Genomic DNA, 115,343 nt, shown 5'->3' with positions numbered 1-115,343 from the left:
CGCACGTCGTCGATCGACAGGACTCCCGGGTCGCGGTGGCCGGGGGCCGTCAGCGGCCTGACCGGGTCGTACCACGTCCTCTCCGCGGGCACCGAGACGATCTCCCGGCTCGGGTAGCGCAGCGCGGTCAGCTTCCCGCCGAAGACCACCCCGGTGTCCAGGCAGATCGTGTTGTTGATCCACTCGGCCTCCGGGACCGGGGTGTGCCCGTAGACGACCATGGCGCGGCCCCGGTACTCGCGTGCCCAGGGGTAGCGCACCGGCAGGCCGTACTCGTCGGTCTCGCCGGTGGTGTCGCCGTACAGCGCGAAGGAGCGCACCCGGCCCGAGGCGCGGCCGTGGTAGGCCTCCTTCAGCCCGGCGTGCGCGACGACGAGCCGGCCGCCGTCGAGCTGGTAGTGGCTGATCAGGCCGTCCATGAAGGCCAGCGCGGCCGTGCGGAACTCCTCCGGCTCGGCGGCGAGCTGGTCGAGCGACTCCTGCAGGCCGTGGGCGACCCTGACCTTGCGCCCGTTGAGCGCGCGGGCGAGCTTCTGCTCGTGGTTGCCTGACACGCACAGCGCGGTCCCGGCCGCGACCATGCCCATGACCAGCCGGAGCACGCCCGGCGTGTCCGGCCCGCGGTCCACCAGGTCGCCGACGAACACCGCGGTGCGGCCCCCGGGGTGGGACGCGCCGGTGCCGCCGGGCTCGATCTCCCAGCCCAGCTCGCGCAGGAGCGCCTCCAGCTCGGCGCGGCAGCCGTGCACGTCGCCGATGATGTCGAACGGCCCGGTCAGCTCGCGCCGGTCGGTCCAGGCCTTCTCGGTGACGACCGTGGCGGCCTCGATCTCCTCGACGCCGCGCAGCACGTGGACCCGGCGGAAGCCGTCCCGGGAGATCTTCCCCAGGGACCGCTTCAGCTCCTTGCGCTGCCGCCGGATCACGTGCGACCCGAAGTCCCGGTCGGGCCGGGCCGCGTTGCGCTCGGCCGCGACCTCCTCGGGGACGTCCAGGACGATCGCGTCGACCAGCACGTCCTGCGACTTGGCCAGGTCGATCAGCTGCCTGCGCGCCTCCCACTGGACGTTGGTGGCGTCCACGACGGTGAGCAGGCCCCTCTTCAGGCGGGTGCGCACGATGTAGTGGAGCACGTCGAAGGCGTCGGAGGTGGCCGCCTGGTCGTTCTCGTCGTCGGCGACCAGGCCGCGGCAGAAGTCCGAGGAGATGACCTGGGTCGGCGCGAAGTGCCTGCGCGCGAAGGTCGACTTCCCGCTCCCGGACACCCCGACGAGCACGACCAGCGACATGGCCGGCACGGCGATCTCGGTCATCCGGTCCCTCCCCTCCTGTGTTTCCGTCCGTCCTGCGGTGGTCCCGGCCATCACCCCTCCCTCCGGGTGAAGACGGCCATCTGGGTGGGCGGTCCGAGCTCGGGGTCGTCGTCGCCGACGGGCCGGAACGCGACGTCGTAGCGGTACTCCTCGCCCACCTTCGCCGCCCAGGCCGCGAACTCCGCCCGGGTCCACTCGAACCGGTGGTCGGGGTGGCGCATGCCCGTCAGGAACTCGTAGCGGACGTTGTACTCGGCGTTGGGCGTGGTCACGACCACGTGCCCGGGACGGGCCGCGCCGAAGACCACCCGCTCCAGAGCCGGCAGGCGGGGCGGGTCGACGTGCTCGACGACCTCCATGAGCACCGCGGCGTCGAAGCCCGCGAAGCGGTCGTCGGTGTAGGTCAGCGCCCCCTGGAACAGCTCCAGCCGCTCGCGCTGCCGCTCCGGCATGCGGTCGAGCTTGAGCTTCCTGGCGGCGATGGTCAGCGCCTGCGACGACACGTCGGTCCCGGCGACCCGGGTGAACGCCGGGTCGGCCAGCAGCGCCCCGACCAGCTGCCCGGTCCCGCACCCCAGGTCGATGACCGTACGGGCGCCCAGCTCGTCCAGCACCGCGAGCACGGCCTGCCTGCGCACCGTGTTCAACGGCCGCTTCCCGCCGGCCCCCTCGGACCCCTCGGCCTCGGGCGCGGAGACCTCCCCGGGCGCGGAGGCCTCCGCCGCCTCGGCGGGCGCGTCGGCCTCCGGGGACGGGGACGGCTCCTCCTCCAGGGGCGGTTCCAGGTCCTCTTCCACGTCGTCGCCCAGCTCGGCCAGGCGGGCGAAGGCCGTACGGGTCAGGGCGCCGCGGCGGCCGAGGTAGCGGCGGGTGATGAGGCCCCGCTCGGGGTGGGCGGCCAGCCAGGACTCGCCCGCCCGGATGAGCTTGTCCACCTCGTCCGGGGCGATCCAGTAGTGCTTGGCGTCGTCCAGGACCGGCAGCAGCACGTAGAGCTGGTTGAGCGCGTCGGCCAGCCGGGCCCGTCCGCGCAGCGCCAGCCGTACGTAGCGGGAGTCGCCCCACTCGGGGAAGGCCTCGTCCAGCGGTACGGCGCGCGCCTCGACCTCCCAGCCCAGCGGGCCGAACAGCCGGTGCGCCAGCTCGGGGCCGCCCCGGCAGGGCAGCGCGGGGAGCGCGATCTCCAGCGGGATCGGCGTGGCCGCGAGCTCGGGGCGACTCGCGCAGCGCCCGGCGCGCGCCGTGCGGAAGACGTCGGCCAGCGCCCCGGCCAGCAGCGACGACGCCGCGTAGGGCCGGTCGTTGACGTACTGCCCGAGCGCGTAGTCGGGTGTGGAGCGGCCCCGCGAGCGCACCAGGCGGATCGGGTCGACGTCGAGCATCAGCGCCGCCGTGCAGCGCTCCTCGTCCGCCTCCGGATAGAAGACGCGGGCGACGCCGTACGACTGGCCGAACTCCTGCACCCGATCTGGATGCTTGTGCAGCAGAAAGCCCAGGTCGGTGGCGGGACGCATGGTCGTGGAGATCGTCAGCAACACCCTGGACAGTCTGCCGGATGTCCGATTCGCCGAGCCAGCGATTAATCGCCGGCACCCGTCCGGGACACCCGGATCGTCACGTTCCGGCGGACGGCGGGCGGGAGGGGGCCGCCGCCGTCCGCCGGAACGCCGCGGCGCTACACGTGCGGCTTGACCTCGGCCGCGATGAGCTCCAGGTGATCGAGGTCGTTGAGGTCCATCACCTGCAGGTAGATCCGCTCGGCTCCCAGCTCGGCGAACTTCCCGATCTTCTCGACCACCTCGGCCGGGGTGCCCGCCAGCCCGCCCGCGCGCAGTGTGGCGAGGTCCTGCCCGACGGCTTCGGCCCGGCGCGCCAGCTCGGCGTCGTCGGTCCCGACGCAGACGGTCTGCGCGGCCGAGAACACGATCGAGGACCGGCCCTGCTCCTCGCACGCCTCCCGGATCCGGTCGAAGGCGGCGGCCGTGTCCTCGACGGTGCGGAACGGCACGTTGTACTCGTCGGCGAAGCGGGCGGCCAGCCGCGGGGTGCGCCGGGCGCCGAAACCGCCGATGATGATCGGCGGCCGGGGGCTCTGCGCGGGCTTGGGCAGCGCCGGCGAGTCGGCGAGCCGGTAGTGGGCGCCCTCGAAGGAGTACGTCTTGCCGGGAGGCGTGGTCCACAGACCGGTGATGATCTCCAGCTGCTCCTCGAACCGGGAGAAGCGCTCGCTCACCGGCGGGAACGGGATCCCGTACGCGATGTGCTCGTCGTCGAACCATCCGGTGCCCAGGCCCAGCTCGACCCGGCCGCCGCTCATCTGGTCCACCTGGGCCACGCTGATCGCCAGCACGCCCGGCAGCCGGAAGGTGGCCGGGGTGACCAGCGTCCCGAGCCTGATCGTGGAGGTCTCCCTGGCCAGGCCCGCGAGGGTCACCCAGGCGTCGGTGGATCCGGAGCCGGGATCGCCCGGCCCGATCCGCATGTAGTGGTCGGAACGGAAGAAGGCATCGAACCCCAGCCGCTCCGCGGTCTGCGCGACCGCCAGCAGCTCTTCGTAGGTGCCGCCCTGCTGCGGTTCGGTGAAGATCCTCAACTTCATGCATTCCATTATCCGGGCACTCCGGACGGCATCCGCAGAAAGGTCGCGCGACGACGGGGTGCCTTGCTACCGTTCGAACTCTCGGTGCGCTTAGTATCCGTCCGAATACTCAGTGCGATCGAGCGTGCCGCCGAGAGGGGGAGACATGCCGGTGGCGCCAGACCGCTCCGCCGCCCGCCACGCCCGCGGGCCGGGCACCCTGCCCCGCTCCGTCACCGCGTTCGCGTCGGTGACGCTCGCCGCCGCGACCGGCGCCGCCGTATGGCTGCTGCCCACCGAGACCGACCAGTGGGCCGCACCCGCCCAGGCCGCGCGCCCCGACGCCTCGGTCTCCGCACCCGTCCCGCCGCCCGTCGCCGAGCACGTGCAGGCCGTCGACGTCCCGGACGGCGGGGGCGGCCCGTCGGGGTTCGTGACGTTCGTCGACGTGGTGCGCCACCCGTCCTTCGACCTGCCCCGCGCCGCCAGGCGCGGCGACGTGCGCTGGTTCGCCCTCGGCCACCTCACCGCCGGTCCCGACGGCTGCACCCCCAGGTGGGGCGGGCGCCAGGAGCAGGGCGGCAACCCGGCCGCCGCCGGGCTGGGCCGTCTGCGCGCGGCCGGCGGCGACGCCGGTCTGGTCTTCGGCGGCCCCGTCGGCCGGGAGCTGGCGGCCGCCTGCACCGCGCCCGGCGCCCTGACCGCGGCCTACCGGCAGGCGGTGGGCGCCTTCGACGCCGTGCACATCGACTTCGAGGTCCAGGACTCGGCCGACCACGAGACCGTACGGCGCCGCGCCGAGGCGATCGCGACCCTCCAGCGGGAGGCCCTGACGCGGGGCCGTCCCCTGGCGGTCAGCTTCACCCTCCCGGCGACCGAGACGGGCCTGTCCCCGCGTGACCAGATGATGCTCAGGACCACCCGGCAGGCGGGGGTGCGCATCGCCGCCGTCAACCTCCTGGTCCCCATCCGCCCGGCTCCCCCCGGCGGGAGCCACCTGCGCCCCGCCGCCTCGGCCGTGCGCGCCGCCCAGCCCCAGATAGCTGCCGGCCTGGGCGAGCCCACCGCCACCGAGCGGGTCGCCCTGACGTTCGTGCTGGCCGATCCCGGCGACCTGTCGTCCGCCGACGCCCGCAAGGTCGCGGACTTCGCCGCCCGCAACCGGCTGGCCTGGCTCTCGGCCCGCGGCGCCTCCCCCGACCCCGAGGCCGTCCGCCTCCTGGGCGTGCCCCCGCTCTGAGGAACCGCCCGGTGAGGCCCGTGCGGTCCCGCCCCGGGCTCCCCGGTCAGTTCCTGACCAGCAGGGCCACGGACTCCACGTGGGCGGTCATCGGGAAGGCGTCGAAGGCCCGCAGCCCGGCCAGGCCGTACCCCCGCTCGCCGAGCCAGGCGAGGTCGCGGGCCAGCGTGGCGGGGTCGCACGAGACGTAGACGATGCGCGAGGCCTCCAGGCCGGCCAGGCGCTCGACGACCTCGCGGCCGAGCCCGGTGCGGGGCGGGTCGACGACGAGCAGGTCGGCGCGCTCGATGCCGTAGCGGTCGAGGGCGTCCTCGACCATGCCCCGGCCGAAGCGGGCCTGGGGCAGGTCCCTGAGGTTGCGCTCGGCGTCGCGGACCGCCACGGGATCGGCCTCGATGCCGAACACGGCGCCGTCGGGACCGACCGCCTCGGCCAGGAAGGCGGCGAACAGGCCGACGCCGCAGTAGAGGTCCAGCGCCCACTCCCCCGGCTTCGGGGCGGCGAACTCCATGACCGCGGCCAGCAGCGTGGCGGCCGCGCCGGGGTGGATCTGCCAGAACCCGCTGCCGGTGACCTGGAAGTCGCGCTCGCCGACGCGCTCGGTGAGGTGGTGGCGGCCGTGCACCGTGCGGGTGCGGCCCCTGCCCTCGTTCACGAAGACGGCCACGCTGTCGTCGAGGTCGGGCACGGCGACCGTGCGGCGGGGCTTGGGGGCCACCGCGACGGCCTGGTCCCCCGTCGAGGAGGCGATGACCTCGACCGCGGAGGCGCCCCGCCAGTTCATCACCTCGGCGCCGACGTTCTCCACCTCGGGGTGGGCGATCAGGCAGGCGTCCACCGGCACGATGTCGTGGGAGCGGTGGCGGCGCAGGCCGGGCACGCCCTCGCGGTCGACGGCGAACTGCACGCGGGTGCGCCAGCCCAGCCCGTCGGGGGCGCCCGGGACCTCCTCGACCTGGCCGGTCCACTCGATCCCGGCCAGGCGGCGCAGCTGCTCGGCGACCACGTCGGTCTTCAGCCGGCGCTGCGCCTCCAGGGAGGCGTGCTGCCAGTCGCAGCCGCCGCAGCGGCCGGGGCCGGCGAAGGGGCAGGGCGGGACGACCCGGTCGGGGGAGGCGTCGAGGACCTCCACGGCGTCGGCCCGCAGGAACCGCGCCGTCTCCTCGGTGATCTCGGCCATGACGCGCTCGCCGGGCAGCGCGTGCCGGACGAACACCACCCGGCCCTCGTGACGGGCGACGCACCAGCCGCCGTGCGCGACCGGGCCCACCGTCAGTTCAATCGCCATCGTCCCCAGATCCCGTCGTGTCGAGCCTCCCTGCCGCCGCAGAGTCGTCTACGAAAGGTTATGCCTTGCCGCCGCCGCCCCGGGCCGTCTCCTGCCGGGAACGGCGAGCCGCACCGGCGGCGAAGGGCTCGGGGCGGCCCTTGAGGCGGTCGGAGGAGTGCAGCTGCCAGGGCACGCTGATGACCATCACCCCGGGCTGGAAGAGCAGGCGGCCCTTCAGGCGCAGCGCGCTCTGGTTGTGCAGGATGTGCTCCCACCACCGGCCCACGACGTACTCGGGGATGTAGATGCTCACGACGTCACGCGGCGAGCGGCGGCGCAGCGACTTGACGTACTCCAGGATGGGGCGGGTGATCTCGCGGTAGGGCGAGTCGAGCGTCTTGAGCGGCACCGGGATGCCCCGCCGTTCCCACTCCTCCTGCAGGGCCCGGGCCTCGGCGCCCTCCACGCCCACGGTGACCGCCTCCAGGGTGGAGGGCCGGGTGGCCCGGGCGTAGGCCAGGGCCCGCAGGGTCGGCTTGTGGATCTTCGAGACCAGGACGACGGCGTGGTTGCGGGCGGGCAGCATCGACTCCTCCCCCTGCCCGTCCTCGTCCACCGCCAGCTCGCGGGCGATGTTCTCGTAGTGGCGGTGGATGCCCTTCATCATCAGGAACAGCAGCGGCATGGCCACGCAGACGATCCACGCGCCGTGGGTGAACTTGGTCAGCAGCACGACCACCAGGACCAGGCCGGTCATGACGCCGCCGAAGGCGTTGATCGTCCGGGAGCGCTGCATGCGCAGCCGGACCCTGGAGTCGGGCTCGGTCTTCAGGTGCCGGGTCCAGTGCCGGACCATGCCGATCTGGCTCAGCGTGAACGACACGAACACGCCGACGATGTAGAGGTTGAGCAGGCGGCTGACGTCGGCCTGGAAGCCCCACAGCAGCAGGCAGGCCCCGCCCGCCAGGATGGCGATGCCGTTGGAGAAGGCCAGCCGGTCGCCCCTGGTGTGCAGCTGGCGCGGCAGGAAGCGGTCCTGGGCGAGGATCGAGCCGAGCACCGGGAAGCCGTTGAAGGCGGTGTTGGCCGCCAGGAACAGGATCAGCGCGGTGACCGCGGCGATCACGTAGAAGAAGATCGAGCTGCCGCCGAAGACGGCCTCCGCCACCTGCGCGATGATCGGCTGCTGGTGGTAGTCGAGACCGGCGACGTGCCCGTTGATGATCACGTCCTTGGCGGCGTAGGCGGGGTCGGCGACCTTGACGCCGGAGGCCAGGCCCAACGTGATGATGCCGCTGAACATCGTCACCGAGATCACGCCCATCATCAGCAGCGTCTTGGCGGCGTTCTTGCTCTTGGGCTTGCGGAAGGCCGGCACGCCGTTGCTGATGGCCTCGACCCCGGTCAGCGCGGCGCAGCCCGAGGAGAACGCGCGCAGGATCAGGAAGGCCGCCGCGAACGAGGTGAGGTTCGTCTGCTCGGCGAGGATCTGGTAGTCCGCGGTGGGCGCGCGCAGCTCCTCACCGAGGATGAACAGCCGGAAGAAGCCGTAGACGATCAGCCCGAGGACCGCGGCCATGAAGGCGTAGGTGGGGACGGCGAAGGCCGAGCCCGACTCCCGGATGCCGCGCAGGTTCACCATCGTCAGCAGCAGGACGATGAGGATCGCGACCAGCGGCTTGTGCTCGGCGAAGAAGGGGATCGTGGCGCCGACGTAGTCGACGCCGTTGGCCACCGAGACCGCGACGGTGAGCACGTAGTCGACCATGAGCGCGCTGGCCACGGTGAGCCCGGCGTTGCGGCCGAGGTTGACGGTGGCCACCTCGTAGTCGCCGCCGCCGCTGGGATAGGCGTGCACGTTCTGCCGATAGGAGGCGACGACCGTCAGCATCACCACGACGACCGCACCGGCGACCCAGGGGCTGAAGTTGTAGAAGGACAGCCCGGCCAGGGAGAGGATGGCGAGGATCTCCTGCGGGGCGTAGGCCACCGAGGACAGCGCGTCGCTCGCGAAGATGGGGAGGGCGACCCGCTTGCGGAGCAGCTGCTCGTGGAGCTGCGTGCTGCGCAGTGCACGCCCAATGAACAGGCGTTTGGTGAGGTCCGTCACTTTCGGCACGTCTGCCGATGCTAGCTCCCCGCTCACCCGCCCACTCACCCGACGCTCCAGAACGGGGCCATACTGGCTGGGTACCATCGTGAACCGAGATCCGCCTCAACACACCGGCGGGGGAGCATGCATATCGTGATCATGGGGTGTGGCCGGGTGGGTTCGACCCTGGCGCACATCCTTGAGGACAGCGGCCACTCGGTCGCGATCATCGACCGTGACCCGCAGGCCTTCCGGAGGTTGCGCGCCGGGTTCCGGGGCCGCCGGGTCACCGGGGTCGGCTTCGACCGCGACGTGCTGGAGGAGGCGGGGATCGAGTCCGCCGGGGCGTACGTCGCGGTCAGCAGCGGGGACAACTCCAACATCATCTCCGCCCGCGTCGCCCGCGAGACGTTCGGCGTCGACAACGTGGTCGCCCGCATCTACGACTCCCGGCGCGCCGAGGTCTACCAGCGCCTGGGCATCCCGACCGTGGCCACCGTGCGCTGGACCGCCGACCAGATCCTGCGGCGGGTGCTCCCCGAGGGCGCCGAGCCCCTCTGGCGCGACCCGACCGGGTCGGTCGTGCTGGCCGAGGTCGCCTACCACCCCGGATGGATCGGCACCCGGACCAGGGACCTGGAGGAGGCCGCGGGCACCCGCCTGGCGTTCGTCAACCGGCTGGGCGAGACCCTGCTGCCCAAGCACGACTCCATGGTGCAGGAGGGCGACGTCCTGCACGTCATGGCGGCCGAGAACGACATGGACCGGATCAACAAGGTGCTGTCCGGAGCGCCGGAGGAAGGTCACTGATGCGCGTCACCATCGCGGGGGCGGGAGCGGTCGGCCGGTCCATCGCCGCCGAGCTCCTGGAGAACGGCCACGAGGTCCTGCTGATCGACGTCGACCCCAAGGCCATCAAGATCGATTCGGTGCCCCGGGCGGAGTGGCTGCTGGCCGACGCCTGCGAGATCTCCTCGCTGGACGAGGCCGGTCTGGCCGACTGCCACGTGGTCGTCGCCGCCAGCGGCGACGACAAGGTCAACCTCGTGGTCTCGCTCCTGGCCAAGACCGAGTACGGCGTGCCGCGCGTGGTCGCCAGGATCAACCACCCCAAGAACGAGTGGCTGTTCAACGAGTCGTGGGGCGTCGACGTCGCCGTCTCGACCCCGCGCCTGCTGAGCGCGCTGGTCGAGGAGGCGGTGAGCGTGGGCGACCTGGTCCGCCTGATGACCTTCCGCCAGGGTCAGGCCAACCTGGTCGAGCTGACCCTCCCGGAGAACGCGCCGGTGGTCGGCCAGCGCGCCGGATCCGTGCCGTGGCCCACCGACACCGCCCTGGTCGCCATCCTGCGCGAGGGCCGGGTGCTAGTGCCCACCGCCGACGACCCGCTGGAGGCGGGCGACGAGCTGATGTTCGTGGCCAGCCAGGAGGTCGAGGACGAGCTGGCCCAGCTGCTGTCCCCGCATGTCGTCAGGGACCTGTCCGACCGCTCGTGAGGGGGCACGCCCGCCGTACCCGTTCAGAGGTACGGCGGGCGTGTCAGGACGCGCGCCGTACCGCGCGCGGCACGGCGGTCACGTCAGGAGGACGCGGCGGGCTGGGCGGGTGTGCGGCCGCGGGTCAGCACCCACACCATCGCGGCCAGGGCCGCGATCTGCAGCGGCCAGCCCATCACGATCTTGAGGATGCCCAGCTCGGCCACGGCGTCGTTGCCGCCGATGAGATAGACCGGGGCCTGCACCGCCACCCGGACCACGCAGGGGATCATCAGCAGCCAGGTGAGCTTGGTGCACAGCCGCACCACGGCCGGGTCGTCGCGCCAGGCGGTGGGGTCGCCGGTGACCGAGCCGATCAGGAAGCCGACCACCGGCCACCGGGTGACGATCGAGATCAACATCGCCACGGAGTAGCCGGCGTTGTAGAGGATGCCGGGCAGATAGACGTCCTTGGCCTCGCCGGTGCGGGAGGCGAAGAACCAGCCGATGCCGATGCCGATGAGGCTGTTGATGACGTACTGCGGCGTCGAGCGCTGCACCAGCCGGATCACCAGCAGCAGCACCGCCGCCGAGACGCTGACGATCAGCGAGCGCTGGAGGTCGGAGGTGGCGATCCACATCACAGTGAAGGCGGCCGTGGGCACGGCGGCCTCGATGACGCCTCTGATCCCGCCGAACGCCTTCGCGAGCTGGGACCGTATCGCGGCCTCGACCGTCTCGTGCGCGGCGGCCTCTCCGGTGGTGCTCATCTTTTCGCTCACCGTTTCCCACTCGCCAGTTCTGGGCTCATCGCGCACTCATGCCCCGTTCGCCGGGCGCAGCTCGTACCGCGGATTGAACATCACCTTGCGACCATCCTGCATGCTGACGAGGCCCTCGGCCAGCACCATCCGACCCGGCTCGATGCCGGCGATCTTCCGGCGGCCCAGCCAGATCAGATCGATCACATCCGACCCGTCGTAGAGCTCGGCCTCGAGAGCCGGAGCCCCGCCGCGGGGCCTCAGAGTCACCGTTCGTAGTGTACCGGTGACGCAGAATCGGCGACGCCCACCGCATGAAGCGATGGGCGTGGCACCGTGCCTGTCGAGGTCCTGCTGTAGTTCATCGGCTTCCAGCTCGGCCTGGCTGGTGGCCAGCCGCTGGAAAAAGCCTCGCAATCCGCGCTTTCTATGCGGTTCCTGCGAACTCACGACCTCTCCTTTGCGAACGTGTCGAATCAGCGTACGCGATCCGGCACCTCAGCGAACCTCCGCAATCTCAGGTCCGCGCTCGAAGGGGTTGAGGTCGGACTTGCGCCGGCCGGGTCCCTCCTGCTCCCCGGGCTGCCGGGCCTCGGCGGGCAGGCGCAGCTCGATCGGCTCGTGCGGGGCCATCGGCTCGTCGCCGCGGACCACCACGATGTCGCGGACGACGTTCTCCAGCGTCGCGGCGACTCCGGCGTCCAGCGCGGCACGGCCGCTGATCGCCGCCCGCAGGAACCAGCGCGGCCCGTCGATCCCGAGGTAGCGCACCGGCTGCACGGCCCCGCCGTTCGGGATCTGCGCGGCCAGCTCGGCGCCGAAGGGCCCCTCCTGCTCCTCCGAGGTGCCGCCGGCGCTCTTCACCGCCTCGGCGAGCTCGGAGCGGACGTCGTCCCAGATGCCGCTCTTCTTCGGCGCGGCGAACGCCTGCACCTGCAGGGCGCTCTCCTGGAACAGCACGACCGCTCCCACGATGCGGTCACCGGCCATGTTGAGCTGCACCTCGAACCCGGCGTCGACCGGCAGGCGCAGCCCGCCGAGGTCGACCCGCTCCCGCTCGGGGTGCGGCTCGTCGGCGTCCCACGGGCCGGACTCGCGTGCCGGCACCGGCTCGGCCTCCTCCACCACCGAGGCCGGTGTGTCCTTGTGACGGCGACGTCCGAACATCTTCCTCACGCTCCTTGAACGATTGACTGGCGGCCCCTCGGCCGGCGGGCCACACCCTGCCCGCTTCCCCTCAGCGGCCCGTGGAACCGAACCCGCCGGCGCCGCGCGCCGATCCGGGCAGCCGGTCCACCTCGTAGAACGCCGCCTTCTCCACCTTCTGGATCACCAGTTGCGCGACGCGGTCGCCCCTGCGCAGCCGCACCGCCTCCTTGGCATCGGTATTGATCAGTGTCACCCTGATCTCCCCCCGGTAACCGGCGTCGACGGTGCCGGGGGCGTTGACCAGCGTCACCCCGTGCTTGACCGCCAGGCCCGAACGCGGGTGCACGAACGCGGCGTATCCGTCGGGCAGGGCGATGGCCACGCCGGTGCCCACGCTCGCCCGCTCGCCGGGGAGCAGTTCGACGTCCTCGGCGGCGTACAGGTCGGCGCCCGCGTCGCCCGGATGCGCGTAGGACGGCAGGGGCAGGCCGGCGTCGAGCCGGTGGATCAGCACCTCTACCTGGTGGGTCACGGGTTCACCTCGTAATCATGGTGCTCGTCGAGGATGGTCTGGGCGTCACCGTGCTTGGCGAAGTGCTCCATGCCGACCTCGATGAAGAGCGCGGCGGCACGCACGGCGACCGGGCCGTCCGGCGCCCCGATCCGGCCCTCGGCTTCAAGATATGCCTTCCTGCCGGACATGCCGGTGCACCAGGCGCGCAGGTGCAGCGTGGTGCCCACCGGGACGGGCGCCAGATAGTCGGTCTCCAGCCGCCCGGTGACGTAGGGACGCTGGAACAGCCAGACGGACATGCCGATGACCTCGTCCATCGCCGCGGCCAGCACGCCGCCGTGCGCCAGTCCCGGAGCGCCCTGGTGCGCCTCCCCCACGACGAACTCGGCGCTCACCGAGACCCCGTCGGGGGTGACGGCCGACAGGTGCAGGCCGGTCGGGTGCCGGTCGCCGCAGCCGAAGCAGCGGCTGTAGTGGGATCCGAGTGCGGCGCCGGGCGCGGGCGCGCCGGGCAGCGGCTCGGGGAGCGTCGCTCCGGGCGGAGGTGTGGTGATGGTCGAACGGGTCACGACGGAGAACGTTACCTGTTGTGCTGCGGCGATTCCCTATTCACCCGGCGAACGGGAGCCCGCGGAGGGGGTGGCGAGGCTCCCGGAGGCCGTCCCCGAGGCGGCGGGCGCCGTACCCGGGGAGCCGGAGGCCGCCTCCGGAGCCGCGGGCGCCGCGCCCGGGGAGCCGGACACCGCGCCGGGAGTCCCGGACGCCGTGTCCGGGGAGCCGGACGCCGCCCCGGGACCCGCCGGATCGGGGGTCGCGGGGGCGGGGGCGGGGGTCGCGGACGCTCCCGGCGTCTCCTTCGGAGGCTCCGGCGTCGTCCCGGGACCCTCGGGTCCGGGGCCGGGAGTGTCGGCGTCCGGAGGGCCGGGCTCCAGCTCGCGCGCCGACTGTCCCGGGGGCAGCGGGGCCGGTGGGTCGCCGGTCAGCTCGGGCAGCGCCCGGTAGATCACCGCGGCGATCGGCACCGCCACCGCGGCGCCGGCGATGCCGGCGACGATGCCGCCCGCGGCCAGCACCAGGATGATCGCCAGCGGGTGGAAGCTCAGCGCCCGGCCGACGATCAGCGGCTGCAGCACGTGGTTCTCCAGCTGCTGCTCGACCACCAGGATGCCCACGAAGATCAGCGCGTAGATCGGGCCCTTGGCGCCGAGGGTGACCAGCGTGGCGACGGCCCCGGCGAAGAAGATCCCGACGATCGGGATGAAGCTGGCCAGGAAGATCAGCACCGCGAGGGGCGCCCAGAGCGGCACGCCCATCCCCGCGAGCACGATGCCCATGATCACACCGTGCACCGCCGCCACCGCCACGGTGCCCTGCACGTAGTGCGAGAGCGTCACCCAGGCGGCCCGCCCGGCCCGGTCCACCCGGGGTGTGGCCGAGCCGAACGCCTTGAGGAACCAGGCCCAGATCCGGTCGCCGTCCTTGAGCAGGAAGAACGTGACGAACAGCAGCAGGACGATCGAGGCCAGCACCTCCAGCGCCACGGTGGCGCCGGTGAGGACCGTCTGGGTGATCTGCTGCTGTTGCTGGGTGATCTGTCCCGCGATCCGGTCGATCCACTCGCTGATCTGGGTCGGCTGCAGGTGGAGCGGGCCGGTCTGCAGCCAGCCCTGCACCTCCCTGGCGGTCGCCTGGACCTGGGTGACCAGCCGGGGGAACTCCTCGTTGGCCCGTACCCCGATGAGCCATCCGGTGCCGCCCAGTACGGCGAAGGCGAACAGCATGGTGACCCAGGTGGCGTATATCGGGCGCATGCCCGCCGACCTGAGCCTGCGGGTCACCGGGAACAGCAGCGCGGTGAGCAGGAACGCCACGGCCAGCGGCAGCATGACGATGCGCAGGGCGGCCACGAACTGGGCGACGTAGAAGACGGCCCAGCCGATGATGATCAGGCACAGGCTCCACACGGCGAGGCGGAGCAGAGTGCTCGGCACCAACTTCGTCAGACGTTCCCGATCGGAGATCACGCGTTCCAGACTGTCATGCCCGGCCCCGGAACGCGCGCCGTTATCCCGCCGGTGCGGACGGGCGGGAAGGGAGCCGGCGAAAGGGGCGGACGCGCAGGGGCGGGTGGGAGGGATGAACGCGCGGGAGCCGACGGGAGGGGCGGATACGGAAGAGCGGATGTGGAGGGACGCCGTACCGGCCTGCCCCCCACATCGCGGTCGGGGTCAGCGCTCTTCCGGCGGGCGGGTGATCACCCGGTCCTCCAGATGGCAGTCGCAGTTGCCGCATCCTGGGGGCATGCCGTGTCCTCCCTCACCTGTGACCCCTCGATCGTACGGCGGGCGCACCCCCGATGACCCGCCCGGAAGGGCCAGAGTGCCGTGCGCGGGGGCCATGGTGGTCGCGCCCGCGGGTTCGGGCGCCGGCGGTGAGAGATTTCTCCGGGACCGTGTTGATCCGCGGGCCGCCCGTTCGACGTAAGGGTGCGAGGGTCGGCAGACGGCCCCGCCGGACGAAACGAGGAGAACGCGATGCCGAAGTACCTGCTGATCATGCGGGGGACCGACGAGTCGAACGCGGCCATGATGGCCGACATCGACGAGATGATGGCCGCGACCCACCGGTTCATCGAGGAGATGGTGAAGGCGGGGGTTCTCCTCGCGGCCGAAGGGCTGGACGATCCGGGCCAGGGCGCCGTGGTCGACTTCGGCGGCGAGGTCCCGGTGGTCACGGACGGGCCGTACGGCGAGACCAAGGAACTGTTCGGGGGCTTCTTCATGCTCGACGTCGCATCGAAGCAGGAGGCGATCGAGTGGGCCAAGCGGGTCCCGGCGGCCCCCGGGTCCAAGATCGAGGTCCGGCGGGTGCCCGGGAGCGACGAGGTCCCGCAGGTCCACGAGTGATCGCCGAGGACCGGGCCGGGCGCGAGAGCGACGGCCGGATCTGATGGGCGGGGCCGACGTCGAGGCCGTCTGGCGGATCGAGTCGGCGCGGATCGTCGCCGCGCTGACCCGGTTCACCGGTGATTTCGAGCTGGCCGAGGACGCGGCCCAGGAGGCGGTGGCCGAGGCGCTGGTGTCGTGGCCGCTCGCCTCTCCGGCGAATCCGGCCGGCTGGCTGATGGCCACGGCCCGGCGGCGGGCGATCGACGCGATCCGCCGCCGGACCGCCCTTCAGGACCGATACGCCCTGCTGGCGGCCCGCGCGGCGGTCGACGAGGAAATCGATCCCGACAGGATCGACGACGACGTGCTGGCGCTGATGTTCGTCAGCTGCCATCCGGTGCTCTCCCCCGAGGCCCGGGTGGCGCTGACCCTGCGCGTGGTCGGCGGGCTGTCCAGCGAGGAGATCGCCCGCGCGTTCCTCGTACCCGTCTCGACGGTGCAGGCCCGCATCACCCGGGGCAAGAAGACGATCGCGGCGGCCGGGGTGCCGTTCGAGCTGCCGTCGGCGGCCGAGCGCCGGGAGCGGTTGAGCGGCGTGCTCAGCGTCATCTACGTGATCTTCACCGAGGGGTCGACGGCCACGTCGGGCGACCGGCTGCTGCGCCCCGACCTCGCGTACGAGGCCATCCGGCTGGCCCGCACGCTGGCCGCCCTGCAACCGGCCGAGCCGGAGGTGCACGGCCTGCTCGCGTTGTGCGAGCTGACTGCCGCGCGCTTCCCGGCCCGGACCGGCCAGGACGGCTCGCCGATCCTGCTCGAGGACCAGGACCGGCGGCGGTGGGACATCTCGGCGATCCGCCGCGGGCTGGCCGCGCTGGCCAGGGCGTCGGCTCGCGGCCTCGGCCCCTACGGCCTGCAGGCCGCGATCGCCGCCACCCACGCGTCGGCGCCGTCGGTCGAGGCGACCGACTGGGACCGGATCGTGGTGCTCTACGAGGCACTCGGCCGGATCGCGCCCTCGCCGGTGGTCGAGCTCAACCGGGCCGTCGCCGTCGCCATGGCCTCCGGCCCGGCGCAGGCCCTGGCCATCGTGGACGAGCTGATCGCCGCCGACCGGCTCCCCGGTTCGCATCTGGTCCCGACCGTACGCGGTGAGCTGCTGGCCCGGCTCGGACGGCGATCGGAAGCGCGCGCCGAGCTGGAGCTGGCGGCCCGGCTGTGCCCCAACCGGCGCGAACGATCGGTGCTGCTGCGCAAGGCGGCCGCACTGAGCTGACCTCTCCGGATCGGCCGGCCGGGGAACGCGGACGGCCGCCGCGCCGGCGGGAGCGGTGAGGCTCCCACCGGCGCGGCGGTCACGGACCGGGCGTGCCGGTCACCGATCCGGCGTGCCGGTCACCGGACAGCTGCGGCGGTCACCGGTCAGGCGAGGACGACCTCCACGGTCAGCTCGCCCTCTCCCGGCTCAAGGACGAACTCCTCGACGGCCCCGGCGCCGCACAGGTCGTCCTGGGCCTGCCGCACCAGCCCGGCCGGGGCGCCGGCGACGGTCAGGCGGGAGACCTCGGCGCGCATCGACAGCTTGGCGTCGGACTTGGCCCTGCGGACGCGGCCGAGGACCGCGGCCACGGCCGGCAGCAGCTCCGGGTCGCCGCCCCGCCCGTCCGGCTCCGGCCAGGGGGCCCGGTGGACCGAGCCCTCACGCCACCAGGACCAGACCTCCTCGGTGACGAACGGCAGGAACGGGGCGAACAGCCGGAGCATGACGTCCAGCGCCTCGCGCAGCGCCTCCCGCGCCGACCGGGCGCCGTCGTCGTCGCCGTACGCCCTGACCTTCACCAGCTCCAGGTAGTCGTCGCAGAACTCCCAGAAGAACCGCTCGGTCCGCTCCAGCGCGCGGGCGTAGTCGTAGCCCTCGAACGCCTCGGTGGCCTCGCGGGTCGCCTGCGCCAGCCGGGCCAGCATCGACAGGTCGAGCGGCTCGGTGATCCGCGGCTCCCCGGACGCCTCGTCCCCCCGCTCCGGCCCGCCGAAGCCCAGGACGAACTTCGAGGCGTTCAGGATCTTGATCGCCAGCCTGCGGCCGATCTTGATCTGGCCGGTGTCGAAGGCCGTGTCGGTGCCGGGACGGCCGCTGGCCGCCCAGTAGCGGACCGCGTCGGAGCCGTGCTGCTCCAGCAGGTCCAGCGGCGTGACGACGTTGCCCTTGGACTTCGACATCTTCTTGCGGTCGGGGTCCAGGATCCAGCCGGAGATGGCCACGTGCCGCCAGGGCAGCGTGTCCTGCTCCAGGTGCGCCCGCACCACGGTCGAGAACAGCCAGGTCCGGATGATCTCGTGGGCCTGCGGGCGCAGGTCCATCGGGAACACCCGCCGGAACAGGTCGTCGTCCTGCTCCCACCCGGCGGCGATCTGCGGGGTCAGCGAGGAGGTCGCCCAGGTGTCCATGACGTCCGGGTCGCCGGCGAAGCCGCCGGGCTTGCCGCGCTGGTCCTCGGTGTAGCCGGGCGGCACGTCGATCGAGGGGTCCATCGGCAGCGTGGACTCCTCGGGGACGATCGGCGAGGAGCGGTCGGGCTCCCCGTCTGCGTCCAGCGGGTACCAGACCGGGATGGGCACGCCGAAGAACCGCTGGCGGGAGATCAGCCAGTCCCCCGCCAGGCCCTCCACCCAGTTGTCGTAGCGGACCTTCATGTGCGGCGGGTGCCAGGCCAGCTCCGCGCCCCGGGCCAGCAGCGCCTCGCGCAGCTCGCGGTCGCGTCCGCCGTTGCGGATGTACCACTGGCGGGTGGTGACGATCTCCAGGGGCCGCTCGCCCTTCTCGTAGAACTTCACCGCCCGCTTGACCGGCCGCGGGTCGCCCTCCATCTCGCCGGACTCGCGCAGCAGCTCCACGATCCGCTCGCGGGCGCTGTGCACGGTCTTGCCCGCCAGTTCGGCGTACGGCTCCGCGGGGACGCCCTCCGGCGCCTCGGACAGCAGCCGCCCGTCCCAGCCGATCACCGCCCGGGTGGGCAGGTCGAGCTCCCGCCACCAGACGACGTCGGTGACGTCGCCGAAGGTGCAGATCATCGCCAGGCCGGACCCCTTGTCGGGCTCGGCCAGGCGGTGGGCCAGGATCGGGACCTCCACGCCGAACAGCGGCGACCTGGCGGCGGTGCCGAACAGCGGCCGGTAGCGCTGGTCGTCCGGGTGGGCGACCAGAGCCACGCAGGCCGGGATCAGCTCGGGCCGGGTCGTCTCGATCCAGACCCGGGCCCCCGAGGGCAGGGTGAAGGCGATCCGGTGGAAGGCGCCCGGCCACTCGCGGTCCTCCAGCTCGGCCTGGGCCACGGCCGTGCGGAAGGTGACGTCCCACAGCGTGGGCGCCTCGGCCACGTAGGCCTCGCCGCGGGCGAGGTTGCGCAGGAACGCCCGCTGGGAGGCGGCCCGCGCGTTGCCGTCGATGGTGGCGTAGGTCATGGACCAGTCGACCGACAGGCCCAGCCGCCGCCACAGCTCCTCGAAGGCCTTCTCGTCCTCGATCGTGAGCTTCTCGCACAGCTCGATGAAGTTGCGCCGGCTGATCGGGATCTGCTGCCTGCCCGGCTCGGCGGGCGGCTGGAACGAGGGGTCGTAGGCGATGGAGGGGTCGCAGCGCACGCCGAAGTGGTTCTGCACCCGGCGCTCGGTGGGCAGGCCGTTGTCGTCCCAGCCCATGGGATAGAAGACCTCACGGCCGCGCATGCGCTGGAAGCGGGCGATCGTGTCGGTGTGGGTGTAGGAGAAGACGTGGCCGACGTGGAGGGATCCGGAGACGGTCGGCGGCGGGGTGTCGATGGAGTAGATCTCGTCCCGCGTGCGCGAACGGTCGAAGCGGTAGACGCCCTCGGCCTCCCAGCGGCCTACCCATACGCGCTCCAAGCCGTCGAGAGTCGGTTTCTCGGGCATGGGCGCATGGCGCGGTCGCTGATTCGTCATGCCACCTTATGGTATGGCTTCGCGCCCTTCTCCGCTGAGAAGACTAGTGTTCGTTATCTGAAGCGACCTATGCACCGCGCACTGGAGGGATCGTGGCCGACGAGAAGGAAAAGCAGGACATGGCCTGGCGTGCCATCGGCGGTCTGGTCGGGCTCGTCACGGCATGGGCGGCGAAGAAGACCCTGGGCTTCGCCTGGGAGAAGGCGACGGGCAAGAAGCCTCCGATGGACAACGACTCCCTGGAGGTCAGCCTGGGCGAGGCGATCGGTTACGCCGTGGTGATGGGAGTGGGCATGCAGGTGGCGCAGATCCTGGCGGCCCGGACCGCCCGCAAGCGCTACAACGCCTGGCGGGCCCTGAAGGACGCGGCCAAGGAGGTCTCCTCCTGACCGGCGGCGGGCCGGCGGCGCCCTGCGGCCCGCCGGCCCGCCGTACAGTCCTGATCCCGCCCGCCGTACGGTCCCGGTCCCGTCCGCCCGCCGTACGGCCCGCGCGTGGAGGTCAGGCCTCCAGGGCCGCCAGGAAGGTCTTCGCCCAGTGGTCCACGTCGTAGGTGGACACCCGGCGGCGCAGCGAGCGCATCCGCCGTGACAGGTCGTGCGGCGTGGCCCGCATCGCCGACAGCATCGTCCGCTTGAGACCGTCGATGTCGTAGGGGTTGACCATGAAGGCCTGCTTCATCTCGTCGGCCGCCCCGGCGAACTCGCTGAGCACCAGCGCCCCGCGCAGGTCGTGGCGGCAGGAGACGTACTCCTTGGCCACGAGGTTCATCCCGTCGCGCAGCGGGGTCACCACCATCACGTCCGCCGCCAGATAGAGCGCGGCCAGCTCGTCGCGGCCGTACGACTGGTGCATGTACTGCACCGGCTGCTGCCCCAGGTCGCCCTGCTCCCCGTTGATCCTGCCGACCTGCAGCTCGATCGAGTCGCGCAGCCGCATGTACTCCTCGACCCGCTCCCGGCTGGGCGTGGCGATCTGCACGAACACGGCCTCGCCCGGCTTGATCGAACCTTCGGCGAGCAGCTCCCCGAACGCCTTCAGCCGCTGGCCGATGCCCTTGGTGTAGTCGAGCCGGTCGACGCCCAGCAGCACCTGCTCGGGGTCGCCCAGCTCCTGGCGGATCTCCGCCGCCCTGGCGATGATGTGCGGCTCGCGGACCAGGGAGTCGAGCTCGGAGAAGTCCACCGAGATGGGGAAGGCCTCGGCTCGCACCACCCGGTCCTCTACGTAGATCTCGTGCTTCTGGTACTGCAGGCCGAGCGTCTTGCGGCACAGCCGGATGAAGTTGGAGGCGCCGCCGGGACGCTGGAAGCCGACGAGGTCGGCGCCGAGCAGGCCCTCCAGCAGCTCGCGCCGCCAGGGCAGCTGCTGGAACAGCTCGCCGGGCGGGAACGGGATGTGCAGGAAGAAGCCGATGCGCAGGTCCGGCCGGAGCTTCCTGAGCATGGCGGGGACGAGCTGGAGCTGGTAGTCCTGCACCCACACGACCGCGTCCGGGGCGGCGACTTCGGCGGCGGCCTCGGCGAAGCGCTGGTTGACCAGGCGGTAGGCGTCCCACAGCACGCGGGAGTACACCGGGGTGGCCACCACGTCGTGATAGAGCGGCCAGAGGGTGGCGTTGGAGAAGCCCTCGTAGTAGAGCTCCACCTCGCGTTCCGACAACGGCACCGGGATCAGGTGCATGCCGTCGTGGTCGAAGGGGTCGAGCTGTTCGTCCGGGGCGCCGTGCCAGCCGATCCACGCCCCCTCGCGGCGCTGCAGGACGGGGGCGATCGCGGTGACCAGGCCGCCGGGGCTGCGCCGCCACATGTCCTCCCCCACCCGGTCGACGGGAAGACGGTTGGCGACGATCAGGAACGAGCTGGAGCCCGGCACTAAATCCTCCAAGTAGTTGACTTAACCAATCAACTACCCCATTAACCCCTTTTTATGACGTTCCAGGAGGTAGAGCTCGATGGCGGCGCAGATCGGCGCGAACCACCTCCGAGAGTTTTCTGGTGGCCGCCCGGTTGAGCGCCCCGCCCGCCACGGCTCCGGTCAGGAAGGGGCCGAGCGTGGTGAGGTGCCGGCCGAGGGTGCGCATGAGGCGGTTGCGCAGGGCCGTCTTGGCCGCGGTGCCCAGGGCGAGGGTGACGGAGGCGGGGGCCATGGGGTCCACGCCGCGCTGCTTGGACCAGGCCGTCACGAAGGCGATGGCCCGCTGGGTGCCGCCGCCGGGCACCTGCACGCCGTACACCTCGTGGAGCTCGGCGATGAGCTTGACCTCGATGGCCGCGACCACCAGGGTCTCGGCGACGAGCTGGGCGGGGGTGGACAGCAGGAGGGGCGGGGCGGCGAACTCGGCCGCCGCGAGGGCGCCGCCGATCGCGCCGACCGCCATGGTGGCCTTCGCCGCGGTGCGAGCGAGGTCGTCGGCCAGGGCCTCGCCGATGAGGCCGTGGTGGTGGGCGGAGAGTGTCTCCAGGTCGCGCACGGGGATGCGGGGCGCCACGGCCATGAAGACGTCGGCCAGCCAGCGGCCCCGGCCCACGCCGGACTCCTTGGCCTTCTTGGCGCCGGTGGCCAGCGCCCTGCTCAGACGCCCGAGCAGCCGTCGGCGCTCGGCCCCGTCCATCTCGCCGGGCTCGGCCAGGCGGCCGACGAGCTCGGCGACCTCGTGATGGGTCTCGCCTGCCGCGTCGTCGTGCGGTGCGCCGGACGACTCCGCGGCCCCGGAGTCGTCCGGCATGGCACCGGTCTGCCTGTTCTCTGACGTCATGTCGCGGAACCTCCTCAAGGCTGCCCCAAGGCCCTACCCGTCCACGGGGGGACACACATCGGACAGGCCATCGGAACGGTCGTCAGGCAGCGCACTCCCGGCAGATCTGCTGTCCGTTCTTCTCAACGGCCAGCTGGCTGCGGTGGTGCACCAGGAAGCAACGCGCGCAGGTGAACTCATCGGCCTGACGAGGAATCACCCGGAGCGAGAGCTCCTCGTTCGACAGGTCCGCACCCGGCAGTTCGAGCGACTCGGCGAGGTCGGTCTCGTCGATGTCGATGCTGCCCGAGGACTTGTCGGTACGGCGCGCCTGCAGTTCCTGAAGACTGTCCTCGCTGAGGTCGTCGTCAGTCTTGCGTGGGCTGTCGTAATCGGTAGCCATCGGTCTGCTCCATCCCCCTCATCTATCTGTCTGCGCTCGCTCGCGCGTGTGTAACGTACGAGAGGCCCGTCTTGTGCCCGATCCGGCAGAGAGATTCCTGCTTCGGTACCCCGCCGGAATGGTCGCCGAACCTCCCTACACGTGAGGGGCCCGCCGCCAATGGGCGTGGTTAGCCAAATATGGCGAAAACCACAGCCTTGCCAGCATGCACCACCGTGTTCGACGGCACATCCAACCACATGTACGGCGCGAACGAGACGCTCCCCGCCGGATCAACGTGGCTGAAGTCTCACGGTCACCACGAGACCGCCTCCGTCCCTGGGGACGGCGGTCACGTTGCCCCCGTGAGCCCGCACGACCGCGCGGACGATGGACAGCCCCAGACCCGCCCCCTTGGACGAGTCGACCCGCTCGGCGTTGAGGCGCCGGAACGGCTCGAACAGGCTGCTCACCTCGTACGCGGGCACGTGCGGCCCCGTGTTGGCCACCTGAACAACCAGAGCACCCTCCACCATTCCCGCCCGGACCCAGACATGTCCGGACTCGGAAAGGTTGTGCTTGATGGCGTTCTCCACCAGGTTGGCCACGCACCGTTCCAGGAGGACCGGGTCGCCCACGGTCTCGGCGCTCTGGATCTCGGAGACGACCGTGACGCCGGCCTCCTCCGCGCGCGGCGCCAGCTGGTCCACGGCGGTCTCGGCCACGTCCTTGACGTCCACCGGCTTGCGCACGCTCAGCTCCCGCTCACTGCGGGCGAGCAGGAGCAGGCCCTCGATGAGCCTCTCGTTGCGCGCGTTGACCTCCAGGAGCGTACGGCCCAGCGCCTTGAGGTCCTCCGACGCCTCGGGGTCGCCCAGGGCGATCTCCAGGACCGTCCGGTTGATCGTCAGCGGCGTGCGCAGCTCGTGCGAGGCGTTGGCCACGAACCTGCGCTGCGTGTCGAAGGCGACGTTGAGCCTGGTCAGCATGGCGTCGAAGGTGTCGGCCAGTTCCTTCAGCTCGTCGTCGGGACCCTTGAGGTCGATCCGCTCGTGGGCGAGGGTGCTGCCGGACAGCTTGCGGGCGGTGGCGGTCATCTGCTGGATCGGCTTGAGCGCCCGGTCGGCGACGAGATAGCCGATGACCAGCGCGAGGATGCCCACGCCCGCCAGCGCCAGGAGCGAACGGATGAGCAGGGTCCTGCGGACGCCGTAGATGGCGGTGTGCTGGTACCAGTTCCACTGCCGCTCGATGTCCGCGGCCAGGTTCGGCTCGACGGTGTCCAGCCGGAGGGGGAACTCGGGCCACGCCGAGTCGAGCACCCAGCCCACCATCATGTAGATGACGAGCAGCAGCAGCGCGCCCGCGATGAAGAAGAGCGCGCCGTAGGTGAGGGTGAGCCGCCACCGGATGCTGACCCGGTCGGTGACCTTCTTCACCCGCTCCAGCAGGGAGGTGCCCGCGGGAGGGGAACCCATCGGCGGCCCCTCCCAGACGGGCGGGCCGGCCGGGGAGCCGGACGGGGAGGGGGCCTGGACCGTCGCGGTCCCCGCGCCCCCGGGTCCGGCGGCGGACGCGCCCCGAGGCCCGGGAGCCGTCCCGGCGGCGGCCGTGCCGGGGACGCCGGGTCCGGCCGGGCGGGCGGGCGCCGCGCCCCCGATCTCCAGGATCTCCGGCGCGCCCGTCTCCGCGTCGCGGCGCGACCTGCGCCCCTCGCGCTCGGAGTGCGGGCTGATCATGGGATGGGTCGGCTCGGAGTCCTGCCGCCCGCCGGGCGGGACGAACCTCGGCCGCTCCTCCGGCGTACCGCTCACAGCTTGTATCCGACCCCGGGCACCGTCTCGATCGCCTGAGGCTCGCCCAGCTTCTTCCTCAGGGTCATCATGGTCACCCGCACCACGTTGGTGAACGGGTCGATGTTCTCATCCCACGCCTTGTCCAGCAGGTCCTCCTGGCTGACCACCGCGCCCTCGGCGCGCATCAGCTCCTCCAGGACCGCGAACTCCTTCTTCGTGAGATTGATCTCCTCGCCGTTCCTGGTCACCAGCCGCTTGCCCGGGTCCAGCCGGATGCCGGAGCGCTCCAGCACCGGCGGCAGGGCCGGGGCCGAGCGACGGCCCAGGGCCCTGACCCGGGCGACGAGCTCGATGAACACGAAGGGCTTGGCCAGGTAGTCGTCGGCGCCCAGGCCCAGGCCCTCCACCTTGTCGTCGACGTCGCCCGAGGCGGTCAGCATCAGGATGCGGGAGGCGGTCCGCTCGGCCACCAGCCGGCGGCAGACCTCGTCCCCGTGCACCTTGGGCAGGTCGCGGTCCAGCACGATCACGTCGTAGTCGATGTAGCCGGTCCGCTCCAGTGCGCCGGCGCCGTCGTAGGCGACGTCCACGGCCATGGCCTCGCGCCGGAGTCCGGTCGCGATCGCGTCCGCGAGCACCCGCTCGTCTTCAACCACAAGCACCCGCACGGCCTCTGACACCTCCCGTGACATCCGTCGGACAGCCGCTCGAGCGGCCTCTCATTCTCACCTCACCGGCCGTAAGCCGGCGGTAAGTCCACTGTCACGATAGACACACTTGCAGCGATCTGGGCCACAGGAGGTTTAGAGCGATCGCGCGGGTGGGTAAGCACGCCCTCAGTCCCTTTTGTGAGCACCCTCCGTCCCCCATGAGAGAGAAGGTGAGATGGGCGAGTTCACGACCACGATCGAACACCGCCTCGACCAGGCCTACAAGAACCTGCAGGAGGCCCGGTCCACCGGCGACGACTACCTCGCCGACACACTCACCGCCGAGATCGAGGACCTCCGCCGTCTCGCCACCGACAACGGTGTCCCGCTCCAGCGCTGACGTAAGCATCGACGGGTAAGGCCCCGCACCTCGTCCGAGAGGTGCGGGGCCTTATCCGTGTCCCGGCGCCCGTGTCTCCCGGCGCGCCCGCGCGGGCCCGGCGGCGCGTGCGGGCGCCGGGCTCAGGAGTCCCGTTCGGGGTTCAGCGGGGCCAGGAGCGCGTGCAGTTCCTCGAACAGGCCGGGCGCCGCGCACAGCGTCATCCCCGGGTTGGCCGGCTTGCCGTGCAGCCCGCCGAACCTGGCCCCGGCCTCGGCCGCGATGAGCCCTCCGGCCGCGTAGTCCCAGTCCTGCGGGCCGCGCTCGTAGTAGCCGTCAACCCGCCCGGCCGCGACCGAGCACAGGTCCGAGGCCGCCGAACCGCCCCGGCGGATGTCGCGCACGCGCGGCACCACGCGGGCCAGGACCTCCGCCTGGACCGCGCGCCGTCCGGGGCCGTAGCCGAAACCGGTGGCGATCAGCGCCTGCTCCAGCGGCACGCCGGTGTTGCAGCGCAGCCGCTCACCGGCCAGCCACGCGCCTGCGCCCTTGGCCGCGGTGAAGACCTCACCGCGTGGCACGACGTTGACGACCCCCGCGACCACCTGCCCGTCGACCTCCACGGCGATGCTGACCGACCACTCGGGCAGGCCGTACAGGAAGTTGACCGTGCCGTCGATCGGGTCGACGATCCAGCGGACCCGGCCGTCGCCGGTGCTGCCGCCCTCCTCTCCGAGGATCGCGTCGTCCGGCCTCGCCTGCCTGATCCTGGTGCGGATCAGCTCCTCCGACGCCTTGTCCAGCGCGGTCACCACGTCGGTGGGGCTGGACTTGGTCGCCAGCACCTCGGGCCGGGCCGGCCGCTTGGCCAGGAGCATCTCCCCGGCCTCGCGGGCGATCCGCTCCGCCAGTTCCACGAGACCCGCGGCCTCACTCGCAACGGCGTCACTCACAACGGGGTCACTCACAGTCGTTCACCACTCCTCGGTCGCTTCAGGGTCCCATCGTCCCCCGTGGACCGTTCCGCGCGCCGGGCCGGGTCCGCGACGCCGCGGACCCGGCCCGGCGGTGGCCACAGGCGTGCTCAGAAGAGCGACTCCGGGCGCTTCCACTCACGCTCCAGGACGTGCTGCGCCAGGAAGGCCAGCACGGTCTCGTACCAGGCGACCGCGTTGCCCGGCTTGAGCACCCAGTGGTTCTCGTCGGGGAAGTACAGGAACTTCGACTCCACGCCGGAACGCTGCAGGTCCCACCACAGGCGCAGCCCCTCGCCGATCGGCACCCGGTAGTCCTTGTCGCCGTGGATCACCAGCATCGGCGTGACGATCTTCTCCAGCGACAGGTGCGGGGAGAGCCTGTCGTACAGCTCGCCGCCCGGCCGGCCGAACTCGCGCTGCCAGTACATGGACGCGTCCGTGGTCCCGGCGAACTGGTCCAGGTGCCAGAGCGAGGCGTGGGTGACGATCGCCTTGAAGCGGTCGGTGTGCCCGGCGACCCAGTTGGCCATGTAGCCGCCGAAGGAGCCGCCCATCGCGGCGGTACGGCTCGCGTCGATCTCCGGCAGCTCCAGCGCCGCGTCGGTGATCGTCATCAGGTCGGCGTGGGTGCGCGGGCCCCAGTTCGCCCAGCCCCGGCGGATCATCTCCGGCCCGTAGCCGGTGGACAGGCACGGGTCGGGCAGCAGGACGGCGTAGCCGTTCGCCGCCATGATCCACGGGTTCCACCGCCAGGACCAGTCGTTCCAGCTCGACAGCGGGCCGCCGTGGATCCACAGCAGCAGCGGCGCCGGGTCCTCGGCCGAGGCGCCCTCGGGCAGCACCAGCCAGGCCCGGATCTCCGCCCCGTCGTCGGCGGTCGCGGTCACCTCGGTGAGCGTGCCGGGCAGCTGGAGGTCCGGAGCCGGGGAGGCCAGCTCCTCGACCGCGCCGGCCGTCTCTCCCGCGGCGATCCTGACCGGGCCCGCCGCCCGGTCCACGGCGCTGCGCAGCGCGTAGAGGGTGCCGTCGGGGGCGACGTTGAGCGAGGAGTAGGCGCCGTCGTCCGCGGTGAGCCGTACCGGCTCGGAACCGTCGGCGGGGACGCGGAAGACCGGGCGGCGGCCCAGGTGGTCGGCCGCCGCGTACAGCGAGGCCGAGTCGGGCGCCCAGGTCACCTCCGACGGCCAGAGCCCGCCGCCCGCGGCGTGCCCCTCACCGGTGGCCAGGTCGATGATCCACAGGGTGCGCTCCGGGATGGCCGAGGTCTCGGCGTGCTTCTCGCGGGTGCAGGCGACCAGGCGCCCGTCCGGCGAGACGGCCAGCGGGCCCTCGAAGTCGTGACCCTCCAGGCTCGCCAGGACCCTGCGGGTCCCGCCGTCGGCGGTCTCGATCAGCACCAGCTCGGAGCGGACCTCTCCGCCCGGCTGCGGGACCGCCCACGTGGCCACGACGGCGGAGCCGTCCGGGGTCACCTCGTAGGAGGCGTTGACCAGCGCGCCGCCGGAGTCCGGAGTGAGATCCCGCACATCCTCCAGCCGGTCCTCGCCGAGGGCGCCGGCGAACAGGCGGGGCCGGCCGGGTCCCAGGTCGTGATCCCAGTAGCGCACCGGGTAGCCCTCGTGCAGGATCGCGCTGATCCCGGCGTCCTTGCGGGCCTTGCGCCGCTCGGCCTCGGTGGCCTCGTCGCCGGGCAGCACATCCGAGGAGAAGACGACGGCCGGCCCGCCGGTCGCGAAGCCGCCGATCCCCCCGGGCCGGGAGGCGACCTGCCGGGCCTCCCCGCCGCCCGCGGGCAGCAGCCAGAGCGCGGAGACCTCCTCGTCGGGGTCCTTCACCACGGGGTCGGGGCGGCGCGAGCCGAACAGGACGTCGCCCCCGGCGGTGAACTCGGCCCCGGCCTCGCCCTTGACGGACCTGGTCAGCCGGTACGGCCTGCGCCCGTCGAGGGGGATCTCCCACAGGGACGTCCCGTAGGACTTGCCGTCCGGGTTGAGCGCCTGCACCACGCTCACCAGACGGTTCCCGTCCGGGGAGAGACGCAGGGACACCAGTCGCGGTACACCGACGTATTCACGGATGTCAGAGAAAGGGGTCACGGAACCGAACCTACCTCTACTGCCGCCCCGCATCGCGCGCCCCGCGACCGGTGACCGGGCCCGTGCCCCGACCACGCCCCGCATGCGGTTGGATGAACCGCATGGGGACTTACGACGCGCTTCTCGTCGTCTCGTTCGGAGGCCCGGAGAAGCCGGACGACGTGATGCCGTTTCTGGAGAACGTGGTGCGGGGCCGTGACATCCCCCGCGAGCGCCTGCTGGAGGTCGAGGCGCACTACCAGCGGTTCGGCGGGGTCAGCCCGATCAACCAGCAGTGCCGTGACCTCATCGCGGCCGTCGAGCCGACCGTCGACCTGCCGATCTACTGGGGCAACCGCAACTGGCACCCCTACCTGGAGGACACCCTGCGGCAGATGGCCGCCGACGGCGTGCGCAGGGCCGCGGCGTTCGTCACCTCCGCCTACGGCTCCTACTCCTCCTGCCGGCAGTACATCGACGACATCGCCCTGGCCCGCGCGGCGGTGGAGGGCGCCCCGGAGATCGTCAAGCTCCGGCACTACCACGACCACCCCGGCTTCGTCGCGGCCATGGTCGACCACACGCGCGAGGCCCTGGACCGGCTCCCCGCCGAGCACCGCGACGCCGCGCGCCTGGTCTTCACCGCGCACAGCATCCCGACCTCCATGGCCAGGACGGCCGGGCCGGGCGGCGGGCTCTACGAGGCCCAGCTGCTGCGGACGGCCGGGCTGGTCACGGCCGGGCTGGGCGGCGGGCACGAGTGGGACCTGGTCTGGCAGAGCCGCAGCGGCGCCCCGCACATCCCGTGGCTGGAGCCCGACGTCTGCGACCACCTGGAGGAGCTCGCGGGGCGGGGCACCCCGGCGGTGGTCCTGGTGCCGATCGGCTTCGTCTCCGACCACATGGAGGTCGTCTACGACCTCGACGTGGAGGCCAGGGACATGGCCGCCAAGCTCGGCCTCCCGCTGACCAGGGCCGCCACGGCGGGCACGCACCCGAGGTTCGTGGCGATGGTCGGCGAGCTGCTGGCCGAGCCGGAGCCCGTGGCCTGCGGAGCGACCTGCTGCCCGGCCCCGCCGCGCCGCCGGGCGCCGCAGGAGGCCCGGGGCTAGCGACAGCCCGGGTTCCGACAGCCCGGGTTCCGACAGCCCGGGTTCAGGGGTAGGTGCGGGCGTAGGCCTCGGAGATGGCCATGACCTTGCTCACATACGACCACGAGTGGTTGTAGAACCAGATGGCCTTCTCCAGCTTCTTCCCGCCCTGTCCGGCGCCGTTGGCGCACAGATAGTTGGCCGCCGAGGGCACGGCGTCGTAGGGGCTCCAGATGTCGGCGACGCCGTCCCCGTCGCCGTCCACCCCGTACGCCTTCCAGGTGGCGGGCATGAACTGCATCGGGCCCTGCGCCCCCGCCGACGAGGGGCCGTTGTTGCGCCCGTGCGAGCTCTCCACCTGCCCGATCGCGGCCAGCACCGTCCAGGACAGGCCGGGACAGACCCCGGCCGACCTGCGGTAGAGCTCCAGATAGCTGCCGGGCCGCCCGACGGTCGCCCGGCCGGCCGCCTGCGGCCGCGCCGTCGCGGCGGGCGCCTGCGCGTCGGACTTCCCGGTGCCCACCGCCACCACCTGGGGCCCCGCCCCCAGCAGTTTGCGCACCCCCGTCTCCAGGGTGCCGGCCGCCTTCCGCGGGGCGTGCACCAGCAGCGCCACCCCGGGCAGCAGTCCCAGCCGCCGCCCGGTCTCCACCCCCACCAGCCCGTCGACGCCGGGCAGCCCGAGGCGGGCCGAGGCGGCGACCCGCAGCCGGGGCCCGCCGTCCACCTGGTAGTGCGATCCCAGGACCAGTCCCAGGCGGCGCACCGCCTCGCCGTCGGCGACGACCTCGCCCCGCAGCAGCGCGTTCCAGACCTCCTGCTGACCGGCCACGCCCTTGGGCGCCCAGGCGCGGAAGATCGCCGGGTCGACCGCGAGCAGGTTGAGGCCGGCCCCGGACAGCGTCACCGCCCCGCCGTCGAAGGAGGCGATCTTCTCGACGTGCTTGAGCCCGGCGATGTCCTCCTTCGTCCGCTCCGGGAGGGTGGCGCGGGAGATCACCATCAGCCGGGGCGGGGTGAGGGAGATCCCGGGGCCCTCGGCGGCCGGGGCCGCCTGGGCCGGCGTGGCGGCCTGGGCGGGAGCCCCGGTCTGGCCGGCCCGGTCGGGAGCCCCGGTCGGGCCGGCCCGGTCGGGAGGCGCGGCCTGACCGGGAGCGGCCTGCGGGCGCCCGACCTGCGGGGCGAGCACCGCCAGGTCGGGGACCTCGCTCCTGGCCACGGGGGCGGCGGCCGGCAGGAGGGGGCGCACGGCCAGGAACACCGCGCCCGCGGCGGCCCCGAGGACCGCCAGCCCGGCCAGCACCACGATCACTATCCTCATCCCGGGAAGACGCACCTTTCTGTCGGCGTTTGCCCCAGCATGCCGTGATTCGTACCGTCGTGGGAAAACTCACTTGCCGGGCGGCCGTTTCGTGGGCGAGAGTCTGAGCGATCCACGCCTGGGGCGTGCGGAAGGGGTGCATCGGTGGTCGGGCCGTACCGGGGGCTGTTCAGCACGCCCGGTGTCAAGGGTTTCGTGATCTCGGGTTTCATCGGGCGGATGCCCATGTCGATGCTCGGCATCGGCATCGTGCTGCTCATCGAGGCTCTCACCGACTCGTTCGGCATGGCGGGCGCGGTCGCGGCCACCGTCAACGTCTCCTACGCCATCGCCGCGCCCCTCATGGGACGCCTGGTGGACAGATTCGGTCAGGCCAGGGTAATCGTCCCGCTCGTCATCACGCACGGTGCCGCGCTGGCCGCCCTGATGCTCTGCGTCGAGTTCGGGGCTCCCTTCTGGACCCTCTTCCTCACCGGCCTCGTGGTCGGCGCGACCGCGGTGCCGCTGGGCTCGCTGGTACGCGCCCGCTGGACCCACCTGCTGGCCGGATCCGGCCAGTTGCACACGGCGTTCTCGTTCGAGTCGGTGGCCGACGAGGTCATCTTCGTCGCCGGCCCGGCGCTCGTCACCGCCCTGGCCACCATGATCAACCCCTTCGCGGGCCTGATCGTGACCCTGGTGTGCACCGTCGCGGGCACCCTCGTCTTCGCCATGCAGCGGGGCACCGAGCCGCCGATCCGGGTCGGCGAGCGGCACTCCGGCAGCCCGATCACGATCCCCGGGATCATCCTGATCTCCTGCGTCTTCCTGGCCATGGGCGCGGTATTCGGCTCGGTGGACGTGATCACCATCGCCTACGCCGAGGAGCACGGCGTCAAGCCGGCGGCCGGGCTGCTGCTCGCCTCGGTCGCGGCCGGCAGCATGGTCTCCGGGCTCTGGTACGGCGCGCGGCACTGGAAGATCTCCCTGCGCAGCCGGTTCGTGCGCGCGCTGGTGGTGTTCGCGGTGGGACTGACCCCGATCGCCCTGATCGGCGACGTGCGGGTGATGGCGGTGGCGCTGTTCCTGGCCGGGCTGGCCATCTCCCCCACGATCATCACCGGCTACTCGCTGATCGAGCGGCTGGTCCCGCCCTCGCTGCTGACCGAGGGGATGGCCTGGGTCTCCACCGCGGTCGGGTTCGGCGTGGCGGTCGGCGCCGGGGCCGGCGGGCGGCTCACCGACGAGTTCGGCGCCTCCAGCGCCTACGCGTTCTCCTTCGGCTGCGCCATCCTGGCCGCGGTCATCGGGATCGCGGGCTCCACGTCGCTGCGCGCCCCTGTTGCTTCGCCGGAATCATGAGTACCGTTCATATTTATGCGCGAGTTCCGTAACTGGGCGGGCAACCAGTCCGTCACGCCCGCCGAGATCCGTACGCCCTCCTCGGTGGAGGAGGTCGTGCGGGCCGTACGGGACGCCTCGGCGTCCGGGCGGCGGGTGCGCATGACCGGCACCGGGCACTCGTTCACCGGCGTCGCGCTGACCGACGGCCTGCTGCTGCGGCCGCACGGGCTGACCGGGATCCTGGAGACCGGCGACGGCTGGGTGAGGGCGGCGGCGGGCACCCCGCTGCGGGTGCTCAACGAGGAACTGCACCGGATGGGCCTGGCCCTGGCGAACATGGGCGACATCACCGACCAGACGCTGGCCGGCGCCATCCAGACCGGCACCCACGGGACCGGCCGGGACGTCGGCGGGCTGGCCGACCAGGTGCTCGCGCTGGAGCTGGTGCTCGCCGACGGCGAGGTCGTCACCGTCCGCGCGGACGACACCGGCGACGGGCGCGACCTGTTCGACGCCGCCCGGGTGGGCCTGGGCGCGCTGGGCGTGCTGACGGCGGTGACCTTCCGGGTCGAGCCGTCGTTCCTGCTGCGCAGTACCCGCGAGCCGATGGCGCTGAGCGCGATCCTCGACTCGCTCGACGAGATCACCGCCAAGAACGAGCACCTGGACTTCTTCTGGCTGCCGCACACCGACACCTGCCTGGCCAAGCGCAACAACCGCAGCCCGGGGCCGGCGAACCCGCCGAGCGCGTTCAAGCACTGGCTGGACAACAGGTTCCTGGAGAACACCCTGTTCGGCGTGCTGTGCGCGGCGGGCGCGCGCCTGCCCGGCGCGATCCCCCGGCTCAACGCGGTCTCCGCGGCGGCGCTGTCGGCGTCCACGCACACGGACGTCTCCTACAGGGTCTTCACCAGCGTGCGGGAGGTGCGGTTCCTGGAGATGGAGTACGCCGTCCCGCGCCGCCACCTCGCCCAGGCCCTGCGCGAGACCCGCGACCTGGTCGAGCGGCGGGACTGGAAGATCACCTTCCCGGTCGAGGTACGGGTCACCCCGGCCTCCGACGCCTGGCTGTCCACCGCCTACGACCGGGAGACGGCCTACATCGCCTGCCACATCTACCGGCACACGCCCAATCCGGCCTACTTCGAGGGCGTCGAGGAGATCATGACGCGGCTCGGCGGCCGCCCGCACTGGGGCAAGCTGCACACCCGGGACGCCGCCTATCTGAGCACGGTCTATCCGCGCTTCGCCGACTTCCTGGCGCTGCGCGACCGGCTGGACCCGGGGCGCCTGTTCTCCAACGCCTACCTGGAGACCGTTCTGGGCCCCTGAGCCGCCGCAGTCCGGTTCCGGGCGTGGAGGACGGCACGTCCGGAACCATGCCCGGAACAGGGCATGCCGGTAAAAGGGTGCGCCAAGGCTCCGGCGAAGAATGGCGCTCCCGCGTGTCCCGGGGTTCCCGCACCGCGTTTCCCGGGCACATTCACAGGGCCTCGCCCGTCCCGAACCCCGAGGGAGCCCTCTGGAGATGATCTTCTCCTGCCGTCCGGATCCGCCGTATCCCGGCTCTTCGCCCAAGTGCACGGCGGCGCGACGGGTTATTCGGCAGAATCCCCGGGGAACGTCGGACCTGCTAGTCCATATTCGTGACCGGTAAGGGATGAAAGACGTAAATGTGACGCGCGTCACATCATCGCTAGCCCCCTCCGGCAAGGCGATGTTCGGACATGCCGGGTACGGTGCTGGCAGGCAACCGGCACACGCGAGAGACTCAAGGGTCCGGGGGAAGAATGAGCACGACGACGAAGGGACTCGCATGCAGGAGCTCCGACTCGTCGCGGTGAGCGAGGACGGGACCTACCTCGTGCTGGCGACAGCCGGCCGGGGGACCCGGTTCACGCTGCCCGTCGACGACCGGCTCCGTGCTGCCGTCCGCGGCAACTTCTCCCGTCTCGGCCAGTACGAGATCGAAGTGGAGAGTCCGTTGCGCCCGAAGGAGATCCAGGCTCGCATCCGTGCAGGCGAGACCGCGGAGGAGATCGCCGCGACGGCGGGCATCCCGGTCGAGCGCGTGCGGTGGTTCGAGGGTCCCGTCCTCCAGGAACGCGAGTACATGGCCCAGCAGGCACAGCGCTGCGCCGTACGGCTGCCCGGCGAGTCCTCCCCCGGTCCGACCCTCGGCGATCTCGTCGCCGAGCGGCTGACCCGGCGCGGCGTGCCCGCCGACGAGATCGACTGGGACTCCGCCAAGCGCGACGACAACCTGTGGCGGATCAAGCTCGGCTTCATGTGGAACGGTCACACGCGCAACGCCGAATGGCTCTTCGACCCGCGCCGCCGCCACATCACCCCGCACGACGACGAGGCCATGCGCCTGTCGGCGAGCGAATACGTCGATCCGGTCGAGGACAACACGGTCACGCCGTTCGTGCCGCGGGCGGCCAAGCTCGCCCCGGTGCCGCCGCTGGGATCCGAGCCGCTGAACCAGCCGCCGGTGTCCTTCCCCACGGTCATCCGGCAGGAGCCCGCGACCCCGGCCCGGCCGGCCTACCAGCAGCCCGAGTCGCCGGCGCCGTACTTCCGGCCCGACACGCCCGCGGCCGCCGAACTGCCCGTGGCGCCGGAGCTGCCCGCGGCGTCGGAGCTGCCCGCCGCCGGCACGGGCCGCGCCGCTTCCGAGCTGCCCGCCCCCGAGCTGCCCAAGGCCGCCCCGGAAGCGCCCAAGCCTTACGAGCGCCCGCCGATGCCTCCGCTGCCGGAGGGGTTCGACGGCCCGTCCATCCCCGCGGTGCCGCCGCTGCGCGCCCCCGGCCCGTCCGCCCCGGAGCCTCTCAGGCCCTCGGCCAGGACCGCGCCGGCCCAGGAGACCCCTGCGGCTGCGGCGCCCGTCAGGGCCACGGAGCCCGCTCCGGGACCGGCCGTGACATCCGAGTCCGCCCTGCGGGCCTCCGAGCCCGTGACGGCCCCCTCCGAGCCCGCACGGCCGGACTCCGCCGCCACGACCGCCGCGTCCGGCGACCCCGCGAGCGCCTCCCGGACCCCGTCCGAGCAGACGTCCTCCCCGGAGGCGGCGTCCGGGCAGGGCACGGCCTCCGCAGGCGTCACGGTGCCCGCGCCCACCGCCCCGGCGGAAGGGACCGGCCAGGCCGCCGCGTCCGGTGCCGCGGCGGAGACGGCGGGCGACCGCGCCCCCGAGGCGGAGAGTGCGCCCCGTCCCATCGCCGAGAGCGCGTCCGGCCCCGCCGTCGAGAGCGGATCCCGTTCCGCTGCGGAGGCGCAGGGTGGATCCCGTCCCTCCGAGGCGCCGACCGGCGACGTCCGCACGCCCGAGACCGGGTCCGATCCCGCCGCGACGGCGGGGACTGGCGCGGACGACGGCGTACGGACCGACACCGGCACCGGTGCCAGGGCCGACGAGGAGGCCGGGGAGACCGCTCCCGACCGCAGGCCCGCCGCCGGACCGGCGCCGGAGGCCGAACCGGCCGCCGACTCGTCGATCGCGGTTCCCGCGGCCCGGGTCAGCGTGGACAAGCTGAACGGCAAGCCCTCGGAGGGTGGCACGGCGCCGGCGGAGCCCGCGCAGGAGACGCACACGGGCAAGCCCGCCGAGCCCCCCGCGGCCGAGCAGCCCGCCGCGGCCGCGGAGCCGCCGGCCCCCGCGCCCGCACCGGTGCCCAAGCCCGCCCGTCCGGCGAAGAAGTCCCGGGGCCGCCGCGCCTCCGTGCCGACCTGGGACGAGATCATGTTCGGCGCCCGCCGCCCGGACTGACCGCCCACGCCGTACACGCCCCACGACGGCCGCCGACACCACCGGCGGCCCCACCGTGGGGCGATCGGCGTTCAGACCGGAGGTCACCTCCGGCTATCACCCGGAAACATCCGATCGGCTACCGGTGATGCTCGGCCGTTCGCCCAACTACCGGTGACGCTCAATCAGAGGTCGCCGACGGCCGCCCGGAGACCTCCGGCGACTCGGCGCTTCCGCGTGATTCGGCGGCCCTCGGCGGTGGGGCGCTCTCGGACGGCTCGGAGACCGTGGGCGACGAGCCCTTCGGCGGCCCGGAAGCCGTCGGCGGCTCGGAGGTTCCGGGCGAGGTGGAGGCCCTCGGCGCCGGGGCGGTCTCGGGCGGCTCGGAGGCGTTCGGCTGGTCGGTGGTTCCGGGTGGGGTGGAGGCGATGAACGGGGCGAGCCAGTCGGGGGTGACCTCGGCGATGAAGTCGACGCCCTGGGCCTCTCCCGTGTCCAGGGCGGCGTAGCCGCCGGTGCCCGCGCCCACCCCCGCGGTCACGGTCAGCAGCCCGGCCCTGCGCTGGAACCAGGTCTGGCTGAGTGACCAGCCGACCACCGCACGCCGCTCCACCACCGCCTGGGACCGGCGCAGCGATCCGGACCTGACCGACAGGCGGGAGCCGTCGTAGGTGTGCCCGAGCGAGCGGTAGCGGTCGAGGCCGAGCGGCACGCCCAGCGCCGCCAGGACCAGGGCGGGCGCCGCGAGTGCCCACCAGAACCCGGACCAGGTCACGGCCGCCGCCGTCGCGCACGCGGCGACCACCAGCCACGGGAAGATCGCCCTGAACAGCCTGCGCCTGCGTGCCGCCGGGGGGTGGGGGCGCAGGCTCGTCATGATCGGGCCGATCGCCTCCCCGACCACCTCGAGCGCCACCTCGCGCGGCACCACCGGCAGCAGCTGGCCGCGGGTCTCCGAGTCACCGAGGCCGGTGACGATCGCCCACGCCCTGGCCATGCCCGTCCTGCGCTCGGCCGGGCCCTCGACCAGCTCGAACCCGCGTACCCTGCGGCGCTCCAGCGAGACGCTCCTGCGGTTGACCAGGCCGCGGTCCGCCACGAGATAGCCCTCGCGCGCCCGCAGGGTGAAGTCCCAGTTGAAAACGGAGTACATCACCACGCTGACGACCGGCATGGCCAGCAGCAACACGGCGAAGCCCGCGACCAGCAGCAGGGGATGCTCCCACAGCCACTCCCCCGCGTTCCACAGGATCCGCCGGTCGATGTTGAGCTCTTCGCCCCACTGGAAGGCGGCGCCCACGGCACCGGCCACCAGCGCGAAGGGGGTGAGCAGGTACGCCCCCGACAGAGGGCCGTAGGTGAGCCACTTACGCGGCACCGCGAGGAACACGCGTTCGGGGGTCGTCTCCCCGACCTCGTGACGGACTTCCGCGGATCCCGCGGCGCCCGGCATCATCCCGGCCGGGACGCCCATGCCCGGACCGCCGAACGGGACGCTCACGCCGCCCGCGCCCGAGCCGCCGGCGGCTGGAACGCCCGCCCCTCCCATACCGGGACCATCGGGGATACCGGGACCACCGGGACCACCGGGACCAGCGGGACCAGCGGTGCCCGGGATCTCGGCACCGCCCGTTCCGGGGCCGCCGATCCCGGGGACGTCCGTTCCGGGAGCGCCGGTCAGCGGGATGCCCGGACCGTACGCGCCGGGAGCACCGGTCAGCGCGCCGCCCGCCGTACCGTGCCCCGTGGCCTCCGCGGCACTCCCCTGCGCCGCCGCGGCGCGCCGGGCCATGCGGGCACGGGCGTGCCAGAGCAGTACGGCCTTGAGCCGCTCGGCCTCGGCCACGGTCACGCCGTCGAGCTCGCCCTCCTGCTTGTCGGAGCCGCCCGCGCCGGTGTCGATCCTCAGTACGGCGATGCCGAGCAGGCGGTGCAACGGCGGCATGCTGACGTCGACGCCGCGCACCCGCTCCAGCGGGATCGTCCGCACCGACCGGCTGATCAGCGCCCGGGTGAGCTCCAGCCGGTCGCCGACGACCTGGTAGGTGAAGGTCGCCCAGCGCACGGCGGAGTAGACGACGGAGCCCACGATGGCGAACGCCGCCCACGCGAACGAGCCGGGCGAGAACCCGCCGATGAACAGGACGCCGGCCAGCGGCAGGAAGAGCGAGGGCAGCATCCGGATCGGATAGGTCAGCAGCATCTTCGGACTGAGCCGCAACGCCGGCACGGCCGGCACGCCGTACGGCCCCGGAGCGGACGGCCCGAGACCGGGAGCCCCAGGAATGATCTGCCCGGGAGCGGACGCGCCGAAGCCTGGAGCCCCGGGAACGGGCGAATCAGGACCTGGAGCCCCAGGAGCGGGCGAGTCAGGGCCGGGCGGTCCGGAAGCGGGCGGCTCCGCCCCGGGCGGTCCGGAAGCGGACACGCCGGGGCCGGATGGCCCTGCTTGAGGCGAACCGGGACGGACCGGTCGGGAGCCGGACAGGTTGGAATGGACCGGCCCGGAGGCGGATGAGTCGGAGACGGATGGTTCCGGATGGACCGGTTCGGAGCGGACCGGTTCGGGGGTGGACGGGTCGATCACGTCGCGTCGTCCCTCAGTTCCTCGGCTCGGCGGGCGAGTTCGGCGGCGAGGCCGGCGGCCACCTCGTAGTCGAGGCCCTTGATCGTGGACGATCCCGCGTGGGAGGCCGTACGGATCTCCACCGTGGCCAGGCCGAACATCCGCTCGAACCAGCCCTGAGCCTTGTCCACGGTCTGGATCCGACTCACCGGCACGAAGACCCAGTCCCGGCTGATCCAGCCCGACCGCGCGTAGACCACGTCCCCGGTGAGCTCCCAGCGGTGCGTCGCGTAGCGCCACAACGACTCGGTGACCGTCAGGCCGAGCAGGACGATCCCCGTCAGCCACGGCAGGAGGTCGATGTTGCCGGCCACCCAGCCGGGCAGCCAGGAGTTGTCACCGGCCCCGCCGGCCAGCCAGGAGGCGTTGCCGATCCAACCGGCCAGAAGGTACGCGACGAGGGTCAGGATCGCCGTCCAGATCACCCCTTGCAGCAGCCACAGGCCGATGGCCCGGCGGGACACCGGGTGGGCCGGGTCGCGCAGGGGGACGCCCGCCGTCCGCCCGGCCGGACGAGGGTGTTCGCCCACTCCGCCACCTCTGCGCGTTCCGTCTTCTATGTCCCTTTTCGCGCCGCTTTGGTCGTCCACACCATCAGCCTAAAGGGTCATGTTCCGGCGGGTGAGAGGGCCGTGTCAGCCATATGTCAGCGGCCCCGTCCCCGCGTCAGCGCGCGGTCGGAAAAGTGTCAGTGGGGCTCGCCATGCTTGATGAACGAGCCGACGAAGGAGAAACGAATCATGCGGTATGCCATCCAGGCGGAAGGCTTGGCCAAGCGCTACGGGGAGACCCGGGCGCTCGACGGAGTCGACCTCGCGGTGCCGCAGGGACGCCTCCTCGGCGTCCTGGGACCGAACGGCGCGGGCAAGACCACCGCCGTGCGGATCCTGGCGACCCTGCTGCGCCCGGACGAGGGCCGGGCCACGGTCGGCGGCTTCGACGTGACGAAGGACGCCCACCGGGTGCGCTCGCTCATCGGCCTCACCGGACAGTACGCCGCCGTGGACGAGATGCTCACCGGCGCCGAGAACCTCATGATGATCGGCCGCCTGCTCGGCATGTCGAGGGCCGACTCCCGGCGCAGGGCGGAGGAGCTGCTGGCGAGGTTCGACCTGTCGGAGGCCGGCGGGCGGGCCACCAAGACCTACTCGGGCGGCATGCGCCGCCGTCTGGACCTGGCGGCCAGCCTGGTCGGGCGGCCGCAGGTGCTGTTCCTCGACGAGCCCACCACCGGCCTCGACCCCCGGAGCCGCACGGAGCTGTGGAGCGTCGTGCGCGGCCTGATGGCCGACGGGGTGACGGTCCTGCTCACCACCCAGTACCTCGAGGAGGCCGACCAGCTCGCCGACGACATCGTGGTCTTCGACCACGGCAGGGTGATCGCCTCGGGCACCTCCGACGAGCTGAAGGCGACCACCGGCGCGCAGGTCCTGGAGGTCCGCCCGCTGGAGGCCGCCCACCTCGACCTGGTCGCGCAGGTCGTCACCGACGTCATCGGCGAGACCCCCGACCTGGGCGGCGGCAGGGTCACCGTGTCCGTCCACGATCCGGCGGCCGTTCCCGCAGTCGTCCGCCGGCTCGACGACCTGGGCGTCGTCGCGACCGAGCTGGCGCTGCGCAAGTCCAGCCTCGACGAGGTGTTCCTGGCCCTGACCGGCCACCGGGCCGAGGAGTCCGCCGGGGAGAAGGAGGAGGTCTTCGCATGACGACGATGACGACGGCGGCCACGACGACGATGCCGGCCACCGGCAGGCACGTCACCCCGCTGGCCACGCTCAGGCAGACCATGACGCTCTCCTGGCGCAGCCTGGTGCAGGTCAAGCACAACCCCTGGGAGCTGCTCGACCTGAGCATCCAGCCCATCATGTTCCTGCTGCTGTTCACCTACGTGTTCGGCGGCGCGATCTCCGGGTCGACGGGTGACTATCTGCAGTTCGCGCTGCCCGGACTCCTGGTGCAGAACGCCCTGTTCTACACGCTGTCCACCGCGATCGGCCTGAACACCGACATCACCAAGGGCGTCTTCGACCGGCTGCGGAGCCTGCCCATCGCCCGCACCGCGCCGCTGTCCGGGCGGATCATCGCCGACACCGTCAAGCAGGTGTGGGCCTTCGCCCTGCTCGTCGGCTTCGGCATGGTCCTGGGCTTCCGGGTCGAGACCAGCGTGGCCGGTCTGCTGGGCGCCCTGGCGCTGCTGGTGGTGGTCGCCCTGGCGATGTCGTGGATGTCGGTGCTGATCGGCCTGAAGGCCTCCAGCCCGGAGAAGGTGCAGATGATCGCCTTCTCGACGATGATGCCGCTGACGTTCACCAGCAGCGCGCTGGTGCCGTCGCAGACCTTCCCGAGCTGGCTGGAGACCTGGTCCGACATCAACCCGGTCACCCACCTGGCCGACGCCATCCGCGGTCTGATGATCGGCGGCGAGGTCGCGGCGCCCACGATGATCTCCCTGCTCTGGGCGGCCGGGTTCGCCGTGGTCTTCGCCCCCCTGGCGATCCGCGCCTTCCGCAACCGCGTATGACCTGCACATCGTGCATGAACCGCGCACAAGGCCACATATAAGAACGCGACTCCGCGGGCCCGCCGTGGCATGATCCCTCAGATGCGTCCGCGGGGGGCGCGTCCGGGGCGGGCCGCCCCGGACAGGTCGGCGGAAGGCGGGGTGGTCGCGTGCTGGTGGTCCATGGCGCGTGGGTGGACGGCAAACTGGGGCTCTGGGCGGAGGACACCGCCCGGGGCCCCGTTCCCGTCTCCCGCGCAACCTCGCGCCCCCACCCCTTCGCGACCCCCGCCCACCTCCTCGCCTCCGCCCTGTTCCCCACCGGCGGCCCAGGCCCTCTCCCGACCGCCGCCGACAACCACCCTGCCGCCGACGACGGGCGGACCGCTCTCGCGGCGACCGCCGGGGCGGACCGGGCGGCAGAGCTGGTCCTTCTCCTGCCGGGGTCGGCGAAAGGCCCGTCACCGTCGCCCGAGTCGGGACTCTCCGCCACGGCGCGGAAGCCCAGGATCCTCCCCTGGCGCGTCCCCGCCCTCCTGCTTCCCCCCGCCGAGGCCCTGCGCCTCCTCGACGAGGTCCTGACACTCCAGCCGGGCGGCAGCGTGGCCGACCCGGAACTCACCTCGCCGCCCCAGCCCGGCGACGCCGGAACAGGCCCGGACCCGGACCTGACGCTCCAATCGGGTGACACCGCGACCGGCCCCGGCCTTCCGGTCTTCCCCGGCGCCCTCGGCGGCGGGTTCGGGCAGGCGCCCCGGTGGATCCCGGGCCTGTCGCTGCGTTATCTCGCCGTCGTGGCCGAGCACGCCCGCTCCCTGGTACGGCGGGGCCGGATCCTGCCCCAGCTCACGGTCGAGCACGGCGTGCACGCCGCCCGCTGGCGGCCGGTGCTGACCGGGGACGACCGGGCCGCCTTCCGGGCCCTCGCCGCCGCGATGCCGCCGGTCTGCCGTGCCGCAGGCGAGGAGCGGCCGTCCGCGGAGGTGCTGCGCGAGGCCCTGGACGGGCTGGCGGACGGCGCGGCGCGGTCGTCGCTGCCCGACCGCCTGATCACCGGCCCCCGGCCGGGGACGAAGACGGCGCTGCCCGACCGCTGGCTGCACGCGCTGACCGGCGAGGACGCCTCACTCCCGGCGGCCAGGCCGGCCGAGGCGGCGGAGCTGGGCCGGGCCCTGGACGGGTGGTTCGCCGCGGCTCACGAGCTGGACGGCCCGGTCCGCGCCTGCTTCCGGCTGATCGAGCCGGCCGGGGACGACGACCTCTGGAGGGTGGAGTTCGGCCTGGCGCCGTCCGGTGCCTTCCCCGCGAGACCGCACGGACCGGAGGCGGGGACCCGCCACCGGCCCCCCTCGTCCGGTGCCGCCCCCTCCGGAGCACGGGAAACGGACTCCGGGACCCACCACCTGCCCGCCTCATCCGGTGTCCCCGCCTCGGGACCGCAGGAGGCGGGGGCGGAGGCCCCGTACCTGTCCGCCGATCGGATCCGTTCCGGGGAACGGGCGGCGTGGCTGCCCGAGCGGCCGCTGGAGCTTCTGCGCGCCGAGCTCGGGCGTGCCGTACGGCTCCATCCCGACCTGCACCTCGCGCTGCGCGATCCGGAGCCGTCCGGGCTGACGGTGGAGACGGCCTGGGCGTTCTCGTTCCTGCGTCACGGCGCCCCCGTTCTGCGGGCCGCCGGGTACGGCGTGCTGCTGCCCGCCTGGGCCGGGCGTCAGGGGCTGGGGCTCAAGCTGACCGCCCGCATGACCGGTGACGATCCGGGAGCCGGGCTGGAGGGCGCGGTGAGCGTCCGGGTCGAGGTGGCCATCGGCGATCACACGATCGGCGAGGAGGAGCTGGCCGAGCTGGCCGCCCGCCGGATTCCCCTCGTCCGGATCGGGGACCGGTGGGTCGAGCTCGACGACGTCCAGCTCAAGGCGGCCATGCGGGCCGTCGGACGGCGAGGCGGCGGCGAGACGACCGTGGGGCAGGTGATCCGGGAGATCGTGGAGGGCGGTGACGAGGAACTGCCGCTGGTCGGCGTGGACGCCGACGGTTTCCTCGGCGACCTGTTCTCCGGCGAGGCCGACCGCCGTCTGACCCCCGTCGCCACCCCGGACGCCTTCCGGGGCACCCTCCGCCCCTACCAGGAGCGGGGCCTGTCATGGCTGAGCTTCCTGTCGCGGCTCGGCCTCGGCGGCGTGCTGGCCGACGACATGGGCCTGGGCAAGACGGCGCAGACGCTGTCCCTGCTGCTGGCCGAGCGTACGGCGGGCGGGCCGCCGCCGACGCTGCTCGTCTGCCCGATGTCGCTGATCGGCAACTGGCGCAAGGAGGCCGCCAGGTTCGCCCCCTCGCTGCGGGTCTACGTCCACCACGGCGGGGCCCGCATGCGCGGGGAGGAGCTGGCGGCGGCCGTACGGGAGGCCGACCTGGTCATCACCACCTACGGCACGGCCCTGCGGGACCTCGGGGCGCTGGCCCGGCTGGAGTGGGACCGGGTCGTCTGCGACGAGGCGCAGGCGATCAAGAACAGCGCGGCGCTGCAGTCGCGGGCGGTGCGCTCGATCCCGGCCCGGACCCGCCTGGCACTGACCGGCACGCCGGTCGAGAACCACCTCGCCGAACTCTGGTCGATCATGGAGTTCTGCAATCCCGGCCTGCTCGGCCCCGCCAAGCGCTTCCACCTGCGCTATCGCGAGCCGATCGAGACCAGGGGCGACGAGGACGCCACCCGGGCGCTGAAGCGGGCCACCGGGCCGTTCGTACTGCGGCGCCTCAAGACCGACCGGTCGATCATCTCCGACCTGCCCGAGAAGCTGGAGATGAAGGTCTGGTGCACGCTCACCCCCGAGCAGGCGGAGCTGTACAGGGCGGTGGTCGACGACATGCTCGTCAAGATCGACGGCAGCGAGGGCATCGAACGGCACGGCAACGTCATGGCGACGATGACCCGGCTCAAGCAGATCTGCAACCACCCCGCCCACCTGCTCAAGGACGGCTCCCCCCTGGCCGGCCGGTCGGGGAAGCTGGCCCGGCTGGAGGAGATCGCCGCGGAGGTCGTCGAGGAGGGCGACAAGGCCCTGGTGTTCACCCAGTACGCCGAGTTCGGCTCCCTCCTCGCGCCCTACCTCGCCGCCCACCTGGACCGGCCGGTGCTGTGGCTGCACGGGGGGCTGTCCAGGAGCAGGCGCGAGGCCCTGGTCGAACGCTTCCAGAACGACGACGAGCCCATGCTGTTCCTGCTGTCGCTGAAGGCCGCCGGGACCGGGCTCAACCTGACCGCCGCCAATCATGTGATCCACGTGGACCGGTGGTGGAACCCGGCGGTGGAGGAGCAGGCGACCGACCGGGCCTTCCGGATCGGCCAGACCAGGAACGTGCAGGTCAGGAAGTTCATCTGCGTGGACACCCTGGAGGAGCGGATCGACGAGATGATCGAGCGCAAGAGGTCGCTCGCCGAGAGCGTGGTCGGCACGGGTGAGGACTGGATCTCCGATCTGTCCACCGAACGGCTCCGCGAACTGTTCACCCTCGGCCCCGGAGCGGTGAGCTGACATGGGCCGGGAGCCGTACATCACGATGGGGCCCGGACCGGAGACCCGCACGGAGCGGGAGCCGTACGCCGGGATGGGACGCGGGAGGAGCGGGGGCCGGTGACGTACGAGGAGAATCCGAACGTGGAGAACGTGGAGAACGCGGAGAACACGGAGACCGGGGCGCGGGACCGGCCGTTCGAGGAGCGGCTGGGCGACTTCTACTCCCCCGCCGTCTCGCTGAACGGCCTGCGCCCCCGCGCGGGCGGCGCCGGGGCCCCCGCCGACCTGCTGCTGCGCGCGCTGGAGCCGCCCCAGGTCAAAGTGCGGCACATCCCCCTGGTCGACCTGCTGAGAAGGCCCTACCGGGAACTGTCCGGAGGCTGACCCCGACCGGCGCGCCGGCCCTGCGGTCAGCCGGTCAGCCGGTCAGCCGGTCAGCCGGTCAGGGAAACGATCTCCTCGCGCGGGAGGGTGCGGCCGTGCTCGTAGGAGCGCCGGAAGTCCTGCTCTCCCAGGGCGGCCCTCGCGCGTTCGGTGATCCGGACGTGGTCGAAGTCGATCACCGACTCGATGCCGCGGATCGCCGCGGCCCCGCCGAGCAGGACCGCCGCCCTGGCGGGGTCGGCCTCGGAGAGCGCCAGGCCCGCGAAGCCGATCAGCACCATGCCGAGCACCCAGGAGTCCGACGAGGTCAGGGCCTCCTCCAGCGCGGCGTCCAGGAGCCGCCGGGCCCGGGCGAGGTCGCCCTCCTGCTCGGCCAGCAGGCCCAGTGATGCGTCCGCCAGCGCTCTGACCTGGACCGGCATGCTGACCTCCTCCTCCACCACCTGCAGGGCGCGGGCGTAGTGGCTCTTGGCCTCGACGAAGCTCCCGCTCTCGCGGGCGAAATCCCCCCTCGCGAGCAGGAGGGTCACCGCGGCCACGCGGTCCCCGCCCCTGAGGGCTTCCCGCAGGGATTCCTCCAGCAGCCGGCCGGCGGTCACCCGTTCTCCCAGCAGGTTGAGCCCGACGGCGAGCCTGCCGCGCATGTAGGCGACCTCCTCGGCCGAGCCCGTCTCCTCCAGGACGGCGATGGCCTCGCGGACCTTCTCCACTCCCCTTTCCGGCTCACCGCGCACGAAGTCCACCTCCGACAGGGCGGCCAGCGCGTTGCCCAGGCCCCAGCGCTCCCCGATGGCCCGGAACCCGGCCAGGCAGGTCGTGAACTCCTTCTCGGAGACGTCGATCCGGCCCGCGGTGAGGTGCTCGTACCCGTGGAACAGGTGTCCCAGGGCAACCACCCATGGATCGGGGTGGGAGAACACGTCATCCAGGTAGCGGCTGTCGCCGCGGGGAAGCCCCTGGAAGACCGCGACGACCGGGCCCGTTATCACGACCATGGGATGCCAGGGAGGCGTGAGCTCCTCGCGCGCCAGCCGGGTCGCCTCGGTCAGTTCGCTCAGCGCCCTGTCCAGCTCGATCCCGGCGCCCATCGCGTTGGTGCCGTAGGCCGCCCTGGCCAGGGCCAGCGGTTCGGCGGGGGCCGCCCCGTCCACCAGGTCGAGGACCTCGCGGGCGCGCTGGGCGCCCTCGACGCGGTGACCGCGTATCCACCAGTACCAGCCCAGGGCGCCGACCAGCCGCAGCGCCAGGTCCAGCCGCCCGGCCTCGGTGGTCCAGCGCAGCGCCGCCGAGATGTTGTCGTGCTCGCGGGACATCTCGGCGATGCGCACCGGCTGCCGGTGGTCGCGGAGCCCGGGGTCGGCGGTCTCGGCCAGTCCGGTGAAGAACTCCGCGTGCGCCAGCCGTACCCGGTCCCGCTCGCCCGACTCGGCCAGCCGTTCGGCGGCGTAGGCGCGGATGGTCTCCAGCATCCGGTAGCGCGCGGCGGTGTCGTGGTCGACGACCGCCAGCAGGGACTTGTCCACCAGCCGGGCCAGGACGTCGAACACGTCGGCCCGCTCCAGGTCCGTCCCGGAGCAGACCCGCTCGGCCGCCTCCAGGGTGACGCCGCCGGTGAAGACGGACAGGCGCCTCGCCAGCGCGCGCTCCTGCCCGTCCAGCAGGTCCCAGCTCCACTCCACCACCGCGCGGAGCGTCTGGTGGCGGGGCAGCGCCGTACGGCTGCCGCCGGTCAGCAGCCGGAACCGGTCGTCGAGGCGGTCGGCGATCTGGCCGGCCGACAGCGACCGGAGCCGGGCGGCGGCCAGCTCGATGGCCAGCGGCATCCCGTCGAGCTCGCGGCAGATCCGCACCACCGCGCCGATCTCCGCGCCGGGCAGGTAGCCGGGGCGGACGGCCGCGGCGCGCTCGGCGAACAGGCGGACAGCGGGATAGTCCAAGGCCCCGTCCGGTTCCCGGCCGGCGGGAGGCAGCTCCAGCGGCGGCACCGGCCAGGTCAGCTCTCCCGTGATCGCCAGGGGTTCGCGGCTCGTGGCCAGGACGCGTACCCCGGGGCAGCCCGCCAGCAGCCGGTCGGCGAGCGCGGCCACCGCTTCGACCAGGTGTTCGCAGTTGTCCATGACGATCAGCAGGCGCTTCCCCTTCAGGGCCGCGACCAGACGGGAGGCCAGGTCGCGGGCGTCCTGCCTGGGGAGGGCGCCGGGCGGGGGGACCGGGGAGCCGTCACGCAGCTCCAGCGCCGAGAACACCGCCTGCGGCACCTCGGACGGCTCGGCCACCGGGGCGAGCTCGACCATCCACACCCCGTCGGGCATCCGCCCGGCGACCGCGTCCGCGGACTCGACCGCCAGCCGGGTCTTGCCCGCGCCGCCGGGTCCGGTCAGCGTGACCAGCCGGTGCCCTTCCAGCAGGTCCGCCAGCCGGGCCACGTCCCGCTCCCGGCCCACGAAGCTGGTCAGCCTCGCCCGCAGGTTGCCGGGCCGCGCGGGCCGGTCGCGCTCCCCGGGCGTCCCGGTCCCGCCGGAAGGCCCGTCGCTCCCGGAGGACCCGCCACTTCCGGAGGAGCCGGTCCTTGCGGAGAACCCGCCGGAAGACCCGCCGGAGAATCCACCGGAAGACCCGCCGGGCGTCCCGGACCGGGTACGGCCCTCCGGCGCGGCGCGGCCCTCGGACCACTCGTGGCGCAGCATGGACAGGTGGAGCCCGGCCAGCGCGGGCGAGGGGTCCGCCCCCAGCTCCTCGGCGAAGACGGCGCGGGCCTCCTCGAAGGCGGCCAGCGCCTCGACCCGGCGGCCCGAGCCGTACAGCGCGCGCATGAGCTGGCCGCGCAGCCGTTCCCGCAGCGGGTGGGCCGCGACCAGGGCGGGCAGTTCGGCGGCCGCACCGGCGGCGCGGCCGAGCAGCAGGTCGGCCTCGATCCGGTCCTCCAGGGCGTCCAGGCGGAGGGTCTCCAGCCGGGTGACCGCGGCGGCGACGTCCCCGGCCGCGGTCAGACCGGCCAGGGCGGGGCCGCGCCAGAGGTCGAGCGCGGACCGCAGGACGGCGGCCGCCTCGGCCGCGGAGCCCGCGGCGAGCGCGTCCCGGCCCTCGGCCGCCAGCCGGGCGAAGCGGTGGGCGTCCACCCGGTCGGGGGCGACGGCCAGCCGGTAACCGGCGGGGACGGCCTCGACCAGGCCGCGCAGGTCGCCCAGGGACGCGCGGAGCCGGGACACCAGGGCCTGCAGGGCGTTGCCCGCCGCGGCCGGCGGGCTGCCCCCCCACACCCCCGCCACCAGCCGGTCGACCGGTACGGGCCTGCCCGCCTCCAGGAGCAGGAGGGCCAGCAGCGCGCGCAGCCGCTGACCGGCCATCTCCACCTTCTCGCCACCGCGGTGGATCTCCAGAGGGCCGAGGACGGTGAAACTCGTCTCCGTGTCCAAGCTCACCCCGCCCATTCCTCGATTCTGTCTGGTTGATGGCTATTGTCGGGCCATGGAACCTGGAGATCGGGTCGGCGCACCTTCCAGTTCCGCGTAGCATCATCGGGCATGGGGCACTCGAACACGTCCAGTCGCCCGCGACGCACCGCCGCAGCGGTGGCGGCCGCGGCGCTCTTCGTGCTCTCCTCAGGGTGCGGGATGGTGGGCAACGCGGCCTCGGCCGAGCGTCTCCAGCTGGAGCCGCTCAGCGTCACGAGCCCCGCGTTGCGCGACGGCGGCGCCCTGCCCTCCGACTACTCCTGCAAGGGGTCGGCCGGAAACCCGCCGCTGCGCTGGTCACGGGTGCCGGATGCCGCACGGTCCGTCGCCATCGTGGCCGACAACAACAACTCCCGTACCGGTGCCGAAGTCCACTGGGTGGTGTTCGACATCGACCATCGCACGAACGAGCTGGCCGAGGGCACGGTTCCCGTGGGAGCCGTGGAGGGCAGCACGACGAACGGCAAAGTGGGCTATACGCCTCCGTGCCGCGCCCAGGAGAACTATCGTTTCACTGTCTACGCGCTCAAGGAGAAGGTTGACCTCGGCAAGGGTGCCCCCCTCTCCGAGACTCTCAAGAGCATCGCGGACAAGACGATCGCCTGGGGACGGCTCACCGCGACACACATCGAGTGACAAGGTAAACACCGGAGGTAGTAATGGTTACCGATTCTTCACTTAGGGTGTGACAACGCTCATAGTGGTCCGACACAATCAGATCCAATGTCCGAGCGCAGGTGATCACAGGGGGCAGGTCGCGTCGATGGCCGCGCGACCTCACCGGCGCCGCTGGGAGGCCATGGCCTTGAAGGTGGTGCAATGACCGCGGTCGTAGTAAGCCTGGTCGCCGTCGTGCTCCTCGTGCTCGTCGTCGTGGCACTGGGGATGCGGTCGATGAACCGCAGGGAGAGCGCGCTCCCCGCCGAGCGGCTGCGAGAGATGGCCGAGAAGGAGGCGTCGACGCCTACCCGGTCCACCGACGAGTTCGCCGCCAGGGAACCCAAGATGGACCATTTCACCCCCGACCTCTCGCCGTTCGACGAACCCAAGCCGCGTGCGCCGCGGCCCTCGGGCGCCCGCGGCAAGCGCGGCGTCAACGAGTTCGGCGAGCCGGACGACTACGACGACGACTACTGGACCCGGCTCCAGGCCGACGAGGGCGGCTTCGGCGGTTCCCTCGGGGCCAAGATGGGCGCCAGCCGTCCCGTCGACGAGCGGCCCCAGGTCGACCCCGACGCGGTGACCGTGCAGGCTCCCCTGCCGCACAGGCCGCAGCCGTCCCGCCCCGTCCCGGCTCCCACCCCCTCGCCCGACCCCTCCCCCGCCGTGGCCTCCATGCCCTCGGGCCTGGCCGACCTCGTCGGCCCGGTCCAGCCGGCGCCCGCCCCCAGCTCCGCGGCGCTGGCCGAGCAGAAGACCGTCACCTTCGCCGCGCCCACCCCCGGCGCCTACGGCGACCGCCCGTCGCGGCCCACCCGCCGGGGCAGCCGCGCCGCGGCGAGCACCCCGGGCGGCACGGGCACCGGCGGCGCCGGCCGTCCCACCCCGCCGAGCGACCCGCTCAACGACCCCCTGGGCGTCCCCTACTCCCGCGGCACCGGTTCCCCCACCGGCCCGATCTCCACGCCTTCCCCCGCCTCCACCGGCCCGATCGCGGCCTCCGCTCCCTCCGGTGGCTCGATCCCCGCGCGCGGCCCGGTCCCTCCCAGCGGCCCGGCATCCTCGCGCGGCCCGGTCTCCGGCGGATCCTCCATGCCTCCCATGGGGCCCACGACCAGCGGCGGCTTCCCCGCCTCGTCCCCTGCGCCCGACCCGCTGACGGCGCCGTACGGCTCCACGCCCGAGCCGGCCAAGCCCGTCTCGGACAACCCGTGGGCGCGGGCCACCACCCCCGGCTCCGGCGGCTGGTCGGCCGCCGCGAACACGGCCGACATCCTGGACGACCCCGCGCCGTCCTACAGCTCCTACCAGAACCCGGTCTACGACCCCCCGCCGGTCAGCTCCTACGAGGCCAACTCCAGCTACGAGGTCAGCTCCGGCTGGGCCACCATCGAGGACGACGTGCTCACCGGCCCGTCCCCGGCGGTCTCGACCCCGACGAACCCGTCCCGGGCCGTCTCCCCGAACGAGGGCCGTCCCGCCTCCGGCTCCACCGGCGGCTACGGCTACGAGGCCGGCTCCTACGTCTCCCCCGCCACCCCGGCCTCCCCGGCGGCCTGGCCGGAGCCCGCTCCCGGCCCCGCCTCCGGCGGCGGCTCCAACTGGCCGAGCTACGGCGACCTCTACGGCCCGGGGTCCGACGTCACCGCCCCCGACGCGCGCAGCCGTGCGGGCTCGCGGGGCGGCCACCACCGGAATCAGGAACCGGACTATCCCGACTATTACCGCTGATTTCCCCCGCGCTTCGTAAAGTACGGCGCCGGCTCCCCGGACAACGGAGGGCCGGCGCCGTACTGTCTGCCCCATGGCGATCAACACGAAAAGTGACGGATCACTAACCCTAAGTAACATCACAGCCGTGCTCCGGCATGATCTCCCCGCGTCCCTGGTGGTCTTCCTGGTGGCGGTACCGCTCTCGCTGGGCATCGCCGCCGCCTCCGGGGCTCCCCTGATGGCCGGGCTCATCGCCGGTGTGGTGGGCGGCGTCGTGGCGGGGGCCATGGGAGGCTCGGTCGTTCAAGTCAGCGGCCCGGCGGCGGGTCTGGCGCTGGTGGTCGCCGACCTCGTCAGCCGGTACGGCTGGCCGGCCACCTGCATGATCACACTGCTCGCCGGCGGCCTGCAGATGATGCTGGGCGTCTTGCGGGTGGCCCGTACGGCCCTGGCCGTCTCCCCCGCCGTGGTGCACGGCATGCTCGCCGGGGTCGGCGTGGTGATCGCCCTGTCGCAGGCGCACGTGGTCCTCGGCGGCAGCCCGCACGCCTCGGCGCTGGAGAACATCGTCGGGCTGCCCGGGCAGGTCGCGCGCGAGCACGGCGAGGCGGTCCTGGCCGGTCTGCTGACGCTGGCGGTCCTGATCGCCTGGCCCCGGCTGCCGCAGCGGGTGCGCTCCGTCCCGGCGCCGCTGGCGGCCCTGCTCTCCGCCGCGGCGGCCGCCGCCCTCCTGGGGTGGGAGGTCACCCGGATCGACCTTCCGGCGAGCCTGAGCCAGTGGTCCGCCCCGGTGTGGCCGCAGGGCGACTGGCACGGGATCGCCGGGGCGGTGGTGCTCGTCGCCCTGCTCGCCGGGGTGGAGTCCCTGCTGTGCTCGGTGGCCACCGACAAGCTCCACGACGGCGAGCGCACCGACCTGGACAGGGAGCTCACCGCCCAGGGGGCGGCCAACATCGTGACCGGCGCGCTGGGCGGGCTGCCCGTGGCGGGGGTGATCGTGCGCAGCACCACCAACGTCCGGGCGGGGGCGCGCAGCCGCTGGTCCACGGTCCTGCACGGCGTGTGGATCCTGCTGTTCGCCGTCGGCCTGGGCTGGACGGTCGCCTTCGTGCCCATGGAGGCGCTGGCCGCGCTGCTGGTCTTCATCGGCTTCCAGATGGTCAACGTCGGGCACGTGCGCAACCTGCACGGCCACCGCGAGGTGCCGGTCTACGTCGCCACCCTGGCCGGTGTGGTCCTGCTCGGCCTGGCCGAGGGCGTGCTGCTCGGTCTCGGCCTCGCCGCGCTGCTCGCGCTGCGCCGCCTCACCGGGGTGACCGTGCGGGCCCGGCCGGAGCCCTGCGGCCGTCGCTGGCACGTCCTGATCGACGGCTCGCTGACCTTCCTGGGGGTGCCGCGGCTCACCGCGGAGCTGCGCGCCGTACCGGCCGGCACCGAGGTCGACCTGGAGCTGAACATCGACTTCATGGACAACGCGGCCTTCGAGGCCGTCCACGCCTGGCGGCAGGAGCACGAGCGCGGCGGCGGGACCGTGCACATCGACGAGCTCCACGACGAGTGGTACACCATGGCCGCCAGCGGCGCCCGCCTGTTCCCGGCCAAGACCCCGCCGCGGATCCCGGACCGCTGGTGGCTGCCGTGGTCCCACCGGCGGCGCCGGGGACGGGCGGCGGGCGTCCCGGCGCCGGTCCGGCACCCGGCGCAGACCGCGCCCGACGACCTGATGGCCGGGGCCACGGAGTTCCACCGGCGTACGGCCCCGCTGATCCGCCCCGTGCTGCACGGCATGGCCCGCGTCCAGCAGCCCTCGCACCTGTTCATCACCTGCGCGGACTCGCGGGTCGTGCCGAACCTCATCACCGCCAGCGGCCCGGGCGACCTGTTCACCGTGCGCAACATCGGCAACCTCGTCCCACGCCGCGGCATGACCCCCGCGGACGACTCGGTCACCGCCGCGATCGAGTACGCCACCGGCGTCCTCGGCGTGCGGACCGTCACGGTCTGCGGCCACTCCGGGTGCGGCGCCATGGCCGCGCTGCTCGGCGGGAAGGGCACCGGGGAACTGCCCGGCCTCGACCGGTGGCTGCGCCACGGCGGTCCCAGCCTGGCCAGGTTCGTCGCCGACGGCGTGAGCGGGACCGGTCACGCGGAAGGCGGGACGGGCGAGGGCCACGGGGACGGCGGAGGGGACGGCCTCGGGGGCGGCGGCCCGCTCGACCGGCTCTGCCGGCTCAACGTGATCCAGCAGCTCGACAACCTGCGGACCCATCCGCGGGTCGACCGGCTCGTGCGGGCCGGGGAGCTGGAACTGGTGGGCCTCTACTTCGACATCGGCACCGCCCGGGTCCACATGCTCGACCGGACCGCGGCCCCCGATGCGGCCCCCACGGCGACGATCTGAGCCCGCCCCGGCCGATCCGCTCTCGGCGTACGGCTTGCGCCGGAGGTGAAATCCATGGTCCCGGCTCCCATGGGATGCGAAGAATGAGGCGGTATGAGAACCCTGGTTATCGGCGGCTCGGTCTTCCTCGGCCGGGCGATCGTGGAAGAGGCCCTGCGCCGCGGGCACGAGGTGACGACGTTCAACCGCGGGAAGAGCGGGCAGGACCTGCCCGGCGTCGAGGCGGTCAGGGGCGACCGCCACTCCTCCGACGACCTGGCGCGGCTGGCCGACGGCCGCGAGTGGGACGCCGTGATCGACGTCTGCGGGTTCGTCCCCCGGGTGGTCGGCGAATCGGTGCGCGCGCTCAACGGCAGGGCCGCCACCTACGCGTTCATCTCCAGCATCTCCGCCTGCTCCGACTGGCCCCGGACGGGCCCGACCGACGAGAGCTCCCCCCGTTTCGAATGCGCGCCCGACGCCGGTCCCGAGGACGGCGACTACGGCGTGCTCAAGGCGGGCTGCGAGCGCGCGGTGGAGCAGGGCTTCGACGGCAACGCCCTGATCATCGAGCCGGGGCTCATCCTCGGCCCCCACGAGAACGTCGGCCGGCTGCCCTGGTGGCTGACCCGGATCGACCGGGGCGGGAAGGTCCTCGCGCCGGGCGACCCGGAGATGGCGATGCAGCTCATCGACGCCCGTGACATCGCGGCCTTCACGCTCACCCAGGCCGAGGCCGGCACCGCCGACCGGTTCTTCGTCAGCGGGGTGGAGGGGAACGCCACCTACGCCGGTTTCCTGGAGGCGTGCCGGACCGTGACGGGCTCGGACGCCGAGTTCGTCTGGGTGGACGATCGGTTCCTGCTCGACCGCAAGGTCCAGCCGTGGACGGAGCTGCCGATCTGGGCTCCCCGCGACCCGGAGTTCGCCGGGGTCTGGCTGCCCTCCTCCGCCAAGGCCCGCGCGGCCGGGCTGACCTGCCGACCGGTGGCGGAGACCGTCCGCGACACGTGGGCCTGGCTCCGCGAGATCCCGGTGGAGCGGCGGCCCTCCGGCAACGAGCGGATGCGGCACGGCATCGACCCGGACAAGGAGGCCGGGATCCTGGCCGAGTGGGCGCAGGGCGGGGCGTCCGGCTGAGCTTCGGCGCCGGCGGCTCCGGAGGGCGACGAGCTCCGCCCCCTCGGTGAGCGTATTTCTCCACAGACGCCCCGGCGCCGCTCGCCTAGTTTGATCGGTGTCCGGCCTCGTCCCCCGAACGCCGGACAGCGGTCCATGCTCCCAGGGTCGCGGGTGGAGGGTGGTGTGGATCACCCTCCACCACTCGCGTGCCCGCCGTCCGGAGCGCGCTCGCCGGGACTTCGCAGCCGGGCTTCCCTGACGGGACTCCACCGCCGGGACTTCGCAACCGGGACTTCGCAACCGGGATTTCGCAACCGGAACTGCACTGGAGACCTCCGGCTCCCGCGGAGGACACTGGAGGTGCCGCCGTACCGGACGAGGGACTGACGATGGCCGATTTGAGCGCGTTGCGCCAGAGCATGGTCGCGCAGGTGCGCGAACGCCGGATCAGCGACGCCACGGCGCACGCGCTGCTGGCGGTGCCCCGGCACCTGTTCCTGCCGGAGATCCCGCCCGAGGCCGCCTACCGCAACGAGGCCATCGTGACCAGGCGCGACGCCGCCGGCCTGCCCACCAGTTCCTCGTCGCAACCGACGATCATGGCGATGATGCTCGACCAGCTCGACGTCCGTCCCGGGCAGCGGGTGCTGGAGGTCGGGGCCGGGACCGGCTACAACGCGGCGCTGCTGGCCCATCTGGTGGGGCCGCGGGGCGAGGTCGTCAGCGTCGACATCGACCCCGAGGTGGCCCGGCAGGCCGGTGACCATCTGAAGGCGGCCGGGTTCCCCGAGGTCACCGTGGCCTGCGCCGACGGGTTCGAGGGCTTCGCCGAGCGCGCGCCGTACGACCGCGTGATCGCCACCGTCGGAGTGTGGGACCTCGCCCCGGCCTGGCTGGACCAGCTGGCTCCCGGCGGGCGCCTGGTCGTGCCGCTCGACCTGCGCGGGGTGCAGCGCTCGGTGGCGATGGAGCGCGAGGGGGACCGCTGGGCCAGCCGCTCGGTGGTGGCGTGCGGGTTCATGCGTATGCGCGGCCCCTCCGCCGGGCCAGAGCTGGTACGGATCCTCGACCGCGAATCCGAGCTGATGATCTTCCTCCCGGAGGCCCGGGACGTCGGCGACGTCCTCGCGATCCTCGACGGGCCCTCAATGGAGATCCCCACCGGGGCGGGCGCCGAGGAGGCGCAGCTCCTCGACGGGCTCATCCTGTGGCTGGCGGTGCGCGAACCGCGCTGCTGCTCGCTGGCGGAGGCCCGTTCGGGACGGCTGCCGTGCCTCTCGGAGATCCCGGGCTTCGCGATCACCTTCGGAATCGTCGAGCGGGACGGCCTGTGCGTGCTCGGGACGTCCGGGACGGACGGCAGGCTGACCCTCCACGCCTACGGCCCCGGCGGCAGCCGGCTCGCCGCCGACCTCCTCGCCCACCTGCGGGAGTGGGACGCGGCGGGACGTCCCGGGTCGGACGGCCTGCGCATCGACGCCCGCCGCGGCCCCCTGCCCGCGTACGGGCGGCCCGTCGTCCCCGCGGGCGCTCAGATCATCGGGAAACGCCACACCCACCTCGTCCTGAGCTGGATGTAAAGATCCGGAGCTGGACCTGGAAGCCGCCGACTGAAACCTTCCGGCAACCATCCGGCACCGTGCGCGCACTGCCCGGAACCGATGCTATGTAGCTGAGATATCCGGTTTTCAGCAGATGGCGGATGAGAAAGAGCAGATGAGTCAGACGTTTCCTGGAGCGGTTCGGGCCACAGGATCTTCCTTCGCGGACAAGTCGCGCGGCTGGCTGGCGTACCTCCTCATCGGCGGTGTGCTCACCGTCGTCGCCCCGCTGCTCACCGCGGTCCTGCCCGGTCCGGGCCTGATGGCCCTGGGACTGCTGCAGGCGGCCTCGGTGGCGGCCGTCGTCATCGGCGTGCGCCGCAACGGGCTGGCCGACCAGTGGTCCTGGCGGCTGATCACCGCGGCCGCCGCGGTCTCCTTCGTGGAGGGCACCCTGTTCCAGGGGATCGGCTGGTACTGGCTGCAGACCCCCGCCTTCAACCTGCTGTCCCACCTCGGCACCCTGGTCTCCTACGGCCTGGCGCTCGCCGGGCTCGCGCTGCTCGGACTGGGGAGCGGCGGCTCGCGCTGGATCTCGCTGATCGACGGCGCCATCTTCAGCGTCGGCGTCTCGATGCCGTTCTGGACCTTCCTGGTCGACCCCCTGATCGACCGCGGCGCGACCCTCAACGTCGACATCGTCATGGCGATGACCATCCTCGCCGTCGACCTCATCGTGTTCGGCATGGTCGCGCGGATGCTCTTCGACGGCGGCCGGCTGCCCTGGCTGATCTTCCTTGCGGCCTCCTTCGCCCTCCTGCTGGTGGGCGACACCGCTCACATCCTCGACCTGGCCGGCGGGCAGCCGAACAGCCCGCTGGCCATCACCGCCTGGCTGGGCTGGGCGCTCCTGATCGGGACCGCCGCGTTGCACCCCAGCCTGGCGGGTGCGCGGCAGCGGCTGACGTCCTCCGCCTTCTCCGGCCGGGCGCGGGTCACCGTTTTCTTCGCCATGGCCCTGCTCAGCCCGCTGGCCTGCACCCTGATCCCGCTGATCTTCAAGACCGACGAGTTCGTCAACCCCTACGACGACGTGGCGCTCATCCTGCTGACCGTGGAGATGGCCGTCCTGTTCGTGGTGCGGCTCAACATCATCGCCGGCGTGGCCGAGAGCCGCGCCGTCGCCCTGGACGAGCAGGCCGAGCAGCTCATCGCCCAGACCGCCAAGCTGACCGTCGCCCTGCACAAGCAGGAGTCGCTCCAGCGCAGGCTCTCGCACCGCGCCTCGCGCGACCCGCTGACCGGGCTGGCCAACCGCACAGTGCTCAACGAGGCCCTCCAGGAGTCCCTGGCCGACGCCGAGACTCCGCTCGCCCTGCTCCTGCTCGACCTCGACGGATTCAAGGACGTCAACGACACCTTCGGGCACCCGGTCGGCGACGAGCTGCTGTCCCAGGTCGGCCGGCGCCTGCGCGGCATCGCCTCCCCCGGCCACACCCTCGCCCGGCTCGGCGGCGACGAGTTCGCCATGGTGCTCCCCGGCGCCGACCTCGCCACCGCGACCGCCGTCGCCCAGCAGATCCTGCACGCCCTGCAGGCGCCCTACCGCTGTGCCGGGCGCGAGCTGCACCTCACCACCAGCATCGGCGTCCTGGCCGGCATCCCCATCGCCAGCTCCTCCGAGGCGCTGCGCGACGTCGACATGGCGCTGTACGCGGCCAAGAGCGCCGGCAAGAACCAGATCGCCACCTTCGACCCGGCCCTGCGCGAGGCCCGCATGGAGCACGCGCGCCTGACCACCGGCCTGCGCCAGGCCATCGCCCAGAACGAGCTCACCCTCAACTACCAGCCCGTCGTGTCCCTCGGCAACGGCGAGATCACGGCGGTGGAGGCCCTGCTGCGCTGGACTCCCGAGGGGGGCAAGCCCGTCCGGCCGGACGTGTTCATCCCCATCGCCGAGGAGACCGGGTTGATCGTCCCGATCGGCCTGTGGGTGCTGGAGCAGGCCTGCGCCGACGCGCGCCGCTGGCACGAGGAGTACGGCATCTCGGTGACCGTGAACGTCTCCGGCCGCCAGCTGCGCGACGAGAGCTTCAGCGACGCCGTCCTGGGCGTCCTGGAGCGCCACCGGCTCCCCGAGCAGGCGCTGGTGCTGGAGATCACCGAGAGCATGCTGCTGGCCACCACTCCCGCCGAGACCCAGCGCATCATCTCCGTCCTGGCCCTGCTGCGCGAGCACGGCGTGCGCATCGCCCTGGACGACTTCGGCACCGGGTACTCGTCGCTGGCCTACCTGCGCACGCTCCCGGTCGACGTCCTCAAGATCGACCGCTCGTTCACCACCGCGCTCACCGAGGCCGACCACCACCAGACCCACGCCTTCACCAAGGCGATCGTGGAACTGGCCGGCAGCCTCAACCTGCGCACCGTCGTCGAGGGCGTGGAGTCCGGCGAGCAGGCCGGCATCCTCCAGCGGATGGGATGCCCGCTCGCGCAGGGATACCTGTTCTCGCCGCCGGTGCCCGCCCATCGGATCGACGACCTGCTGCACCTGACTCCCTGGCAGGACGCCGCCTGAGAGCGGGGGTCTCCCGCCCTCCGGGCCGGCGGCGGACACCGGCTCGCACCGGGAGCCGCTCGTCTACGCTGTACGGACGCCCGGCGCAGCCGTGCGACGTCGCCGGTGTGAGCCGTACGGCGTCGGCGTGAACTGCACGGAGCCCAGCGTGAACTGCACGGAGCCCAGCACGAGCCGAGGAGGATCCATGGCCCCGGAGACCGCACGGGTCACCTCACGGGCGGGTTCATGACGACCCAGCACGAGATCGCCCTGCTCAGGATCGCGGCGCAGCGGCTCGCCGATCCGGGAGCCGCCACCCCGGCCGAGGCCATCCGGAGGCTGGCCGCCGTACAGGCGCAGGACTACGGCGGGGCGCTCACCTCGGTCGCGCTGCGCACCCGGGCGCGCACCCGTCAGGCCGTCGAGGTCGCGCTCGACGCCGGTGAGATCGTCAGGTCATGGCCCATGCGCGGCACCCTGCATTTCGTCGCGGCCGAGGACCTGCCCTGGATGCTGGAGCTGTCGGCCGAGCGGGCCATGTCGGGCTCCGCCGCCCGCCGTACCGGCCTCGGACTCGACACGCCGGAACTCGAACGGGCCCGCGAGCTGGCCGTGGACGCGCTGGCGGGCGGGCGGCGGCTGGGCCGCGAGGATCTGCTGTCCGTGTGGCGGGAGGGCGGGCTGGCCACGGCGGGCCAGCGCGGCTATCACATGCTGGGCCATCTCGCGCGGACCGGGACGCTGTGCTTCGGGCCGGTGCGCGACGGCGAGCAGCTGATCGTGCTGATCGACGAGTGGATTCCGCGGCCGCGGCGCCTCGGACGCGAGGAGGCCCTCGGCGAGCTGGCCGGACGCTACTTCACCGGCCACGGCCCCGCCACCGTGCAGGACTTCGCCAGGTGGGCCGAGCTCGGCGTCACCGAGGCCCGCGCCGGGCTCGCGCTCGCCGCTCCCGGGCTGTCCCGTCTCGACCTCGACGGCGTCGAGCACTTCATGGACCCGCACGCGCCCGACCTGCTCGCCGCCTGCCGGAGCCGGGCCCGAAGCGTGTTCCTGCTGCCCGGCTTCGACGAGCTGATCCTCGGCTACCTGGACCGCCGCGCCGTACTGCCCGCCGAGTTCACCCGGCGCGTCTTCCCCGGCGGCGGGATCTTCCGGCCGACGGTCGTCAGCGACGGCCGCGTCATCGGGACCTGGAAGCACACCGGCCGCGGCGCCCGCCGGACCGTGGCCGCGACGCCGTTCGCCCCGTCCACCGGCGGGGACTCGGCGTTCCCCGGCGGGATCTCCGAGGAGATCGCGCGGGCGTACGCGACCCTGCCCTAACGGGTCCGGGGGCTTTGGTAGCGTCGCCCCATGCCGGATGATCCCTGCACCGTTCGGGCCGAGGTCCCCTCCGTGGAGAAGGTCTTCGACGACGACGCGGTGATCTCCCGCTTCCTCTCCGCCTGGTACGGCCCGCCCGACCGTCCCGCCGCTCCGCCTCCGGAGGCGGAGCGCCTGCCCCCGCCGTTGCGCGCGTGGTACGGCGTCACCTCGGGTTACGCCCGGCCCCTCCTGTTCAACCACAAGATCAATCCGGCCGCCAGCGTGTACGAGGACGACGGCATGCTCGGCTTCTGCGTGGACGACTTCGAGTGGCAGGAGTTCGGTGTCCCGTCCGGCGACGAGGACCCGGTGGTGCACCGGCAGCTGATCGACGGCGACACCGGCTGGGAGCCGCACGAGGAGGGCATGCGGCTGTCACAGTTCCTGGTCGCCGTGCTGCTGCACGAGACGGTTCAGGGAGCGCGGTACGGCGCCGCCGCCGACGGCCTGCCGCGCGACCGGCTCGGGCGCCTGCTCGAACCGCTGCGCCCGCTGCCCGGTCCGGAGCTGTTCACCGCGCAGTACGCGGGTGAAGGGCTGCTGGCCATCGCCTGGCCCGCTTCGGGCGCCTGGAGCGTCCGCCTCGCGGCGCGCGAGCCACAGCTGCTGGCGTACGCCGCGGCCGTGCCCGGGGTCGGGTTCGGGCCGGGTGAGTGGTGCCCGCCGGGGAGCGGTGACGGATCCTAGGAGCCGGAGACCCCGGCCGCTCTGCGGATCTTGGCCCCGCCGTACTCCCCTCGGTCGACGCACACCGGGCACGGGGGCGTGCCGTGGGCGGTCGGCCAGTATCTCCAGCCGGTCACCTGGTTGACGGCGCGGATGCGGTGGATCTCCCGGGCGGCGATCGGACGGGGGATGAAGACCTCGTATCCCCGGGGATCCTCGTGCTTGATGATCATGTCGGCGGCCTCGGCGGCGGAGACCCACGTGTGTCCCAGGTCGCAGGCCGTACGGCACCGTGGACACCCGCCCGGGCCCGGCGAGGGCGCCCGCACAATCGTTCAAGACCTGCGCCGCCGGCCGCCGCTACAACTGGTGTGCCGCCGTCCCACCGGGGGACGCGGCGGAGGTGGACGGATGGAAGCGGGTTTCCTCGGCCTCGGGCTCATGGGCCGGCCCATGGCGCTCAACCTGGTCCGCGCGGGCACGCCCCTCGTCGTCTGGAACCGCTCCCCGGAGCGGTGCGACGCCCTTCGTACGGCCGGCGCGAAGGTGGCGGCGAGCCCCGCCGAGGTGTTCGAGCGGGCCCGCGTGGTGATGCTGATGCTGGCGGACGAGGCCGCGACCGACGCCGTGCTGGAGCGCGGGACTCCCCGGTTCGCCGAGAAGGTCGCCGGGCACGTCGTCGTCCACATGGGCACGACCGCACCCGGATACTCGGCGGAGCTGGAGACCGACGTCCGCGACGCCGGGGGCGCCTATGTCGAGGCCCCGGTCTCGGGGTCGCGCGGGCCCGCCGAGGCCGGGCAGCTGGTGGCGATGCTCGCCGGGGAGCCGCAGGCCGTGGAGGAGGTCCGGCCGCTGCTCCGCCCGATGTGCCACGAGACGGTCGTGTGCGGCGCCGTCCCCTCGGCGGCGCTGACGAAGCTCGCGGTCAACCTGTTCCTGATCACGATGGTGAGCGGTCTGGCCGAGGCCGTGCACTTCGCGAACCGGCACGACCTGGACCCGGAGGTGTTCCTGCACGTACTCGACTCGGGACCGATGGCCAGCGCCGTCTCCCGCACGAAGGCCGCCAAGCTGGCAGGACGCGACTTCAGCCCCCAGGCGGCGATCGCCGACGTGCTGAAGAACAACCGGCTGATCGCGGAGGCCGCCCGCCGCTCGGGTACGGCCTCGCCCCTGCTGGACGTCTGCCTCGCCCTGTTCGGCGAGACGCTGGCGCTGGGACACGCCGAGTCGGACATGGCGGCCGTCATCCACGCCATCGAGGCCAGGACGTCCCCGCCGCCACGGCAGGAGCCCGGTGACGGCTGACGGCCGGCCGTACGGCGGTGACCGTCACGGCCCGGCGAGCGCCGCCGTCCACGCCGCCGGAGTGAGCCCGTACGCCCGTTTGAACATCCTGGTCATGTGACTCTGGTCGGCGAAGCCCGCCTCCAGCGCGGCCTCCAGCGGCGGCGTGCCACCGCTCAGCAGCCGTCGCACCCGGTCGAGCTGCCGCATCGTACGGAAACGGGTCGGGCTGGTGCCGAACGCGGCGCGGAACTGGCGGGCGAGCGCCCACCGGTCCAGTCCCGCGACCTTCTCGAGCTCCTCGACGGAGTGCCTGGTCGCCGGGTCCTCCACGATCAGCTCGCGCACGCGTGACAACGCTTCCAGCGCCAGCGTGGACCGCCTCCCCGGGCGGGTGGCGGAGTGCCGCTCCAGCATGTCCGCGACCAGCAGCGCCATGTCGATCCGCCCGAAGTCGTCGAGCGGCTCGTCGATGTCCCGCAGGCACGCCGACAGCGGTGAGCGCGCGTCGCGCCGCCGTACGACCGGATCGGCGACGAACGGCAGCGCCCGCCCGCCCAGCGCCCGCTGTACGAGGAACGGATCGACGTACAGAATCCGGTAGCCGAAGCCCTCCTCCGTCCCCGGCTTGCCGTCGTGCACCTCGTCGGGATGCAGGACGTGCCAGTCACCGGGCAGGCAGTGCCGCAGCTCTCCCCGGTAGCGGAACGTCTGCACCCCCGCCAGCGTCATCCCGATCGCGTAGGTGTCGTGCCGGTGCGGCGCGAACCCCTCACCGACCAGCGACGCCTCGAGGCGTTCGATCCCCGCCACCCCGGAGCCGAACCGCAGCCGGTGCCCACCCGCCCCTCCGGCCAGGTGGCGCCGTAACCCGTCGAGACCGCCGGCCTCGTCACCGTCGTCATCCCGCTGCCTCACTCCCCCAGGCTAACCTCCGGCCTCCGGAACGCCCCGGCGTGAGAGGACGTGAGAGGATCGGCACCGTGTCGCGAGATGTCCGCCGTCTGCTGATCGTGCACCACACCGCCTCCCCCACGCTGCGGGAGCTCTTCGAGACGGTACGGCGGGGCGCCACCACCGACGAGATCGAGGGCGTGGAGGTGGTCACCCGAGCCGCGCTGCGCGCCACCGCCGTCGACCTGTTCGAGGCCGACGGCGTAATCCTGGGCACGCCGGCCAACATCGGCTACATGAGCGGAGCGCTCAAGCACTTCTTCGACACGATCTACTACCCCTGCCTGGAGGAGACCCGGCGCCTGCCGTACGCGCTGTACGTGCACGGGAACAACGACACGACCGGCGCCGTCCGCGCGGTGGAGTCGATCGCCTCCGGCCTCGGCTGGGAGCGGGCCCACCACCCGGTGACGGTGACGGGCGCACCGGACAAGGACGACCTGGCGGCCTGCTGGGAACTCGGCGCCACCCTCGCCGCGACGATCAGCCCCGAATGACTCCGGGCGCCTCGACAGGGGACGACGCGGTCACGCTCATCCGCACGGCCGGCCGCCGCCGTAACCACCGCTCACGTTCACCCGGTAGTCGGCATGGCCGCGCTTGCCGGAGGAGTCGGAGAACGCCACGGACAGATGAACATACTCATCCCCGATGAGCTTGGACGCGCAGACGTTCTCCGCCAGGGCACTCACGCTCCCCCATCCGGGATCCCAGCCGTCCATGACGGCGGCGTCCCGATAGAAGGCCAGCACGTCCGCACGCGGTCCCGGGAAGCGGTAGGACCGACCGGCGGAGGAGATCCGGTCGTCGGGCTCGCAATCCGCCCTCTCGCTCTCGTACGGCATCGCGCCGTGCGGACGCGCCTTGAGAATCCCGATCTCACCCAGGGACGCGGCGAACCGGTTGTCATCGGCGGTGCAGCCGTAGCCCGGCATCACAGCCTCGACCGCGGCGGCGCCCGCCCCCAGGACGCCGGCACCGGCAGCCACGACCACCGCGATCCTCGCAATCTTCATGATCGGCACAATAGTGCTCACGACCGTGCTCTCTCCTGGCCTCCCCCTCCCGAGCACGGGCTCCGCCACCGACCGACGGTGTCCGTCGCCGTCCGCAGATCCAACGGCTTCGATGCGTTTCTTGACTGAGAGCATCGACCGAGCAGCTCGCGGCAGGGCGGAGCGAGCCCCTCACGACCGAACGAAGAACGAAAGCCTGGAGAGACCCCGTGATCCGCATCCTGTCCGGCGCCGGCCGGTACGCCGACCCGTACCACCGCTTCCCGGCCACCTCCGCGCGCGTCGCACAGCTCATCGCGGCGACCGGCCGGAAGGTCGAGGTGGTCGAGGACGTCGAGGGCGGCCTGGCCGACCTGTCCGGAGTCGACCTGCTCGTCGTCAACGTCGGGAACCCGCAGCCCCACGGCTCGGAGTCGGCCGAGCTTCCCGCGGCGCGGGCGGGTCTCGTCGGATACGTGCGGGACGGCGGGCCGCTTCTGGCCCTGCATGTCTCCGCGACCTCCTTCCCGACGGTCCCCGAGTGGGAGGAGATCCTCGGCGGGCGCTGGGTCGAGGGACGCTCCATGCACCCCGAGCTCGATCACGCCCGCATCCTGGTGAACACGGGCGCGCATCCGATCGTGGACGGGATCGAGGACTTCTCCGTATGGGACGAGCGCTACAGCTATCTGCGCGTCTCCCCCGAGATCCGGCCGCTGGCGTACCACCGGCACGACGGCCTTGACCACCCGCTGCTGTGGGCTCGCGAGCACCACGGCGCCCGTGTCGTCTACGACGCGCTCGGGCACGACGAGCGCTCCTACGACTCCCCGGAGCGCTGCGCCGCACTGACCGCGTCAGTCGCCTGGCTGACGGGCTGACCTCGGCGGTTTCGCGCAACGGCTCCAGAAAACCGTCATGGCGTTCTCCGAAACTTTCGGCCATCTATTGACACTTTTCGGGAGCCTCTCCAGACTGCTTCTCGGCAGAGCCCTCCGTACCCTCTGCGCCCCCTATGCCCTTCCTCCGGACATCACCGACCCGAACAGCGCCAAAGGACATCCCCATGCCGTCCCACCCTGACCGTTCCGCGTTCGACGCCGACCCCCTCATCCGGCAGAACCGCACCGCGGCCGCCACCCTCACCGTCACCGTGGACGGAGCCCCGCCGGCCGATCGGGACGTGGTCGTCAGGCAGCTGAACCACAAGTTCCTCTTCGGCTGCATCGGCTTCGACTTCATCCCCCTGGCCAACGGCGAACCCCTGCCGGGGCCCTCCGCCGGTCCGGGGGACGAGTCGGAGCTGCCGGACGAGGCCACCGCGGTGCACGACGAGGACCTGGCGGAGCGCTGGCTGGAGCTGTTCAACTTCGTCACGCTCCCCTTCTACTGGGGGCGTTTCGAGCCCGTCCGCGGCCGGCCGGACACCGAGCGGCTGCGCAAGACCGCCCGGTGGTTCGCCGACCGGGGCTGCGTGGTCAAGGGCCACCCGCTGGCCTGGCACACCGTCACCGCCGACTGGCTGCTGGACCTGCCGAACGAGGAGATCCTCCGCGAGCAGGTACGCCGGATCCACCGGGAGGTGACCGGCTTCGGCGGGCTGATCGACATGTGGGACGTCATCAACGAAGTCGTGATCATGCCGGTCTTCGACAAGTACGACAACGGCATCACCCGGATCTGCCGGGAGATGGGCCGCATCCCGATGATCAGGACGGTCTTCGACGCGGCGCGCGAGGCCAACCCGAACGCCACGCTCCTGCTCAACGACTTCGACATGTCCACCGCCTACGAGTGCCTGATCGAGGGCGTGCTCGAAGCGGGCATCAAGATCGACGCGCTCGGACTGCAGAGCCACATGCACCAGGGCTACTGGGGCGAGGAGAAGACCCTCGCCATCATCGACCGCTTCGCGCGCTACGGGCTGCCCATCCACTTCACCGAGACCACCATCGTCTCCGGGCACATCATGCCGCCGGAGATCGAGGACCTGAACGACTACCGGATCCCGGAGTGGCCGACGACGCCGGAGGGCGAGGAGCGCCAGGCCGAGGAGATCGTCCGCCACTACAAGACCCTGCTGTCCCACCCGGCTGTGGAGGGGATGACGTACTGGGGCTTCTCGGACGGCGGCTGGCTCGGCGCCCCGGGAGGTTTCGTCCGTCTCGACGGCACGCCGAAGCCCTCGTACGAGGCCCTGCACTCGCTGGTCAAGGGCGAGTGGTGGCTGGAGCCGACCACGATGACGGCCGATGACAGCGGAGTGGTCCGGTTCAGCGGGTTCCTGGGTGAGTACGAGGTCTCGGCTGGGGGAAGGACGGCGACCTTCAGACTCGACGAACCGGGGCAGGCGGAGATCAGCGTGGCCCTGTGACCCGCTTCGAGGTCACTCGTACCGCCACACCACTCGTACCGTCACCGTAGTCCCGCCGGCCGCCCCGGCGGGACTACGGGGCGGCGCTGAAGCCGCTGAACAGCAGGACGGCGAGCCCCAGGGCGACCAGGACGTTGACGACGGTGGCCGCGGCGAACACTCCCACCGGGCGCCAGCCGGCCTCGCGCAGCGAGGACACCCGGAACTCCAGCCCGATGCTGACGAAGGCCAGGATCAGGAACCAGGCCCGCAGGTCGTTGGCGACGCCGATGACCTCCTTGCCCTCGGCGGCTGGGACGGTGGTGAGGTACCAGGTCGCGATCACCGAGGCGGCGAGGAAGCCGATCACGAACTTCGGGAAGCGCCGCCACAACTCGCCCGCACCAGGCCGGGCGGCGTCGGGACGGCGCTCGACGCGGAAGGCGAACCAGGCGGTTAGCGCCACCACGACGACGCCGATGAGCGCGTTCTGGGTGACCTTGACGATGGTCGCGACGGCGAGGGCCTCCTCACCGACGACGGCCCCCGCCGCGGTCACCGCGGCGGTGGTGTCGATGTTGCCGCCCACCCAGGCTCCCGCCACCTCCGGGCTCAGGCCGAGCGCCGAGGCGAGGGCGGGCAGGATGAAGATGGACGGCAGGGCGAAGGCGATCACCAGACTGGCGCTGTAGGCGAGCTGCTCGCGCCGGGCCTGTACGGCACCGGCGGCGGCGATGGCCGCGCTGACGCCGCAGATCGACACGGCGGCCGACAGCAGCGCCCGCAGCTTGTCGTCCAAGCCGAGTTTCCCGCCCAGCCACCAGGTGAACAGGAACACCGTACTGATCAGCACGATGCCCTGGATGATCGCCGGTCCGGCGGCGGTGACGATGACCTTGAGGTTGATCGAGGCACCGAGCAGGACGAGGCCGGTCTTGATGAAGAACTCCGTGCGGAACCCGCCGGCCAGCCGGTCCCGCAGTCCGGTGGTGGTGAGGATCGCGTTGCCCAGCAGGCCGAGGGCGATCGCGTAGACCGGGTACTCGACCGCCTTGGCCAGGTCGGAGTCCGCGAACCAGGTGGAGACGTTCTTGTCCAGGAAGCGGGTGGCGGCGGCGAGGAGGAGAACGACCAGGACGCCGAGGGCCGTCCGCTGCCGGGCGGGCGCGGTACGGCCGGCGGGATCGGGGGTGGCGGGCGCGGAGGCGGCGCCGGACGCTCGGGAAGCCCCGGACGCTTCGGAAGCCCCGGACGCTTCGGAAGCCCGGGAAGTGAGGTCTTCGGTGCTCATCACGGCACCAGCCCCGCCGGCATCACGCCGGTGATGACCAGCAGGAGGAGGACGAGTCCGAGGACCGTGGCGGCCCAGTCCTCGGTGAAGGCGGTACGGCTCTCGCCGCCCGTCGGGGAGTCTTGCTCACTCATGGGACGCCTTTCCGCGGCTGCTCGAGCCGTCGTGGGAGACGGCCGTGCGGGCCGTCGCGGGAGAAGCGGCCGCTCGGGCCGCCATGGGGGAACGGGCGGGGGACACCCCCCAGGGCCCCCGCCCGTGCTCGTGGGATGGATCGCCGGCTACCGGCCGAGATCGGGCCGTCAGGCGACGACCAGGGACTCCGCGGCGAACTCGCGACCGGCGACGATCTCGGAGATGAACCCGTCGGGGCCGACGGGCCGGTCACCGATCAGGGTGACGCGGTGCAGGGTGCGCCGTACGTCGAGGTGATCCAGATCGGTGGGGGCCAGGTGGGCGGTGGCGCGGTTGTCCCAGAAGGCGACGCTGCCCGGCGCCCAGCGGAACCGGACGGTGTACTCGGGACGGGTGATCTGCTCGTACAGCAGGTCCAGGATGCGCCGGCTCTCCTGGGAAGAGACGCCGACGATGCGGTCGGTGAAGCCGGGGTTGACGAACAGCGCCCGCTCCCCGGTCTCCGGGTGGACCCGGACCACGGGGTGGACGGAGATCAGCAGGTTGTCGTTGATCCGCTTGAGCAGCCTGCCGTCCTCGTCGGTGGTCTGGTAGCCGGCGAGGAAGCGGTGCTCGGCCCGCAGGCCGTCGACGAAGCGGCGCAACGGCTCCGACAGGCCCTCGTAGGCGGCCACCAGATTGGTCCACTGGGTGTCGCCGCCGAACTCGGGGACGGTCTCCGCACGCAGGATGGAGGCGGCGGGCGGGTTGACCGCGGCGGTGACATCGGTGTGCCAACCGGAGTAGTAGGAGTACTGCCGCTTGCGGTAGAGCTCGCGGTACTCCGCCCCGTAGCGCTCCTCGTAACGGAGCGGATCGATGGTGAGGATCTGCGGGAACTCCTCCGGCGGCGCGTCCTCGTGCGGGTGGGCGTGGGTGAGCTCGCCGAACTGGCGGGCGAAGGCGATCTGTGAGGCGTGGTCGAGGGTCTGGCCGCGGAAGAACACGACCTTGTGCGCGAGCAGGGCCTGGCGGATCTCGGCGACCGTGGTGGGGTCGAGCGAATGGGAGATGTCGATGCCGGTGATCTCCGCGCCGATGTGCCCGGCGACGCGCCGGATCTCGAGGGTGCTGGTGGTTGCTGACATGTGATGGCCTCCTGAGTTCTGATGCCGCCGGGCGTGTCCTGAGCCCGGCACGGGACGGTGCGAGCCGGTCGGGCCCGGCACCGGGGAAAGGAGGGACGGGACCCGGAGGTCACCGCATCGCACACAGGGCGCTCGCCTGCCGCCGGAGGTCGACGTGGCGGCGCGAGGTCAGAAGCTCGCTGCTCACACCTATGACTCTGAGCCGTATTTACCTATAAGTCAATAGGGAATACATGGAATTAGCACGCTCTCTCGCCCTCTGCCGCAAGACGTCTCACACGCTCATCGGCCCCCGAACCGGATCTTCCTTACGTCCCTGAAACCGGACATCACGACGCCGGCCCTGTCAGGCTGTCGGGCATGGCCGTGACACAGCAGTTCGTTCGGATCTCGGAGCAGCAGTTGGAACTCTGCCGCAGGTCGGCCGATGAGCTGGATCGGCTCTGTTCCTTCGCGACGGCTTCCCACTCCGATCACCTGGATCTGGACTGGGCTTCAGGACCGCTGTTGCGCGTTGGCGAACCGGCCTGCGTCGACCCCGACGTCTTCGCCGCGTTGCGGTATGCGATCACCGGGGAGCAGGAGGTCAATCCGACCTATCGAGATCACCCCAGTACCGTGTGGGAACATCCGATCACCGCGTTGGACCCCGCCGCCGTCGCCTCGGTGGCATCGATGCTGCCGAGCGCGACGGCGGCGGTATCGGCCGCGCTGACACCTCCTGACGGGAAAGCCCTGGCACTGGCAGGCGAGCTTCTCCCGATGGTGGAGCACCCCGGAGAGTACTTGATGCGACGCCTCTCCGCGCTGCGAGACTTCTACGCTGAGGCTGCACGTCGCAGGCTGGCCGTCGTCTTGTGGTGGGATTGATCCCCGTCCCGGAGAAGCCGGTTTCCGCTGCCCCGACGTACCCTCCTCAGGACTGCTTGAGGGGCGAACAACCACAACCCGACCTGCAGAAAATCCGCTCACGACTCCCGACAGAATGAGGGCAGCGGCCTCCGGGATCGTGACCGGTCGTTGGACCAGGCGATCTACCGGAAGTAGGACGACTCCGGAAAGTGTCCTCTACGCTCTCCTGGTGCTGACGTGGAAGAACGCGCCGGTAGGCCGTCGCTCGTGGACGTGGTTCGCTGTGGCGGTGGGCGCTTCGCTGGTGCCGTGGGTGTTGCTCGCCACGACGAAGAGCGGAGGATCTTATCTCCCCCTGCCTTTGGCGAGGCTCGCCAGTTCCTTTCCCGGGATATCGAAGCGGGACTTCATAGCCCTGGATGTCTTCGTCATCGGTGCCCTGCCGCTTCTGACAGGCGTCGTTGCCACAGCGGGATCTCACATCCCGGTCGGCGCCGTCAGCGGACTCTTCGGCGTCCTGACCCTGCTCCATCTGGTGCCCGTACTGAGCGCGCTTCCGGTCACCATCCCGCCGGCGGACGCCACCCCGGACACGCTTGCCGGTAGTCAACCGGACTTCTACTTCGGCACGCATCCGGAGGGAGGATTCTGGGCATTGGCGCCCATCGCCTATGCGGTCAGCACCGCGGCGCTCCTTATCGCCGCCCGATGGGAAGGTCGCGGCGTGACGCGGGACGACTGACGTCGCCTATGTCACACTCCGCGCACCAGATGTGCACTGATCTTGCCGAGCTATAGCTTCGTCCCTGGCCAGAAGGGCGAAGGCGGACGAGTCGGCCTGTAGGCCGGGTTCTGTCCTTCACTGGTGTGAAGGGGCGACCATCCATCTAGGACCGGCGTTGCCGCCGGTCTCGAGCGGTCTACCCGCGCGGCTCGGGCGGGCAGCCCTCGAACGTCGCGCGCGGGACGCCCCGGAGGGCGTCCCTTCTTGACCTTGCTCCGGGTGGGGTTTACCGAGCCGCCCACGTCACCGTGGGCGCTGGTGGTCTCTTACACCACCGTTTCACCCTTACCCCTCCGAGGAGGGGCGGTCTGTTTTCTGTGGCACTGTCCCGCGGGTCACCCCGGGTCGGCGTTACCGACCACCCTGCCCTGTGGAGCCCGGACCTTCCTCGGCGGGTCTTCGGAAAGACCCGACGCGGCCGCCCGGCCGGCTCGTCCGCCGTGCCGCCAAGCTTATCGGCTCCCCGGCGGGCTCCCGCCCGGCCGCCGGGGGGTTCAGCGCAGGTGCGCGGTGTCGTTGAAGGCCTTCACCACGGCCGGGCCGTCGGCGTAGTACTCGATCAGGGAGACGCAGGCCAGATCAAGGTGCATGCGGTACAGCGCCGCGGGCGGGGCCATCAGCGCGAACCTGAGCAGCGTCTTGATCGGCGTGACGTGGGAGACGGCGAGGACCGTGCGGCCCTCGTACCGTTCGACGAGCTTGTCGCCGGTCGCCCGGACCCGCTCCGCCACCGCCTCGAAGCTCTCCCCGCCCGGCGGCGCGACGGACGGGTCAGCCAGCCAGGCCGCGAGCTCGTCCGGCCAGCGGCGCTGGATCTCGGTGAAGGTGTGGCCCTCCCACTCGCCGAAGTCGGCCTCCCGCAGGCCCTCCTCGACGATCACCTCCAGGCCGGTACGCGCGGCGACGGCCTCGGCGGTGGCGCGGGCGCGCTTGAGCGGGGAGCTGACGATCGCCTGGACCCCGTACGGCTCCCGCGACAGCCTGGCCGCCGCGGCCTCGGCCTGGGCGCGGCCGTCGGGTGTGAGCTCTGGGTCGCCGATGCCGGAGAAACGCCGTTCGACGGACATCGGGGTCTCGCCGTGGCGCAGCAAGATCAGGGTCGTGGCCTTGGACGTGGGCGGGCGCCAGCCGCTGCCCTTGGGCGCGGACGCGGCCACAGGGGCATCGGATGATATTTCGGAAATGTCGGTTGAGTCGAAGAGCGACCCCTGCGTCGGAGCCGGGGACGGCGAAGCCGACGCCTCAGATGGCGCGACCGGGGAGGCCGACGGCGCGACCGACGCCGCCGCGGTGGTCGTGGAATGCCACGGGATGCCCTTGGCCGCCGCGTCCATGGCCTCGTTGGCCAGGCGGTCGGCGTCCTTGTTGCGCTCGCGGGGGATCCAGTTCCAGGTGACCCGCAGACGGCGGGCGAGCGCTCCGGCCTCCAGGGCGAGCGGTCGCAGGCCCTCGTTCTTGATCTTCCAGCGGCCGGCCATCTGCTCGATGACCAGCTTGGAGTCCATCCGGACCTCGGCGGCCGCGCCGTCACCGGCCAGGTCGAGCAGCGCCCGCAGCCCGGCGATCAGCCCGCGGTACTCGGCGACGTTGTTGGTCGCGGTGCCGATCGCCGCGGCGTCCTCGACGAGGATCTGGCCGTCGGAGGCGTCCTTGACCACCGCCCCGTAACCGGCGGGGCCGGGGTTGCCCCGGGACCCGCCGTCGGCCTCGATGACGTACGAGGTCACAGACCGGACTCCGGCGTGCGGACCAGGATGCGGCGGCACTCCTCGCAGCGGACCACCTCGTCGTGGGCGGCGGCCTTGATGCGGTTGATGTCGGCGATGGACAGGCTCGTACGGCAGCCGAGGCAGCGGCTGCCCTGGAGCATCGCGGCGCCCACGCCGAACTGCTCGCGGAGCTTGTCGTACAGCGCCAGCAGGTCGGCGGGGATGTCGGCGACGATGTCACCGCGCCTGCCCTTGACCTCCGCGCTCTCCTTGTCGATCTCGGCGAAGAGGGCGTCCCTGCGGTCCTCGGCGGCGGCGCGGGCGGCGGCGAGCTCGTCGCGCTCGGCGACCAGCTTGCTCACCTGCTCGTCGGCGGCCTCGCGGCGCTCCATGATCTCCAGCACGACCTCCTCGAGGTCGCCCTGGCGGCGGTGGAGGGAGGCGATCTCCGACTGCAGGCTGGCCAGGTCCTTGGGCGAGGACACCTGGCCGGAGTCGAGGCGCTTCTGGTCGCGCTCGGCGCGGGTGCGCACGGAGTCGACGTCGGCCTCGGCCTTGGTCTGCTCCCGGGCGAGGTCGCCCGCCTCGGTCTCGGCGGCGATCACCTGGGTCGCCAGCCGGGCCACGCGGGCCGCGAGGTCGTCGATCTCGGCCAGTTCCGGCAGAGTGCGGCGGCGATGGGCCAGTCTGTCGATCACGGAGTCGAGTTCGGCCAGGTCGAGCAGGCGCTTCTGGGCTGCCGGGGCTGCTTTCACGTGAGTTCCTCGCACTTTGCTGTTGTGATCCAGGCGTCCGTGACCGTCTCGGAGACGCGCGTCTCAACATTAATCCCCCCGGCCGCCAACCCGGACGCCACGAGCCGCGCGGCATCGGCCAGCCAGGGCCACTCGGTGGCCCAGTGGGCGGCGTCGACGAGCGCGGGCCCGTCGCCGCCGGCGGCGGCCTCCATGAACTCGCTGGCCGGGTGGTGGCGCAGGTCCGCGGTGAGGAACACGTCCACCCCGGCGGCGCGGGCCGTACCGAGGAGCGAGTCCCCCGCTCCCCCGCTCACCGCGATCCGCCGGACCTCGCGGTCCAGGTCTCCGGCGACGCGCAGGCCGCCGGCCGTGCCGGGCAGGCCGGCGGCGGCCCGCCGTACGAAGTCGCGCAGGGGCAGGGGTTCGGGCGGGGAGCCGATGCGGCCGAGCCCGCGCCGGGGGTCGTCGGCGGAGGGGCTGAGCGGGACCAGCGGACCGGTCAGGCCGACGGCGCGGGCCAGGGCGTCGGAGACGCCGGGATCGGCGACGTCGGCGTTGGTGTGGGCGGTGTAGAGGCCGATGTCGTTCTTGATCAGGGTGTGGACCAGGCGGCCCTTGAAGGTGGTGGCGGCGACGCTGGTGGTGCCGCGCAGGTAGAGCGGGTGGTGGGTGACGATCAGATCGGCGCCCCAGTCCACCGCCTCCTCGGCGACGGCGGCCACCGGGTCCACCGCGAACAGGATCTTCGTGACGGGCTGGGACGGGTCGCCGCAGACGAGCCCGACCGCGTCCCACGACTCCGCCCACCGGGGGTCGTAGTGGGATTCGAGCTCTCTGACGACGTCGGCAAGCGTGGACACGTGCGCAGACTACCGGCCCCCCACCGTGATCACGTGAATCCGGTTCCCCGCCCGCGTGATCCCTCCCACCCCGCGACGGCCGTACGGCACGGCGGATCGGACGTTCCCGGCAGGGCTCGCAACTGTTCCCCAATGCCAGCAGATCGCCTAATGTAAGTGAATCCTGACTCCCCCGGAGGATTCCCATGGGTCCGACTGTCGCGATCATCGGTGCCGGATTCGGCGGGCTGTGCATGGCCATCCAGCTCGAACGGGCGGGCATCGACTCCTACACGCTCTTCGAGAAGGGCGGGGACGTCGGGGGGACATGGCGCGACAACACCTATCCGGGGGCGGGCTGCGACATCCCCTCCCACCTGTACTCCTTCTCCTTCGAGCGCTACTCCAGCTGGACCCGCCGCTATCCCGGGCAGCGGGAGATCCTCGACTATCTGGAGATGTGCGCCGACAAGTACGGCCTGCGCTCGCACATCCGCCTGCACACCGAGGTCGTCTCGGCCGTCTTCGACGAGACGCTGGGCAAGTGGCGGGTGCGTACGGCGGGCAGCGGTGAATCCGGGAAGCGCGAGGAGCACGAGGAGCACGGGAAGGACGAGGAGCGCGAGGAGCTCTTCGACGTGGTGGTCTCGGCCGTGGGCCAGCTCAACCGGCCGCACCTGCCCGAGATCGCGGGCATGTCGTCCTTCACGGGACCGTCCTTCCACTCCGCCCGCTGGGACCACTCGGTGGACCTGACCGGCAGGCGGGTGGCCGTGATCGGGACCGGCTCCTCGGCGGCCCAGCTCATCCCGCCGGTGGCCGAGACCGCCGCGCACCTGGACGTCTTCCAGCGGACCCCCAACTGGGTGATCCCCAAGCCGGACGCCGTCTTCGGCCGGGCGGCCCGGGCCGTCTTCCACTATCTGCCGCTCTCCCAGCGGATCTACCGGGAGTGGATCTACCGCTACGCCGAGGGCGCCCTCTATCCGGCGCTGGCGGGCGGCTGGAGCACCGCCGTGGTGCGCAAGCGCGCCCTGGACCACCTGCGCGCGCAGATCCCCGACCCCGCGCTGCGGGCCAAGCTGACCCCGGACTATCCGATCGGCTGCAAGCGGATCGTCATCGACAGCAGGTTCTATCCCGCGCTGGCCCGTCCCGACGTCGACGTCGTCACCGAGAAGATCGTCCGGATCACCCCGGAGGGCGTGGAGACCACGGACGGGCTGCGCGAGGCGGACGTGATCATCTACGCGACCGGTTTCCAGAGCACCGAGTTCCTGGTGCCGATCGAGATCACCGGCAGGCAGGGGCGCCGGCTCCACGACGAGTGGAAGGACGGCGCGGAGGCCTATCTCGGCATCGCGGTCCCGCACTTCCCGAACCTGTTCATGCTCTACGGGCCCAACACCAACCTCGGCCACAACTCGATCGTCTTCATGATCGAGTGTCAGGTCCGCTACATCATGGGCTGCCTGCCGTACCTGATGGACCGGGGGCCGATGGAGGTACGGCCCGAGGCGATGGACGCCTGGCGCAGGAGCCTGGACCGGGCCATGGATCACATGGTGTGGCAGGCGGGCTGCGCGAGCTGGTACAAGAACGCCGCCGGCCGGGTGACCAACAACTGGCCGGGCTCCACGCCCCTGTACCGCCGCCTGACCCGCGCCCCGCGCCCGGCGGCGTTCCGCTTCGCCCGCTGACCCCCGTACGGCTTCACCGCCGATCCCGTACGACGCCCGGACCCTCCCGGAGCACCCCCGGGGCCGGTAAGGTCCGGGGCACAGTCACCCGCGAGGAAGGGCCAGCACGTGTCCGCCGCAGCCGACCTCCACCACGACGCCGTGGTCGCCGACACCCACAACGACCTGCTCATGGCCGTCACGGCCCGGCCGCCGGCGCGCTGGGCCCCGTTCTTCCGCGAGCGCTGGCTGCCCCAGCTGCGCGAGGGCGGGGTGGACCTGCAGGTGCTGCCGGTCTTCGTCGAGGGGCAGTACCGCCCCGAGGGAGCCCTCCGCCAGACGCTGCGCATGATCGAATGCGCGCACGTGCTGGCCGAGGGCAACGCCGACGAGGTACGGCTGTGCACCACCGGCGCCGAGGTCGACGAGGCGCTCTCGGAGGGGCTGATCGCCCTGGTCCTGGCGCTGGAGAGCATGCCCGGCCTGGACGCGAACGTGGAGTTGCTGCCCACGCTGCACCGGCTGGGCGTGCGGGTCGCCTCGATCGCCCACTGGGGCCGTACGGCTCTCGCGGACGGCAGCGGCGAGGACGCCACCGGCAGCAGGCTGACCGAGGCCGGGGTGGAGGCGGTCCGCGAGATGGAGCGCCTGGGCATGATCTTCGACGTCTCGCACCTCGGCGCGACGGGTGTCGAGCACGTGCTGGAGCTGTCGACCCGCCCGGTCATGGCCACCCACTCGGCCGCCCGCGCCCTGCGCGACCACCACCGCAACCTGACCGACGAGCAGATCCGCGGCGTCGCGGCGACCGGCGGCGTGGTCTGCGTCAACTTCCTGGCGGCCTTCCTGTCCGACGACCCGGCCGGTTACACGGTGGACCGCCTGGTTGACCACATCGCGCACGTCGCGGGCGTCGCCGGGATCGACCACGTCGGCCTGGGCCCCGACTTCATCCGCGAGGTCCTGCACGACGTCACCCCGCCCTGCTGCGAGACCGGCCCCAGCGGCCTCGACGTGATGGCGTCCGTCCCCGGCCTGTCCGGGCCGGGCGGCCTGCCCCTGGTCACCGAGGCGCTGGACAAGCACGGCTTCGCGGAGGAGGAGATCGTCAAGATCCTCGGTGACAACGTCCTGCGCCTGTTCCGCGCCGAGCTGGGCCGCCCCGCCTGACCGTGCGCCCGTCCTGACCGTGCGCCCACGCCTGACCGTGCGCCCGTCCTGACCGTGACACGGACGGACGCGCGGTCAGGCGCGGGCGGGCAGGCCGGCGCGAGCGCGGGCGGAGCCCCTGGCCGGTGAAACCGGAGAGCCCACAGGCCCCGGAAGCCCGCGAGTGAAGCCCGGGAGTTCCAAGACCCGGGAGTTCCAAGACCCGGGAGTTCCAAGACCCGGGAGTTCCGAAAGTCCGGGAGCCCCGAGGCCCGGGAATTCCGGGAGCCCGGCTCAGCCCTTCCACACGCCGGTGGCCGCGACAGCTTTCACATAGTCGGCGAAGTCACGGGGCTCCCGGCCCAGGGCGCGCCGGACGCCGTCGGCCAGGTGGGCGTTGCGGCCGTCCAGGATGTCGGCGAACATGCCGGCCAGCACCTCCGCCTCCTCCGGCGGCACTCCGTACTCCTTGAGCGTGGCCGCGTAGCCGGCGGCGGAGACCGGCAGATAGCGGACCTCCCGGCCGGCGGCGTCGGAGATCTCGGCGGCCGCCTCGGCGAAGGTCAGCAGCCGGGGGCCGGTCACCTCGTAGACCTCTCCCGCGTGGCCGTCCCCGGTGAGCGCCTCGGCCACGACGTCGGCGATGTCCTCGGCGTCGACGAACGGCTCGGCGACGTCCCCGGCGGGCAGCGCGATCGTTCCGCCGAGCACCGGCTCCAGCAGGTGGCCTTCGTCGAAGTTCTGGAAGAACCAGCTCGCGCGCACGATCGTCCACTCCGCGCCGGACTCCTGCACCGCCCGCTCGGCGGCCGCCGCCTCCGGTTCTCCCCGGCCGGACAGCAGGACCAGCCGGCGGACCCCGCCGTCCACCGCCAGCGCGGCCAGGGCGCGGACCGCGTCGGCGGCGCCGGGGGCGGCCAGGTCCGGGTAGTAGGTCACATACACCGCCCGCACGTCCCGCAGCGCGGGCTCCCAGGTGGCGCGGTCGTTCCAGTCGAACGGCGGGTTCGCCGAGCGGGAGCCGTCTCGTACGGCCAGGCCGCGCGCCCGCAGCCGGGCCGCCACCCGCCGGCCGGTCTTGCCCGTGCTGCCGATGACCAGCGTCGTGTTCCCGGTGGTGTTTCCTGCCGTGTTCTCTGCCGTGTTCTCTGCCGTGTTCTCCGTCATGGCCCCTATCAAATCCGCGCGGCGCGAGACGGAACATGGTTGAGATGCTCAATTCCATGCGTATGCGTCTAAGCTGATCCGCATGGACACACTCGCCGGCCTCCTGGACGGGCCGCGGGCCCGGGAGGCGTTCCTGCTGCGCGCGATGCTGAGCCCGCCGTGGTCCGTACGGATCGAAGACGAGGCGCCGCTCTCCCTGGTGGCCATGGTGCGCGGCGAGGCGTGGGCGATCCCCGACCGCGGCGAGCCGGTACGGCTGCGCCCGGGCGACATCGTGATCACGCGCGGTCCCGACCCATACACCTTCGCCGACGACCCGGCCACCCCGCCGCAGGTCGTGGTCCACCCGGGGCAGCGCTGCACCACCCCCGGGGGCGAGGACCTGTCGGAAATGATGGACCTGGGCGTGCGGACCTGGGGCAACGACCCGGACGGCCCGGTGATGATGCTCGTCGGCACCTACCAGCCGAACTCCGAGATCAGCAAGAGGCTGCTGCGGGCCCTGCCCGCCCTGCTGGTCCTGCCGGGCGAGTCCCTGGGCAGCCCCCTGGTCCCCCTGCTCGGCCAGGAGATCGTCAAGGAGGAGCCGGGCCAGGAGGTGGTCCTGGACCGGCTGCTCGACCTGCTGCTCATCGCCGTCCTGCGGGCGTGGTTCTCCCGCCCGGAGGCCGAGGCGCCGGCGTGGTACCACGCGCTCGGCGACCCGGTGGTGGGCCGGGCGCTGCGGCTGCTGCACGCCCACCCCGACCGCCCCTGGACGGTGGCCGGCCTGGCCGCCGAGGTGGGCGTCTCCCGCGCGGCCCTGGCCCGTTCCTTCACCGAGCTGGTCGGCGAGCCGCCCATGGCGTACCTGACGGACTGGCGGCTGGCGCTCGCCGCCGACCTGCTGCGCGGCTCGGACGCCACCGTCGGCGCGGTGGCGGCGCGGGTCGGGTACGGCAGCGCGTTCGCGCTCAGCACCGCCTTCAAACGGGTGCGCGGCATCAGCCCCCAGGAGCACCGCAGGATCGCCCGCGCCGAACCCGCCGGAGTCTCCTGAGGCACCCCCGCGCCGCGCCCGGCCACCCTTGCCCTCATGGGCCGGATGGGCTGCATGGATTGAGGTTGGCGCGCCCAGGCGGAGCGGCCGGTGAATCCGGCACGAAGAAGCCGCGCTCCCGCAAAGGGTGCCGGGTGCTTGTCAGGCGGCCGGAGCTCGCGGCGTCAGGCGGACCTCGAGGTCGGCGTCCAGGGCGCGCGCCAGGCGCTCCGGCACCGGCAGGGTGGGAACGGCGCCGCCGGCCTCGAAGCGGGCCACCGCCGACCGGGTCATGCCGGACTCCCGGGCCGGGTCGTTCTGGCTCCGGCCGCGTCCCTCACGCATCGCCCGGACGGCCCTGCCCAGTTCGTAGGCGATGCGCACGGCCTCGTAGGCCTCAGCCGCCCCCGGCTCGGCCATCCGCCGGTCCCGCTCGACCTCCCGATCTTCTCGCGCGACTCCCGTCTTCCGCATCGAGACGCAAGGGTGAGCCGGGGCCGCCGGGGCGCGGGGGGATTCCCGGCGGCCCCGGCGCGTGGGGGGGCGGTTATCCCCGCGTGGCCAGGTAGTCCTCCCGGACCTTCGAGCGGGAGAGCTTGCCGGTGGGGGTGCGGGGCAGTTCGTCGCGGAACTCGATGACCTTGGGGTGCTTGAAGCGGGCGATGCGCGGGCCGAGGTGGTCCAGGAGCTCCTCGGGCGAGGGGCGGGGACCGGGGACGGGCTGGACGAGGGCGACCACGTTGTGGCCCCACTCGGGGTCGGGGACGCCGATCACGGCGACGTCGGCGACGGCCGGGTGCTCCAGCAGCGCCGCCTCGATCTCGGCGGGGTAGATGTTCACCCCGCCGGAGATGATCAGGTCGGTACGGCGGTCGCACAGGAACAGATAGCCGTCCTTGTCCATGAAGCCGATGTCGCCGGGGGCGTACCACTCACCCCGCATGCTGGCGGCCGTCTTGCCCGGGTCCTTGCGGTACTCGAAGCCGGCCAGGCTCGACTTGACGTAGATCATCCCGGGCTCGCCCGGTGGGAGCTCGTCGCCGTTCTCGTCGAGGATCTTCGCCTCGAAGGTCGGGACCGGGCGGCCGACCGTGCCGGGGCGCTCCAGCCACTCCTCGGGCTTGACGGCGAAGGCGATCGTCGACTCGGTGGAGCCGTAGTACTCGTACAGGACCGGGCCCCACCAGTCCATGATCCCCTTCTTGACCGCCACCGGGCAGGCCGCGCCCGTGTGGATCACCTGCTTGAGCGAGGACACGTCGTACCTGTCACGGACCTCGGGCGGCAGCTGGAGCATCCGGTGGAACATCGTGGGCACCATCATGGCGTTGGTGACCCGGTAGCGGTCGACGAGTTCCAGGACGGTGACCGGCTCGAACCTCTCCGCGATCACCAGCGTGTGCCCCAGGTGCATGGCGAACATCGTGTGCGCGCACGGGGAGGAGTGGTACATCGGCGAGGTCACCAGGTGCGCCTCGTCGCCCGGCCGCAGGTCGCAGACCTCGCCCAGGAACCAGGTGTAGAGGGGGACGATCGCCTCCGGCTCGGCGCCCGGCAGCGGCCGCTGCACGCCCTTGGGGAAGCCGGTGGTGCCCGAGGTGTACCACATGACGCCGCCCCCCGAGCGGTCCTCGGGGGCGCTGTCGGGCTGCCCCTCGGCCAGGGCCTCGGCCCCTCCGGACTCGTGGGTGACCACCACCCCGGCGTCGCAGTCGGTCAGGATGTAGTCGATCTCGGCCTGCGTCAGGTGCCAGTTGATCGGTACGTAGTACAGCCCGACCTGTCCGGTGGCCATCAGCATGATCACTTGGTCGATCCCGTTGCGCAGCACGCCCGCGACCACGTCCCCCTGGACGAGGCCCCGGGCCCGCAACCCGTTCGAGACCCGGTTGACCCTGGCGAGCAGCTCGCCGTACGTCGTCGTCGTGCCGTCTGTGTCGATCACCGCCCGGCGTCCGGGATCGGCCTCCGCGATCCGGTAGAAGCCGGGCAGCCCGCTGATGTCGGCCATGGTTCTCCTCGTACGGTGTTACAGCTCCAGAAGGTCGGCGAGACGGGCCCGGTGGATCCGCGGCGGGCCGAGGAGCACCTCGTCCGCCTTGGCCCGCTTGTAGAACAGATGCGCGTCGTGCTCCCAAGTGAAGCCGATGCCGCCGTGCAGCAGAAGGCTGTCGCGGGCCACTTCGAAGCAGGCCCGGCCCACATAGGCCTGGGCGAGGGCGGCGGCCCCGGCCAGCTCGTCCGGCGCCTCGTCGGCGGCCCAGGCCGCGTGCCGGACGATCGACTCCGCTTGTTCCAGCTTGCAGTGCATGTCGGCGAGCCGGTGCTTGACCCCCTGGTAGGAGCCGATGAACCGGTTGAAGGCGACCCTGACCTTGCCGTAGGCCACGATCGCCTCCAGCGAGGCCCGCAGCACGCCCAGCTGCTCGGCCGCCACGGCCACCGCGAACAGGTCGCGGGCCCGCGCGATCCCCTCCGCGGAGGCGGCCACGACGTCGCCGCCCGGCTCCACCAGGGCCTGCCTGCGGGTGGGGTCCAGGGTGGTCAGCGGGGTGCGCTCGCCGCCCCGCAGGGCCCGCACCCGGTCGCCGTCGATCGACAGCACCACGTCGGCCTCGGCGCCGTTGAGCGCCCGGTTCCCGTCCAGGACGACGGTCGCGACGGTGCTCCCGTCGGCGATCCCGGGCAGCAGTTCCTTGTCCCCCGCCTCCCTGAGCAGGATGGCGGCCAGCGTCGTGGCCAGGAACGGCCCCGGCAGCAGCGCCGCGCCGGTCTCCTCCAGCACGACCGCGAGCTCGGCGTAACCGGCCCCGGAGCCGCCGTGCTCCTCGGGGACGATCAGGCCGGACAGGCCGAGCTCGCCGTTGAGCCGCCGGTAGACGTCCGGGTCGTGGCCGCCGTCCGACTCCATCGCGGCCCGTACGGCGGGCAGCGGCGAGGCGGCGGCGAGGAAGCCGCGGACGGCCTGGCGCAGCTCCTGCTGCTCGGTGGTGAGCACGAGTTTCATGCGGGCCGCCCTTCCGCGGTGGTCGCCTGCCCAGTGGTCGTCCGGCCGGTGACCGCCCGTACGGCGGCCGCCTGCCCGGTGGTCGTCCGGGTCGTCGTCTGCCGGATCACGAGGGAAGTCCCCCGCTCGTCTTCAGGTCCTTGAACGGCACGTTCTTGTCCGTGCGGGGTTCGGGCGGCAGGTTCAGCACCCGCTCGCCCACAATGTTGCGCATGATCTCGTTGGTGCCGCCGCCCAGGGCCATGGCGGGGGCCAGGGAGATCGCGTTCGCCAGCCCGCCGCCGGCTCCGCCCTCTCCCGGGTAGGCGACGGCCTCGGGACCGGCCAGCGAGGTGGCCAGGTCGGCCTGGAACATGGTCAGCTCGGCCAGCAGCAGCTTGGCGGCGCTGCCCCGGGCGCCGGGGAAGATCCCGGCCTTGGTCTCCTGGGCGAGCCGCTGGTTGAACAGGGCCAGCGCGCGGGAGCGGACGTAGAGCTCGACGAGCTGGTCCCTGACCACGGGGTCGCCGGTGTCCACGCTCGTGCGCAGCGCCTCGAAGGCGACCGGGTTGTCCTTCTGGCCGCCCATGCCGACTCCGCTGGAGATCGACAGCCGCTCGTGCAGCAGGGTCGTGACGGCGCAGCTCCAGCCGTCGCCGACCCGGCCGACCACGTTCTCCGCCGGGATGTGCACGCCGTCGAAGAAGATCTCGTTGAAGTGGGCGCGGCCGGTCATGTCCCGCAGCGGCCGTACCGTGACGCCGGGGGCGTGCATGTCCACGACGAACATCGTCAGGCCCTTGTGCTTGGGCACCTCCACGTCGGTGCGGGCCAGCAGCAGGCCCCGGTCGGCGTGCTGGGCGACGGAGGTCCACACCTTCTGCCCGTCGACCACCCAGCCGCCGTCGGTGGCCGTCGCCCGCGTCTGCAGCGCCGCGACGTCGCTGCCGGCGCCCGGCTCGGAGAACAGCTGGCACCAGATCTCCTCGCCGCGCAGCAGCGGCCGGATGAAGCGGCCGCGCTGCTCGTCGGTGCCCAGATCCACCAGGGTCGGCCCGCACATGCCCAGGCCGATGGAGAACACGTAGGTCGGCAGGGTGAAGCGCGCGGCCTCCGCGGCGAAGGCGCGCTCCTCGGCCTGGGTCAGTCCCTGGCCGCCCCACCGCTGCGGCCAGGTGATCCCGGAGTATCCGGCGTCGTACAGCTTCGCCATGAAGGCCTTGGCCGCGGCCACGCCGTTCTCGTCGGGGGTGCCCTCGGCCCGGTCCCCCGGCGCGTTGGCCTCCAGCCAGGCCCTGGCCCGCTGCCGGTAGTCCTCAAGGTCCATGTCAGCTCCAATCAGCGCTCACTTACTTTAACCAGCGAGCGATCAGCCGTACAGAGCATTGCTCTACACCGGAAGGAGAAGCGATCTTTGCCATTGATTGGCCATGTATCGCCAGGAAAAGGCAATTAATCCGCCCGAGGTGATCGTCTGATCCGGGGGGTGAAGATCGGCGTGCCCACACGGCACTCGTGGTCTGTCCGGACCCGGCTCACGCTGATCGCCGCCACCACGGCCGCCCTGTCCGACGCCGTCGTCACGGCCGTCGCGATGTTCTTCCTGCACGACCTCGCGGAGGCCCACTATCCGTACCCGGTCCCGTGGTACGTCCATCCGGGGCTGTTCGGCTTCTTCGCCGGGACATGCGTGCTGACCGCGGCGCTGGCGGGGGCCGGCGCCTACCGGACGGTGACCGGGGCGCTGATCCCGGTGAACTCGATCACGAGCGAGCTCGCGGAGATCACCGCGACCGACATCGGCCGACGGGTTCCGGTGCCGCGGGCGCGTGACGAGATCAGGGAGCTGGCCGAGACGATCAACCAGACCCTGAACCGGCTGGAGGAGGCGGTGGAGAAACAGCGCAGGTTCGCCGCCGACGCCTCCCACGACCTGCGCAGCCCGCTGACCGCCATGCGCACCCAGGTGGAGGAGGCGCTGCACTATCCGGAGGGCGTCGACTGGGAGGCCAAGGCCCACGCGATGCTCGCCAGCCTGGACCGGCTCCAGGCGATCGTCGCCGACCTGCTGATGCTCGCCAGGCTCGACGCCGGCACGCCCGCGGCCAAGGAGCTCATCGACCTGGGCGAGCTGGCGCGGGGTGAGCTGGACCGCCGCGGGCGCCGGGTGAAGGTGGTGCGGGAGGTGGAGCCCGACGTGCTGGTGGTCGGCGACCCGCTCCGGCTCGCGCGGCTGCTGACCAACCTGGTGGACAACGCCGAGCGGCACGCCGTGTCCGCCGTCACGGTGAGCGTGCGCGAGCACGACGGCACGGCCGTGCTGGAGGTGCTCGACGACGGCGCCGGGATCGACCCCGCCCAGCGCGAGGCGGTCTTCCGCCGCTTCGTCCGGCTGGACGCCGCCCGCGCCCGCGACGCCGGAGGGACCGGGCTGGGCCTGCCCATCGCCAGGGAGATCGCCGAGGCCCACGGCGGGAGCCTCGTCGTGGAGGACAGCCCCCGGGGCGCGCGCTTCGTCCTGCGGCTGCCCGTGGCCCTCTGAGCCGTCCCCGTTCCCCGTCTCCCCCGCCCGCCGGCCGTCCCCGTTCCCCTCGATTCCCCCCGGCTCCCCTCACCCCGCGCTCCGCCGGTGCGGAGTGTCCCTCACGCTCCGCTGGGCTCCTCGCACATCCTCCGCCAGGGTTTCCTCCGCACGCGCCGGTGGGCTCCTCCCCTGCGGGCCCCTCCCTCACCCGGGCGTCTGCCGGGCAGGACCACCAGCAGCATCGCGGCGGCGATCAGCCCTCCGCCGAGGAAGACGGTCCAGGTCAGCGCCTCGCCGTACACCATGACGGCCAGGGCCGTCACCCACAGCGGCTGGGCCGACAGGATGACCGCCGCCGGGACCGGCCGGACGTGGGCCTGGCCGAACGAGCGGGCCAGGAAGCCCAGGGCGCAGGCCACGACCGACAGATGGCCGAGGATGGCCCAGTCGACGGTGGTCGAGGGCAGGGTGATGCCGTCCGGGGCGGCCAGGAGACCCGTCATCAGGGCGATGACGCCGAGCTGGATCACGGCGACCGCGTACCCCTCCTGCCGCGCCCGCTCGAAGCCGCCGAGCACCAGGGTGTGCCCGGCGTACAGCACCGCCGACAGCAGGGTGATGGCCAGCGCGGGCAGGGAGATGTCCGCGCCCTCGGTCCCCCGCAGGAGCGTGAAGGCCGTCATCGCGGCCATCGCCAGGGCCACCGCCGCCCAGGTCCGCGACGGCAGCCGGACGCCCAGCAGGACCAGACCCAGGACCGGGGTGATCACCACGTAGGAGCCGACGGTGAATCCCGAGACCGACGACGGCAGATCGTGCAGCGCCACGGCCTGGGCGGTCTGCCCCACCCCGAACAGCAGACCGAGCAGGATCCCGGTGAGCCAGGTGTTCTCCCGCAACCCCCGCAGGCAGTTCGGACGCAACAGAAGCAGGACCAGCGTGGCGAGCCCGTAGCGCTCGGCCAGCAGGTCGGCCACCGGCATGCGGTGGATGAGGTCTTTCATCAGCGGGAAGGCCGACCCCCAGGCGGCGCTGACGAATAACAGAAGCACGACTCCCACCAGGGGCCGGGGAGCGGTCACCGCTGTCATAAGGGAAGACTCGCATCACCTGAGGGAAGCCGGAGCTAGCCGAACAGCTCGGGAGTGGCCTGTATACAACCCTGAGGTAAGGAGCCCACTCCGACAGCAGATCCCTCACACCCCAAAGAGCTCGAGAGAAGCCCACGTCTCCACAGAACGTGACCTACCTCACACCCGGGAGAGGACTTCCCGCACTATTGGATTCTCCGTACAATTAGGGCCAGGACATCCGATGGGAGTGCAGTGATGACACCGGCTCCGAACACCACCGCGGACAGGGAGAACGACCAGACGGTCGTGGAGAGGCGCGCCTACGAGGCGGTCATCGAGCGCCTGTCGAAGGCCTCGGTCGACAAGCACTGGGAGCCCTACGTCGACATCCCCTGGGACGACCCGGACTTCCTGGTCCGCCAGGACGACCCGCGCTGGGAACTGCCCGCGGTCGACAAGCTGGGCGGCCACCCGTGGTACCGGGCCCAGCCGCCCGAGGTGCGGGCGAAGATCGGGCTGTGGCGGGTGGCGACCGCGATGAAGATCGGCCTGCAGTTCGAGAACCTGCTCAAGCGCGGCCTGCTGAACTACGCCTACCGGCTGCCGAACGGCTCACCCGAGTTCCGCTACGTCTACCACGAGACCATCGAAGAGGGGCATCACGGGATGATGTTCCAGGAGTTCGTCAACCGTACGAAGCTCCCGATCAGGGGCATGCCCGGGCCGCTCAGCGTGCTCGCCCAGGTCGCCCCGTGGATCCCGCTGATCTCCACCGAGCTGTTCTTCATCTTCGTGCTCGGCGGCGAGGACCCGATCGACCACGTGCAGCGCAAGACCCTCCGGGAAGGTCAGATCAAGCACCCGCTCGAGGAGACCATCATGCGCATCCACATCGCCGAGGAGGCCAGGCACATCTCCTTCGCCCGGCACTATCTGCGCCGCCGGGTCCCGCGCATGCCGCGCTACCGCCGCTTCATGCTGGGGGTCGTCTCCCCGGTGGTGCTGGGCATCATGGCCCGGATCATGCTCTCGCCCCCCGGACCCATGATCAGGGCGTTCCGCATCCCGGAGCAGGTGGTCAGGGACGTCTACACCGACAACCCCGAGGCCGCCGCGCAGATCCGCGACTCGGTGGGCAAGACCCGTGAGCTCTGCGCCGAACTGGGCATGATGAACGCGCTCCAGCGCAGGATCTGGAAGATCATGGGCATCTACGACGAGCCCCCGGCGAGGAAAGCGGCACGGTGAGCACGACATCCAACAGATCATCCGGCGGTGCGGCCCGGCCCAGGACGGCGATCGTGACGGGAGGCGCCTCCGGCATCGGCCGGGCCCTGTGCCGCGAGCTCGCCCGGCGCGGCGTGCACGTGGTGGCCGCCGACCTCGACGCGGCGGGGGCCGAGCGCACGGCCAAGGAGTTCGGCTGCCGGAGCGCCGCGCTCGACGTCACCGACGCGCAGGCCGTACGCGACCTCGTCACCGAGGTCAGGCGCGAGCACGGGCGGCTGGACTTCCTGTTCAACAACGCGGGGATCGCGGTCGGCGGCACAGCCGACGAGCTCACCCTCGACCACTGGGACCGCACGATCGACGTGAACCTGCGCGGTGTGGTGCACGGCGTGCACGCCGCCTACCCGGTCATGATCGAGCAGGGCCGCGGCCACATCGTGAACACCGCCTCGCTGGCCGGGCTGACGCCCGCCCCGCTGATGCTGCCCTACACCGCGACCAAGCACGCGGTGGTCGGCCTCTCGCTCGCGCTGCGGGCCGAGGCGCGGGCGCACGGCGTGCGGGTGAGCGTGGTCTGCCCCGGCTTCACCGACACCCCGCTGCTAGACCACGCCAACCCCGGGCTGCCGCAGACCGCGACCGGGGCCGCCGCCCGCGAGTCGGCGACCCGGACCATGGGACGGCTCTACTCCGTCGACTCCCTCGCCGAGGACATCATGCGGGGCGTCGCACGCGACAAGGCGCTCATCGTGGCCCCGGCCTCGGGGCGGATGGCCTGGCGCGGGGTACGGCTCTCGCCCGCGGCGGCGGTCCGGGTGGCCGCGCTCGCCGTACGGCGCCTGCGCGGCTGATCACCCCGCGCGGCTGATCACCCCGCGCGGCTGAGAACGTCGTGCGGCTGCACACTCCGCGCGGCCGGACCGGGCCGCGCGACCGGACGCCCCCGCGCCGGGGGCGGTGTACGGCCGTCCGGGAGTCCATGTCGGGTTGCCTCCCGGACGGCCGTCCCTCCCCTTCTCTCAGTGCTCTCCGGAGGCTCCCAGGTTCCCGGCGAGCAGCTCGATCAGGGGTTCGCGGCGCGCGCAGGCCGACAGCGCGAAGGAGTCGGCCAGCGCGAGCAGTTCCTCGTCCGTCAGCCCCTTCAGCAGGGCCGCGTACTCGGGCAGCAGCGCCTGCGCGATGAGGATGTGCCGGATCAGGTCGTCGGTCTGGTAGCGGGCGCCCCACGGGTAGGGGTCCCACTCGGGGAACTCGGCCTCCATCAGCTGGTGCAGCGGCGTGAGGATGTCGGCCGACTCCTCCATGGTGGAGCCCCACCGGTCGGCGCCCAGGCGCGTCTTCTTGGCGATGAACGATCCGAAGCGCCGCATGTACGGCCCGGCCGGGTCCGCGGTCACCAGGCCCTGGAGGCCGACGTCCTTGTAGGTCCACAACGACCAGCCCGCCCCGTGCTGGTCGTAGATCTCCAGCTGGTCGCGGAGGATCTGGTAGCGCTGCCCGTCGATCGCCGGGTCGCCGGTGTAGACCGGGCCGAACTCCCCCACCCACAGCGGCGTGCCGGTCTGGCGCTGGAAGACGGTGCGGCGCTCGAAGGTCCGCTCCAGCTGCTCGCGGTCCACCCACTCGCCCCGGGTGTGGCCGGGGTACGGCCCTCCGTGCGCGAAGCCGGCCAGCGCGTAGTCGTGGCAGACGAAGACGGTGTTCTCGTAGACCTCGCGGAACACCGAGAAGTCGGTGGAGTAGGTGTTGCCGTCGAGGAAGAGCACGTGGTTCGGGTCGGCGGCGCGCACCGCCTTGACCAGCCGGTCGTAGAACGGGCCGACCACGCGTCCGGAGGGGTCGCCGGGCTCGTTGACCGGGTTGTACCCGGCCACCCAGGGGTTGTCCTTGTAGCGGTCGGCCATCGCCTCCCACAGGTGGATCACCCGGTCCTGGAAGTGGCGGTGCCGCCAGAAGGAGGCCACGTGCGTGGGGTTGTCGGAGTGCCAGTGCTGGTTCTGCGACCCGGGCAGCGCGTGCAGGTCGATCACGCTGTAGATGCCGTGCCGGCCGAGCAGGTCGATCACCCGGTCCAGGTGGCGGAAGCCGTGCTCGATGAGCTCGAAGGGACGGTCGTCGGACTCGAAGTGGTGGTAGTTGACCGGGATCCGCACGCAGTTCATGCCGATCCCGCTCAGCAGGGCCGCGTCGGACTCGTCGAAGAACGACGTCAGCAGCCGGTCGAAGAACAGCTCCGCGCGCTCCTCCCCGATCGCCTCCGCCACGGCCTCGCGCATCGCCGACTCGTTCGCGGGGTAACCGGTGATGAAGTTCTCCATGTTCATCCAGCCCCCGAGGCCCACTCCGCGCAGCCGTACGGGGGTACCGTCGGCGGCGACGAGGTGGTTTCCGGACACATGCAGGGTCACGCGTTCATCCCTTCGTAGCTCCAGCGGTCAGCCCGCTGATCAGGTGGCGTTCGGCGACCGCGTAGAAGGCCAGCGCGGGCACCATGGCCAAGACGACGTAGGCGAGGGTTCGGGCGATATCGGTGGAGTACTGGCCCTGGAACTGCTGGACGCCCAGCGGGATGGTCCACCAGTCCGGGTTGTTGAACACCGCAAGCGGCAGGAAGAAGTTGTTCCAGCTGGCCACGATCGCCAGCACCGAGACGGTGGCGAGGGCGGGCCGGGCCATCGGCAGCAGGACCCGCCAGAAGACGCCGAACGGCGTGCAGCCGTCGATGACGGCGGCCTCCTCCACCTCACGCGGGATCCCGGCGAAGAAGCCGCGCAGGATGATGATCGTCATCGGCAGGCCGAACGCGGCCTGGACCAGGATCACCCCGAGCGGGTTGTCCAGGAGCCCGAAGGTACGCATCAGGACGAACAGCGGCAGGATCGCCACCGCGAAGGGGAACATCAGCCCGGCCGTGAAGATCGTGAACAGCACCTCCCGGCCCCGGAACGCGAAGCGCGCGAACGCGAACGCGGCCATCGCCGACAGGGCCACGACGAGCACGGTGGTGCTCAGCGCGATCAGGACGCTGTTGCCGACCTGCCGCCAGAAGGAGGCCGAGGCGAGCACCTCGGTGTAGTTCTCCGGGTGCCACGGCGCGGGCAGCCCGAAGGGGTTGGAGGAGAGCTGGGCGTTGTCCTTGAACCCGCCGATCAGGCCGAACAGGAGAGGGATGAGGACGAACAGGGCCAGGGTCCCGGCCAGCATGTGCAGGGAGATCCCCCGGGCGCGCGACGGCCCGGCGGGACGGCGGCGGCTGCTGCTCATCGGTGGTCTCCCATCGTCGTGACGGCGCCCTGGGTGTCACGCCGCATGACGAAGCGCAGGTAGGCGAGCGCGAAGATCATGCTGAGGACGAACATCACCACGCTGATCGCGCTGGCGTAGCCGATCTGGGTGCGCTTGAAGCCGAACTGGAACATGGTCACGGCCATCGTCTCGGAGGCGTGGTCGGGCCCTCCGCCGGTGAGCACCCAGACCAGGTCGAAGAGCTGGATCGTGCCGATGACGGACAGGAAGGCGGCGATGCGGATGGTGGGGCCGAGCAGCGGCAGCGTGACGTGCCGGAACTGCTGCCAGGTGCCGGCCCCGTCGATGGAGGCGGCCTCGCCGAGCTCCCTGGGGATGCCCTGCCGCCCGGCCAGGAACAGGATCATGTAGAAGCCGAAGTACTTCCAGGTCATGACGGCGAACAGGGCCGGCATGACCGTCGTGGGATCGGCCAGCCAGGCGCGCTCCAGCTCCTCCAGGCCCACCGCGCGCAGGATCTGGTTGGCCAGACCGATCTCCGGCGACAGGATCAGCGAGAACAGCACACCGGTGATCACTTCGGACAGGACGTAGGGCGCGAAGAACAGCAGCCGGTAGACCGCCCTGCCGCGCATCCGCTGGTTGAGCAGGAGCGCCAGGCCCAGCGCGAGCGGCAGCTGGATCACCAGGGACAGGACGACGATGAGCAGGCCGTTGCGCAGGTCGCCGTGGAAGACGTCGCTGGCGAACAACCGGGTGAAGTTGTCGAAGCCGATGAAGTCCTCGGGCCATCCGCCCAGGCCGTTCCACCGGAACATGCTGGTGTAGGCGGCGATCGCGATGGGGGCCAGCACCAGCAGGCCGTACAGCACGAGGGCGGGGAGGACGAACAGGGCGACGGTCGCCAGGCCCTTGAGGCGCCGGCGGCGCCGTATCGCGGCGGGAGGCAGGCCGCGCGCGGGCGGGGCCGCGGCCCGCGGCCGCTTCTCCGGCCTTTCCGTCAGCGCGGGATGTGTCATGTGCATTGCTCCAGATGGGGGTGGAACGGGCGGGCCGGTCCGGCCCGCCCGTCGCTTCTGCGGATGCCGCCGCCGCTACCCTTCGGCCTTGGCCGTCTCGGTGATGCTGCTGGCGACCTGCTCGGGTGTCTTGGAGCCCGCGATGAGTCCCGCCACGCTGTCGTTGATCTCCTGCCCGACCGCCGGCGGGTAGGCCTGGTCCAGATAGAGCTGGAAGCCGGTCGCCCCGGCCAGCGTGCCGGCCACGGTCTTGAGGTTGGCGTCCTTGATGGCCTCCTCGGCGCCCTTCACGGCGGGCAGTCCGGCGCCGGACTCCACGAACTGCTTCTGGTTGTCCATCTGGGTGATGAACTTCAGGAAGTCGACGGCCTCGGCCGGAGCGTCCGCGCTGACCGCGAAGCCGTTGCCGCCGCCGAGCGCCTCGGTGGCCGTGCCCTTGCCGCCCTCGACCGAGGGGAAGGGGAAGAAGCCGAGGTCCTCGCCGATGCCGCCGCCGGCGTCCTTCTGCACGGCCGGGGCCCACTGACCCATCAGCTCCATCGCCGCCTTGCCGCTGCCCACCGAGGCGGCCTGCCCGTCGGGCGAGCTGTAGGCCGCGTTGAGGAAGCCCTTCTGATAGGGGTCCAGGTCGGAGAGCTCCTTGAGCTTCTGACCCGCGGCGACGAAGTCGGGCCCGGTGAAGTCGTGGGTGGTCGCCGCCTGCTTGAGCGCGTCGAGTCCGCCGATGCGCATGGCGAGGTAGGTCCAGTAGTAGTGGCCGGGCCACTTCTCCTTGCCCGCCAGCGCGATGGGGGTGACGCCCGCCGCCTTGAGCTTCTTGACCGTGTCGATGAAGCCCGCCCAGGTGGTGGGCGGCTCGGAGACTCCGGCCTTCTCGAAGAGCTTCTTGTTGTACCAGAAGCCCACCATGCCGACGTCGATCGGGACGCCGTAGGTCTTGCCGTCGATCTGGTAGGCGGCCAGCGCCGCCGAGGTGAAGTCCGCAATCGCCTTCGGGTCTCCGAGGTCCTTGACGATCTCGGCGTCGAGCTGCTGCTTGAGCACGCCGCCGCCCCAGGTGGAGAAGATGTCCGGAGCGCTGGCCGCCGTGGTGACCGTGGCCATCTTGGACTTGAAGGCGTCATTCTCAAGAGCCGTCACCTTGATGGTGACATTGGGGTTCTTGGCCTGATAGGCCTTGACCCATCCGTCGTAAATCGTCTTGTTGGGCTCAGTGGTGCCGATGTGCCACCAGTCAATGGTGACCTTGCCTCCAGCGGACGGGGCCGGGCCTGCGCCGTCCGACCCGCTGCTGCACCCTCCGAGGAGGAGAACCGAGGCCGCTACTACCACCACACCGCGCCGACGCAGTGACATCGCCGTCAATCCTTTCCGCGCCGCGTTGAAAGTTTCGGTTACCCCCCGAATATTTCGTGCCCGAAGCTTAGGTAAAAAGCGCGTTACGCGTCAATAGACCCCGTGGCGAGACTACGGATACATCAGTCCACCTTGGGGGCATAGATTCCGAAAACTTTCGGCTACACTTCCTCGCATGTCCACCAAGAGGCGGGTCACCATCGCCCAGATCGCGGAAGAGGCCGGGGTCTCGGTCCCCACGGTCTCCAAGGTCATCAACGGTAGGCCCGAGGTGGCCCCCGACACTCGTCACCGCATCGAGCGGCTGCTGCACAAGCACGGCTACCAGCGGCGCGTCAGCCAGGACGAGGGGCCCGCCGGCCTGGTCGACCTGGTCTTCGCCGAGATCGAGAGCCCGTGGGCCATGGAGATCGTCCGCGGCGCCGAGGACGCGGCCCACGAAGCGGGCGCCAGCGTCGTCATATCCGTGCTGCACACCCACGCGGGTCCGGGCCGCGACTGGCTCGAACGGCTCGCCGCCCGCCGCACCGACGGCGTGGTGATAGTCGCCTCCAAGCTCTCGTCCGTGGTGCAGGCCCAGCTCAGCGCCCGGTCCCTGGCGTTCGCGGTGGTCGACCCCGAGGGCGAGCCCGCCCCCGGCGTGGTCTCGGTCGGCGCGACCAACTGGCACGGCGGCCTGGCGGCCACCCGGCACCTGCTGGAGCTCGGCCACCGGCGCATCGGCATGATCAGCGGGCCCGCCGACATGCTCTGCAGCCAGGCCAGGATCGACGGCTACCGGGCGGCGCTGGAGACCGCCGGGCTCCAGGTGGAGCCCGAGCTGATCCGCCGCGGCACCTTCCTGGTCGACTCCGGGCACGACCACGGCCACGCCCTGCTCTCCCTCGACGACCCGCCCACCGCGATCTTCGCCGGGAGCGACCTGCAGGCCTTCGGCGTCTTCGAGGCGGCCCGCCAGCGCGGGATGCGCGTCCCCGAGGACCTGTCCGTGGTCGGCTTCGACGACCTCCCGCTGTCGCGCTCGGCCTGGCCGCCCCTCACCACCGTCCGCCAGCCGCTCCAGGAGATGGCCGCCCTGGCCACCCGGACCGTGCTGGGCATGGGCCGGGGCGAGCCGCCGGAGACCAGGCGGGTGGAGCTGGCCACCGAGCTCATCGTCCGGGACAGCACCGCGCCGCCCCGGTCCTGACCTGCCCCGCTTGCATGTTTCCCTTTCCATGAAACGGACATAAGCCCCTTTAAGTGAGATACCTATCGGGGGGCTTGATGAGTTCGAAATCACGCCAGACGAAGGCACAGCACCAGCAGCAGCGCGAGCAGGGGACGCCCGTGCGCAAGGGGCCGGGTCCGGTGACCTCCGCCCAGCTGCGCCAGGAGAAGGGCGCGGGCGGCCGGGGGGCCTCCGCCGGGCGCGGGGCCGGGCAGTCCACGCCCGTGCGTCACGAGAAGCGCATGTCGGCCAACCGGCAGGCCTGAGCCGGGGCGCGACCGCCCGGGCCGTGACCGAGCGGGGGCCGGTCAGGACACCGGGCGGTCGCGCCTGCGCAGGCGCGCACTCCCCCCGCGCAGGCGCGCACTCCCCCCGGCACGGCCCGCGGTTGCCGTGCCGAACGGCCGTGATGGGAACATGGTCGGGCTATGAGGACGCAAAAAGGAACGCCTCACCCGGTGAGGCGGTTATTGACGGTTCTGCTGCTGGCCTGCACCGCGCTGCTCGGCGTGGCCGGCCCGGCACGGGCCCACAACGTGCTGATCGACAGCGACCCCGACGACGGCGCCCGGCTCGCCACCGCACCGCAGCGGATCACCCTGACCTTCGACCAGACGGTCCGGCAGGGCTTCGCGCAGATCAGCGTGACCGGCCCGGACGGGAAGCGCTGGGAGGAGGGCGCGACGGCGGTCGACGACGCCGAGGCCAGCGTGGCCCTCAAGCCGCTCGGCCCGGCCGGGGAGTACGTCGTGGGCTACCGCATCCTGTCCTCCGACGGGCACCCGGTGGCCGACAAGCTGACCTTCACCCTGACCGCCCCGGGCACGCAGGCCGCCGCGGAGCCGACCCCGGCCGCCTCGCAGGAGGTCGCGGTCCCCTCCGCCACCGCGGAGGCCCCGGCCGCCACCGACCTGAGCGCGCAGGCGGCCGAGGCCGCGCAGAACGGCGGCGCCGGGATGGCCGTGCTGTGGATCGCCGGAGCCCTGGTGGTCCTGGGCGGGGCCACCGTCGTGGCGATGCGCCGTACCCGGGAGCGGGAGGAGGCCCGATGACCGCGACCACGGAACGCGTCCCGGAGTCGGGCGCGGTGGGCCGGCTGGTGGTCGGCGGCCTCGTCTCGGGAGCGGTGCTCGCCGTCCTGGTCGCGACCGCGCTCACCGCCGAGGAGGCGGTGCCCGGGATCGCGCTGCCCGGCCCGCTGGTGGAGTACGGCCTGCCGGTGCTGCGGGTGCTGCTGGATCTGGCGGCGGTGGCGGTGGTCGGGCTGAGCCTGCTGCCCAAGCTGCTCGGCTTCGACGACCCCGATCGCACCGAGCCGGTGATGCGCCGGGCCCGGCCGCTGGCCGTCTCCTTCGCCTGGGCCTGGGCGCTGCTGGCGCTGGTCGTCATCGTCTTCCAGACCGCCGAGCTGCACCCGGGGTCGATCCCCACCCCCGCGATGATCGCCGGGTACGTCGACACCGTCGGCGCGGGCCAGGGCATGCTGTTCAGCGCCGCCTGCGCGCTGGCCTACGCCGGGATCGGGCTGCTGGCGGTGCGCTTCGGCGAGAAGGTCCCGGCCGAGCTGCGGATCGTCATCGCCGTGTTCGGCCTGCTGCCGATCCCCGTCACCGGCCACGCGGTGGAATCCGTCTGGCACGATCCGATCATGGTCTCGATGGAGCTGCACGTGATCGGCTCCGCGGCGTGGACCGGCGGGCTGGCGGTGATCGCCCTGCTGGTCGCCCGGGACCGGGAGCTGCTGGCCCGGACGCTGCCGAAGTTCTCCCGGCTGGCCACCCTCGCTCTGGTCCTGGTCAGCGTCTCCGGGCTGGTGAACGGCCTGGCCACCATGGCCCTGACCCCGGGGGTCGAGCTGCCCGGCGCGCTGCTGACGAACGAGTACGGCGTGCTGGTGCTGGCCAAGACGGCGCTCGTCGGCCTGCTGATCCCGCTGGCCGCGCACATCCGCTTCCGCCTCCTGCCGCCGATCCGGCGGCGGGAGGGGACGGCCGTGGCCGCCTGGGCGGCGGCCGAGGTCACCGTGATGGGGCTGGCCTACGGCGTGGCGGTGGCGCTGACCACCGCCTCCATCACCTGAGGTCTGAGCCCCGCCGGCTCAGGCCGGGACGGCCGGGACGGTCTCTCCGGCCTGGGCCCGGAGCCGGTAGCGGGTCAGGAACCACTCGCCGGCCAGCCACAGGACGGCGAGCCCGGCCCCGCCGAGCGCCATCGTCATCGGGCTGATCAGCGGCGGGGAGGCCAGCCACGCGTTCTGCAGGCGCAGGACCTGGTCCACCACGAGGGTGACGACGACGGAGCCGGCGAGCGCCCGGACCACGGGGTGGCGGATCAGGAACGCCAGGTCGATCGCGAGCGCCCCGGCGATCAGGAAGACCGGGACCGCCGAACGCGGGAAGTCGGCGACCGCCAGCAGCGGCCAGATCAGCGTGCGGTAGACGACGTAGGTGGCGGCCACGGCGGTGGCGGCGAACCTCCTGCCGATCATCGCGTGGGCGAAGACGAGGACGATCATCGCCGCCATCGCGCCGTAGAGCGGGTAGACCTGGTCGGGCACCGGCAGCGAGAAGTTGACCACCATCTCGCGGTCGATCGGGCGGCCCATCTGGTCGGCGGCGAACTGCAGCAGGATCGGCTCGGCCTCCGGCTTGCCGGCGTCCCACGCCCGGATGCCGAAGACGCCGTACTCCTGGTGCTGGGCCGGGAACCAGACGTTCTCGAACATGAACACGAACAGCCCGCCGAGGACGAGCGTGCGCATGCGGCCGGGCGGGGCCCCCATGAACCAGCCGCGGATGACGCCGCAGATCATGAAGAACGTGCCGATGTACAGCAGCATGTGCGACGGGCTCCACGACGTGATGTCGAGCCCGTTGACCCGGTGGTTGATCAGGTCCAGCGGCACGGCGATCAGGAAGGTCGCGGTGCCCCACTGGATGAGGCGCTGCGCCGTCTTGTCGACGCCGTAGCCGGTGTAGACGTGGATGATGGTCAGGGCGACCACGATGACCGTGCCGACGCTGTTGAGCATGTGCGGCGGGGCCAGGTCGTCGCGCAGCCACTTGAAGTGCCAGGAGACGTCCCAGGACGCTCCCAGAACCTTGAGGGAGAAGGCGACCAGCCATCCGAGGTACAGGACCTTGAACAGGTCCTCGGGGGTCTCCCTGCCGGCCTCCCCGCGGGTCCAGTAGGGCAGCGCCCACTCGGCGACCGAGCCGGCTCTTCTTCGCAAGCTTGCTGCTGACTTCACGCGTCGAAATGATGCCTGGCCTTCACGAAGACCGCAATCAGGGATAACCCCTCCATGTGCCCGGATAATCATCAAATATGCGAGTCTTTGTACGCGATGGCGTCCAGGACGACGTCGAGGCCGTCCTGCGGATCAAGAACGAGACCTGGAGGGCCGCCTACCGCGGCCTGCTGCCCCAGGATTTCCTCGACGGGCTGAGCGTCACGCCCGGGGCGCTGGAGTTCTGGCGGGAGTGGACCACTTCGGGCGGGGGGCACCTCCTGGTCGGCGGGAGGAGCGGTGACACCGGCGGCGGGCCCGGTGAGGAGATCGCGGGGTTCAGCGTGTTCGGGTCGGAGCGGGACCCCGAGCAGGACCCGGAGCAGGACCGGGAGCGGGACCGGGCGGCGGACGGAGAGGGCGGGGAGGCCGGAGGGAACGGGGAGGTCTACGCGATCTACGTGCTCCCCGGGCACTGGTCCACCGGGCTCGGCCTGGCCCTGATGACGCGCTCGATCGAGCGCCTGCGCGAGATGGGGCACCGGGAGGCCGGGCTCTGGGTGCTGGAGGGCAACGCCCGCGCCCGCCGCTTCTACGAGCGCTTCGGCTTCACCCTGTCGGGCCGGGTCCAGGACGTGCCGGGCCTGCCGTTCCCGGCGACGGAGGTGCACTACCGGATGCCGATCGGCCCCCGCGACGCCTGATCCCGCCTCTGGTCCCGCCTCTGATCCCGCCTCTGATCCCGCCTTCGACACCGCCTCGCCCGTCGGCCCTCCCTCCGTCCGGCCCGGTCAGCCCTCCTGTCCGGACAGGGCCGACCAGACGGCCTGCGGGGTCAGCGGGGTCGCGGTGATCCGGCCGGCGACCTCGGGCAGCGCGGCGGCCACGGCGTTGCCGATGGCCGCGGGCGGCCCGATGGTCCCGGCCTCGCCCACCCCCTTCATCCCGCCGGGCGTCACCGGGGACGGGGTCTGCATCAGCCGTACCCCGACGTCGGGCACGTCCGGCGCCCCGGGCGGGAAGTAGTCCATCAGCGGCTGCCCGCCGGAGGTGTAGGCCAGCTCCTCGGTCAGCGCCATCCCGATCCCCTGCACGACCCCGCCGCGGATCTGCCCCTCCACGATCGCCGGGTTCACCGCCACGCCGCAGTCGTTGACCACCCAGTAGCCCTCCACCTCGACCGCGCCGGTCTCCGGGTCCACGGCCACCGCCGCGGCGTGCGCGCCGAAGGCGCAGGTGTAGGCGGCCGGGTCGTAGGTCACCCGCTCCTCCAGCCCGGGATCGACCCCCTCGGGCAGGTCCCAGGCCCGCCACGCCGAGACCGCGATCTCCTTCAGCGTGCGGGCGGCCGACGGGTCGCCCTTCACCCGCACGACGTCGCCCGTGATCTCCATGTCTCCGGCGGAGGCCTCCAGCTGGTGGGCGGCGATCAGCATGATCTTCTCGCGCAGCCGTACCGCCGCCCGGACCAGCGCCCCGCCGCCGACCGCGAGCGCCCGGCTGGCGATGGAGCCCACCGGGGAGTACGGCGTGGCGGCCGTGTCGCCCAGCAGCACCCTGACCCGCTCCAGCGGCACCCCCATGTGGTCGGCGGCGAGCTGGGCCAGCGTCGTCTCGATGCCCTGGCCGATGGCCGCCACCCCGCAGCAGACGACCAGCGAGGCGTCCTGCTCCATCCGCAGCACCGTCGTCTCGTAGGCCCCGGTCTGGGTGCCCGCCTGGCGCATCTCCTCCGAGGGGCCCATGCCGGTCGGCTCGACGTGGCAGGAGAACCCGATCCCGCGCCGCCGCCCGTCGTCCGCCTCGCGCGGCCGTACCAGCTCGCGCAGCGCCTCCAGCGCGGCCGGGTAGTCCCCTGAGTCGTAGGTCTGCCAGGTCCGGGAGGCGTACGGCAGCTCGTCGGGGCGCAGCAGGTTGCGCAGGCGCAGCTCCACCGGGTCCACACCCAGCAGGCGCGCGGCCTCCTCGATCAGCCGCTCGCGGGTCCACGCCGCCTCGGGCTGGCCGAAGCCCCGGTAGGAGCCGGTCGGCGTGGTCGTCGTCACCGCCCCGCGCACGCGCGCGCCGACCCGGTCGAACCGGTACGGTCCCGGCAGCGTCACCGCCGTCACCGCGAACGTGGAGATGCCCGCGTTGGACGGGTGCGCGCCGAGGTCGCCGACGATGTCGCAGTACAGCGCCCGGAAGCGCCCGTCGCCGTCGAAAGCCAGCCGGGCCCGGTGCACCGCGTCCCTGGCGGGCAGGGTGGCCGCCAGGTGCTCGGTGCGCGACTCCACCCACCGCACCGGCCGGCCCAGCCGGATCGCCGCCAGGCACACCAGCGCCTCGTCGGGATACGGATGCTCCTTGCCGCCGAAGCCGCCGCCCACGTCGCACGCCACGACGCGCACCCGGCCGTGGCCGAGCCCGAGGGCCTCGGCGAGGTGGTCGCGGGCGTGGTGCGGCGCCTGCGTGGAGGTCCACACGGTCAGCTCGCCGTCCTCGAACGCGGCCACGATCGCCCGCGGCTCCATCGGGTACGGCGTGACCCGCCCCAGCCTGGTCGTCAGCTCGACCACGTGCTCCGCCGCGGCGACGGCCGCCTCGCACTCTTCCTGCGAGTCCCCCAGCGGGAGGTCGGCGACCAGGTTCGTGCCCCATTCGGGATAGAGGAGGGGCGCGTCCGCGGCCAGAGCGGGCTCGGCGCCCAGCACCGGGGACAGCTCCTCGATGTCCAGGTCGACCAGCTCGGCGGCGTCCCGGGCGGCCGCCTCGCTGCGCGCCACCACCAGCGCCACGGGCTGGCCGGCGTAGCGGATCTCACCGGAGAGCACCGGATAGTCCACCATCCGCTGGCCGGGGGCCAGCGTCACGCACGGCAGCCGCACCCCCGCGGCGTCGGCGGGGGTCAGCACGTCCAGCACGCCCTCGGCGGCCAGGGCGGTCTTGACCTCGCACCGGGTCAGCCGCCCGTGCGCGACCGGGCTGCGGACCACCACCGCGTGGACCGTCCCCGGAATCCTCACGTCCCCGGCGAACCGGGCCTTTCCGCTCACCAGGCGGGCGTCCTCCCTGCGCGGCACCCGCTGCCCGACGTACCGGCGGTCATCGCTCATCATCCGATGATGAGCCGCCGGACGGCTCCCGCCAACAGCTCGTCATGGTCCGGCCGGGCAGGGGGGTCGTCTCAGCTATCTCTCAGCTCCAGTGAGTAATCTCCCTGCATGAGGCTTTCGGGGAGGCGTGTCACCTGGATCGCGGTGGTCACCGTGCTGGTCATCGGTGTGGTGACCTGGCTGGTGTGGCCGTCGGGCCCGACGGTACACGCCCAGGAACAGACGATCACGGTGGTCGACGGGCCCGCCGACGACCGGCGCGTCCCGCTCGACACGAGTTTCTTCCCGCCCCCGGGCGGCGGGAAGGCTCCTGCGGTGCTGCTCGCGCACGGCTTCGGCGGCAGCAAGCAGAGCGTCCGGGACGCCGCCGAACGGCTGTCGCAGGAGGGCTACGCCGTACTGACCTGGTCGGCCCGCGGCTTCGGCCGCTCGGGCGGGCAGATCGCGCTCAACTCCCCCGACTACGAGATCAAGGACGTCCGCCAGCTGGTGGACTGGCTGGCCAAGCGCCCCGAGGTCCGGCTCGACGCGGACGGCGACCCGCGTGTGGGCATCGCCGGCGGGTCGTACGGCGGCGCCATCGCGCTGATGGCCGCCGCCCACGACAGCCGGATCGACGCGATCGTCCCCCAGATCACCTGGTACGACCTGGCCGACGCGCTGTTCCCCAACGCCACCGGGCAGGGCCCGGAGAGCGGCGTGTTCAAGCGGATGTGGGCCGGGCTGTTCTTCAGCCGCGGCGGCCCGCAGGCCGCGGGCGGCCTGGCCGCGCTGACCGGTCAGGGCGGCGCCGGCGGTCAGGGCGGGTCCGGCGGACCCGCCGGCCCGGGCGGTGCGGAGACCGGCGAGGAGGCCGGGGACGCTCAGGGCGGCCCGGCCGGGCAGAACGGCCGCAGCCCCGCCGCGATCCGGCCGCCGACCGTCGAGGAGGTCCGGTGCGGCCGGTTCCTGCCGCAGATCTGTGACATGTACCAGGAGGTGGCCGAGACCGGGCGGGCGACCGCCACGGCGGTGGAGACGCTGCGCCGCTCCAGCCCCATCTCGGTGCAGGGCAGGATCAGGATTCCGACCCTGCTGCTGCAGGGCCAGCGAGACTCGCTGTTCCCGCTCAACCACGCCGACGCCAACGCCAAGGCGATCACCGCGACCGGCGCGCCGGTCCGCGTCGCCTGGTTCGACGGCGGCCACGACGGCGGCGACGGCGAGGTCGACTGGCTGCACGACCAGACCCGCGCCTGGTTCGACCACTATCTGAAGGACGCCGCCGCCGGGAACCCGGCGACCCCCGCCACCGCCCCGGCCTCCCCCGCGACCGGACCCGCCGAGGTCGCCGGCTTCACCGTCACCCGCGACGGGGGCCGGGACCCCGGCACCCGCCGCCCGGTCCAGCTGCACGCCGTGACCGGCGCCTACCCCGGCCTGTCGGGCACGGAGCGGACCTCCGTCCCGCTCGCCGGTCCCGAGCAGCCGGTGGCCAACCCGCCCGGCGGCTCCCCGGCGTCGATCTCCGCCATCCCCGGCTTCGGCGGCCTGAGCACCGGCTCGGCCAACCTGAGCCTCTCGGTGGACATGGCGGGCCAGAGCGCGGCCTTCGAGTCCGCTCCCCTGACCGCCCCGCTCCAGATCACCGGAAGCTCCACCGTCAAGGTGCGCGTCCGGATCGCCGAGACCGGGGCCGCCCCGGACGCCGACGCCGGGACCGCGCCGGACGCCGGCGGCGGGGACGCCGGAGACGCCGAGGGCACGGGGAACGCCGGGGACACCCGGGAGGACGCCTCGGGCCCGCGGGATGTGACGCTGTTCGCCAAGCTGTACGACACCGCCGGCGGGACGCAGGCGCCGGTTCTGCCCGAAGGACTCGTCTCACCGGTCAGGATCACCGTCCCCGAGGGCGGCGCCGGGGAGGCCACGGTCACCCTGCCCGCCGTCGACCACCGCTTCGAGGTCGGGCACCGGCTCCGCGTCGCCTTCACCACGACCGACCTCGGCTATCACACCCCCGTCTCCTCGGCCGTCTACCAGGTCAGCCTGGCCACCCCGGCTCTGGAGGCTCCCACCGTCACGGGGCTGCGCGCCCCCTCCACCGGCCCCGCCTGGTGGACCTGGGCCCTGCCGCTGGCCTCCGTGATCGCCGCGGCGGTCCTGATCGCCGTCGGGCGGCGCAGGCTCCGCGACGACTACGATCCGGCCCTGGACGCCACCCCCCTGCGCATCAAGGGCCTGACCAAGGCCTACCGCAACGGCGAGCTCGCGGTGAACGACCTGTCCTTCACCGTCGAGCCCGGCCAGGTGCTCGGCCTGCTCGGCCCCAACGGCGCGGGCAAGACCACCACGATGCGGATGATGATGGGCCTGATCCACCCCGACCGGGGCGAGATCAGGATCTTCGGCCACCGGGTCGTCCCCGGCGCGCCCGTCCTGTCCCGCCTGGGCTCCTTCGTCGAGGGCGCCGGGTTCCTGCCGCACCTGTCGGGCCGGGCCAACCTGGAGCTGTACTGGAAGGCCACCGGCCGCCCGGCCGAGGACGCCCACATCGAGGAGGCCCTGGAGATCGCCGGGCTCGGCGCCGCCCTGGAGCGCGCCGTACGGACCTACTCCCAGGGCATGCGCCAGCGCCTGGCCATCGCCCAGGCCATGCTGGGCCTGCCGGACCTGCTGGTCCTCGACGAGCCCACCAACGGTCTCGACCCACCCCAGATCCGCGAGATGCGCGCGGTCCTGATCCGCTACGCGGCGCGGGGCCGTACCGTCATCGTCTCCAGCCACCTGCTCGCCGAGGTGGAACAGACGTGCAGCCACGTGGTGGTCATGCACCGCGGCCGGCTCATCACGGCCGGTCCGGTGAGCGAGCTGCTGCGCAGCCGTACGAGCGGCAACGGGGTGAGCACGCGCCTGGAGGACGTGTTCCTGGACCTGATCGGAGAGAACGCATGAGCGACGCCAACGGCACCGCGGCCGGTGGTGCCGCGACCGGCTCGGGTACGTCCGGTTCAGGCGCGACCGGCTCGGGCGCGACCGGCGGGACGGGTCCGGGTCCGTCCCGCAGCGGCACGGCCGTGGCCACGCCGGACCGGGAGCACGGGGCCGCGTACGGATACTCGCCGAAGCGCACGCTGCCGATCTCGGTGGAGATCGTGCGCCAGTTCAAGCGGCGCCGGACGCTGGTGATGTTCGGCCTGCTGCTGGCGCTCCCGTGGGTGCTGGTGATCGCCTTCAAGGTCGGCGGCGGATGGGGGCGGCCGGGCGGCAGCTCCCTGCGCATCTCCGACCTGGCCTCCGACGGCGGGCTGAACTTCGCCGCGTTCGCGCTGTCGGTGTCGGCGAGCTTCCTGCTGGTCGTCGCGGTCGCGCTCTTCTGCGGAGACACGGTGGCCAGCGAGGCCGACTGGTCGTCACTGCGCTATCTGCTGGCAGCTCCGATCCCCCGGGACCGGCTGCTGCGCCAGAAGCTGATCGTCGCCCTGGGCTACTCGGCGGCGGCGGTGATCTGCCTGCCGCTGATGGCGTTGCTGGCCGGGACCCTGGCCTTCGGCTGGAACGACGTGCGCGTCCCCGGGACGGGCGAGGTCATCCCGGCGCTGGACGTGCTGCCCCGTTTCGGGGTCGTGATCGGCTACGCGCTGATCAGCCAGCTCGTGGTCGCCGCGACGGCCTTCCTGCTCTCGGTCAGCACCGACTCCCCGCTCGGCGCGGTCGGCGGCGCGGTCGGCCTGGTCATCGTGAGCACCATCCTGCAGGCGGTGGAGGCGCTGGGTTCGCTGCGGGAGTTCCTGCCGACGTTCTGGAACACGGCCTGGCTGGACGCGCTCGCCCCGGAGCCGGACTTCAGCGGCATGATCAAGGGCGTGTCCGTGTCGGTCACCTACGCGGCGATCCTGATCGCCTTCGCCTTCCGCCGGTTCCGCGGCAAGGACGTCGTCTCCTGAGGTGCCGCCGGGCCTTCCGGGGTCGCCCCGGCTCTCCGGGGCCCGGAACCTCCTGGGATCGACCCGGGACTTCTGAGGTCTCCGGGTCTCCAGAGGCCCGGAACCCCTGAGGCCGCCCCGGGTCCGCTGAGGCTCTCCCGGGGCGATCACGGAGGTTGTCCCCAGGTCATCCCGGGGGTCACCCCGGTGTCCCGCTCGGGCCGCCGGGCGCACACTGGGCGTATGACGGCGACCGATGCCGCCGCGACCCAGCGGCGACCGCCCACCGTGCTGCGGGCGAAATGGCTCTTCGACGGGACCGGTGACACGCTGGTCCCCGAGCCGGTGATCGTGATCGACAACGGTGTGATCACGACCGTCGGCACCTCCCTGCCGGCCCCCGAGGGCGCCGACGTCGTCGACCTGGGCGATGCCACGCTCCTTCCCGGGCTCGTCGACGCCCACGTCCACCTGGCCTTCGACGCGTCCGAGGACCCGGTCGGGCACCTCGCCGGCCGCGACGACGAGGCCGCTCTGGAGGCGATGACCGCCGCCGCCCGGCAGGCCGCCCGGGGCGGGGTGACCACCGTGCGCGACCTCGGCGACCGCGACTATCTGTCCCTGCGGCTGCGCGACGCCGCCGACGCGACGCTGCCCACGATCGTCGCCGCCGGACCGCCCATCACCAGCGAGGACGGGCACTGCCACTTCCTGGGCGGCTGCGCCACCGGCGTGGACGGGATCCGCGCCGCGGTCCGCGAGCACGCCGAACGCGGCGTCGACGTCATCAAGATCATGGCGAGCGGGGGGAACCTCACCCCGGGCAGCCGGCCGGAGCTGCCGCAGTTCGACCTCGACGAGCTGCGCGCCGCGGTCGAGGAGGCCCACCGCCACGACCTGCCGATCACCGCCCACGCCCACGGCACGCGGGCGGTCGTCGACGCCCTGGCCGCCGGTGTCGACGGCCTGGAACACGTCTCGTTCATGACCGCCGACGGGGTCGACCCGGTCCCCGAGGGCCTGGCGGAGGCGATGGCCGCCGCGCCGGTCGCCCTCGGCGTCACCGTGGGCGCCATGCCGATCCCCGGGTTCGTCATGCCACCCGCCATCACCGCCCGGATGCCGGCGATGACGGCCAATCTCCGGCTCCTGCACCGGGCCGGCGCGTTCATGATCACCGGTACCGACGGCGGCATCGCCCCCTTCAAACCGCACGACGTGCTGCGGTGGGCGATCGCCCAGCTCACCGGGATCGGCATGACCCCCGCCGAGGCGCTGCGCGCCGCCACCTCCCGCGCCGCCCTGGCGTGCGGCCTCGGACACCGCAAGGGCCGCCTGGCGCCCGGCTACGACGCCGACATCCTGGCCGTCGACGGCGACCCGCTGCTCGATCCGGAAGCGACGCACCGCATCCGGGCCGTCTACATGCGCGGAACCGCGGTCCCCCGGCCGTGACCCGCCCGGTGGAGCGGGTGCCGCCCACCCGGCCCACCGGGGACACGCCCCACGGGTGGGCGGCACCCGGCCGGCCTCGGACGCACCTCACCGACCGGACCGCCCTCCGGCACGCGCGCCGTACCCGATCTCACGTCTCCGAACGCGCCACTACTCCCAGTGGGGCGGGCGGTCCTCGATCAGGCGGTCGTCGTTGCCGCCGGAGTCCTGCCACCGGCCCCATCCGAGATCGGTGTCGTCGGAGGTCTGGTCGGGGAGGATCTCCGGGCCGTCCTCGAAGAGGTCCACAGGACGCAGGTCGTCTGGCTCATGCGCTGTCACGTCTCCATGGTAATGATGATCACCGTACGTGATGACCTGGTGGGGTAAAGCTCATCCCCCTCGTCCCGGGCGAAAAGACAGTGGATAACCCGGGGGGTACGATGCCAGAGCAGGTGTCAGCTACCCCCGTGAGGCGGCCATGGCAACGCCATCAGGATGGCGGCGAGAAGGCAATCTCCCCAATGAGCTCACCAGCTTCGTGGGACGCACCAGACTGCTGGCGACACTCAGGCAGCGACTTCACGAGCACCGCCTCGTGACCGTGACCGGCATCGGCGGTGTCGGCAAGTCCCGCACCGCGCTGCGCATCGCGCACATGGTGCGCGGCCAGTTCAAGGACGGCGTGTGGTTCGCCGACCTGGCCCGTCTCCAGGACCAGGGGATGGTCCGGCACACGATCACCTCGGCGCTCGGCATCGCCGACCAGTCGCCGCGGACGGCGGACGAGACGCTGGTCGAGTGGCTGGGCGACCGCGAGATCCTCCTGATCATCGATACCTGCGAACACCTCGTCGACGCCTGCGCCGCCCTCTTCGAGGATCTGCTGACCCACGCTCCGGGGCTGACCATCCTGGCGACCAGCCGCCAGTCGCTCAACGCCCGGGGCGAGCACACGGTCACCATCCCGCCGCTGGCCGTCCCCGGCGACACGCCCGGTGAGAACATCTTCGCCAACGAGGCGGTGCAGTTGTTCGCCGCCCGGGCGAGCGCGGTCATGCCCAGCTTCGTCCTCGACGAGCACAACATCGGCCCGGTGTCCGAGCTCTGCCGCCGCCTGGACGGCATCCCGCTGGCCATCGAACTGGCCGCGGTGCGGATGCGGGCGTTGTCGGTGGAGCAGATCCTCACGCTGCTGGCCGACCGCTTCAGCCTGCTGGCCGGCGCCAGCCGTACGGCGCTGCCCCGGCACCAGACGCTGCGCGCCGCGATCGGGTGGAGCCACGAGCTGTGCGAGCCCTCCGAGCGGCTGCTGTGGGCCCGGCTGTCGGTCTTCGCCGGTGACTTCGAGCTGGACGCCGCCCGCTACGTGTGCGCGGGCGAGAACCTCCCCGCCGAGTCGATCATGGATCTCGTCTCCAGCCTCGTGGAGAAGTCCATCCTGCTGAGCGAGGGCACCCCTTCCGGGCACCGCTACCGGCTGATCGACACCCTGCGCCAGTACGGCGAGGAGTGGCTGGAGAAGCTGGGCGAGATCGAGGCCGTGCGCGAGCGGCACCGCGACTACTACCTGCAGCTGGCCAAGCGCAGCGAGGACGCCTGGTCCGGAGCCCGCCAGGTCTACTGGTACGTCAGGATGCGCCACGAGCACGACAACATCCGGGTGGCGCTGGACTACTGCCTGCGCACCCCCGGTCAGGTGGGCGCCGGGCTGGAGCTGCTGTCGTCCCTGTGGTTCCTCTGGGTGGCCTGCGGGCTGGCCCGCGAGGGCAGGCTGTACCTCGAGAAGACCCTGGAGCTGGCCTCGCAGCCCAGCTCCGAGCGGTGCAAGGCGCTGTGGGTGCTGTCCTACATCAACAGCGCCCAGGGCAACATCAGCGGGGCGATCGAGGCCGCGGAGCAGTGCAGCTCCGACGCGGTCCGGGTGGGCGACTCCGGCGCGGTCATCCTGGCCACCAAGATGCTCGGCACCGCGGCTTGGCTCCAGGGCGACCTGCAGAAGGCCAGCGCGCTGCTCGGCGTCGCGATCGAGTTCCACAAGAGCGGCCGCGAGCTGAACCCCGGCCTGCTCCCCTCGATCGTCGAGCTGTCGATGGTGCTGCTCATGCAGAACGACCCCACCGAGGCCGAGGTGCTCCTGCGCGACTGCATCGCCGTGTGCACCCAGCGCGGCGAGGTGTGGCTGCGCTCCTACGCCATCTACGCCCTGGCCAGTGCCTTCCACGGGCTGAACAGGGCCGAGGAGGCGATGGTCCACGCCCGCGAGGCCCTGCGGCTCAAGCGCTACTTCCACGACGTGCTCGGCATCAGCCTGGCGGTCGAGCTGATCGCCAGGCTGACCCTGGACGAGGGGCGGCCGGCGCTGGCCTCGCAGCTGATGGGCGGCGGCCAGCAGAACTGGCGGGCGTTCGGGATGCCCCAGCTGGGCTCGCCGTTCTTCAACATCGAGCACGACCAGGCGGTCAAGGAGTGCAAGCGGCTCCTGGGCGACGCGGCCTTCGAGGAGGCCTTCGCCATGGGACGGCGGATGAACCTGGAGGAGCTGGTCGAGCTGGCGCTCGGCGACCAGGGACCGGAGGACCCGTTCCCGCACCTCTGACGGGCGTTCCCGGAACGTTCCCGTCCGGAGGCTATCCGGCGAGCGGCGTCTCGTCCTGCCGGTCCTGCCAGGCGATCGTGTAGCGGGAGCTCGTCATCGAATAGTCGACGCTTCCGCTGATCCAGTACTCCAGGCCGCGCACGTAGGCGTCCACCGCCTTCGAGTCGAGCCGCGACAGGGAGTCCCGCAGCTTCACCATGCGGGCCACGGCCCGGTCGCGCATCGCGCCGACCTCGTCCATGGCCTGCTGGTGGGAGTGGCCCCGGTGCCGGGCGAGCACGTTCACCAGGTTGTTGACGGAGTTGCCCGCGCTGCTCTCCTTGGCGTAGGAGATCAGGTCGTTGTCCCAGACGACGACGTCGTTGGCGCTCTCGGTGATCGCCCGTACGTCGGGGTGGCGCCACTCCTGGGGAGTGAGCCGGTGTCCGGCGGCCATGTCGATGAGCGCGAAGACGGTGAGCATGGCCCCGGTCCGCCGCCGCATCAGGATGTAGTCCGCCAGGGTCGGCACCACGGAGTCCTGCCGGTTGGCCGCCTCCCACACCTGGGCGAACAGATAGTCCTTGACGACGCCGCACCACCGGTCGAGCTGGTCGGCGTCGCCGTTCTCGGCGATCCGGCCCTTGATCTCCCGCAGCGACCTGGCGAAGACGTTGTCCACCGGCCCGCAGCCCCCGATGCCGTCGAGGACCGCGACGAACTGCGGCAGCGTCCTGGCGATCTCGGCGGCGTGCCGGTCGGTCTCGCAGAAGACGTCGTCGAAGGCGAACAACCACACGCACCAGTCCGTCACCAGGCGGAGCATGGTGTAGTCGGCGTAGGGATAGGTGCGTGCCCCGAGCAGGCCGTAGCGCGCCTGGCGGTACCTCACCACCATCTCGGCGCCCTCCAGCAGGCCCGAACCCGCCGCCCAGTCGATGGTCTCCTTGTCCACCCTCTCCACGTGGGGGTTCACCTCACTGGGGAAAGGACACGACAGCTCGGGGAGCTTGAGGGACCGGTATGACCGCGCAGTGGTTCTTGGCACGTCACCCAGCATGGCCGAACAGAACAAAATTTCCTATACGTGACGAACAATGGGCCCCGGTACCCCTGGGGTAGGGCAGGAGCACTCCCGGGTTAGCTTCGGCCGCGTTATTCCAGGTATTCGTCCCGACCGAACATTTCACACGGTGTCCGCGACCGGTGACATTCCCATACCGGCCTTTCGGATCACGCCCTCCTGGAGCCCCCGGTTTCCGAACGGGGCTCCCCGCGACCGGACCGGGGCTCCGGGTGATCGGGCTGCGTGGGATCCCCCGTCCCCCGGTAGGGTTCGCTCCAGGTCGCCGGGGCAGCGGAATTCACCGGGGACCCCGCGAGTTCACCTGAAGAGACGATCGACGAAAGGCTGGAGAACGGTGTTGGACCCGACGGATCTCTACCGGCTCAGCGGAGACCTTCCTGAGCTGACCGATCCGGTGCTGCTCTACCACTTCGACGGGTTCGTGGACGCGGGCGGAGCCGGCCGGCTCGCCATGGAACACCTCCTCGCCGAACTGGAGCACCGGGTCATCGCGACCTTCGACGTGGACCGCCTGCTCGACTACCGGTCCCGCCGCCCGATCATGACGTTCGACACCGACAGGTGGGTGGACGTCGACAGTCCCACGATCGCCCTGCGCCTGGCCCACGACACGACGGGAACGCCGTTCCTGCTGCTCACCGGCCCCGAGCCGGACCGCGAGTGGGAGCTGTTCACCGCCGCCGTCGAGACGCTCGTCACCCGGCTGGGCGTCGCCAGGCTGGTGACCGCCCACGGCATCCCCATGGCCGTCCCGCACACCCGTCCCCTGGGCGTCACCGGGCACGCCAGCCGCCCCGAACTGGTCGCCGGGCAGACCAGCTCCTTCGGCAAGGTCCAGGTCCCCGGCAGCGCGGCCGCCCTGATCGAGTTCCGGCTCGGCGCCAAGGGGCACGACGCCCTCGGCTACGCCGTGCACGTCCCCCACTATCTCGCCCAGGCCGAGTACCCCACGGCCGCGGTCACCGCGCTGGAGGCCGTCACCAGCGGCACCGGGCTGGTCTTCCCCCTGGAGAGCCTGCGCGCCGCCGCGGACCGGACCACCGCGGAGATCGCCGAGCAGATCGAGGGCTCGGAGGAGCTGTCCACCGCGATCAGCGGCCTGGAGCAGCAGTACGACGCCTTCGCCGCCGGCGCCGAGCGGGAGAACCTGATCGCCGAGCCCGTCGAGATGCCCACCGGCGACGAGCTCGCCGCCCAGTTCGAGGCCTTCCTCGCCGAGCGGGACGAACGCCGCAATGACTGAGCTCCGGGTAGGCCTGATCGGGTACGGCGTGGCCGGGGCGTTCTTCCACGCCCCGCTGATCGCCGCGACGCCGGGCCTGCGGCTGTCGGCGGTGGTGACGCGCGATCCCGCGCGATCCGCCGAGGTGTCGGACCGGTACGGCGCGCGGCCGGTGTCCGATCCCGACGAGCTGTGGGACGCCGTCGACCTGGTCGTGGTGGCCTCCCCCAACCGCACCCACGTCCCGCTGGCCGAGGCGGCGCTGAAGGCGGGCCTGCCGGTGGTGGTGGACAAGCCGCTGGCCGCGACCGCCCAGGAGGCCCGCGACCTGGCCGAGCTGGCGCGGGAGCGCGGCGTGATGCTGACCGTGTTCCAGAACCGCCGCTGGGACGGCGACTTCCTGACGATCGAGCGGCTGGTCGCCTCCGGTGAGCTGGGCGCCGTCAACCGGCTGGAGTCCCGCTTCGAGCGGTGGCGGCCCGTGCCCAAAGGGGGCTGGCGCGAGGTCGGCGGCGTCGAGGAGGTCGGCGGCCTGCTGTACGACCTGGGCAGCCACCTGGTCGACCAGGCGCTGCGCCTGCTGGGCCCGGTCACCTCGGTCTACGCCGAGTCGGACGTGCGCAGGACCGGGGTCGTCTCCGACGACGACACCTTCATCGCCCTGACCCACGCGAGCGGCGCCCGTTCCCACCTGTGGGTCAGCGCGGTGACCCCGCAGCTCGGGCCGCGCTTCCGGGTGCTGGGCTCGGCGGCGGCCTACGTCAAGCACGGCCTGGACGTGCAGGAGGACCGCCTGCGCGCGGGCCTGACTCCGGACTCGCCCGGCTTCGGCGACGACCCGCAGGAGCGCTGGGGCGTGCTGGGAACCGACCAGGACAACCACCCGGTCCGCACCGAGCCCGGCGCCTATCTGGACTTCTACCGGGCGGTGGTCCCGGCCGTGCGCGACGGCGCCCCGCCGCCGGTCGCCCCCGAGGAGGTCGTTGAGGCCCTGAGCGTCCTGGAGGCCGCCCGCCGCTCCGCCGCCGAGGGCGTCACCGTCGCCCTGTGACATCGAGCGCCCTGTGACATCGGGCGCCCTGCGACATCGGGCGCCCTGCGACATCGGGCGCCCTGCGACGTCAGGCCAGCCCTGCGGCATCAGTCGTCGAGCAGCCGCCAGGTGGTGAGGGCGAGCCTGGCCCGGATCAGTCCGGCGGGCTCGGTGAGGTCGATGCCCAGGGTCTTGCCGAGCTGTTCGAGCCGGCGGGCGACGCTGCTGTGGTGCAGGTGCAGGAGGTCGGCGGCGCGGCGCAGGGAGCCGGTGGCGCAGTAGGCGTCCAGGGTGTCCAGATCGTCCGGATCATCGGCCATCCGGGCGATCGCGGCCACGTCGGCGTTCTCCCGCGCGGCGTCCCGGGGCACCTGTGCGAGCAGCGCCATCACGCCCAGGCCGGCGTGGTGGACGACCGGCTGGCGCGGGGTGGTGAAGCGCAGGGCGGTGCGGGCCTCCTGCCAGGACCGGTCCGGGCTTCCTGCGGCGCCGATGCCCGCGCGCACGCCCTCGGGGAACCGGGCCGCATCGACGGTGGTGGCCAGCAGGACGCCCACGTCGGCCAGGGGCGCCGCCTTCACCAGGCGCGCCGGGCAGACCATGGCGCCGACCCGGTCGAGCGGGAGCTCCGACCGCACCGCGACGACGCGGACCGGCAGGTCGGCGGCGAATCCCAGCAGCCGTAGCGCCCGGGCCCTGGCCGCCTCGTCGCTGTCCGCGCTGATCACCAGTTCGACCAGTGCGGGATCGGCCATGGTGGTGCGGGCGGGGCCGTACCGCTCGACGGTCGCCGCGACGGCGATGGCGAGCCGGTCCAGCAGCACCTCGTCGAGCGGGCTCGGCGGGCCGGGGCGTTCCAGCCACACCGCGCCGATCTCCTCCTCGTCGAGCGTGATCGGCGCCGTGCCGGAGGCGGCGGGCGGCGCCGCGGGCGCCTGCCCCCCGTCGGGCGAGAAGCGGATCACGCGTCCCGTGCCGTGGAGCCGGATCCCGGTCACGCACCCGGCCAGGCCCGCCGAGGCCCGGGCCAGCGCCGGCAGATCCACCCGCCGGCGCATCAGCGTGTCGTAGAACATGACGACCCGGAGCGCGCCTTCGGCCTGCGAGTCCAGGTGCGACAGCCGTTCCGCCAGTGCCTCCATGGCAGGAGGATAAGTCCTTCCCGGCGGGAGAGCGGGCAACGATCGGTGCGTGATCGGCACCGGATGTCCGACGGTTGGCGGATGGTCCCGGGGGCGGAGGCGGTGAGGATGTCCGGCATGGATCCCGAACTTGAAGCATTCGTCCCGCTGTTCCCCCAGGCCGACCTGACCGACCCGGTCATCCAGCGCAAGAAGTTCGCCGAGCTGGCCGCCGCGGTGCCCGCACCGGACACCACGGGGATGGAGGTCGAGGACCGAACGGTGCCCGGCGATCCGGACGTCGCGGTGCGGATCTACCGCCCGTACCAGGCGCAGGGCGCCGTCATCTGGCTGCACGGCGGCGGGTTCGTCATGGGCGACCTGGGCACCGAGCACCCGTGGGCCACCCGGCTCGCGGGCGTCTCCGGCGCGGTGGTGATCTCGGTGGGTTACCGCCTGGCCCCCGAGCACCGCTTCCCCGCCGCCCTGGACGACGCCTACGCCGTACTGACCTGGACGGCCGAGCACGCGGCCGAGCTCGGCGTCGACCCGGAGCGGATCGCGATCGGCGGTCACAGCGCCGGCGGGGGGCTCTCGGCCGCGACGGCGCTGCGGGCGCGCGACCGGCAGGGCCCGCCGATCCGTTTCCAGCTGCTCAACCAGCCCCAGCTCGACGACCGGCAGGAGACGTGGTCGGCGCGCAACTTCACCGACACGCCCTGGGTGAACCACGACAAGATCGCCGCGTCGTGGCGGCACTATCTGGGCTCCGGGCCCGCCTCGCCGTACGCCGCCCCGGCGCGGGCCGAGGACCTGTCCGGCCTGCCCCCCGCCTACATCGCCACCGCGGAGCTGTGCCCGAACCGCGACGAGGACATCCTCTACGCGCTGCGGCTGCTGCAGGCGGGCGTCTCGGTCGAGCTGCACCAGTGGCCCGGCACCTTCCACGGGTCGCAGGCGATCCTGTCCGCCGAGGTGTCGCAGCGGCAGATCGCCGAGCTCGGCGCCGTGCTGCGCCGGGCCCTGGCCGAGTGATGCCCGTACGGCAGGCCACGGCAACCGGCTCGGTCACCGCCACCGGCCCGGCTGCGACCTCCGACCCGGCCACGGCCGCCGGTCCCGCCGCGGCCGCCGGCTCTCCGGCGGAGCAGGGCATGGCGGGACTGCTGCGCCCGTACGCGTGGAGTTTCGCCGCCGTCGTCCTCCTGCAGGTCATCGGCGCCGTCGCGGGACTGGCGCCGTTGCTGGCGGTCGTCGAACTGGGCCGTGCCCTGCTGTCCCCCGGCCCGGTCGATCACGGTCACGTCTGGTCCGTCGTGGTCGCGGGTGCGGCCGGCCTGTTCGTCCGGCTGGTGTTCACGGCCGCGTCGGCCGGAATCGGGCATGTCCTCGACGGCCGGGTGCAGCTGGCGTTCCGGCGGCGGCTGGCCGCGCGGCTGGGTCACGTGCCGATCGGCTGGTTCTCCCGGCGCCGGACCGGCGAGCTGGCGAAGGTCGTGGGGCAGGACGTGAGCGCCGTGCACCCGTTCATCGCCCACGCCCCCGGCGAGCTCGTCTCCGCGTTCGCGGTGCCGCTGGTCTCGCTGGTCTACCTGTTCGCCGTCGACTGGCGGCTCACGCTGATCACGTTGATACCGGTGGTGCTGGCCGTGGCGCTGGTCCCGCTGCTGATGCTCCCCGCCAGGACGCGCGAGCAGGAGGAGTTCGACGCGGCCATGGGACGGATCGCCGACTCCGTCGTCGAGTTCGTGCAGGGCATCGCGGTGGTCAAGGCGTTCGGCGGATCCGGGCGCGCCCACCGCGCGTTCCTTACGGCCGCGGACGATTTCGTCGGCGCCTTCAACCGGTGGGTGCGCGGCGTGTCCCAGGTCGCCGCCGGGATGCAGCTGGCGCTGTCGCCGCCGTTCGTGCTGCTGGTCGTGCTGGCCGGCGGCGCGGCCCTGATCGCGACCGGCGGCATGGCCCCGGCCGACCTGCTGCCCTTCCTGCTGCTCGGGCTGGGCCTGACCGCTCCGGTGGCGGCCCTCGGCCACGGCCTCGACGACATGCAGGCCGCCCGGCGCGCGGTCGGCCGGATCAAGGACGTGCTCGCGGTGCGGTCGCTGCCGGAGCCCGCGCACCCGGTCGCGCCGCGGGGACACCGGGTGGAGCTGCGCGGCGTCCGCTTCGGCTACGAAGCCGGCCGCGAGGTGCTGCGCGGGATCGACCTGATGCTCGAACCGGGGACGGTCACCGCGGTCGTCGGGCCGTCGGGGAGCGGGAAGTCCACCCTGGTCCGGCTCCTGCCCAGGTTCTTCGACCCGACCCACGGCTCGGTCCTCCTGGGCGGCGCCGATCTGCGCGGGATCGGCAGCCGGGACCTCTACCGGACGGTCTCCTTCGTCTTCCAGGACGTCCGCCTGCTGCGGGCGTCGGTCGCGGACAACATCGCGCTGGCGGTGCCGTACGCCGACCGAGACGACGTGGTCCGCGCCGCCCGGCTGGCGAACATCCACGATCGGATCCTCGAGCTGCCGCGCGGGTACGAGACGGTGATCGGTGAGGAGGCCGGGCTGTCGGGCGGCGAGGCGCAGCGGATCTCGATGGCCCGCGCGCTGCTCGCGGACACGCCCGTCCTGGTGCTCGACGAGGCGACCGCCTTCGCCGATCCGCAGACCGAACAGGCGGTGCGCCGGGCGCTGGCGACGCTGGAGGGCGATCGGACGATCCTGGTCATCGCCCATCGCCTGGAGACGGTCGCCGACGCCGACACCGTCGTGGTGCTGGAGGACGGGGAGATCGTCGAGCGCGGCGCGCCCGCCGAGCTGCTGGCCCGGAACGGGAGGTTCGCCGCGTTCTGGCGGTCCCACCGGTCGGCGCTCGCCGACGAGACCGAGAGCCGGACCGAGAGCCTGGCCGAGACCGAGAGCCGGACCGAGACCGAGAGCCAGATCGAGAGCCGGACCGAGATCGAGACCCACGACGGCGTACCGCGAGGAGACGAGGCCCGATGATCCGAATGCTGCTGCGCGTGCTGGGGCCCGAGTACGCCCCGGCACTGCGTCGCACCGTGATCCTCATGACGGTCACGGCGGCGGCCGAGGGCCTGTCCTACGCCCTGCTGGTCCCGGTGCTGCGGGCGCTGCTCGGGGACACGCCCGCCGACGCCGGTCCGTGGCTGGCCGCGTTCGGGACCGCGGTCGCGGGCTACGCCGTGCTGCGCTACGTCAGCGACCTGTCCGGCATGCGCGTCGGGACCACGATGCTGCGGGGCATGTACCACCGGCTCGGCGGGCACCTGGCCCGGCTGCCCGTCGGCTGGTACGGCGCCGGCCGGGTCGGCGAGGTGTCCGTCATGGCCGGTCAGGGTCTCCTGCAGGCGATGAGCATCATGGCGCATCTGCTGGCGCCGTTCATCGCCGCCCTGGTGACCCCCCTGACGATCGTCGCGGTGATGCTCGCCTTCGACTGGCGGCTGGGGCTGGCCGCCCTGGCCGCCGCCCCCGTCGTGGCGGCGATCCAGGTCCGGACGGCCCGCTCGACGGCCGCCGCCGACGCCGAGCGCCACGAGCGCGACAAGGAGGCCGCCGGGCGGGTCGTCGAGTTCCTCCAGGCCCAGCCGGTGCTGCGGGCCGGCGGCCGGGCCGGTGAACGCTTCGAACTGCTCGACGGCTCGCTGCGCGAGCTCCAGCGCGCGTCCCGCCGTACCGTGCTGGCGACGCTGC

At 72.4% G+C, this 115,343-nt stretch carries 96 protein-coding genes, 1 other RNA gene and 1 pseudogene (2 of these 98 cut by a window edge); 49 read left to right on the top strand and 49 right to left on the bottom strand.

The window, feature by feature from the left end; all coding sequences use genetic code 11:
• The 3 genes from Psi01_RS06630 to Psi01_RS06620 all read right to left on the bottom strand — a co-directional run.
• A protein-coding gene (locus Psi01_RS06630) for a polynucleotide kinase-phosphatase (RefSeq protein WP_204063035.1) crosses the window boundary here: on the bottom strand, nt 1-1,313 show its 5' portion. It extends 1,273 nt beyond the left edge of the window; only the first 1,313 of its 2,586 coding nucleotides appear in the window; the start codon lies at nt 1,311-1,313; the stop codon falls past the left edge of the window.
• Between the two features lie 50 nt (nt 1,314-1,363).
• Nucleotides 1,364-2,851 carry a 3' terminal RNA ribose 2'-O-methyltransferase Hen1 gene (locus Psi01_RS06625; protein ID WP_204063034.1) on the bottom strand — a complete coding sequence of 496 codons (1,488 nt, stop codon included), beginning with the start codon at nt 2,849-2,851 and terminating at the stop codon, nt 1,364-1,366.
• 137 nt (nt 2,852-2,988) lie between these two features.
• Entirely contained in the window at nt 2,989-3,912 is a 924-nt protein-coding gene (locus Psi01_RS06620) for an LLM class F420-dependent oxidoreductase (protein ID WP_204063033.1), read from the bottom strand.
• A gap of 145 nt (nt 3,913-4,057) precedes the next feature.
• Between Psi01_RS06620 and Psi01_RS06615 the strand changes: the two genes are divergently transcribed.
• The gene (locus Psi01_RS06615; protein WP_204063032.1) at nt 4,058-5,131 is read left to right on the top strand and encodes a glycoside hydrolase family 18 protein; all 1,074 of its coding nucleotides are present in this window, start codon (nt 4,058-4,060) and stop codon (nt 5,129-5,131) included.
• A 46-nt stretch (nt 5,132-5,177) separates the two neighbouring features.
• On the opposite strand, the gene Psi01_RS06610 is transcribed toward Psi01_RS06615, so the two are convergent.
• Together Psi01_RS06610 and Psi01_RS06605 are read right to left on the bottom strand one after the other, a co-directional pair.
• Nucleotides 5,178-6,419 carry a class I SAM-dependent RNA methyltransferase gene (locus Psi01_RS06610; protein WP_204063031.1) on the bottom strand — a complete coding sequence of 414 codons (1,242 nt, stop codon included), beginning with the start codon at nt 6,417-6,419 and terminating at the stop codon, nt 5,178-5,180.
• A gap of 58 nt (nt 6,420-6,477) precedes the next feature.
• Nucleotides 6,478-8,520 (bottom strand): APC family permease, encoded by a 2,043-nt coding sequence (locus Psi01_RS06605; protein WP_204063030.1) that lies wholly within the window; start codon nt 8,518-8,520, stop codon nt 6,478-6,480.
• A 117-nt stretch (nt 8,521-8,637) separates the two neighbouring features.
• Here Psi01_RS06605 and Psi01_RS06600 point away from each other — a divergent pair, with 117 nt between their 5' ends.
• Together Psi01_RS06600 and Psi01_RS06595 are read left to right on the top strand one after the other, a co-directional pair.
• Complete coding sequence (locus Psi01_RS06600; protein ID WP_204063029.1) at nt 8,638-9,303, top strand: potassium channel family protein; 666 nt, start codon at nt 8,638-8,640, stop codon at nt 9,301-9,303.
• Nucleotides 9,303-9,989 (top strand): potassium channel family protein, encoded by a 687-nt coding sequence (locus Psi01_RS06595; protein WP_204063028.1) that lies wholly within the window; start codon nt 9,303-9,305, stop codon nt 9,987-9,989. Before Psi01_RS06600 ends, Psi01_RS06595 begins: the two co-directional genes overlap by 1 nt.
• 83 nt (nt 9,990-10,072) lie before the next feature.
• Here the strand turns inward: Psi01_RS06595 and Psi01_RS06590 are convergent, their stop codons facing one another.
• From Psi01_RS06590 to Psi01_RS06565, 6 genes are all read right to left on the bottom strand, one after another.
• Nucleotides 10,073-10,738 carry a DUF3159 domain-containing protein gene (locus Psi01_RS06590; protein ID WP_204063027.1) on the bottom strand — a complete coding sequence of 222 codons (666 nt, stop codon included), beginning with the start codon at nt 10,736-10,738 and terminating at the stop codon, nt 10,073-10,075.
• A gap of 48 nt (nt 10,739-10,786) precedes the next feature.
• Entirely contained in the window at nt 10,787-11,179 is a 393-nt protein-coding gene (locus Psi01_RS06585) for an OB-fold nucleic acid binding domain-containing protein (protein ID WP_203874073.1), read from the bottom strand.
• A 48-nt stretch (nt 11,180-11,227) separates the two neighbouring features.
• Complete coding sequence (locus tag Psi01_RS06580) at nt 11,228-11,896, bottom strand: DUF3710 domain-containing protein (RefSeq protein ID WP_204063026.1); 669 nt, start codon at nt 11,894-11,896, stop codon at nt 11,228-11,230.
• A 70-nt stretch (nt 11,897-11,966) separates the two neighbouring features.
• Nucleotides 11,967-12,410, bottom strand: a complete 444-nt coding sequence (gene dut / locus Psi01_RS06575) for a dUTP diphosphatase (protein WP_204063025.1) — start codon at nt 12,408-12,410, stop codon at nt 11,967-11,969.
• On the bottom strand, nt 12,407-12,961 hold the full coding sequence (locus tag Psi01_RS06570) for a PaaI family thioesterase (RefSeq protein WP_204063024.1): 555 nt from the start codon (nt 12,959-12,961) through the stop codon (nt 12,407-12,409). Before Psi01_RS06570 ends, dut begins: the two co-directional genes overlap by 4 nt.
• Before the next feature lie 36 nt (nt 12,962-12,997).
• Nucleotides 12,998-14,383: an AI-2E family transporter gene (locus Psi01_RS06565; protein WP_239127198.1), complete on the bottom strand. Its 1,386-nt coding sequence runs from the start codon at nt 14,381-14,383 to the stop codon at nt 12,998-13,000.
• Between the two features lie 543 nt (nt 14,384-14,926).
• Here Psi01_RS06565 and Psi01_RS06560 point away from each other — a divergent pair.
• Both Psi01_RS06560 and Psi01_RS06555 read left to right on the top strand, forming a co-directional pair.
• Nucleotides 14,927-15,342: pseudogene (locus Psi01_RS06560) on the top strand (YciI family protein).
• The gene (locus Psi01_RS06555; protein WP_204063022.1) at nt 15,342-16,556 is read left to right on the top strand and encodes an RNA polymerase sigma factor; all 1,215 of its coding nucleotides are present in this window, start codon (nt 15,342-15,344) and stop codon (nt 16,554-16,556) included. Before Psi01_RS06560 ends, Psi01_RS06555 begins: the two are co-directional and overlap by 1 nt.
• A 146-nt stretch (nt 16,557-16,702) precedes the next feature.
• Here the strand turns inward: Psi01_RS06555 and valS are convergent, their stop codons facing one another.
• A complete protein-coding gene (valS, locus tag Psi01_RS06550; protein ID WP_204063021.1) occupies nt 16,703-19,240 on the bottom strand; it encodes a valine--tRNA ligase in 2,538 nt (845 codons plus the stop codon).
• A gap of 92 nt (nt 19,241-19,332) precedes the next feature.
• Here valS and Psi01_RS06545 point away from each other — a divergent pair, with 92 nt between their 5' ends.
• Nucleotides 19,333-19,629, top strand: a complete 297-nt coding sequence (locus Psi01_RS06545) for a DUF4235 domain-containing protein (protein WP_239127197.1) — start codon at nt 19,333-19,335, stop codon at nt 19,627-19,629.
• Nucleotides 19,630-19,741: 112 nt separating this feature from the next.
• Here Psi01_RS06545 and Psi01_RS06540 read toward each other — a convergent pair whose 3' ends face one another.
• The 5 genes from Psi01_RS06540 to Psi01_RS06520 all read right to left on the bottom strand — a co-directional run bounded on the left by Psi01_RS06540 (nt 19,742) and on the right by Psi01_RS06520 (nt 24,823).
• Nucleotides 19,742-21,115, bottom strand: coding sequence for an alpha,alpha-trehalose-phosphate synthase (UDP-forming) (locus Psi01_RS06540; protein ID WP_204063020.1), 1,374 nt, complete (start codon nt 21,113-21,115; stop codon nt 19,742-19,744).
• A gap of 52 nt (nt 21,116-21,167) precedes the next feature.
• Nucleotides 21,168-21,998 carry a hypothetical protein gene (locus tag Psi01_RS06535; RefSeq protein ID WP_204063019.1) on the bottom strand — a complete coding sequence of 277 codons (831 nt, stop codon included), beginning with the start codon at nt 21,996-21,998 and terminating at the stop codon, nt 21,168-21,170.
• Nucleotides 21,999-22,080: 82 nt separating this feature from the next.
• On the bottom strand, nt 22,081-22,380 hold the full coding sequence (locus Psi01_RS06530; RefSeq protein ID WP_030914836.1) for a DUF4193 domain-containing protein: 300 nt from the start codon (nt 22,378-22,380) through the stop codon (nt 22,081-22,083).
• 272 nt (nt 22,381-22,652) lie between these two features.
• Entirely contained in the window at nt 22,653-24,098 is a 1,446-nt protein-coding gene (locus tag Psi01_RS06525) for a sensor histidine kinase (protein ID WP_373872470.1), read from the bottom strand.
• A gap of 71 nt (nt 24,099-24,169) precedes the next feature.
• Nucleotides 24,170-24,823 (bottom strand): response regulator transcription factor, encoded by a 654-nt coding sequence (locus tag Psi01_RS06520; protein ID WP_204063018.1) that lies wholly within the window; start codon nt 24,821-24,823, stop codon nt 24,170-24,172.
• 217 nt (nt 24,824-25,040) lie between these two features.
• Between Psi01_RS06520 and Psi01_RS06515 the strand changes: the two genes are divergently transcribed.
• A complete protein-coding gene (locus Psi01_RS06515; RefSeq protein ID WP_203891170.1) occupies nt 25,041-25,205 on the top strand; it encodes a hypothetical protein in 165 nt (54 codons plus the stop codon).
• A gap of 122 nt (nt 25,206-25,327) precedes the next feature.
• On the opposite strand, the gene Psi01_RS06510 is transcribed toward Psi01_RS06515, so the two are convergent.
• Nucleotides 25,328-26,137: an inositol monophosphatase family protein gene (locus tag Psi01_RS06510; RefSeq protein ID WP_275424492.1), complete on the bottom strand. Its 810-nt coding sequence runs from the start codon at nt 26,135-26,137 to the stop codon at nt 25,328-25,330.
• A 131-nt stretch (nt 26,138-26,268) separates the two neighbouring features.
• On the bottom strand, nt 26,269-28,290 hold the full coding sequence (locus tag Psi01_RS06505) for a S9 family peptidase (protein WP_204063017.1): 2,022 nt from the start codon (nt 28,288-28,290) through the stop codon (nt 26,269-26,271).
• 68 nt (nt 28,291-28,358) lie between these two features.
• On the opposite strand from Psi01_RS06505, the gene Psi01_RS06500 reads away from it, so the two are divergent.
• A complete protein-coding gene (locus Psi01_RS06500) occupies nt 28,359-29,348 on the top strand; it encodes a ferrochelatase (RefSeq protein WP_204063016.1) in 990 nt (329 codons plus the stop codon).
• A gap of 43 nt (nt 29,349-29,391) precedes the next feature.
• Here Psi01_RS06500 and Psi01_RS06495 read toward each other — a convergent pair whose 3' ends face one another.
• The gene (locus Psi01_RS06495) at nt 29,392-30,648 is read right to left on the bottom strand and encodes a lytic transglycosylase domain-containing protein (RefSeq protein WP_204063015.1); all 1,257 of its coding nucleotides are present in this window, start codon (nt 30,646-30,648) and stop codon (nt 29,392-29,394) included.
• 144 nt (nt 30,649-30,792) lie between these two features.
• Between Psi01_RS06495 and Psi01_RS06490 the strand changes: the two genes are divergently transcribed.
• The 3 genes from Psi01_RS06490 (at nt 30,793) to sepH (ending at nt 35,740) form a co-directional block, all read left to right on the top strand.
• Nucleotides 30,793-31,989, top strand: a complete 1,197-nt coding sequence (locus Psi01_RS06490) for an MFS transporter (RefSeq protein WP_204063014.1) — start codon at nt 30,793-30,795, stop codon at nt 31,987-31,989.
• A 15-nt stretch (nt 31,990-32,004) separates the two neighbouring features.
• Nucleotides 32,005-33,303, top strand: a complete 1,299-nt coding sequence (locus Psi01_RS06485; RefSeq protein ID WP_204063013.1) for a D-arabinono-1,4-lactone oxidase — start codon at nt 32,005-32,007, stop codon at nt 33,301-33,303.
• A gap of 484 nt (nt 33,304-33,787) precedes the next feature.
• A complete protein-coding gene (gene sepH / locus Psi01_RS06480; protein ID WP_204063012.1) occupies nt 33,788-35,740 on the top strand; it encodes a septation protein SepH in 1,953 nt (650 codons plus the stop codon).
• Nucleotides 35,741-35,900: 160 nt separating this feature from the next.
• Here the strand turns inward: sepH and Psi01_RS06475 are convergent, their stop codons facing one another.
• Together Psi01_RS06475 and Psi01_RS06465 are read right to left on the bottom strand one after the other, a co-directional pair.
• Nucleotides 35,901-37,922: a PH domain-containing protein gene (locus Psi01_RS06475; RefSeq protein WP_239127194.1), complete on the bottom strand. Its 2,022-nt coding sequence runs from the start codon at nt 37,920-37,922 to the stop codon at nt 35,901-35,903.
• Nucleotides 37,923-38,302: 380 nt separating this feature from the next.
• Entirely contained in the window at nt 38,303-38,875 is a 573-nt protein-coding gene (locus tag Psi01_RS06465) for a PH domain-containing protein (RefSeq protein WP_239127190.1), read from the bottom strand.
• Between the two features lie 210 nt (nt 38,876-39,085).
• On the opposite strand from Psi01_RS06465, the gene Psi01_RS06460 reads away from it, so the two are divergent.
• The 4 genes from Psi01_RS06460 (at nt 39,086) to Psi01_RS06445 (ending at nt 44,747) form a co-directional block, all read left to right on the top strand.
• A complete protein-coding gene (locus Psi01_RS06460; RefSeq protein ID WP_204063011.1) occupies nt 39,086-40,051 on the top strand; it encodes an ATP-binding cassette domain-containing protein in 966 nt (321 codons plus the stop codon).
• The gene (locus Psi01_RS06455) at nt 40,048-40,866 is read left to right on the top strand and encodes an ABC transporter permease (RefSeq protein ID WP_239127185.1); all 819 of its coding nucleotides are present in this window, start codon (nt 40,048-40,050) and stop codon (nt 40,864-40,866) included. The genes Psi01_RS06460 and Psi01_RS06455 overlap by 4 nt, the downstream gene beginning before the upstream one ends.
• A 149-nt stretch (nt 40,867-41,015) precedes the next feature.
• Entirely contained in the window at nt 41,016-44,381 is a 3,366-nt protein-coding gene (locus tag Psi01_RS06450; RefSeq protein WP_204063010.1) for a DEAD/DEAH box helicase, read from the top strand.
• A 99-nt stretch (nt 44,382-44,480) separates the two neighbouring features.
• Nucleotides 44,481-44,747 carry a hypothetical protein gene (locus tag Psi01_RS06445; protein WP_204063009.1) on the top strand — a complete coding sequence of 89 codons (267 nt, stop codon included), beginning with the start codon at nt 44,481-44,483 and terminating at the stop codon, nt 44,745-44,747.
• Between the two features lie 50 nt (nt 44,748-44,797).
• Here Psi01_RS06445 and Psi01_RS06440 read toward each other — a convergent pair whose 3' ends face one another.
• The gene (locus Psi01_RS06440; protein ID WP_239127182.1) at nt 44,798-48,169 is read right to left on the bottom strand and encodes an AfsR/SARP family transcriptional regulator; all 3,372 of its coding nucleotides are present in this window, start codon (nt 48,167-48,169) and stop codon (nt 44,798-44,800) included.
• Between the two features lie 102 nt (nt 48,170-48,271).
• Here Psi01_RS06440 and Psi01_RS06435 point away from each other — a divergent pair, with 102 nt between their 5' ends.
• The 8 genes from Psi01_RS06435 (at nt 48,272) to Psi01_RS06400 (ending at nt 60,233) form a co-directional block, all read left to right on the top strand.
• A complete protein-coding gene (locus tag Psi01_RS06435; protein WP_204063007.1) occupies nt 48,272-48,838 on the top strand; it encodes a YbhB/YbcL family Raf kinase inhibitor-like protein in 567 nt (188 codons plus the stop codon).
• 183 nt (nt 48,839-49,021) lie between these two features.
• Complete coding sequence (locus Psi01_RS06430) at nt 49,022-50,593, top strand: hypothetical protein (RefSeq protein ID WP_204063006.1); 1,572 nt, start codon at nt 49,022-49,024, stop codon at nt 50,591-50,593.
• Between the two features lie 127 nt (nt 50,594-50,720).
• A complete protein-coding gene (locus tag Psi01_RS06425) occupies nt 50,721-52,976 on the top strand; it encodes a SulP family inorganic anion transporter (protein ID WP_239127178.1) in 2,256 nt (751 codons plus the stop codon).
• A gap of 93 nt (nt 52,977-53,069) precedes the next feature.
• On the top strand, nt 53,070-54,095 hold the full coding sequence (locus Psi01_RS06420) for an NAD-dependent epimerase/dehydratase family protein (protein ID WP_204063004.1): 1,026 nt from the start codon (nt 53,070-53,072) through the stop codon (nt 54,093-54,095).
• Nucleotides 54,096-54,475: 380 nt separating this feature from the next.
• Nucleotides 54,476-55,657 carry a methyltransferase, FxLD system gene (fxlM, locus tag Psi01_RS06415; RefSeq protein ID WP_204063003.1) on the top strand — a complete coding sequence of 394 codons (1,182 nt, stop codon included), beginning with the start codon at nt 54,476-54,478 and terminating at the stop codon, nt 55,655-55,657.
• A gap of 136 nt (nt 55,658-55,793) precedes the next feature.
• Entirely contained in the window at nt 55,794-58,196 is a 2,403-nt protein-coding gene (locus Psi01_RS06410) for a putative bifunctional diguanylate cyclase/phosphodiesterase (RefSeq protein ID WP_204063002.1), read from the top strand.
• Between the two features lie 228 nt (nt 58,197-58,424).
• Nucleotides 58,425-59,504, top strand: coding sequence for a winged helix DNA-binding domain-containing protein (locus tag Psi01_RS06405; RefSeq protein ID WP_204063001.1), 1,080 nt, complete (start codon nt 58,425-58,427; stop codon nt 59,502-59,504).
• Between the two features lie 30 nt (nt 59,505-59,534).
• Nucleotides 59,535-60,233, top strand: a complete 699-nt coding sequence (locus tag Psi01_RS06400) for a hypothetical protein (RefSeq protein ID WP_204063000.1) — start codon at nt 59,535-59,537, stop codon at nt 60,231-60,233.
• On the opposite strand, the gene Psi01_RS06395 is transcribed toward Psi01_RS06400, so the two are convergent.
• Complete coding sequence (locus Psi01_RS06395) at nt 60,230-60,445, bottom strand: hypothetical protein (RefSeq protein ID WP_204062999.1); 216 nt, start codon at nt 60,443-60,445, stop codon at nt 60,230-60,232. The two genes, Psi01_RS06400 and Psi01_RS06395, sit on opposite strands and share 4 nt — an antisense overlap.
• A gap of 178 nt (nt 60,446-60,623) precedes the next feature.
• Between Psi01_RS06395 and Psi01_RS06390 the strand changes: the two genes are divergently transcribed.
• Nucleotides 60,624-61,523 (top strand): NAD(P)-dependent oxidoreductase, encoded by a 900-nt coding sequence (locus Psi01_RS06390; RefSeq protein ID WP_204062998.1) that lies wholly within the window; start codon nt 60,624-60,626, stop codon nt 61,521-61,523.
• A gap of 24 nt (nt 61,524-61,547) precedes the next feature.
• On the opposite strand, the gene Psi01_RS06385 is transcribed toward Psi01_RS06390, so the two are convergent.
• The gene (locus tag Psi01_RS06385; protein ID WP_239127176.1) at nt 61,548-62,420 is read right to left on the bottom strand and encodes an AraC family transcriptional regulator; all 873 of its coding nucleotides are present in this window, start codon (nt 62,418-62,420) and stop codon (nt 61,548-61,550) included.
• A 65-nt stretch (nt 62,421-62,485) separates the two neighbouring features.
• Between Psi01_RS06385 and Psi01_RS06380 the strand changes: the two genes are divergently transcribed.
• Complete coding sequence (locus Psi01_RS06380; protein ID WP_204062997.1) at nt 62,486-62,953, top strand: flavodoxin family protein; 468 nt, start codon at nt 62,486-62,488, stop codon at nt 62,951-62,953.
• 36 nt (nt 62,954-62,989) lie between these two features.
• Here the strand turns inward: Psi01_RS06380 and Psi01_RS06375 are convergent, their stop codons facing one another.
• Nucleotides 62,990-63,607 carry a hypothetical protein gene (locus Psi01_RS06375; protein WP_204062996.1) on the bottom strand — a complete coding sequence of 206 codons (618 nt, stop codon included), beginning with the start codon at nt 63,605-63,607 and terminating at the stop codon, nt 62,990-62,992.
• Nucleotides 63,608-63,681: 74 nt separating this feature from the next.
• Here Psi01_RS06375 and Psi01_RS06370 point away from each other — a divergent pair, with 74 nt between their 5' ends.
• Nucleotides 63,682-64,332 (top strand): ThuA domain-containing protein, encoded by a 651-nt coding sequence (locus tag Psi01_RS06370; protein WP_204062995.1) that lies wholly within the window; start codon nt 63,682-63,684, stop codon nt 64,330-64,332.
• A 185-nt stretch (nt 64,333-64,517) separates the two neighbouring features.
• Nucleotides 64,518-65,825, top strand: a complete 1,308-nt coding sequence (locus Psi01_RS06365; protein WP_204062994.1) for an endo-1,4-beta-xylanase — start codon at nt 64,518-64,520, stop codon at nt 65,823-65,825.
• A gap of 73 nt (nt 65,826-65,898) precedes the next feature.
• Here Psi01_RS06365 and Psi01_RS06360 read toward each other — a convergent pair whose 3' ends face one another.
• The 4 genes from Psi01_RS06360 to Psi01_RS44510 form a co-directional block, all read right to left on the bottom strand.
• Entirely contained in the window at nt 65,899-67,095 is a 1,197-nt protein-coding gene (locus Psi01_RS06360) for a YeiH family protein (RefSeq protein ID WP_204062993.1), read from the bottom strand.
• Nucleotides 67,095-67,229: a hypothetical protein gene (locus Psi01_RS44030; RefSeq protein WP_275424491.1), complete on the bottom strand. Its 135-nt coding sequence runs from the start codon at nt 67,227-67,229 to the stop codon at nt 67,095-67,097. The genes Psi01_RS06360 and Psi01_RS44030 overlap by 1 nt, the downstream gene beginning before the upstream one ends.
• Nucleotides 67,230-67,397: 168 nt before the next feature.
• On the bottom strand, nt 67,398-68,357 hold the full coding sequence (locus Psi01_RS06355) for a TauD/TfdA dioxygenase family protein (RefSeq protein WP_204062992.1): 960 nt from the start codon (nt 68,355-68,357) through the stop codon (nt 67,398-67,400).
• 109 nt (nt 68,358-68,466) lie between these two features.
• A complete protein-coding gene (locus tag Psi01_RS44510; protein ID WP_373872469.1) occupies nt 68,467-68,544 on the bottom strand; it encodes a putative leader peptide in 78 nt (25 codons plus the stop codon).
• 173 nt (nt 68,545-68,717) lie between these two features.
• On the opposite strand from Psi01_RS44510, the gene Psi01_RS06350 reads away from it, so the two are divergent.
• Nucleotides 68,718-69,227 carry a hypothetical protein gene (locus tag Psi01_RS06350; protein WP_204062991.1) on the top strand — a complete coding sequence of 170 codons (510 nt, stop codon included), beginning with the start codon at nt 68,718-68,720 and terminating at the stop codon, nt 69,225-69,227.
• A gap of 211 nt (nt 69,228-69,438) precedes the next feature.
• Entirely contained in the window at nt 69,439-69,951 is a 513-nt protein-coding gene (locus tag Psi01_RS06345) for a hypothetical protein (RefSeq protein ID WP_204062990.1), read from the top strand.
• 83 nt (nt 69,952-70,034) lie between these two features.
• Here the strand turns inward: Psi01_RS06345 and rnpB are convergent.
• The 4 genes from rnpB to Psi01_RS06325 form a co-directional block, all read right to left on the bottom strand.
• Nucleotides 70,035-70,427, bottom strand: an RNA gene (gene rnpB / locus Psi01_RS06340) — RNase P RNA component class A.
• A 60-nt stretch (nt 70,428-70,487) separates the two neighbouring features.
• Nucleotides 70,488-71,720, bottom strand: a complete 1,233-nt coding sequence (locus tag Psi01_RS06335; RefSeq protein WP_204062989.1) for a bifunctional RNase H/acid phosphatase — start codon at nt 71,718-71,720, stop codon at nt 70,488-70,490.
• Nucleotides 71,717-72,457 (bottom strand): zinc ribbon domain-containing protein, encoded by a 741-nt coding sequence (locus Psi01_RS06330; RefSeq protein ID WP_204062988.1) that lies wholly within the window; start codon nt 72,455-72,457, stop codon nt 71,717-71,719. The genes Psi01_RS06335 and Psi01_RS06330 overlap by 4 nt, the downstream gene beginning before the upstream one ends.
• Nucleotides 72,454-73,299, bottom strand: a complete 846-nt coding sequence (locus Psi01_RS06325) for a Nif3-like dinuclear metal center hexameric protein (protein ID WP_204062987.1) — start codon at nt 73,297-73,299, stop codon at nt 72,454-72,456. Before Psi01_RS06325 ends, Psi01_RS06330 begins: the two co-directional genes overlap by 4 nt.
• Before the next feature lie 185 nt (nt 73,300-73,484).
• Here Psi01_RS06325 and Psi01_RS06320 point away from each other — a divergent pair, with 185 nt between their 5' ends.
• Entirely contained in the window at nt 73,485-74,978 is a 1,494-nt protein-coding gene (locus Psi01_RS06320) for a flavin-containing monooxygenase (RefSeq protein ID WP_204062986.1), read from the top strand.
• Between the two features lie 108 nt (nt 74,979-75,086).
• Complete coding sequence (locus Psi01_RS06315; protein WP_239127175.1) at nt 75,087-76,127, top strand: dipeptidase; 1,041 nt, start codon at nt 75,087-75,089, stop codon at nt 76,125-76,127.
• A gap of 273 nt (nt 76,128-76,400) precedes the next feature.
• On the opposite strand, the gene Psi01_RS06310 is transcribed toward Psi01_RS06315, so the two are convergent.
• Nucleotides 76,401-77,273 (bottom strand): NAD(P)H-binding protein, encoded by an 873-nt coding sequence (locus Psi01_RS06310; RefSeq protein WP_204062985.1) that lies wholly within the window; start codon nt 77,271-77,273, stop codon nt 76,401-76,403.
• 82 nt (nt 77,274-77,355) lie between these two features.
• Between Psi01_RS06310 and Psi01_RS06305 the strand changes: the two genes are divergently transcribed.
• Nucleotides 77,356-78,312, top strand: coding sequence for an AraC family transcriptional regulator (locus Psi01_RS06305; protein ID WP_204062984.1), 957 nt, complete (start codon nt 77,356-77,358; stop codon nt 78,310-78,312).
• A 141-nt stretch (nt 78,313-78,453) separates the two neighbouring features.
• Here Psi01_RS06305 and Psi01_RS06300 read toward each other — a convergent pair whose 3' ends face one another.
• The 4 genes from Psi01_RS06300 to Psi01_RS06285 form a co-directional block, all read right to left on the bottom strand.
• Nucleotides 78,454-78,765 carry a helix-turn-helix domain-containing protein gene (locus Psi01_RS06300; protein WP_204062983.1) on the bottom strand — a complete coding sequence of 104 codons (312 nt, stop codon included), beginning with the start codon at nt 78,763-78,765 and terminating at the stop codon, nt 78,454-78,456.
• 73 nt (nt 78,766-78,838) lie between these two features.
• Complete coding sequence (locus Psi01_RS06295; RefSeq protein WP_204062982.1) at nt 78,839-80,302, bottom strand: AMP-binding protein; 1,464 nt, start codon at nt 80,300-80,302, stop codon at nt 78,839-78,841.
• Between the two features lie 18 nt (nt 80,303-80,320).
• Nucleotides 80,321-81,298: an acyl-CoA dehydrogenase family protein gene (locus Psi01_RS06290; RefSeq protein WP_204062981.1), complete on the bottom strand. Its 978-nt coding sequence runs from the start codon at nt 81,296-81,298 to the stop codon at nt 80,321-80,323.
• 106 nt (nt 81,299-81,404) lie between these two features.
• Nucleotides 81,405-82,604, bottom strand: a complete 1,200-nt coding sequence (locus tag Psi01_RS06285; RefSeq protein WP_204062980.1) for an acyl-CoA dehydrogenase family protein — start codon at nt 82,602-82,604, stop codon at nt 81,405-81,407.
• A 171-nt stretch (nt 82,605-82,775) separates the two neighbouring features.
• On the opposite strand from Psi01_RS06285, the gene Psi01_RS06280 reads away from it, so the two are divergent.
• Nucleotides 82,776-83,819, top strand: coding sequence for a sensor histidine kinase (locus Psi01_RS06280; protein ID WP_239127172.1), 1,044 nt, complete (start codon nt 82,776-82,778; stop codon nt 83,817-83,819).
• Nucleotides 83,820-83,920: 101 nt separating this feature from the next.
• Here Psi01_RS06280 and Psi01_RS06275 read toward each other — a convergent pair whose 3' ends face one another.
• Complete coding sequence (locus tag Psi01_RS06275; RefSeq protein ID WP_204062979.1) at nt 83,921-84,853, bottom strand: DMT family transporter; 933 nt, start codon at nt 84,851-84,853, stop codon at nt 83,921-83,923.
• A gap of 276 nt (nt 84,854-85,129) precedes the next feature.
• On the opposite strand from Psi01_RS06275, the gene Psi01_RS06270 reads away from it, so the two are divergent.
• Entirely contained in the window at nt 85,130-86,122 is a 993-nt protein-coding gene (locus Psi01_RS06270; RefSeq protein WP_204062978.1) for an AurF N-oxygenase family protein, read from the top strand.
• On the top strand, nt 86,119-86,955 hold the full coding sequence (locus Psi01_RS06265) for an SDR family oxidoreductase (protein ID WP_204062977.1): 837 nt from the start codon (nt 86,119-86,121) through the stop codon (nt 86,953-86,955). The genes Psi01_RS06270 and Psi01_RS06265 overlap by 4 nt, the downstream gene beginning before the upstream one ends.
• A gap of 168 nt (nt 86,956-87,123) precedes the next feature.
• Here Psi01_RS06265 and Psi01_RS06260 read toward each other — a convergent pair whose 3' ends face one another.
• The 4 genes from Psi01_RS06260 to Psi01_RS06245 all read right to left on the bottom strand — a co-directional run bounded on the left by Psi01_RS06260 (nt 87,124) and on the right by Psi01_RS06245 (nt 91,725).
• Nucleotides 87,124-88,512 (bottom strand): glycoside hydrolase family 5 protein, encoded by a 1,389-nt coding sequence (locus Psi01_RS06260; protein ID WP_239127170.1) that lies wholly within the window; start codon nt 88,510-88,512, stop codon nt 87,124-87,126.
• A 4-nt stretch (nt 88,513-88,516) separates the two neighbouring features.
• Nucleotides 88,517-89,368, bottom strand: coding sequence for a carbohydrate ABC transporter permease (locus Psi01_RS06255; protein ID WP_204062976.1), 852 nt, complete (start codon nt 89,366-89,368; stop codon nt 88,517-88,519).
• Complete coding sequence (locus Psi01_RS06250) at nt 89,365-90,369, bottom strand: carbohydrate ABC transporter permease (RefSeq protein ID WP_204062975.1); 1,005 nt, start codon at nt 90,367-90,369, stop codon at nt 89,365-89,367. The genes Psi01_RS06255 and Psi01_RS06250 overlap by 4 nt, the downstream gene beginning before the upstream one ends.
• A 75-nt stretch (nt 90,370-90,444) precedes the next feature.
• Nucleotides 90,445-91,725 carry an extracellular solute-binding protein gene (locus Psi01_RS06245; RefSeq protein ID WP_204062974.1) on the bottom strand — a complete coding sequence of 427 codons (1,281 nt, stop codon included), beginning with the start codon at nt 91,723-91,725 and terminating at the stop codon, nt 90,445-90,447.
• 175 nt (nt 91,726-91,900) lie between these two features.
• Here Psi01_RS06245 and Psi01_RS06240 point away from each other — a divergent pair, with 175 nt between their 5' ends.
• From Psi01_RS06240 to Psi01_RS06225, 4 genes are all read left to right on the top strand, one after another.
• Entirely contained in the window at nt 91,901-92,914 is a 1,014-nt protein-coding gene (locus tag Psi01_RS06240; protein WP_204062973.1) for a LacI family DNA-binding transcriptional regulator, read from the top strand.
• Between the two features lie 77 nt (nt 92,915-92,991).
• Nucleotides 92,992-93,201, top strand: a complete 210-nt coding sequence (locus tag Psi01_RS06235; RefSeq protein WP_204062972.1) for a hypothetical protein — start codon at nt 92,992-92,994, stop codon at nt 93,199-93,201.
• 204 nt (nt 93,202-93,405) lie between these two features.
• The gene (locus tag Psi01_RS06230) at nt 93,406-93,987 is read left to right on the top strand and encodes a copper resistance CopC family protein (RefSeq protein WP_239127168.1); all 582 of its coding nucleotides are present in this window, start codon (nt 93,406-93,408) and stop codon (nt 93,985-93,987) included.
• A complete protein-coding gene (locus Psi01_RS06225; RefSeq protein ID WP_204062970.1) occupies nt 93,984-95,015 on the top strand; it encodes a CopD family protein in 1,032 nt (343 codons plus the stop codon). The genes Psi01_RS06230 and Psi01_RS06225 overlap by 4 nt, the downstream gene beginning before the upstream one ends.
• An 18-nt stretch (nt 95,016-95,033) precedes the next feature.
• On the opposite strand, the gene Psi01_RS06220 is transcribed toward Psi01_RS06225, so the two are convergent.
• Nucleotides 95,034-96,167 (bottom strand): hypothetical protein, encoded by a 1,134-nt coding sequence (locus tag Psi01_RS06220; protein WP_239127166.1) that lies wholly within the window; start codon nt 96,165-96,167, stop codon nt 95,034-95,036.
• A gap of 95 nt (nt 96,168-96,262) precedes the next feature.
• On the opposite strand from Psi01_RS06220, the gene Psi01_RS06215 reads away from it, so the two are divergent.
• On the top strand, nt 96,263-96,868 hold the full coding sequence (locus Psi01_RS06215; RefSeq protein WP_204062968.1) for a GNAT family N-acetyltransferase: 606 nt from the start codon (nt 96,263-96,265) through the stop codon (nt 96,866-96,868).
• Nucleotides 96,869-96,955: 87 nt separating this feature from the next.
• Here Psi01_RS06215 and Psi01_RS06210 read toward each other — a convergent pair whose 3' ends face one another.
• The gene (locus Psi01_RS06210; RefSeq protein ID WP_204062967.1) at nt 96,956-99,259 is read right to left on the bottom strand and encodes a xanthine dehydrogenase family protein molybdopterin-binding subunit; all 2,304 of its coding nucleotides are present in this window, start codon (nt 99,257-99,259) and stop codon (nt 96,956-96,958) included.
• Between the two features lie 108 nt (nt 99,260-99,367).
• Here Psi01_RS06210 and Psi01_RS06205 point away from each other — a divergent pair, with 108 nt between their 5' ends.
• From Psi01_RS06205 to Psi01_RS06195, 3 genes are all read left to right on the top strand, one after another.
• Nucleotides 99,368-102,193, top strand: coding sequence for an alpha/beta fold hydrolase (locus Psi01_RS06205; RefSeq protein WP_204062966.1), 2,826 nt, complete (start codon nt 99,368-99,370; stop codon nt 102,191-102,193).
• Nucleotides 102,190-103,185, top strand: a complete 996-nt coding sequence (locus tag Psi01_RS06200; protein WP_204062965.1) for an ABC transporter permease — start codon at nt 102,190-102,192, stop codon at nt 103,183-103,185. Before Psi01_RS06205 ends, Psi01_RS06200 begins: the two co-directional genes overlap by 4 nt.
• 222 nt (nt 103,186-103,407) lie before the next feature.
• The gene (locus Psi01_RS06195; RefSeq protein WP_204062964.1) at nt 103,408-104,619 is read left to right on the top strand and encodes an amidohydrolase family protein; all 1,212 of its coding nucleotides are present in this window, start codon (nt 103,408-103,410) and stop codon (nt 104,617-104,619) included.
• A 150-nt stretch (nt 104,620-104,769) separates the two neighbouring features.
• Here the strand turns inward: Psi01_RS06195 and Psi01_RS06190 are convergent, their stop codons facing one another.
• Nucleotides 104,770-104,940: a hypothetical protein gene (locus Psi01_RS06190; RefSeq protein WP_204062963.1), complete on the bottom strand. Its 171-nt coding sequence runs from the start codon at nt 104,938-104,940 to the stop codon at nt 104,770-104,772.
• Nucleotides 104,941-105,139: 199 nt separating this feature from the next.
• Here Psi01_RS06190 and Psi01_RS06185 point away from each other — a divergent pair, with 199 nt between their 5' ends.
• Nucleotides 105,140-107,197 carry an ATP-binding protein gene (locus tag Psi01_RS06185; RefSeq protein WP_239127164.1) on the top strand — a complete coding sequence of 686 codons (2,058 nt, stop codon included), beginning with the start codon at nt 105,140-105,142 and terminating at the stop codon, nt 107,195-107,197.
• A gap of 31 nt (nt 107,198-107,228) precedes the next feature.
• On the opposite strand, the gene Psi01_RS06180 is transcribed toward Psi01_RS06185, so the two are convergent.
• Nucleotides 107,229-108,140, bottom strand: coding sequence for a 4-epi-cubebol synthase (locus Psi01_RS06180; protein WP_204062961.1), 912 nt, complete (start codon nt 108,138-108,140; stop codon nt 107,229-107,231).
• A 457-nt stretch (nt 108,141-108,597) separates the two neighbouring features.
• Here Psi01_RS06180 and Psi01_RS06175 point away from each other — a divergent pair, with 457 nt between their 5' ends.
• On the top strand, nt 108,598-109,506 hold the full coding sequence (locus tag Psi01_RS06175; RefSeq protein WP_204062960.1) for a proteasome assembly chaperone family protein: 909 nt from the start codon (nt 108,598-108,600) through the stop codon (nt 109,504-109,506).
• On the top strand, nt 109,499-110,536 hold the full coding sequence (locus Psi01_RS06170; RefSeq protein ID WP_204062959.1) for a Gfo/Idh/MocA family oxidoreductase: 1,038 nt from the start codon (nt 109,499-109,501) through the stop codon (nt 110,534-110,536). The genes Psi01_RS06175 and Psi01_RS06170 overlap by 8 nt, the downstream gene beginning before the upstream one ends.
• Before the next feature lie 89 nt (nt 110,537-110,625).
• Here Psi01_RS06170 and Psi01_RS44025 read toward each other — a convergent pair whose 3' ends face one another.
• Nucleotides 110,626-111,660: a helix-turn-helix domain-containing protein gene (locus tag Psi01_RS44025; protein WP_204062958.1), complete on the bottom strand. Its 1,035-nt coding sequence runs from the start codon at nt 111,658-111,660 to the stop codon at nt 110,626-110,628.
• A 117-nt stretch (nt 111,661-111,777) separates the two neighbouring features.
• Between Psi01_RS44025 and Psi01_RS06160 the strand changes: the two genes are divergently transcribed.
• The 3 genes in view from Psi01_RS06160 to Psi01_RS06150 are tightly spaced (each overlapping or abutting the next) and all read left to right on the top strand, a layout consistent with a single transcriptional unit that may run on beyond the window.
• Nucleotides 111,778-112,674, top strand: coding sequence for an alpha/beta hydrolase (locus Psi01_RS06160; RefSeq protein WP_204062957.1), 897 nt, complete (start codon nt 111,778-111,780; stop codon nt 112,672-112,674).
• Nucleotides 112,674-114,632, top strand: coding sequence for an ABC transporter ATP-binding protein (locus Psi01_RS06155; protein ID WP_239127162.1), 1,959 nt, complete (start codon nt 112,674-112,676; stop codon nt 114,630-114,632). The genes Psi01_RS06160 and Psi01_RS06155 overlap by 1 nt, the downstream gene beginning before the upstream one ends.
• Nucleotides 114,629-115,343, top strand: the beginning of a protein-coding gene (locus Psi01_RS06150; protein ID WP_204062956.1) for an ABC transporter ATP-binding protein. It continues 1,013 nt past the right edge of the window; 715 of the gene's 1,728 nt are visible here — the first part of the coding sequence; its start codon is at nt 114,629-114,631; its stop codon lies beyond the right edge, outside the window. The genes Psi01_RS06155 and Psi01_RS06150 overlap by 4 nt, the downstream gene beginning before the upstream one ends.

This window comes from Paraplanobispora siamensis (assembly GCF_016863175.1).
GTDB lineage: Bacteria > Actinomycetota > Actinomycetes > Streptosporangiales > Streptosporangiaceae > Planobispora > Planobispora siamensis.
This window is presented reverse-complemented; position numbering and strand designations above follow the sequence as displayed.

What these genes read in the sequence shown, in the direction of transcription:
- Psi01_RS06305 (WP_204062984.1), top strand. Translation starts at nt 77,356, where the DNA reads ATGGACACACTCGCCGGCCTCCTGGACGGGCCGCGGGCCCGGGAGGCG.
- Psi01_RS06600 (WP_204063029.1), top strand. Translation starts at nt 8,638, where the DNA reads ATGCATATCGTGATCATGGGGTGTGGCCGGGTGGGTTCGACCCTGGCG.
- Psi01_RS06170 (WP_204062959.1), top strand. Translation starts at nt 109,499, where the DNA reads ATGACTGAGCTCCGGGTAGGCCTGATCGGGTACGGCGTGGCCGGGGCG.
- Psi01_RS44030 (WP_275424491.1), bottom strand. Translation starts at nt 67,229, where the DNA reads ATGAGTGAGCAAGACTCCCCGACGGGCGGCGAGAGCCGTACCGCCTTC.
- Psi01_RS06420 (WP_204063004.1), top strand. Translation starts at nt 53,070, where the DNA reads ATGAGAACCCTGGTTATCGGCGGCTCGGTCTTCCTCGGCCGGGCGATC.
- Psi01_RS06355 (WP_204062992.1), bottom strand. Translation starts at nt 68,357, where the DNA reads ATGTCAGCAACCACCAGCACCCTCGAGATCCGGCGCGTCGCCGGGCAC.
- Psi01_RS06290 (WP_204062981.1), bottom strand. Translation starts at nt 81,298, where the DNA reads ATGAAACTCGTGCTCACCACCGAGCAGCAGGAGCTGCGCCAGGCCGTC.
- Psi01_RS06400 (WP_204063000.1), top strand. Translation starts at nt 59,535, where the DNA reads ATGCCGGATGATCCCTGCACCGTTCGGGCCGAGGTCCCCTCCGTGGAG.
- Psi01_RS06225 (WP_204062970.1), top strand. Translation starts at nt 93,984, where the DNA reads ATGACCGCGACCACGGAACGCGTCCCGGAGTCGGGCGCGGTGGGCCGG.
- Psi01_RS06195 (WP_204062964.1), top strand. Translation starts at nt 103,408, where the DNA reads ATGACGGCGACCGATGCCGCCGCGACCCAGCGGCGACCGCCCACCGTG.
- Psi01_RS06310 (WP_204062985.1), bottom strand. Translation starts at nt 77,273, where the DNA reads ATGACGGAGAACACGGCAGAGAACACGGCAGAGAACACGGCAGGAAAC.
- Psi01_RS06580 (WP_204063026.1), bottom strand. Translation starts at nt 11,896, where the DNA reads ATGTTCGGACGTCGCCGTCACAAGGACACACCGGCCTCGGTGGTGGAG.
- Psi01_RS06410 (WP_204063002.1), top strand. Translation starts at nt 55,794, where the DNA reads ATGAGTCAGACGTTTCCTGGAGCGGTTCGGGCCACAGGATCTTCCTTC.
- Psi01_RS06395 (WP_204062999.1), bottom strand. Translation starts at nt 60,445, where the DNA reads ATGATCATCAAGCACGAGGATCCCCGGGGATACGAGGTCTTCATCCCC.
- Psi01_RS06590 (WP_204063027.1), bottom strand. Translation starts at nt 10,738, where the DNA reads ATGAGCACCACCGGAGAGGCCGCCGCGCACGAGACGGTCGAGGCCGCG.
- Psi01_RS06300 (WP_204062983.1), bottom strand. Translation starts at nt 78,765, where the DNA reads ATGCGGAAGACGGGAGTCGCGCGAGAAGATCGGGAGGTCGAGCGGGAC.
- Psi01_RS06430 (WP_204063006.1), top strand. Translation starts at nt 49,022, where the DNA reads ATGACCGCGGTCGTAGTAAGCCTGGTCGCCGTCGTGCTCCTCGTGCTC.
- Psi01_RS06435 (WP_204063007.1), top strand. Translation starts at nt 48,272, where the DNA reads ATGGGGCACTCGAACACGTCCAGTCGCCCGCGACGCACCGCCGCAGCG.
- Psi01_RS06525 (WP_373872470.1), bottom strand. Translation starts at nt 24,098, where the DNA reads ATGATCAGCCCGCACTCCGAGCGCGAGGGGCGCAGGTCGCGCCGCGAC.
- Psi01_RS06155 (WP_239127162.1), top strand. Translation starts at nt 112,674, where the DNA reads ATGCCCGTACGGCAGGCCACGGCAACCGGCTCGGTCACCGCCACCGGC.
- Psi01_RS44025 (WP_204062958.1), bottom strand. Translation starts at nt 111,660, where the DNA reads ATGGAGGCACTGGCGGAACGGCTGTCGCACCTGGACTCGCAGGCCGAA.
- sepH (WP_204063012.1), top strand. Translation starts at nt 33,788, where the DNA reads ATGCAGGAGCTCCGACTCGTCGCGGTGAGCGAGGACGGGACCTACCTC.
- Psi01_RS06555 (WP_204063022.1), top strand. Translation starts at nt 15,342, where the DNA reads ATGGGCGGGGCCGACGTCGAGGCCGTCTGGCGGATCGAGTCGGCGCGG.
- Psi01_RS06365 (WP_204062994.1), top strand. Translation starts at nt 64,518, where the DNA reads ATGCCGTCCCACCCTGACCGTTCCGCGTTCGACGCCGACCCCCTCATC.
- Psi01_RS06215 (WP_204062968.1), top strand. Translation starts at nt 96,263, where the DNA reads ATGCGAGTCTTTGTACGCGATGGCGTCCAGGACGACGTCGAGGCCGTC.
- Psi01_RS06270 (WP_204062978.1), top strand. Translation starts at nt 85,130, where the DNA reads ATGACACCGGCTCCGAACACCACCGCGGACAGGGAGAACGACCAGACG.
- Psi01_RS06250 (WP_204062975.1), bottom strand. Translation starts at nt 90,369, where the DNA reads ATGACACATCCCGCGCTGACGGAAAGGCCGGAGAAGCGGCCGCGGGCC.
- Psi01_RS06595 (WP_204063028.1), top strand. Translation starts at nt 9,303, where the DNA reads ATGCGCGTCACCATCGCGGGGGCGGGAGCGGTCGGCCGGTCCATCGCC.
- Psi01_RS06375 (WP_204062996.1), bottom strand. Translation starts at nt 63,607, where the DNA reads ATGCTCTCAGTCAAGAAACGCATCGAAGCCGTTGGATCTGCGGACGGC.
- Psi01_RS06475 (WP_239127194.1), bottom strand. Translation starts at nt 37,922, where the DNA reads ATGCTGCTGACCTATCCGATCCGGATGCTGCCCTCGCTCTTCCTGCCG.
- Psi01_RS06240 (WP_204062973.1), top strand. Translation starts at nt 91,901, where the DNA reads ATGTCCACCAAGAGGCGGGTCACCATCGCCCAGATCGCGGAAGAGGCC.
- valS (WP_204063021.1), bottom strand. Translation starts at nt 19,240, where the DNA reads ATGACGAATCAGCGACCGCGCCATGCGCCCATGCCCGAGAAACCGACT.
- Psi01_RS06500 (WP_204063016.1), top strand. Translation starts at nt 28,359, where the DNA reads ATGGGGACTTACGACGCGCTTCTCGTCGTCTCGTTCGGAGGCCCGGAG.
- Psi01_RS06235 (WP_204062972.1), top strand. Translation starts at nt 92,992, where the DNA reads ATGAGTTCGAAATCACGCCAGACGAAGGCACAGCACCAGCAGCAGCGC.
- Psi01_RS06505 (WP_204063017.1), bottom strand. Translation starts at nt 28,290, where the DNA reads ATGCGGGGCGGCAGTAGAGGTAGGTTCGGTTCCGTGACCCCTTTCTCT.
- Psi01_RS06530 (WP_030914836.1), bottom strand. Translation starts at nt 22,380, where the DNA reads ATGGCTACCGATTACGACAGCCCACGCAAGACTGACGACGACCTCAGC.
- Psi01_RS06455 (WP_239127185.1), top strand. Translation starts at nt 40,048, where the DNA reads ATGACGACGATGACGACGGCGGCCACGACGACGATGCCGGCCACCGGC.
- Psi01_RS06210 (WP_204062967.1), bottom strand. Translation starts at nt 99,259, where the DNA reads ATGAGCGATGACCGCCGGTACGTCGGGCAGCGGGTGCCGCGCAGGGAG.
- Psi01_RS06160 (WP_204062957.1), top strand. Translation starts at nt 111,778, where the DNA reads ATGGATCCCGAACTTGAAGCATTCGTCCCGCTGTTCCCCCAGGCCGAC.
- Psi01_RS06200 (WP_204062965.1), top strand. Translation starts at nt 102,190, where the DNA reads ATGAGCGACGCCAACGGCACCGCGGCCGGTGGTGCCGCGACCGGCTCG.
- Psi01_RS06405 (WP_204063001.1), top strand. Translation starts at nt 58,425, where the DNA reads ATGACGACCCAGCACGAGATCGCCCTGCTCAGGATCGCGGCGCAGCGG.
- Psi01_RS06515 (WP_203891170.1), top strand. Translation starts at nt 25,041, where the DNA reads ATGGGCGAGTTCACGACCACGATCGAACACCGCCTCGACCAGGCCTAC.
- Psi01_RS06620 (WP_204063033.1), bottom strand. Translation starts at nt 3,912, where the DNA reads ATGAAGTTGAGGATCTTCACCGAACCGCAGCAGGGCGGCACCTACGAA.
- Psi01_RS06285 (WP_204062980.1), bottom strand. Translation starts at nt 82,604, where the DNA reads ATGGACCTTGAGGACTACCGGCAGCGGGCCAGGGCCTGGCTGGAGGCC.
- Psi01_RS06535 (WP_204063019.1), bottom strand. Translation starts at nt 21,998, where the DNA reads ATGACGTCAGAGAACAGGCAGACCGGTGCCATGCCGGACGACTCCGGG.
- Psi01_RS06495 (WP_204063015.1), bottom strand. Translation starts at nt 30,648, where the DNA reads ATGAGGATAGTGATCGTGGTGCTGGCCGGGCTGGCGGTCCTCGGGGCC.
- Psi01_RS06320 (WP_204062986.1), top strand. Translation starts at nt 73,485, where the DNA reads ATGGGTCCGACTGTCGCGATCATCGGTGCCGGATTCGGCGGGCTGTGC.
- Psi01_RS06350 (WP_204062991.1), top strand. Translation starts at nt 68,718, where the DNA reads ATGGCCGTGACACAGCAGTTCGTTCGGATCTCGGAGCAGCAGTTGGAA.
- Psi01_RS06460 (WP_204063011.1), top strand. Translation starts at nt 39,086, where the DNA reads ATGCGGTATGCCATCCAGGCGGAAGGCTTGGCCAAGCGCTACGGGGAG.
- Psi01_RS06485 (WP_204063013.1), top strand. Translation starts at nt 32,005, where the DNA reads ATGCGCGAGTTCCGTAACTGGGCGGGCAACCAGTCCGTCACGCCCGCC.
- Psi01_RS06245 (WP_204062974.1), bottom strand. Translation starts at nt 91,725, where the DNA reads ATGTCACTGCGTCGGCGCGGTGTGGTGGTAGTAGCGGCCTCGGTTCTC.
- Psi01_RS06360 (WP_204062993.1), bottom strand. Translation starts at nt 67,095, where the DNA reads ATGAGCACCGAAGACCTCACTTCCCGGGCTTCCGAAGCGTCCGGGGCT.
- Psi01_RS06255 (WP_204062976.1), bottom strand. Translation starts at nt 89,368, where the DNA reads ATGAGCAGCAGCCGCCGCCGTCCCGCCGGGCCGTCGCGCGCCCGGGGG.
- Psi01_RS06295 (WP_204062982.1), bottom strand. Translation starts at nt 80,302, where the DNA reads ATGGCCGACATCAGCGGGCTGCCCGGCTTCTACCGGATCGCGGAGGCC.
- Psi01_RS06205 (WP_204062966.1), top strand. Translation starts at nt 99,368, where the DNA reads ATGAGGCTTTCGGGGAGGCGTGTCACCTGGATCGCGGTGGTCACCGTG.
- Psi01_RS06390 (WP_204062998.1), top strand. Translation starts at nt 60,624, where the DNA reads ATGGAAGCGGGTTTCCTCGGCCTCGGGCTCATGGGCCGGCCCATGGCG.
- Psi01_RS06615 (WP_204063032.1), top strand. Translation starts at nt 4,058, where the DNA reads ATGCCGGTGGCGCCAGACCGCTCCGCCGCCCGCCACGCCCGCGGGCCG.
- Psi01_RS06610 (WP_204063031.1), bottom strand. Translation starts at nt 6,419, where the DNA reads ATGGCGATTGAACTGACGGTGGGCCCGGTCGCGCACGGCGGCTGGTGC.